Here is a 113,350-nt window from a genome sequence, read left to right as displayed (position 1 = left end):
CCGACGAACAGGAAGGCGAAGCCGAGCTGTTCGGCCGAGGCGCCCGTGAAGGCCGCGTGCATCTCGGCCCAGGTGACCGTTTCGACGAGCTTCCACAGGACGAACAGCGAGCCCGCCAGGATGGCGAGGCTGGCGATGGTGCCGAGCCAGGCGTAGCGACCGCGCAGGCCGCCCTTCGGCGCCTCGGTCTCCGCCGCGTCGATCGGCGACGCCCCGGGCGCGAGCGCCTCGGCCGTCTCGATCTGCTTCTGCTGTCTCGCAAAGTTCATCGTGTCGGCGTCCGCCTCCGCTGGGCTCCCCGCGCACGGCCGCATCGGCGGCATGGGGTCAACCCGAGCTTGTGCCGGACCACGGCCCGTCGCCCGCATTTAGGGGCATCGGCCGGCAATTGCCAGCGAGGGAGGCGCAATGCCCACCGGCGATGCAGGCTTGCGCCTCCGCCAGCCCCGCCCGGATGCGCGCGGCGACGCTCGGCGCCGTGCAGACAAAGGTCGGGCTCGGATGCGGAATCGGGATCAGCCTCAAATCCGGACGCGACGCTTCGAGGTCCGACTGCGCGAAGCCCGCGACCCGTCCGGAGAGCACGACGACGCGCAGGTGCGGCAGGCAGGCGAGGAGGGGCGTCAGCCAGGGCAGAGCCTGCCGCACCTCGGACCGGCGCGGGAGCCGGTTGCGGGCGCCGGGGGCGTGGATGACCCACGGAATCGTGTTCCAGATCAGGGTGTCGCGGCGGGCGATCCCGGCCTCGGCGAGGAAGCGGAAGAGGTTGGCGGCGGTGCCCGTCGGGTTGTCCCGCGAGACGAGGCCGGTGCCGCGGATGCGCGGACCCGGCGTCTCCAGGAGCAGCAGCAGGCGGGCCGCGACGCCGCCGTCGAGGGGGTCGGGCTCGGGGACTTCGGCGCCCTGCGCCGCGGCGATCGCCCGGCCGAGGGCGCGGATCGGGGCGAGGTGGGGGCTGTCGAGCCGGGACTTGCGCGCGGCCAGGGTGATGGGGTCACGCAGGCTCTTTGGTTCGGCGGGCGGCGCGTCAGCCGACATCGGCGACGAGGCGCCCCAGGCTTTCCGGCAGGGTGCCCTGCCGGCGGAAGCGCTCGCGCCCGTCCTCCTGCGCCAGGCGCTGGGCGAGGCCCTCGGGACCGCCGAACTGGAAGCCGAGCTGCGTCGCGTAGGCCGCGCAGGCCGCGCCCTTGGCCACCCGGCCCTCGGGGCCGAACCGGCATTCCGTCTCCGGCAGATCGGTGAAGCGCGGGCGCAGGGGCTCCTTCGGGGTCTGGTCGCGCACCGTGTAGGGAAAGTCGCGCCACCACAGGATCGGCGCGGTCGGCTCGGCCGCGTCCAGGGCGCGGACCACCTGGACGTGATCCACATGCCCGCCGATGCCCTGGGGGGCCAGGACGAGGTCGGGTGCCGTCTCGGCGAGGAGCGCTCGGATCGCGCGGGTCAGGTCGGGCACGATGGTGTCCTCGGCCCGCACCACGCCGAACAGCTCCGGCGCCGAGCCGTAGCCGCGATGCGGCGCCTCGCGGAAGGGCCAATGGCGCGGGGGTGCGAGCAAAAGCGCGGCCACGGCTGCCGCATCCTCGGCCCGGCGCAGGTCCATGTAGTCGATCTCGGGCCCGAGCCCCTTGTCGGTCTGGCAGGCGAGGGCGAAGCCGGTCGGGTTCGCCACCGAGGCGGTGAACACCGTCACGGTCTCGACCTGCCAACCCGCCCGGCCGAGGGCGTGGAGCAGCCCGCCGCAGGAGAAGGCGGCATCGTCGAGATGCGGCGACAGGGTGAGGGCGGTGGGCATCGGCTCAGAGCAGGTGCGGTTCGGCGCGGAAGCGGCAGGACGGGTCGTGCGGCAGGGTCGCGGCGAAATCGGTCGCCGGGCGCTCGTTCGCCACGCGCGCGTACACGTCCATGATCTGCCGGCCCACCGCCCGCCAGGAATAGACCTGCCGGCACTCGGCGAGCCCATCCTCGGCCAGGCGCCGGCGCAGGGGCTCGTCCTCGATGACGCGGGCCAGGGCCTCGGCCAGGGCCGGTACGTCGCCGGGCTGGACCAGGAGTCCGTTCTCGCCGTCGCGCAGGCAGTCCGAGACGCCGACCGCATGGGTCGAGACCACCGCGAGCCCGGCGGCCATCGCCTCCAGGATCGTGTTGGAGAATCCTTCCGCATAGGTCGGCGAGACGAAGACGTCCGCCGCCCGGTAGAGATCCGGCACGGTGTCGTAGTCGGCGTAGCCGGTGAAGCGGATCTCGGCTTCCGAGAATTTCAGGTCCGCTGCGCGAGCCTTCGACGAGTCCACGTCCGGCCCGATGCCGGAGATGATCGCTTCGAACGGGATGGCGCGGGCGCGCAGCTGCGCGAGGGCGTCGATGAAGTCGAGGACGCCTTTCCGGCGGTCGACTCGGCCGTGATAGAACAGCCGCACCGGGCCGGGATGGTTATCGGGGCCGGGCGTGAAGCGCGCGGTGTCGACCGCACCCGGCACGATGGTGAAGCGGGCGGGGTCCGAGCCGAGCCGGTCGCAGACCTCGCCGACGAAGGAGGCGCCGCCGATCAGCAGGGCGTTGGCATGGGCCAGGACTTCGCACATGGCGACCCGGTGGGTCTCGCAGCACGAGCCGACCCAGTGGCCGTCGCCGCCCTGGATCGAGACCACGTTCGGCACGCCGAGGGCGCGCGAGGCCAGGAGCGTGGCCCAACCGGTGGGGTAGCCGTACTGCGCGTGCAGGATGTCGAAGGGCTTCTTCGCGTGCTCGGTGCGAATCGCCGCCACCATCGTGTCGATGTCGCGCTCGAAGTCGCCGCTCTCCTGCTCGCCGAGCTGTTCCAGGCCGATCACGGTGACGCCGGGGACGTCGGGCGGCGGGCCGCCGCCATAGACGCGGGTGCCGAAGGCGTCGCCGCGATACTGGGAGATCATCGTGACGTCGTGGTCGGCCTCGACCAACTCGCGCAGCAGGTTCTGCGCGTAGACGCTCATGCCGGAGATCGCCGGGAAGTAGCGGCGCGAGACGAAGCAGATCCTCACGCGGAGGCTCCCGGGTTCGGATTGCGGCAATCGCGGAGGTAGTTCAGCGAGGCCGGCACCATCAGGTCGGCGCGGTGGCTCTCGCGGGAGAGCTCGACGCAGATCAGCCGGTCGAACCGGATCGCCTCGAGGGCGTCCAGCACGCCGGGCACGTCCATGTCGCCCTCGCCGAAGGGCAGGTGGACGTGGATGCCCCGCGCCATGTCCTCGAGGGCCACGGTGCCGATGCGGTCGGCGAACTCGCCGACGGCGACGGCCGGGTCGCGCTCGCCGGTGACGAGGCAGTGGCCGGTGTCGAGGGCGAGCTTCAGGCCCGGCAGGTCCAGGGCGGCGTAGTCGTCCAAGGTCTCGATCAGCATGCCGGGCTCGGGCTCCAGGCAGGCGACGACGTTCTGCTCGGCGGCGTAGGCGACGACCTCGGTCAGGCCCTCGCGCAGCCAGATCCTCGCCACGTCGGGATCGATGCCGGGCTTCGGCACGCCGGCCCAGAACGAGACCGCCTCGGACTGCAGGATCGCCGCGATGTCGACGGCGCGCTTGAGGAAGCCGATGCGCCGCGCCCGGCCGGACGCGTCGCCGCTGACCAGGGTCGGCTCGTGCTTGGCATTCGGGTCGAGGAGGAATCGGGCACCGGTCTCGATCACCGAGCCGAGGCCGAGGCGCTGCAGGCGGCTCGACACCCGCTGCGCCTCCTGCACCCAGGTCTCGGCGAAGGGGTCGAGGTGGTGGATGTCGAGGGTCAGCGCCACGCCCTGGTATCCGGACTCGGCGATGAGGTCGATCGCATCGTCCAGGCGGTGATGGGCGGTGCCGTTGGTGTTGTAGGCGAAGCGCAGACTCATGCGGCGCGGCCCTGCTGGCTCAGGCGGAACGGCGCGTGGTGCGATTCCGGCTCGCGATAGAGCGGGTAGTGGGCGCCCACGATCCGGTCGGCCAGCGCGGTGTCGAACAGCGGCTGCCCGCCGAAGTGCTCGATCGCCTCCGGGGTCAGGCGCACGGGCTTCAGGGTGTCGGTGGCCTCGCCGAAGCGGATCAGTGGGTGGTCGCGGTCGATGAGCTTCTGCGTGTTGCGCGCGCCGATGCGGTGATAGCTCATGGTCTCGACCTCGAGCCCCGGCACGATGGCCTTGACCACGCCGACCCGGCCGCCGGGCGGCGAGCAGTCGACGTAGAGCACGTCGAACCCGGCGTCCTCCAGCCGTTCGCGGGCGATGCGGCCCCGTGCGTGCCCGTCCGGGGCCTGCGTCGTGGGCAACTCCGAAAAGCGCTTGGTGGCGCGCTCGGAATAGACGGTGTCGCGCAAGGTCGCGGCGATGCCCTCGGGGGGCTGCACGATCCATTCGAGCATCGCCTTGAGGGCGCGGCTCTCCTCCAGATCGAGGCTCGGCAGGGCCTTGTCGATGAAGGCCTTGACGTAGCCCGGGGGCGTGACCCGCTCGGCGAAGGCGAGCGGCCCGTGGCCGAAGGCCTTGCGCACGCGGGCGGCCTGGAACTCGAGCAGCGCCTTGCGCAGGGCCCGCTCGCGGTCCGGGTCGCAGGCCTCGCCGCAGGCCGAGAGCGCGATCGGCACCGGCGTGTCGGCGAGGTTCCGGTCGTAGCCGACGACGTAGAGGTTGGTCAGGCCGAACTGATCGGTGGCGAATTTCGGCAGGGCCTTGATCCCGAGGGAATCCAGCCGATCGAGCATGCCGCGCGTCTCCGGGCCGAGGCCCTCCGACAGGTCGAGCACCACCCCCTGGTCGAGGGCGCGGAACAGGAGGCCGTTGCCGTCGCGCTGCAGGAGTTCGAGCAGGCCGTGGCCCAGCGCGAAGTCGACGTCCGGCCCGGCGCCGAGACCGTTGGTGATGAGGTTGGTGAAAGGCTTGTAGCCCTCCGACAGCTCGAAATAATCGGTGGCGGCGATGTCGAGCGGCATCAGCACCGTCTCGCCGCTGCGGGCGCGGAGGGCGGGCGTCCATTCGAGGGTGGTGGCGCGCCCCACCGGGCTGCCGGCGGGCAGGCACAGGGTGAGGGGATCGGCCACCGCGCCGGCGCCGTAGACCCGCACGAGGTCGTCGTAACTGGCGCGCTCCTTCTTGCGCGGCATCACGGCGAGTGAGGGCATCAGGTTCTCGGCGATCTCCGCGACCGCGCCGATGATCGCCTCATCGTCGGTGGCGCCGTAACCGATGCCGCTCGGCATGGCGCCGACGAAGAACGGATCATCGAGGAACAGCGACACGAACCAGACCGGGATGCCGGTGCGGTCCAGCGGCGCCAGGGGGAAGCCGACGATGCGGCCCTCCGGCAGGATGTCGAGATAGGCGCGCACCGGCTCGGGCAGGGCGGCCGGCAGGCCCTCGATCCGGCGGGGAGCGCCGTGTGTGTAGGCGCGCGGTGCCTTGATCCGGCTGTGGCGGGCGCGGTCGTCCTGGTCCTGCTCGTTCACGGTCGTGCGTTTCCGTTGTTCAGGCCGACGCTTCGTAGGCGCGGGCCAGCAAGCGCATGGTGTGAAGGTCGCGCGTTGCGCTGTAGGCCTCGCGCTCCTCCGGTCGGCGCAGGGCCGAGCCGAAGGCCTTCACCTGTTCGAGGAAGGGCGAGGCCTCCCCATCGAAGGGCAGAGTTTCAGAGACGCCGGTTGACCCGTCGGTGAACGACAGGGTTCCGCCTGCCACCTGTCCCATCGTGTCGACGGCGGTGAGCAGGCCCTGGGTGCCGGTGACTTCGAGGCGCCGGCGCGGCAGGGCGTCCGGGCAATTGTAGGCGACGTGCAGGTTGGCGAGGACGCCCGAGGGCGTGCGCCCGATCAGGAGTGCACCGTCGTCGACGGCGTAGTCCTGCGCCCGCGCCTGGGTCAGAGCGGCCAGATCGTGGATCGATTCGTCGAGGAGAAAGTCGACGAGGTCGAGGCCGTGGGGGGCGAGATCCATCAGGGCGCCGCCGCCGGCCTTGGCCGGGTCGATGCGCCAGTTGTCCTGGCCCGCGAAGGAGGTCCAGGCACGCGGCAGCCAGCAGGCATAGACGATGCGGATCGCCGTGACGGTGCCGAGGCGGCCCGCGCGGATGGCATCCCGCATGGCCCGGTGGGCCGGGTGGTGGCGCTGGTCGAAGGCGGTGCCGTAGAAGGTGTCGCCGCGCGCCAAGGCCGCGACCATCGCCTCGGCATCGTCGAGGGAGGCCGCCATCGGCTTCTCGCACAGGATCGCCTTGCCGGAGCCGGCCAGCGCCGCGATCGCCTCCCGGTGCAGGTGGTTCGGGGTGGCGACGTAGACCGCCTCGACCTCCGGGTCGTTCACGAGGTCTTCGAGCCGCGCGTAGGCCCGTGCGCCCTCGGCCTCGGCCGCCGCGCGCGAGGCCTCGCCCGGATCGGCGACGGCGACGAGCCGGTGCCCGGCCGCGCGGATACCCGGTGCCATGTAGTCGCGGGCGACCCAACCGTAGCCGACGATGCCCCAGGCGACGGGGCTCCACTTCGAACCCCCCATCACCAGCGCTCCGGCAGGTCGACATAGGTCCGGTCACGGACCCGGTCGGCCTCGGGCGCGTCGAGGTCGCCCTGCCAATCCAGGGTGTCCGGCCCGATGTAGGTCGACGGATAGGTGGCGCGGGCGGCGTACTCGGCCTCGTAGCGCTCGGACGGCCAGCGGATCGCGTGCCGCGCCCCGCCTTCGGAGAGGAAGAGCGGGTTGAGCCGAAGGCTCCGGCCGGGGCGCGGCACGGTGATGCCATCGATCACGCGGCGGGGGGCCGGGCGCATTCCGGGACCCGCCACCACCGAGAAGGCCTCGCAGGCGGTGAGGTCCTGGGGCTTGCGGGGGGAGGGGGCACGCCGCTCCACCATGGCCCGGGTCAGGTCGTCGTCGTCGTAGACGAGGCCGTCGGGGAAGAGCTCGTCGATCTCGGCGGCCGAGACGGCGCGCCCCGCCGAGAATCCCGGGCGGTCGCTGTTGTGGATGTGGCTGACGGCGAGCCAGCCGTCGTCACCGGCATTCTGGCGCAGGCATTCCAGCACCTCGGTCTTACGGTCGAGGAAGTAGAAGGCATCGTTGCAGACGACGAGGTCGACCGGCGCGCCCGGAATCGGCCAATGGGGCGAATTCGCATCGAAGCAGACGAGCTGGGCCGACTTGCCGACGACCCAGTGCCGGGCGACCCACAGCTTGGCGAAGACGACGTCGGCGCCCGCGACCTTGATGCCGCGGGTCTGGAATTCGCGCAGGTAGTGGCCGATGCCGCAGGCGAACTCGAACACGCAGATCGGGTCGTTCCAGTGGGCTTCGAGGAGCGTCAGCCCGGCCAGGAAGGTCGGGTCGGTCCAGCGATTCAGGAAGTAGTCGCCGACCCGGCCCCAGCCGAGCAGCCGCACCGCGTCGCGCAGGGAGCGTTTGTCCCGCTCGCGCACGAGTTCGTGGAGGTCCAGGGGATCGGCCGGCGGGCCCGTCCACCAGTCATCCTGGTCGGCGAGGAGACCTTCGAGGGCGAGGTTCGCCTCGCCGGAATCGAGCAGCGCCAGGGTTTGGGCCACGAGGTCGGCACGGTTGGTCCGCAGGTAGGGAATGCCGTCGATCACGGGCCAGCGCGCCCCGCTCACCCCGTCTCGGAGCGAGTGCGGGGTGTCGGCCTTGAGCGGCTCACCGGTCTCCGGCGAGCGAAGATCGAAGGGGATCATGACGGGGCACCCGCGCGGTCGCGAGGAAACATCACGGGATCTGCATGTCCTTGAGCACGCGGTCGTGGAAGCCCTTCACCGGACCCGCGTGAACGAGCTCCATCTCGTCGAGGACCGTGCCCATGGTCAGGGTCGCGGCCCGCAGATGCTGAGCGATCTGCAGGACGCGGTCGATGCAGTCGGCGGCGTGGAAGGCGCGGCCTTCCGCCGTGGCATCGTCGGGCAGGACGGCACGCGCCCGCTCAACGGTCTCCCGCAGTCCGGGATCGAGCTCGTCCAGGGCCCATCGCGTGGTGCGGGCCATGATCGGCAGGAGGTGGTCGCCGAGGAGCATCTCGCCGGTGAAGCCGGCATCCGGCATCGCGGCGTTGTGGAAGTGGTGGGCCATGGCGGCCAGGAAGACCTGGGTCGGGTCGGCCCGGTAGAACGGACTCAGCACGACGCCGTAGACCGCCACCATCAGGCAGTGCTCGGCGTGGTTCTCCGGCGGCTCCAGCAGGATGCGGGGCTTGCCGGGGCAGGTGACGCCGGCGCGGGGCTGATGCGCCAGGGCGGCGACGAAGCCCGGAAGGGGCCCCTGCCCGAAGCCCGACGGCGCGCGCAGGGCCGCCCGGAGGCGGTCCCGCAGGCCGGATTCGACGCTGTCGGTGACGGCATCGAAGCCCGCCACCAGGACGTCGGCCGTTTCGCCCGCGTCGAGCCCCGCGGAGGCCAGGAAGGCCGCGTCGAGGTCGCAGAGGCGGGCGGCGGCGAGCGCCTTGGCGGTGATGTCGAGGGCCACGGCCTCCGGCGCGGCGCCCCCCGTGAGGGCGCTCCAGCCCTGCGCGAAGAGGCGCTCGGCGATGGAGCCGGTGCGCCCGGCGGAGTGCACGCGCTTGAGGTCGTTGACCTCGACGAGGAGGGCGCGAAGCGCCAGCGGGGCCGCGGGACCGGCGCCCTCCGTCTGGGCGATCATCAGTGGGCGCCGAGCCACTCGAGCAGCATGGTCTGCTGCTTGCCGAAATCATGCTCGGGGCCGTGGCCGTTCTTCACCATGGGCGCCTTGAAGAAGCTCGAGAGCTGCTCCTGGGGGCCGCCGTCGCCGCGCTTCTTGGCGAGGTCGAGAACACGGGCGATCTCGATGACGAGGGGAGCGGCCAGGATCGAGTCCTTGCAGAGGAAGTTGACCTTGATCTGCATGCGCTGACCCAGGAACCCGGTGACGTCGATGTTGTCCCAGGCTTCCTTGTCGTCACCGCGGGGACGGTAATAGTGGATGTGCACGAGGTGGTCCTCGACCGGGTAGCCGAGGATCGAGTCGAGCACCGTGCCCTTGGTGTTGAGCTTCGACTGGAGCGAGTCCTTGTCGTTCAGCGCGAGGCCGTCACGGTTGCCGAGGATGTTGGTGGAGAACCAGCCATCGACGTGCAGGGCGCGCGCCTTCAGGGCGGGGGCCAGCACCGTCTTCATCATGGTCTGGCCGGTCTTGCCGTCCTTGCCCGCCACGGGGACGTTCAGGTCCTTGGCGAGTTCGAGCAGGGCCGGCACGTCGGCGGCGACGCTGGGGGTGAAGTTGGCGTAGGGGACGCCGCTCTTGATCGCCGCGTAGGCGTAGAGCATCGCCGGGCTGATCGACTCGTCGCTGCTGTCGAGGCCCTTCTCGAAGGCGGCCGTCGAGTTCAGGGTCGGGTCGGAGAGGTCGGGCCAGCGCTCGGTGGAGGCGAGGTTGATCACCACGACCTCGTCGAGATTGCTCTCGGCCTTGAAGCGGCGCAGGTCGTTGGCGATGACGGAGACCGCCTCGCGGTGGTCCTTGGCAACGATGCGGTTGGCACCCTCGATGTTCTTGCAGAACTTGGCGCTGCCGACGGCCGGCCAGGGCTTGATGCCCTTCAGGACCTGGGCGCCATTCTCGATATCCTGGGCGTTGAGGACGCCGTGGCCGGTAGCGGCGGAGGCGAGGTCATCGTCGTTCAGGTCCCATCCGCCGAACACGAGGTCCTTGTAGTCGGCCATCCCGGCGACGGGGACGCCCGCGAGGGGCAGGCCATCGAGGCGGTTAGATCCGGATTTAATCATCTCGATGCCTGCGATGGCGGTGGTGGCGACAGCGCCACCCATGCCAACGAACGCAACGCCGACGCGGCGACCGGTCTGCATGCTCATTGGGAAACGGCTTCCTTCTTCAGGCGAACGGGAGCCTGTCCCAACCTGGGGGCCGTTCCGCTCAGCCCTCACTAACTGGGCTTCCGGGGTTGCGTTCCAACCCTGGCCAGGACGCCTTTTTGACGCGGTGCGCCTGAACGGCCTCCGAACGAGGCGTTAAAAATTCGTAAATACAAGGGCTTAACCCAACGTTAAGCCTGCCATCGTTGAATCACGGAGCTGTCCCATTCTGGTCACAGCAGCCGGCGAGACGTCCCCTCGCTGAACGACAACGAAGCCGCGCCCGACGAAGGCAGCGGTACGAACAAGGACCAATGATGGGGGTTTTCCCGGAGCCGGCGCTCTGCGCCGACGACGTGAGCCGTCTCGCGCCCAACGAGACCTTCAACGCAGATCTGACCGTGGCGTGGCTGCCGCGGACCGAGCGCAGGACGCGCCGGACCTTCGCCACTCTCCGCCGCCGGACCCTTGCGACGCTCGTCACTGGCGCGCTGCTGGGCGGCGCCCTGCCGCAGAACGCCCTGGCCCCCGCCGCGGCGGCCCATGACCGGATCGACGAGCGCGCCCTGACGGCGCAGACCCTCGTCCGGGAGCAGTCCGCGCAAGCACCTGAAGCGACCAACGCGGCCGACTGGGCCGGGGTTCCGGTGGTCGAGCAGGAACCCGCGACGCTGTCGCTGATCGAGAGCGACCTCGCCGCCCTCGCCCAGAGCCGCGACGCCGCCGGCGCCGAGCGCCTGCGCTTCGGCGACATGGCCGTGCCGCGCGAGATCGTCGACACCATCCTGCGGGCCGCCACCGAAACCGGGGTCGATCCCGCCTACATGATGGCGCTGGCCGACAAGGAATCGAGCTTCTCGACCACGGTGAAGGCCTCGACCTCCTCCGCCGAAGGCCTGTTCCAGTTCCTGTCGGGTACCTGGCTCGAGCTCATCCGCACCTACGGCGCCCGCCACGGCCTCGCCGACGAGGCGGCGGCGGTGAAGGGGCGCGGCAGCGCCATCACGATCGCCGACGAGGCGGTGCGGACCCGCGTGCTGCGCCTGCGCCAGGACCCCTATGTCGCCGCCCTGATGGCGGGCGAGCTCATCAATCGCGACAAGGGCCGGATCGAGCAGCGCATCGGCCGCGACCTCTCCACCGCCGAGCTCTACTTCGCGCATTTCCTCGGCACCGCCAGCGCTGGCCGCTTCCTCGAGCTCACCGCCGAGAAGCCGGGCCAGGTCGCCAAGCAGGTCTTCAAGGCCGCGGCGAAGGCGAACCGGAGCCTGTTCACCGAGAAGGCCGGCAAGGGCCGCCGCAGCCTCACGGTCGCCGAGGTGCGCGAGAAGATCGGCGGCATGATCGACCGTCGCCTCGACCGCTACGAGGGCGTGGCCGCCCTGGCGGGACCCGAGCTGAAATCCGAGGTCACCCTCATGGAGATCGAGACCGACGCGGCCCCCACCCCGGCGCCGGCCGCACGCGTCCACGTCACCGAGGCGACCACGCCGGCCGACTGACTCAATGCCCGGCCGGCGCGCCCCCGCCGAGCTTGACCTTGCTGAGGATCATCGCGAGCGGCACCGCCGCCCCCGAAACGAGGCAGAGCGACCAGAACACGTCGATGTAGCCCCAGTACGCCACCTGGGTCTGGAGCTGCTGGCCGATCCAGGCGATGGCCTGGTTCTGCGCCTCGACGCCGGACGCCCCATGGGCCTGGAAGTACTGCGTCGCCGCCCGCAGGGTCTCTTGGTAGTTCGGGTTGGCGCCGGAGATGCTCTCCCCGAGCCGGCTCTGGTGGAATTGCTGCCGGTAGGCGAGCACGTTCTGGGCGAGGCTCACGCCCATCGAGCCGCCGACGTTGCGGGCGACGTTGATCAGCGCCGAAGCCTGGTCGGTCTGCCCCTTGTCGATCCCCTCGTAGGAGGCGGCGGTGATCGAGATGAAGATCATCGGCAGGCCGATGCCGATATAGATGCGCGACCAGGCGAAGAACCAGAAGCTGGTGTCGCCGTAGAGGCGCGTGAGGTCGTACATCGCCGCGGAGACGATCGCAGCGCCCAGGGCGATGAGGTATTTCGGCTGCACCTTGCCCGAGATCCGGCCGATCACCAGCATCATGAACACCGTGACGAGGCCGCCGGGCGCCAGGACGAGGCCCGCGAGGGTGGCGGTGTAGCCGTAATATTCCTGCACCAGCTGTGGCACGAACTGCGTCGTCGCGATCAGGATCGCGCCGGTGGCCATCATCACCAGGAAGCACGCGCCGAACTGGCGGCTGCCGAGGAGCCGGAGGTCCACGACCGGGTTCTTCCGGGTCAGCTCCCAGGGGATCATCGCCACGAAGGCGACGACGCAGATCGCCGCGAACACGATGATGAAGGTCGAGCCGAACCAGTCCTTGCGCTGGCCCTCGTCGAGGACGACCTCGAGCGACCCCAGGAAGGTGGCGACGAGGAGGAATCCCACTAGGTCGAAGCGCACGCCCGCGCGGCGCAGGCGACGCCGTTCCGCCGCCGCCCCCGGCGGGTCCTCCAGCAGCACATGCATCAGCCCGAGGGCGATCAGGCCGATGGGGCCGTTGATCAGGAAGCACCAGTGCCAGGAGACGTTGTCGGAGAGCCAGCCGCCCAGCGTCGGGCCGATCACGGGTGCCACCACCACGGCGAGGCCGTAGAGGGCGAAGGCCTGGCCGCGCTTCGCCGGCGGGAACGAATCGGCGAGGATCGACTGGGCCAGCGGCGCCATGCCGCCCCCGCCCAAGCCCTGGAGCACGCGGAAGACGAGGAGCGATTCGAGGTTCCAGGCAAAGCCGCACAGCACCGAGGCCACGGTGAAGAGCGCGATGCTCCACATAAAGAACGCCTTGCGGCCGAACCGCTTGGCGAGGAAGCTCGAGGCCGTGAGCACGATGGCGTTGGCCACGAGGTAGCTCGTCACAACCCAGGCCGCCTCGTCGGGGCCCACCGCCAGGCCCCCGGAGATGTAGCGCAGGGCCACGTTGGCGATGGTGGTGTCGAGCACCTCCATGAAGGTCGCCAGCGAGACGACGAGGGCGATGGCCCAGGGGTTGTGCCCGCCCGGCGCCTTGGCGGAGGCCCCCGACGCGTCGCTCGCCTTGCCCCCCGCCTTGCCCCCCGCCTGCGAAGCCGCACCGCTCACCGGACGTGGACCCGCGGCACGATCGACATGCCGGGGCCGATGGCGACGTCGGTGGGCCACTGGTCGACGACGATCTTCACCGGGATGCGCTGGACCACCTTCACGTAGTTGCCGGTGGCGTTCTGGGCCGGGAGCAGGCTGAAGGCGGTACCGGAGCCGGGCTGCACGGACTCCACGTGGCCGGTGATCTTGCGCTCGGGATAGGCATCGATCGCGATGTCGGCGTGCTGGCCCGGCCGCATGTCGGTGATCTGCGTCTCCTTGTAGTTCGCGATCACCCAGATGTCGTCGGGCACGAAGGTCGACAGCGTCTGCCCGGCCTGGGCGAACTGGCCCTTGGCGCCCGACAGCTGCACCAGCCGGCCCGGCTGGGCCGCCGTGACGGTGGTGTAGCCGAGGTTCAGTTCGGCCTGGGCCACCTGGGCCTTGCCGGTGGCGAGGCTGGCCTCGGCCCCCGCCTTCTGCGCATTGAGCGCGCCGACCTGGGTGCGCGCCGCGACGACGTTCGCCCGCGCGCGATCGTAGGCGGCCTGCTGCTGGTCGAGGGTCGAGGACGAAGATTGCGAGCGCTGGATCGTGCCTGCCCCCTTCTCGGCGAGGTCCCGGTAGCGGGCCGCATCCTCCCGGGCGAATTTCAGCGAGGCCTCGGCCTGCGTCACCTCCGCCTGGGAGGCGGCGACCTGCGCCTTCTGGCCCTCGATCTGCGCCTCGAAGTTGCGGATCGAGGCCTCGGCCGAGGCGACCTGCGCCTTCGCCTGCGCCAGGGCCACCGCGTAGTCGCGCCGGTCGATCTGGAAGAGAACGGCCCCGGTCTCGACATGCTGGTTGTCGGTGACCGGCACGTCCACGATGTAACCGGCGACCTTGGGCGCGATGGAGAATTGCCGCGCATCGACGAAGGCGTCGTCGGTGGATTCGAACGGGTGCAGGCGGGTCAGCCAGTAGACGTAGGCGCCGGCCGCCACGGCGACGACCGCCACGGTGATGCCAAGGGCCCAGAACGGATGCCGGCGCAGGATGTTCGGCTTGCTGTCCGCGTCGGACTCCTCGGCCGCAGCGGACTCCTCGCCCGAGCCGGACTTTTCGGACGAGCCGGACTTCTCGGGCGCGCCGGACTCCGCGCCCGGCTCGGTCTCGCCGGGGGGCGCCTCTCCGGGGGACCTCGTCGCGGACGCCGTCTCCTGCGGATCGGCCCCTTCCGGGTCGGAGGGCCGCACCGCGTCGCCCCGTGCGGGCTGGCGCCCCACGGCCTGCTGATCCTGAAGCATCGACGAACCGTCCGAACGCATCCAGGGGCCGCGCGATCGAAACCGCGCCGCCCGAAACTCCCGCCTCGGCGACAACAAGAAGTAGCGCCGGCGATTGTTCCCAGTGCGCATGACGTTTGCGGGCCCCGTCCGCGGCCCGACGGAACGTCCGAAATCCGGCGCGCGTTTTCGGGTTTGACGGGCCGGATCCCGGTTCGTCCGCAACCTGCAGGAGGCGCGTATGATCGCCGGTTCTTCCCTGTCGCCACCGGGTGCCGCCGGTCCGGGCGGCCTCGACCGTCTCGACGCAATGAGCACGGTGCTGGCCCGCAATTGGTGGTTGATGGCCTTGCGCGGGGTCGTCGCGATCCTGTTCGGGCTGATCGCCTTCGTGGCGCCCGGCGCCTTCGTCCTCTCCCTCGTGCTGTTCTTCGCCGCCTACATGCTGGTGGACGGCATCGTCGGCGTGATCGCCTCGGTGCGGGCCGCCCAGCGCCACGAGCGCTGGGGCTTCCTCCTCCTCGAAGGGCTCCTCGATCTCGTCGTCGGCGTCGCCGCCGTGCTCGTCCCGGCGGCAGCCGTCTGGGCCTTCGTTTACCTCGTGGCGTTCTGGGCCCTCGTCACCGGCGGCCTCATGGTGGCGGCGGGCTTCCGCCTGCATGCCCATTACGGGCGCTGGTGGCTGGTGCTCGGCGGCGGCGTCTCGATCCTCTTCGGCATCGCGCTCCTGGTCGATCCCGGCATGTCGGCCCTGGTCCTGACCTGGTGGATCGGCAGCTACACGATGGTGTTCGGAATCCTGCTGGTGCTCCTGGCCTTCCGCCTGCGCGGCCGCCACGCGGAGGCGGGCCGGCCCGGCCCCCTGGGGCACCCCGGAACGGCGTAGCTTTGGCCGCGCGAGATGGTCTAGAACCGGCGGGACACCGCGGGGCGCTTCGCCGCCCGAGCCCCGCCCCCCGTGACCATGGCCCGCGATGACCTCCCCCGACCCGGAACGCCCGCGCCCCGCGCGGGTCGACCCGCCCCGGCCCGCCCCTGAGCCCGAGCCCCGGAGCGCCGCCGGGCCGGACAATGCGGACACCCGCGCCGCGGCGCGGGAAGCCGCGGCGGCGGCGCGGACCCTCGGCCGCCAGCTCGGCGTGCTCGCCGTCGGTGCGGCACGGGGTGCCGGACGCCGGGCCGCCGGCGCGGCGCGGGCGGCGGGGCCAGCTTGGCGGGGATGGGCTGACCGCATGCGCCCCCGCGCGCCGGCCGGACCTCCGCCCCCGTCCACCGCCGCGCCTGCGGCGGGGCCGACGCCCGCGCCCGCACGCGCGCCGGCGCCCCGCGCCGCCGGCTGGCCGGCCCGGCTCCGCCGCCATCCCTGGCGCGCCGCGGCCCTGGCGGTCGTCCTGCTGCCGCTGCTGGCCCTGGCCGGGCTCGTCCTCTACAGCTTCGCCACCCTGCCGCCTCTGGGCGGCGTGGTGCCGGAAGCGGGCCAGCGGGCGCTCACCGTCGAGGCCGATGACGGCCGGGTCTTCGCCACCCGCGGGGCGTTCCAGGGCCAGAAGCTGACGGCGGCGGAGATGCCGGCCCATCTCGGCCAGGCGATCATCGCGATCGAGGACCGGCGCTTCCGCTCCCACTGGGGCCTCGACCCGCGCGGCTTCCTGCGCGCCCTGTACCGCAACGCCGTCGGCGGCGGCGTGCGTGAGGGCGGCTCGACGATCACCCAGCAATATGCCCGGCTCGTCTCCCTGAACCAGGAGAAGTCGCTGCGCCGCAAGATCCAGGAGGCGTTCCTGGCCCTGCGCGTCGAGGCGACGATGTCGAAGGACGAGATCCTGCTCGGCTACCTCAACACCGCCTATTTCGGGGCCGGCGCCTACGGCGTCGATGCCGCCGCCCGGCGCTACTTCGGCAAGGGGGCCAAGGCCCTGACCCTGCCGGAGGCCGCGATGCTGGCGGGCCTCGTGCGCGCGCCCTCGCAGCTGGCCCCGACCCGGAACTTCGGCGGCGCCAAGGAGCGCGCCGACGTGGTGCTGCAGACCATGGTGGAGACCGGCGCGATCACGGCCGCCGAGGCCGACAAGGCCCGCGCCCAGACCATCACCCTGCGCACGCCCCCCGAGACGCCGCCGGGCACCAACTACTTCCTGGACATGGTCTCGGCGGAGTCGAAGAAGCTCGCCGACGCGCCGGGCGACGTCACCGTGCGCACCACCCTCAACCTCGACCTGCAGAGCCTCGCGGAGGGCGTCGTCGCCCGCCGCCTCGACGCCGAGGGGCCCAAGAAGAAGGCCGGCCAGGGCGCCATGGTGGTGCTCAACAAGGAGGGCGCGATCCTCGCCCTGGTGGGCGGGCGCGACTACGAGGACAGCCAGTTCAACCGCGCCACCCAGGCCAAGCGCCAGCCCGGCTCGCTGTTCAAGCTGTTCGTCTACCTCACGGCCTACGAGAACGGCTTCAACCCCGACACGGTGCTGGTCGACCGGCCGATCCAGATCGGCGACTGGGAACCGCAGAATTCCACGGGCCGGTTCAAGGGCGCGATGCCCCTGCGCAGCGCCTTCGCGCAGTCGATCAACACGGTGGCGGCGCAGCTGGCCGACGAGGTCGGCATCCCGGCGGTCATCGCCACCGCCCATCGGATGGGCGTGACCGCGGAGCTGCCCAACGTGCCGAGCCTCGCCCTCGGCTCGGCCGAGGTGACGCTGCTGGAGATGACCCGCGCCTATGCGGGCGTGCTGGCCGGGGCGGCGCCGGTGGACACCCACAGCGTCCACGCCATCCGGGGCGCCCAGCCGCAGCCGCTCTACCTGCGCGCCGACGCCAAGGGCGGCACCGCGATCCCCACCGAGGCCCGGGCGATGATGCTCGACTCCCTCCAGGCCGTGGTCGACGGCGGCACCGGCAAGGCCGCCCGGGTCGCCGGCCTGCCGGTGGGCGGCAAGACCGGGACGACCCAGGACTATCGCGATGCCTGGTTCATCGGCATGACGCCGGACCTCGTCGTGGGCGTCTGGGTCGGCAACGACGACAATGCCTCCATGAACCGCGTCGGCGGCGGCGATCTCCCGGCGAGCATCTTCCACGACTTCGTCCAGCGGGCGACGGCGCAGCTGGTCAAGGGCCGCAAGCGCCCCTCGGCGGCGCGGGGCGAGCCGGCCCGGGCCGAGCCGGCGCCCGCCCGCGAGGTCGCCGCCAGCGCCGCCGCGCCCGGCATCCGCGGCGTGCCGGAGGTGGTCGACACCGGCACCCTGGCCTTCCGCGGCCGCACCGTCCGCCTCCTCGGGGTGGAAGGGGAGGGCGGGGCGCTCGCCCGGCAGCTCGCCCGCTACCTGCGCCGCCGCGAGGTGACCTGCGCCCCCGCCTCCGGGGCCGAGGCGGCTGGCGAGCAGCTCCGCTGCCAGATCGATGGCGACGACCTCGCCGCCCTGATCCTCACGGCCGGCGGCGCCCGCGCCGCCGAGGACGCGCCGGCCGACCTCCTCGCCGCCGAGGAGCAGGCCCGCTCCGAGCGCGCCGGCATCTGGGGCCGGCGGCGGTAGGGGCCGGGATCCTGGGCCGAGCGGAACATCGCGTTCCGCACCGTCCCGCGATGCGTTGGCCCCCCTCCCGCGGATGCGGCGCGCCGACCGGGCGGAAGCGGTCCGGTCAGTACCCCCGCCCGCCCCTTGACCTTCCCACCATGGGAACCCCCACATGGGGGAACATGGACAAGCGCCCGACCCTCGATGCCACGATTCCCACGCCCGGCCGGCGGCTCGGCTTCCCGGTGGAGAGGCTGACCTGCGCCTCCTGCGTCGGGCGGGTGGAGCGGGCGTTGCGCGCCCTGCCGGGAGCCTCGGAGGTCTCGGTCAACCTCGCCACCGGACGGGCCGAACTGCGTCTGCCGGGTCCCTGTGCCGCGGCGGTGGAGGCCGTCGCGCGGGCCGGCTACGCCGTGCCGGAGGCCGTCACCACCCTGGAGATCGCCGGACTGTCCTGCGCCGCCTGCGTCGGGCGGGTCGAGCGCGCGCTGGCCGCCGTCCCGGACGTCGCCGCGGTCACGGTCAACCTCGCCACCGGCCGCGCCACGGTGCGCCACCCCGAGGGGCTGGTGGCGCGCGCGGACCTGGAGGCGGCGGTCGCGAAAGCGGGCTACCAGCCGCAGGCTCCGGCCGAAGCGCCGGTCGCGGCCCGGGAAACCCGTCTGGCGCAGGAGGGCGCGGCCCTGCGCCGGGACCTCGTCGCGGCGGCGCTCCTGTCGGCGCCGATCGTGGTCCTCGACATGGGCGGCCACCTCGTCCCGGCCTTCGGCCACGCGGTTCTCGGCGCCCTCGGCGCCTGGGCCGGCGGGATCGAGGCCGGTCTCGCCACCCTGGTGCTCGCCGGACCCGGGGCCCGCTTCTTCCGCCAGGGCCTGCCCGCCCTGGTCCGCGGCCACCCGGACATGAACGCCCTCGTGGCCCTCGGGGCCGGCGCCGCCTACCTGTATTCCCTGGTCGCGGTCCTGGCGCCGGCGCTTCTCCCGGCGGGGACGGCCCACCTCTACTTCGAGGCCGCGACCCTGATCGTCACGCTGATCCTCCTCGGCCGGACCCTGGAGGCGCGGGCCAGGGGGCGGACGGGCGCGGCCATCGCCCGCCTCGTCGGCCTCAGCCCCGCCACCGCGCGGGTGATCCGCGACGGCGTCGAGACGGAGGTGGCCCAGGCGAGCCTCCGGCGCGGGGACGTGGTCCGGGTCCGCCCGGGCGAGCGGGTGGCCGCCGACGGCGTCCTGGTCTCCGGGGCGAGCTACGTCGACGAGAGCATGATCACCGGCGAGTCGGTGCCGGTGGCCAAGGCGCCCGGCGACGGCGCGGTGGGCGGCACCCTCAACACCCATGGCAGCTTCGACCTGCGGGTGGACTCCGTCGGGGCCGACTCCGTGCTCGCCCGGATCGTCCGCATGGTCGAGGCGGCGCAGGGCGCCAAGCTGCCGATCCAGGCCCTGGTCGACCGGGTGACGGGCTGGTTCGTGCCGGCGGTCATCGCCGCCGCGGCGGCGACCTTCGCGGGCTGGCTCGCCTTCGGGCCGAGCCCCGCCCTCGGCCTCGCCCTCGTCAACGCCATCGCGGTGCTCATCATCGCGTGCCCCTGCGCCATGGGCCTCGCGACCCCGACCTCGATCATGGTGGGCACCGGCCGCGCGGCCGAGCTCGGCGTGCTCTTCCGCGACGGCGGCGCGCTCCAGCGCCTGCGCGCGGTCCGGGTCGTCGCCCTGGACAAGACCGGAACGCTCACCCTGGGCCGCCCGACCCTGACGGACCTCGTCGCGGGGCCGGGCGTCGCGGCGGACGAGGCCCTGCGCCTCGCCGCGAGCCTCGAATCCCGCTCCGAGCACCCCATCGCCCGCAGCCTCGTGGCGGCGGCCGCGGACAGGGGCCTGGCCCTCGGAACGGTCACGGCCTTCGCGGCGGAGCCCGGCTACGGCATCGCCGGGACGGTGGACGGCCGCGCCGTCGTCGTCGGCGCGCGGCGCTTCCTCGCCCGCCTTGCGATCCCGGCCGGAGACCTCGACGACGCGGCCGACCGCCTCGCCCGGGAGGGCCGCAGCCCGCTCTTCATCGCCCTCGACGGGCGCCTCGCCGCCCTGGTCGCGGTGGCGGACCCGATCAAGCCCGGCGCGGCCGAGGCCGTGGCGGCCTTGCGGGCGCGCGGCCTCGCGGTGGCGATGGTGACCGGCGACGGCCGCGCGGTGGCCGAGGCCGTGGCCCGCACCCTCGGCATCACGTCGGTCTCGGCCGAGATCCTCCCCGGCGGCAAGGTCGCGGCGGTGCAGGCCCTGCGTGCCCGCCACGGCGCGGTGGCCTTCGTGGGCGACGGCATCAACGACGCGCCGGCCCTGGCCGAGGCCGATGTGGGCATCGCCCTCGGCACCGGCACCGACATCGCGGTGGAGGCCGCCGACGTGGTGCTGATGTCGGGCGCCCTCTCGGGCCTCGTCGGCGCTTTCCGGCTCTCGGCCGCGGTGATGCGCAACATCCGCCAGAACCTGTTTTGGGCCTTCGCCTACAACGTCGCGCTGATTCCGGTGGCGGCGGGGCTGCTCCACGCGGTCGGCGGACCGCTGCTCTCGCCGGTCCTGGCGGCGGGCGCCATGGCGCTGTCGAGCGTCTTCGTCCTCGCCAACGCCCTGCGGCTGCGCCGGGCCGGCGGTACGGCGTCGACGACGGGAGCGGTGGCGTGAGCGCGGTGACCATCGGGGAGGCCGCCCGCGCCTCCGGCGTCTCGGCCAAGATGATCCGCTACTACGAGGAGACCGGCCTGCTGGCGCCGGCCGGCCGGACGGCCGCGGGCTACCGCCTCTACACGGAGGCCGACCTCCATGCCCTGCGCTTCGTGCGCCGGGCCCGCGACCTCGACTTCACCATGGAGGATATCCGGGCGCTGCTCGCCCTCTGGCACGACCGGGCGCGGGCGAGCGCCCAGGTGCGCCGCCTCGCCCTCGACCATGTGGCGGACCTGCGGCGCCGGATCGACGCCCTGGACGGCATGGCCCGCACCCTGGAGGATCTCGCCGCCCATTGCGGCGGCGACGCCCGGCCCGACTGCCCGATCCTCGACGACCTCGCCAGCGGTCCCCACGGCCGGCCCGGCGCGACACCGCGGCAGGGGGAGCGCGACCCCGGAGCGTCGCCTTCGCGGCGCGGGACGCGTTGACCGCATCCCTGGCCTCTTGTTTGCTGGGACCGGCGTCGCAACCCCGGCGCGTCCCCCCCTGAGAGCCGTCGCCTCTCGAAAGTCGCTGTCCATGCCCGTCCTCGACCGGATCGCCGCCTTCGCGGACGAGATCGCCGCCTGGCGCCAGGATCTCCACGCGCATCCCGAGCTGCAATATGACGTCCACCGCACCGCCGGCTTCGTCGCCGACAAGCTGCGGGGCTTCGGCTGCGACACGGTCGCCACCGGCATCGGCCGAACGGGCGTCGTTGGGGTGATCCGCGGCCGGGCCCACGGCTCGAACCGCGCCATCGGCCTGCGCGCCGACATGGACGCCCTGCCGATCCAGGAGGCGCGCGACCTGCCCTACCGCTCCACGGTGCCGGGAAAGATGCATGCCTGCGGGCATGACGGGCACACGGCGATGCTGCTCGGGGCGGCGAAGTACCTCGCCGAGACCCGCGCCTTCGACGGCACGGCGGTGCTGATCTTCCAGCCGGCGGAGGAGGGCGGCGGCGGCGGCGAGGCCATGGTCCGCGACGGGCTGATGGAGCGCTTCGGCGTCGAGACCGTCTACGGCATGCACAACATCCCGGGCCAGGCGCTGGGCACCTTCGCCATCCGGCCGGGCCCGATCATGGCCTCCACGGACCGCTTCACCATCACCATCACGGGCCGGGGCGGCCACGCCGCCCAGCCGCACAACGCCATCGACAGCGTGCTGGTGGCGAGCCACGTGATCACGGCGCTCCAATCCGTGGTGTCGCGCACCGTCGATCCCCTGGAGAGCGCGGTGGTCTCGGTCTGCGCCCTGGAGGCGGGGGAGGCCTTCAACGTGCTGCCGCAATGCGTGGTCCTGCGGGGCACCATGCGGGCCCTCTCGAAGCCGATGCGGACCCTGATCCAGGACCGGATCACCGAGATCGTCACCCACGTGCCCCGGGGCTTCGGCGCCACCGGCGCCATCGACTTCAACAGCGGCTACCCCGTCACCGAGAACCATCCGGCGGAGACGGACTTCATCGCCGACGTGGCGGCCGAGCTCGTCGGCGAGGCCGGCATCGACCGGGCGGTGGCCCCCATGATGGCCGCCGAGGACTTTTCCTACATGCTCGCCCACCGCCCCGGCGCCTACATCTTCCTCGGCAACGGCGACAGCGCCGGCCTGCACCACCCGGACTACGACTTCAACGACGCCGCCGCACCCTACGGCGCCTCGCTCTGGGCGCGGGTGATCGAGACGGGGTTGCCGATCCGGGGCGCGTGACGCGGATCGTCACGCGAGGCAGGCTCCGGCCGAGCCGGGCGCCCTCCTGAAACGGCGGGTTCCGGGCGGCCGGGCCGCGCAGGCCGATCGACGGCCCTGACAGGGCCCGGCCCTGGGGGCAACAGCCGAACGTCCCGACCCTGCGAGGAGCGACTTGCGACCCCGTGTTGGACCTCTGGAGGTCCGCTTCTCGGAAGCTTGCCGGACGACGCTCTACGGCCGGATCGGTTGGGTTGGTGACGGATTGCCGACAGTCCGAAACGTCGTGACGTCGGACGTTCGCTGGAGCAGGCGCCGGCAGCGGATCTGTCGTATGCCCGAACGAACGATCCGAGCATTGCCGAAGCCGTCCACCTTCTTGGCGAGGCTATCCCGAACGTTGCATGAAGAAGGCGACCGCCTCGTTGAGTGCTTCGGGCAGGACGGTCATGTGAGTTCGTCCAGGGATAAGGCTGAAGGTGCTTGTCACGCCCGAGATCCGGCTCAACCGCTCCGTCATCGCACGGGTCAGTTCCACGGTGCGGGTCGATGCGAGGCGGGCGCGGCGCGCTTCATGGTCCGGGGCGACCCGTTGGAACGGGGCGAGGGCTTCCTCGTAGGCACCGGCCAGGAGAAGCACGCGCGCGCCGTTTGGAGAGGCCTTCTCCAACTCCGCGATGCTTTCGAGCACCACGGCGTCTTCCCAGTAGATGGACGGGCTGGCGGCGATCCAGTGCGAGAAGGCCGCGGGCGCCCGAGCGAGGGCGTGGAGGACGAACAGTCCCCCGAATGAGTGTCCGAACACCGCTTGCCGCGAAGGATCGACCCTGCAGCGTCGTGCGATCGCAGGCCGGAGATCGTCCAAGACGAAGCGCAGGAACGCGTCGGCGCCGCCCGTCCGGATCGGAGGACCGCCGAGCTGGGCCGGTGGGTAGGACCGTCCGGGCGGTGGCGTGTAGTCCCAGGACCGACGCAGGCTATCGTAAGGATCGTCCCCAGGATAGCCGATGCCGACGACGACGAAGCGCGTGGCGATACCCGTGGCGTCGGGGTAGGGCGCCTGTACGCGTTCGATATCGATCGCCGTGGCCGTCACCGCGTTGCCGTCCAGCAGGTACAGCACGGGCCAGCCGTCCGCAGGCACCTCGCCGGGCGGAACGTAGAGCGTGATCCGCCACGGCACCTGCTGGCCGTTGCCGCCCAGATCGAAGGCGACCGCGCCGGTGAGCCGGGCCGGCTCGTCGGCAGTCGCACGGGCCAGGCTCGGCTTCAGCAGCAGCCAGGCGGCGGCGGGAAGAGCCGCCAGGCGGCGCCGCGAGGGAAGTGACTTCATCGGTCTCGGCTCGCGAGGGTCCCAACGGATGCGGAGAGGGGCGCTCCGGTGTCAGCTCTGCCGTCTACCATCGGTAGATCAGGCTGCCGATGACGGTCGCCGGCGCGCCGCGGTAGCAGAAGCCCGCCTGACAGGTGAAGTAGTCGCGGTCGAAGACGTTGTTTGCGTTGATCTGGGCGCGAAAGCCTTTGTACGCCGGATCGATGGCCGAAAAGTCGTAGGCCACCAGCGCATCGAACAGCGTGACGGTCGGGTTGCGGACGGTGTTCTCGTCGTTGGCGAAGCTGTTGGCGTTGAAGCGGATGCCGCCACCGAGCGTCAGTCCGCGCAGGGCCGAACTCGACGGGAACAGGTAGCTCAGGAAGCCGGTGAACGTGTCCCCGGGAATGCCCGAGAGGGCGTTGCCGTCCAGGGACTGGCCCGCGAACGAGGTCTGGCTGAGATAGCGCAGATTGAGGTGGGTGTAGGCGAGGGTGAGGTTGGTGCCCGGCGCGAAGTTGGCGATGGCCTCCATCTCGAAGCCGCGGGACTCGACGGCGCCGGTGGCCACCTGGAAGGCGACGTTGTTCGGATCCGTGCGCAGGACGCTGCTCTGGACGATATCGAAGCCGGCGAACCCTGCCTGGATGTTCGTGCCGGGGATCAGGTATTTGACGCCGGCCTCGATCTGGTCCCCCGTCGCCGGTCTGAAGGCGCGTCCGGCGGCATCGACGCCCGGCTGCGGCGCGAAGGTGGTGGCGTAGCTGGCATAGGGAACCAGCCCGGGGGCCAGCAGATAGTTGAGACCGACGCGGCCCGTGAAGGCCTGGTCGTTCTGCTGGGTCGCGGCAGCGGGGGCCGCGGTCGTGGTCTGGGACACCCAGTCGTAGCGCCCGGTCAGGGTCAGCACGAAGCGGTCGAACTTGGCCTGCTCCTGCAGGTACAGCCCGACCTGATCCTGGCTCTGCGCGGTGCGCGGGCCCAGCAGCGGCGCGAGGATCGGCTGCTGGCCGTAATTGCGCGTGACGAGGTTGAGATCGGGGGCCGCGCCGAAACCGAAGCGATAGTTGAAGTCGGAATGCGCGTAGTCGAGCCCCGCCACCAGCGTATGCGCGACCGGCCCCGTGGTGACATGGGCCTCGATCTGGTTGTCGAGCGTGATCTGGCTCAGGAACTGGCGCGAATATCCTGTCGATCGGCTGGCGCTCAGGCCGTCGGGGCTGAGCGCGGCGATCGACGCGTAGCGATAGTCGTTGCTGATGTCGTAGAAACGGAAGTTCTGCCGGAAGACCAGATCCCCGTCGAAGCGGTGCTCGAACGCGTAGCCGACGCGCCCCTGCTGCTGCCTGAAGTCGTTGAAGGCCGGGTCGCCTGAGTAGATCCGGGTCGGGCGCAGGTTCTGGTTGAAGAATGTCGTGCTGCCCGGAAGCTTGGTCTCCTGATACTCGCTCAGGAAGGTGAAGGTGGTGTCGGCGGATGGCTTCCACGTGAAGGACGGCGCGATGTAGCTCCGGTCGTCCGAGCCCCCGGGGATGAAGGTATCCGACTGCCGCTTGATGCCGGTGACGCGGTACGCGAGGGTGCCGCCCGTGCCCTCCACCGGGCCGCCGATGTCGAAATTGCCCTGGTAGCGGTCGAAGTTGCCGACCTGTAGCTGCACCTCGCCGAAGGGCACGAAGACCGGTCGTTTCGTGGTGACGTCGAGAATGCCGCCGGGCGAGCCGAGCCCGTAGAGACCGGAAGCCGGCCCTCGCAGGATCGTAGCCGCCTCGATGCCGTAGGGTTCGATGCGCGGTACCGTCAGGCCCGATGCGACCTGGCGCAGGCCATCCCGGAAGATGCCGTCATAGGTCAGGCTGAAGCCGCGCACGAAGAACGAATCGAAGCGCGGATCGAAGCCGAAGACGTTCGAGGACACGCCGGCCACGTAGCCGATGGCCTCGTTGAGCGTCTGGACGTTGCGGTCGTTGAGCGCCTCACGGGTGAGCACCGTGACCGACTGTGGGGTCTCAAGCAGCGGTGTGTTGGTCTTTGTCGCCGTGGGGCTGATCCGAGCGGTGTAGCCGGTGATTCCGGAAGGGCCTCCGCCGCCGCCGCTGGTCGCCGCCGTGCCGCCATCCCCACCACTGAGATTGGCCCCACTACCAATCCGGGGGCCCGGTGCAACGCCTTCGACGGAGAGCTGGTCGAGCTGCACGCTCGTTTGCTGTGCGGCCACGGGCCAGGAGAGAGCTGTTGTGGCGAGAAGTAAAGCAAGGGAGGGGGCGCGATGGGGCATATGGCACGCTGATAAGCGCCTTAAGCGGCGCAGTATCGTACTCATTGCCAGATACGATCTGCATGGCAAGTTTGAAACGTGATATTTATCACACAATTAGAGCACTTCAAATCTGAAGTTGTTCCAATCTGTAACCCTATAGCGTTGGATAATGAGATTTTACATCGGTCTATCATCGATTTCCTTCATGGCCGATTCCATCAGCCTTAAGCCACTGGCTTGATCGAAGGAAATGACTGATCGCGGCGATGAAGTCGGGTCGATCACTGAACGCCCGCTCAGGGCTGGAGGGTCTCGTACTGAAGCGACTCCTCATTGACCCGATCAAATCGCTGACGAATGGCCGCCTTCGAGATGCGGCAATACCGGGCGGTCTGCCTGACGGGGGTCGGTTTTTGCCCCTCCGCTCGACCACCGGATCGAGTGGATCGCGGACATTTCACTTCGTAAGCTCCTCGAATGCGAAGGTCCGATGAAGCCAGGCAGAGAAGCTCCTCAGCGCTGCTTCTCGGCTGCGTCAGTGCACTGGTCATGCTCATCATCGTGGGCCGCATCGTCTGGGCCGTCGCGACCGTACCAACGACCGCAGACGCCTTCCGGCTGTCACATCAGGCGATCCGAGACAAAGCTCTTTCGGAGACGATCGCGGCACGCCCTGACGCTTGTACGATCAAGGGCGCACCCGGTTTTGGTTGGTCCGTGGAATGTCGCGACATCGAACGCACCTCGGGTTCCGAATGCCGCTCCGTTTGGTGGAATATCGACCCATGGGGAGTCCCATCCAACGGGATCGGAGGCCGCTTGGACTCCCTTCACGACAGATGCCGGAAGGACTTCTGAGGGACGAGCGCCGTCGGCCCGCCGACGACCGAGCTGGGTCATCGCGAGATCGTCCGCTCCAGGGCAAAAGGCCAAGCTCCGCTTCTCACTCTCAGCGGCCCTTCACACAGACGAGCGGACGGAGTTTCAGCCCGAGGACGGAGAGTTCATGCGATGCGCAGACAGATCGATCGTTTCCTGCTTCCGCTGCTTCTCTGCATCCCTTCGACGGCCTTCGCCGGCGATGCGGTCAGCCTGACGGTCGCATCGACATCGGTGCGGGGAAATGGTGAGGGGCCGAACCAACCCGACATCGTGGTCCGCTTCGATGATGGCGGTGCGGCGGCGTTCGCGACATCCACGGCCGCGCCTGTCGGCGGTCGCCTGACAGTCCGGCTCGACGGCCTCCCTGTCTCGCAATCGGGGCGCCTCCTCACGCCCATGACGGGAGGGCTCGCGGTCCTCGTTCCCCACCATCCGGATCAGGCGGTCGAGGTCGCCCGACAGATCGCATCGCGTTCTGAGAGCCTCACCGCCGCCTGCGCGTAGGCGACCGTTTCGCCGGAGCGGGAAGGGCCGTAGAGATGCCGACCGCTTCGGGGAAGCGCGTGACGCAGGCCCATCGAGGACGAGTTGGAAGACGCGACGCCGACTCCTGTCCAGGAAAGGGTGATCGCAAGGGCCGATGATCGAACCGAAAGTCGGAGTCCGGAACCCTCTCATCCCCGGGCCGCGCAGCGGAGCCCGGGACCCGGGCACGCCGAGCGTGCCGGACCTGACACGGTCGGCGGCTCCGGACGGCGCGCCTCTCCTTCGGGCCGGGCTCGACTGCGGCGTCCCCGGATCGACGGGCACGGGTGCCACCGCCCGACGGCGAGGGGGCCCGCGCGGAGTCCCGTGCGGCGTGCGCCTGCGGTCACCCTCCCCGTGGGGGGAGGGCCCCCGGAAGCCCCGCTCAGACCGGGCGGTTGGCGGTCCCGCCGAGGTGGAAGACCCGGTGCGGCACCAGTTCGCCGCGCTCGACGTCGCCCACCGCCACGAGGATGCCGCCGCAGGTGGCGAAGGCCTTGCCCTCCACCGGGGCGTCGCGCCCGCGCAGGATCACCGGCTGGCCGCGCATCAGGCGCAGGGCCATGTCCCGCGACACCGGCACCGAGGGCACCGCGTCGAGGGCGGTCTCGACGGCGTGGAGATGCCCGGCATTGCCGTCCGGCCCGGCTTCCTCGAGGGCGGCGACCTGGCAGGAATCCGCCTCGGTGAAGGGGCCGACGCGGGTGCGGCGCAGGGCCGAGACGTGGCCGTAGCAGCCCAGCAGGCGGCCGAGGTCGCGGGCGATGGCCCGGACATAGGTGCCCTTGCCGCAGGCGGCCTCGATCACCGTGCGCTCGGGGCTGTGCTCAACCACCGCGAGATGGTCGATCTGCACCGGGCGGGCCACCAGCACGACCTCCTCGCCGTCGCGGGCGAGGTCGTAGGCGCGCTCCCCGGCGATCTTGATGGCCGAGTAGCGCGGCGGCACCTGCTCGATGGCGCCGATGAAGATCGGCAGCGCCGCTTCCACGGCCTCGCGGGTCGGGCGCGCCTCGCTGGTGGCCACCGGCCGGCCCTCGGCGTCGTCGGTGTCGGTCTCGATGCCCCAGGTCACGGTGAAGACGTAGGCCTTGCGCCCGTCCATCACGAACGGGACCGTCTTGGTCGCCTCGCCGAGCGCGATCGGCAGGATGCCGGAGGCCAGGGGGTCGAGGGTGCCGGCATGGCCCGCCTTCTTGGCGTTGAAGGCGCGCTTCACCACCGCGACCGCGTGGGTCGAGGTCATGCCCACGCCCTTGTCGAGGATCACCCAGCCGTTGACGTCGCGGCGCTTCGGCCGGTCGGGGCGCGGCGCGCCCCGCGGCGGACGCCGGCCCTCGGCGGCCACGGGCCGGTCCGCCGGGTTCGGCGGCGCTGAGCCCTCGGTGCGCTCGACGGTCGGTTCGTTGATCATGGGGGTCCTCGGTCAATGCTCACAGGGGGCGGGCGGCACGTTCTGCGCCGTCATCCGTCCCGGTCGGGGTTCGCTGTTCGGTGTCCCCGCCGCCTCGGGCCGGAGACGGGGGACCGCTCAAGGCCGGTGCGCGTCAGGCGGCGTCGGGGTCCGAGGCGCCGTCGTCCTTCTCCGGGGCCGGCGATTCGAGGTCACGGCGCACCTTATCAGTCCGCAGCAGGGCGTCGATCCGGTCGGCCTCGTCGAAGGTCTCGTCGCGCAGGAAGCGCAGGTCGGGCGCGTATTTCAGGTTCACCCGGCGGGCGACCTCCTGGCGCAGCGCCTTCTTGTTGCGCGCCAGCGCCGCCAGGACCGGGGCCTCGTCCAGGCCGCCGAGCGGCATGATGTAGGCCGTGGCGAGCTTCAGGTCCGGCGACATCCGCACCTCCGGCACCGTGATGACGTGGGCGCTCAGCACCGGGTCCTGGATGTCCCCGCGCTGGAGAACCTCGGCGAGGGCGTGGCGGATCAGCTCGGCGACGCGCTGCTGGCGTTGCGAGGGTCCGGTGGGGGTCTGCTTCTGGGCCATGTCGGATTCTGATCGTCTTGTCGTCGAAACGGTTCGACACCGGCGCGCCGGGAGCCGCGGACGATGCGTCGCTGAAACGGAACATCGAGGTGCCGCCGCACGGAAACGCCGAGCCGGCTGAAACGAAGCGGACGTCGAAGGCGACCCTCTTAGCGCAGATCGGCGTCCGGGATATAGGCCCGTCGCGCCAGTTTCCGCGTCGTCTTTCCGCGAAGACGGCCGGCACCGGCTCCGAAACGCGCAACGGGGCCGCGACCTCGTCGCGACCCCGTCGGTATTCCGAAGCGAATCCGCCGCTCAGAGCGTGCGACGGATCTCCTCGACCCGGTAGCACTCGATGGTGTCGCCGGCCCGCATGTCCTGGAAGTTCTCGAAGGACATGCCGCATTCGTAGCCGGCGGTCACTTCCTTCGCATCGTCCTTCAGGCGCTTCAGCTGGGCGAGTTTGCCCTCGTGGATGACCACGCTGTCGCGAATCAGGCGGACATGGGCACCGCGCTGCACCACACCGTCGGTGATGCGGCAGCCGGCGATCTTGCCGACCTTCGAAACGTCGAAGATCTGCAGGATCTGGGCCTCGCCGAGACGCTCCTCGCGCAGCGTCGGCGGCAGCATGCCCGACAGGGTCGCTTTGATGTCATCCACGAGGTCGTAGATGATGTTGTAGTAGCGGATCTCGACGCCCTTGTTCTCGGCCGACTCGCGCGCTTCCTTGTGGGCCCGCACGTTGAAGCCGATGACGACGGCCTTCGAAGCCTCCGCCAGGGTGATGTCCGACTCGGTGATGCCGCCGACGCCCGCCAGCAGAATCCGCGCCGACACCTCGTCGTTGCCGAGCTTCTCCAACGCGCCGTTGATGGCCTCGACCGAGCCCTGCACGTCGCCCTTGACGACCAGCGCCAGTTCCTTGCGGCCGGCGCCTTCCTTCAGGTCGCGCATCATGTCGACCAGCGAGCGGTTCGCGCCACCGGTACGGGCGGCCAGGCGCTCGCGCTTCTGGCGGGCCCGGTATTCGGTGACCTCACGGGCGCGGGCCTCGTTCGGCACGACCACGACGCGGTCGCCCGCATCCGGGGTGCCGTTGAAGCCGAGCACCTCCACCGGGACCGAAGGACCGGCGTAGGGGACGTTCTCGCCCTTGTCGTCAATGAGGGCGCGCACGCGGCCCCATTCGGCGCCGGCCACGACGATGTCGCCGGTGAACAGGGTGCCGCGCTGGACCAGGACGGTCGCCACCGGGCCGCGACCGCGATCGAGCTTGGCCTCGATGACCGTACCCTCGCCGTCGCGCGTCTCGTTGGCGCGCAGGTTCATGATCTCGGCCTGGAGCTGCAGGCCCTCGAGAAGCTCCGGCAGACCGTCGCCGGTCTTGGCCGACACCTCGAACTCGAGGGTTTCGCCACCCATCGACTCGACCTGGATGTCGTGCTGCAGCAGCTCTGTTCGCACCCGCTGCGGATTCGCCTCGGGCTTGTCGATCTTGTTGATCGCCACGATCAAGGGAACGCCGGCGGCCTTGGCGTGGGAGATCGCCTCCACCGTCTGCGGCATGACACCGTCATCCGCCGCCACCACGAGCACGACGATGTCCGTCACCTTGGCACCGCGGGCACGCATCGAGGTGAACGCCGCGTGGCCGGGGGTGTCGATGAAGGTGACCATGTCGCCGCTCGGGGAGGCGACCTGGTAGGCACCGATATGCTGCGTGATGCCGCCGGCCTCGCCGGAGACAACGGTGGTCTTGCGGATCGCGTCGAGCAGCGAGGTCTTGCCGTGGTCGACGTGGCCCATGATGGTAACCACCGGGGGACGGGGATCGAGATCCTCCTCCAGCTCCGGCTCGTCGCTGAACAGGCCTTCCTCCACGTCCGACTCCGCAACGCGGCGGACGGTGTGGCCGAGTTCCTCGGCGATGAGCTGCGCCGAATCCGAGTCGATCACATCGGTGATCTTATGGATTTCGCCCTGCTTCATGAGCAGACGGATCACGTCCACCGCTCGCTCCGACATGCGGTTGGCGAGCTCCTGGATCGTGATCGTCTCCGGGATCGTCACCTCGCGGGAGAGCTTCTCCTTCTGCTCCACCTGCCGGTTGCCGCTCATGCGCTGCTGGCGGCGGCGGAACGAGGCGACGGAGCGCGTGCGCTCGTCCTCACCCGACGTGGCGGTGGCGATCGTAAGACGGCCGCGGTTGCGATCGCCGCCCGGCTGCTTGGGCGTCTTGGGCGGCGTGATGATCTTGAGCGGCATGCCGGGGCGGCGGATCACGCGCTTCTGCTCGCTCTCCTCCTCGGCAGCCTGCGGGCGGCCAGCCGTACGGGCCGGCGTGGCTCCACCGGCCGGACGGGCGGCCGTGGCCGCGGTCGGAGCGGTGGGCTCGGGCTCCGGCGCCGGAGCCGGGCGGGCCATGAAATTCAGGTCGCGCGGCTTGCGCACGTCGGCTGTGATGGTCTTGCGCGGCTCGGCCGTCGCTGGGCGAGCCGTGAGCGGCGGACGCGCAGCCGGACGGGCCGTCGCTGTCGGAGCCGCAGGCCGGGCGGGAGCGGCAGCCTGAGCGGGACGCTCCGCCGCCGGGGCAGCCGGGGCCGGAGGCGCCGAGCGCACGATGGTCGGGGCCGCCGGCATCGGGGCGGTCTTCGACACGGTCGGGGCGGCGGCTGGTGCGGCATCGGCTTTCGCAGCGTCTTGAGCCGCAATTGCAGCAGCGCGTTCTGCCTCCTCGGCGGCGCGGCGATCCTCTTCCTCCTTGCGGCGGCGGGCCTCCTCCTCGCGCTTCTTCGCCTCGGCGGCCTCCCGCTCGCGCTGTTCCGCAGCGATGCGCTCGCGCTCAGCCGCGGCCTCTGCTTCGGCACGCCTCTGCGCCTCGGCCTCGCGGCGCTTGGCGTCGGCGAGGGCAGCCGCACGGGCGTTGCTCTCCTGCTCGCTGAGAGTGCGCAGCACCACGCCATTTGCGGACCGCTGGGCCTGACGCGGTGCGGCCGGCGGCGGAGGCGGCGCCACCCGCGTCGCAGGGGCGACGGGCGTCGTCTCACGCGCGGGGGCGGCCGGCGCGGCACCGATGACACGGCGCTTCACCGTCTCGACCACGACCTGCTTGGAGCGGCCATGGGAGAAGCTCTGACGCACCGTTCCCTGCTCGATCGGACGCTTCAAGGACAGCGGCTTCGAAGGGGGTCTCGCCTGCGTCTTGTCGCCCGGATTGTTCGTATCGCTCATTCAGTCCAAACCCTGAGGGTTTCCATCGTCCCGTGAACCGGCAAACTGCTGTGCGCCGGGTAGATCCATCGCTTCAATCGTCGTGCAGATCGGAAACGGCCTGCCCAATACGGGCGGAGCCGGCCTCCTCGGCCGTCGTCGCCAAACCTTCAAAGGTGCGGAGCCGACGCCAACGCGCAAGGCAGCCGGAAGCTCCGACTCCTGCGACGAGAGCCGCATGTATCACATGATCCCGACCCAAGGCCATGTCCAATTCTTCGTTGGACAGGTCATCGATGACGGGAATGCACGATATGGCACTGCCATGCCGCCGGTGCAATGCCGCGACGATCTTCCGCCGTCCGTCGGCGCTACCGTCGGAGGCCTGGATCACCGCCGCCACACCGGCCTTGTCGCCGATGGCCGACTCGACCTTGGCGAAGCCCGCGACCACGCAGCCGGCCTTGTTGGCCAGGGACAACGACTGACGCAGGTCGGCGCGCAGACCCTCGGCGATGCGGTCGGCGAGGTCGGATGCCATGGCATCCTTGCTTTTGAAGGCGCGTTGAAAGGCGCGCCGCTTCACCGCTTCGTTGACCGCCGCGCGGGTGGGGGTAAGCCAGGCACCGCGGCCGGGTAGGCGAGCCCGCAGATCCGGCACCACGGCGCCGTCGGGCCCGAGCACGAAACGGATCAAGCCGGACGGCGCCTGCGTCACCCGCGTGACGAGGCATGTGCGCAGAGCATTGGCACGGCCCCGCCCCAGACCCGGATCGAGCAGCGTGCTCGGATCCGGCTCGACGGCATCGTCGGTCACATCTGCGGTTTCGCCCGTCATGTGGCGTGGGATTCTCTCGTCAACTGGAAAACATCCCCGCGATCCGTGGCCGCGGGGAGCCATGATTCGCCTTCTCAGACGGAGGCGGGCTCCTCATCGGTGGACTCGCTCGTCTCAGTCTCGGTCAGCGCCTCGATCCAGCCGGCATGGACGCGGGCCGCCATGACCATGGCCTCCGCTTCCGCCCGCGAAATCTCGAATCCCTCGAGGTAGCCCGTGTGCCGCTTGGCCTCGGGGCCGCGCCCTTCGGTGTAACCCACGAGATCATCGGTGGCGCAACCGGCGAGGTCCTCGATCGTCTTCACGTCGTTCTCGCCCAACGCCACCAGCATGGGCGTGGTGATGCCGTCGATCTCGCGCAGCTCGTCCTGCACGCCGAGTTCCTGACGCTTGGCATCGAACTCCGATTCGACGCGGGCGAGGTGATCCTGGGCGCGGGCCTGGATCTCGGTTCCGCTCTCTTCGTCGAGTCCCTGGATGTTGGCGAGCTCGCCCGGCTCGACGTAGGCGATCTCCTCGACGTTGCGGAAGCCCTCCGCCGCCAGGAGCTGGCCCACGGTCTCGTCGACGTCGAGGGCTTCCATGAAGATCGCGGTACGCTCGGCGAACTCCTTCTGACGACGCTCCGACTCCTCAGCCTCGGTCAGGATGTCGATGTCCCAGCCCGTGAGCTGCGAGGCGAGGCGCACGTTCTGGCCGCGGCGGCCGATGGCCAGGGAGAGCTGGTCGTCGGGTACCACCACCTCAATGCGGTCGGCCTCCTCGTCCAGCACCACCTTCACGACTTCAGCCGGCTGCAGCGCATTGACGATGAAGGTCGCCTGGTCCTCCGACCACGGGATGATGTCGATCTTTTCACCCTGGAGTTCGCCGACCACCGCTTGGACGCGGGAGCCGCGCATGCCGACGCAGGCGCCGACAGGGTCGATCGAGCCGTCCCGCGAGATCACGGCGATCTTCGCGCGCGAGCCGGGATCGCGGGCTACGGCCTTCACCTCGACGATGCCATCGTAGATTTCCGGCACTTCCTGGCCGAAGAGCTTCGCCATGAACTGCGGGTGCGAGCGCGAGAGGAAGATCTGCGGTCCGCGCACCTCGCGGCGCACGTCGAATAGGTAGGAGCGGATGCGGTCGCCCGGACGGAAGGTTTCGCGCGGGATCATCTCGTCGCGGCGGACGATGCCCTCGCCGCGGCCGAGGTCGACGATGACATTGCCGTACTCGACGCGCTTCACGAGGCCGTTCACGACCTCGCCGATGCGGTCCTTATACTCGTCGAACTGCCGGTCGCGCTCGGCGTCGCGCACCTTCTGCACGATGACCTGCTTGGCCGACTGGGCGGCGACGCGGCCGAAATCGAAGGGCGGCAGGGTGTCGGAGATGACGTCGCCCACGAGGGCGCCGGGGTTGTAGCGGCGGGCCTGCTCCAGGGTGACCTCGCGGGCGTCGTTCTCGACCTGGTCGACCACCACGAGGTGGCGCGACAGGCGCAGCGCGCCCGTCTTCGGGTCGATCTCGGCATGCACGTCGGTCTCGGCGCCGTAGCGGGAGCGTGCGGCCTTGGCGATGGCTTCCTCCATCGCGTCGATCACGATGGACCGGTCGATCACCTTCTCACGGGCGACCGCTTCGGCGATCTGCAGGAGTTCGAGCCTGTTGGCGCTGACGACGGCCATCGGTTTTCGTCCTTCTCTTCGTCGTGTTCTGTCGCGATCCCCCCGCCGCTCGGCGGGGCAGGGATCCGGGCGTGTTAGTGGAGCTTGCCGTCTTCCTTCACCCGCACCGCCTTGGTGCGGACGGGCTTCGCCTTGTTCCGGGCCTTGATGGCGAGACTCTCCTCGGTCTCGACCTTCACGGGCTTGGGCCGTTGCGAGGCCTTCGGTTTCAGGGGACGGGAAATCTTCTTCTTCAGCGGGGCAGGGGCAGGGGCAGGGGTCGGTTCGGCTTCGATCTCCGCCTCGTCCCCCTCCGCGTCGTCCCTCTCGTCGTCGAGGGCGGGTGGACCGCCGCGGCGCAGGGATTCGCGTACCAGCTCGTCGGTGAGCACGAGGTAGGCGTCGCCGAGGTCGCGTAGCGGCAGGTCGATCCGGCTCGGCAGGCCCTCCTTCACGTCGGGCAGGTCGATCGGTACCGTGAGCCCGTCCGCATTCGGGGCGCCGATGATGCCGCGGAAGCGCTTGCGGCCGTCCATCGGCACGGCGAGCTCGATCTTGGCCTCGTAGCCGGCCCAGCGCGCGAAATCGATGGCCCGCACCAGCGGCCGGTCGATGCCCGGCGAGGAGATCTCGAGGTAGTAGGGCTTGCCGATCGGGTCATCGAGATCGAGCAGTGGCGAGATCGCCCGGCTCACCGCCTCGCAATCATCCACCGTCATGGTGCCGTCCGGCCGCTCGGCCATGATCTGCACCGTGCAGCCGTTGGCGCTCGTCACCTTCACCCGGACGACGCGATAGCCCAGGCCCTGAATCGAGCCCTCGATGACCTGCACCACCCGCGCGGCCACGCCGGTCTCGGTGATGAGGCGCTTCTCGTTGAGATCGCTGTTGAGCGGGTCGCTGTTGAGGTTGTCCGCCATGCTGCGCTTGAAGTCCGGCCTTGTCCGAGGCGATCCGGCGCGAGAGTCATTGCGGCAATAAAAAAGAGCGGACCCGGTGGGGCCCACTCCCGAACCGCAGTCTCACAACTGCAACCAGAACTGATAGCAACAGAGTAGGCGCGTTCGCTCTCATTTTCAAGCGGTTTCCGCCCCGCGTCGAACCCGGACCCTGGGCCGGCCTGGGCGAAAACCACCGCCTACGTAGCTGCCTCGATGCCCCATGATCCGCGCGGCGGTTCCACAACGCGCCAGGTAGAAATCAGAAAAAATTCGAAGACATAAGTCTTGGGCCGCTCGGAGATCCCGCTCGCGCCCCACCCCGAACGGACGGGACTGCGACGACCCCGGCGTCGTGCTGGGCACGCGGATGGAACCCTGTTGCCGATCGGAACCATGCAGCCCGGCCCTTCGGACTCGCAGTGCGTACCGCGAACGGAGTCCACGGTGCCGGGATCGCGCGCCGCCGGCGCAGACCTCTCAATCCCCATGGTGCTGGGCCGCGCCGGTGGATGTTGCGATCCGAGGCTTTGCCCTCGCGTACGACTGTCCGGCGCAACAGCGAGCCCGGAGGACCTCCCGCGTTGCGTCGGGGCCAAGAAAAACGCCGCCCCGCAGGGCGGGACGGCGTCGATGATCGCTGTCGGTCGTCTGGGTCCCGAGGTCCGGACCCAAATCGAACCTCAGGCCGCCTGGGCCCGCTTCAGGAGCTTGCGGTTCACCAGCATCTCGGCGATCTGCACGGTGTTCAGGGCCGCGCCCTTGCGCAGGTTGTCGGCGACGCACCAGAACGAGAGGCCGTTCTCCACCGTAGCGTCCTCACGGATGCGGGAGACGTAGGTGGCGTCCTCGCCGGCCGCCTCGTGCGGGGTCATGTAGCCGCCGGGCTCGCGCTTATCGACGACCATGAGGCCAGGGGCCGAGCGCAGGATCGCGGTGGCCTGCTCGGCCGAGATCGGGCGCTCGAACTCGACGTTCACGGCTTCCGCGTGGCCGATGAACACCGGCACGCGCACGGCGGTGGCCGTGAGCTTGATCTTGGGATCGAGCATCTTCTTGGTCTCGGCGACCATCTTCCACTCTTCCTTCGTGTACCCGTCCTCCATGAACACATCGATGTGCGGGATGACGTTGAAGGCGATGCGCTTGGGGAACTTCTCGGCCTTGATCTCGCCGGCGGTGAAGACCGAGCGGGTCTGCTGGAAGAGCTCGTCCATGGCGTCCTTGCCGGCGCCGGAGACCGACTGGTAGGTCGCCACCACCACGCGCTTGATCGTGGCCGCGTCGTGGAGGGGCTTCAGCGCGACCACGAGCTGCGCCGTTGAGCAGTTCGGATTGGCGATGATGTTGAGCTTGGAGAAGCCGTGGATGGCGTCCGGGTTCACTTCCGGAACGATCAGCGGCACGTCCTGATGGTAGCGAAACGCCGACGAGTTATCGATCACGACGCAGCCGGACTGACCGATGCGGGGCGACCACTCCTTCGAGGTCTCGCCGCCCGCGGACATCAGGCAGATGTCGGTATCGGAGAAGTCGTAGGAATCGAGGGCCTTCACCTTCAGGATCTTGTCGCCGAAGGACACGTCCTGGCCGGCCGAGCGGCGCGAGGCAATCGCCACCACCTCGTCCGCCGGAAAGGCGCGCTCGGACAGGATGTCCAGCATCTCGCGGCCCACATTGCCCGTGGCACCCACGACGGCGACCTTGTAACCCATGCTCTTCACTCCGCTCTGCACGGGCGCCGAGGGCCCGTGCGGCGCCCGCCGGTCTGGCGAAGCGCATCGTCCGGTACCGGCGCCGTTCTCAAGCCTCCCTGCCGTGCGCCGAGCCGCCCGGCCCGCCGGCCGCGAAGGTGCGCGGCCCGATCCCGGTCCGCGCCGTCTGGCGCCCGCCGCATCGCAGCATGAGTCACCAAGGGCGGGAGCAAGACGCCTCGCTCCCGCCTCTGTCAAGGGTTGGACGCTCCGATCACGCCACCAGGGCGGCCGGGGCGGCCTCGAGGGCGTCCCGCGCCTCCGCCAGGATGGCGTAGGAGGTTCGTCGCGCGCCCTGGTCGTGGATCGCCGCCGCCACCATGATCTCGTCGGCGCCCGTCTCCCGGATCAGCTCGGCGAGCCCCGCCCGCACGGTCTGGGGCGAGCCGACCAGGCTGCGGGCCAGCATGCGCGAGGCCTGTGCCTTCTCGTGCGGGGCCCAATAGGTCTCGATATCGTCGATCGGCGGTCGCAGCAGGCCGCGCGTGCCGCGCACGAGGTTGGTGAACTGCTGCTGGGCCGAGGTGAAGAGCCGGCGCGCCGCGGCGTCGGTCTCGGCCGCCACCACGTTGATGCCGATCATCGCATGCGGGTGGCTGAGCTGCGCTGACGGTTTGAAACGCTCGCGATAGAGGGCGAGGGCCGGCAAGAGCTGCTCGGGCGCGAAATGCGAGGCGAAGGCGTAGGGAAGTCCCAGCATCGCGGCGAGCTGCGCGCCGTAGGTGCTCGAGCCGAGGATCCAAAGGGGCACCTTCAGCCCCGTCCCCGGAACTGCCTGGACCGTCTGTCCGGGCTGCGGGTCGCCGAAGAGGGCCTGCAGTTCCAGCACGTCCTGCGGAAAGGTGTCGGCGGCATCTGGGGAGCGCCGCAACGCGCGCGTGGTGCGCGGATCGGTGCCGGGCGCGCGCCCGAGGCCGAGATCGATCCGGCCGGGGAACAGGGTCTCCAGGGTACCGAATTGCTCGGCGATGACCAGGGGGGCGTGGTTCGGCAGCATGATGCCGCCCGCGCCGACGCGGATCGTCCGTGTGCCAGCCGCGACGTGCCCGATCACGACAGCCGTCGCCGCACTGGCGACGCCGATCATGTTGTGGTGCTCGGCGAGCCAAAAGCGACGATAGCCGTGCTCTTCCGCGTGGCGGGCGAGATCCACGCTGTTTCGCAGGGCATCGGCAGGCGTCGCGCCCTCGGGCACGAAGGCGAGGTCGAGGACGGAAAGGGGGATCATGAAGTCCTTCTGTGTGTCGCGCAGTGGGGCCCGTACCGAGAGATCGCGATGGGCAGGGCCCGCTGCAAGCACGGGCCGGCATGTGTCGCCCGCATGGGTCGATACCAACGATTCACCCTGTCGTCGGAAACGCGGAGGCCGCACCCGATCCGGAAACCCCGGTTTGCCGGAGTGGGGAGCAGGATGGGCTCGGGCGGCGCGCGGCCGCCGAAGAACCCCGGAACGCGATGCGAACGGTTTTCGAGCGAGACGGATTGGGAACGGACGCGACGGCTACTGAGCGGATGCGGCTTCCTTGTCCGTCGGTCCGCCACCTCATGCAGGTCTTGGCAGCCGGGGCCGTGGTCGCGGTCTTGAGTCTGGCGGCACGGGGAGCAGGGCCCGACCCTGCCGCTCCGGCCATGGAGGCGCCGCCCAGGCCCGGCTTCGTGCCGGTCTCGGCTCAGGCCGTGCGCCCTGCGATGCCCCTCGCCCTGTCGGCGCCCCGCTTCCGCCTGAACGACCCCGAGGCGATCGAGGCGCCGCGCGCGGAGGCGGCCCGGCTCAATCCGTCGAGCGGCCGTCGGGAGGACCTTTTGGTCCAGGGCGGCTTCGATACGATCGAGGCACCATACCTGCGCCTGACCCTAACCGAAGCATCCGAGACCGAGCCGGGCCCTAGCCTGTTCATCACCCTGGCCCGACGGGCCGCGGATGGTCAGGCCCTGGCCGTGATCCGCACCGGAGAGCGCGGTGCCATCGAGACCAAGTTCGGCCCCATGGAGACCCTTCAGTTCACTCTCGGTGGCGAGGGCAAGCGCGCCTGCACGGGCTTTGCCAGCCTGCACCCCGGCGCGCTCCGCCTGGACGGCTGGCTCTGTGCGCCCCTCGGACAGGCGCCGGAGCCGCGGGCCATCACCTGTCTTCTCGACAAGGTCGTGCTGAACGGTCAAGCTTCTCCGGAGCGAGAGGCCGCCTTCGCGAGCTACGAAGCCCGGCGCGATCCCGGATGTGGGCCGCCTGCCCTCGTCGCGACGGTGTCGCCGCGGGATATCGGAAGCGAGACCGGATCGATCCCAAGCCGGGCCACACGAAAGTCGGGCCACACGAAAAAATGAGGCCAAACTGCGGCGATCACGCGAAGCGCGGCCATAATCCGGGAACCTCGGCCGGGCTGGCACGTCTTCCCTCCATGCGAAGGCCTCAGTTTCTTAAGGAAGCCCGGCCTACAGTCCCACAGCTTCAACGAAGGTGCGTCATGCGCTCTGTCTCGATTGCCCTGATGGGTGCCCTCACGCTCGCAGCCGTCGGCGCGAACACCGCTGCCGAGGCCCAGGGGCGTTATGCGCCGGCCGGCTACCGCGTCAGCCAGCCCCTGCCGATCCGCATCCGTCCGCGGAGCTGGCTCGATGCCGGCAACGTGGTCGAGGCGAACAACGGCTCGGTCAGCAACCCGGCAACCAACCCGCAGTTCATCACTGCGAGCTACCTGAACTCGCCCCCCTATGGCCGCAACGATCGCTTCGGCGGTGGCATCCTGTCGGATCCGATCACCAACGGCCCGTTCGTCGGCGCCCGTTCGAGCGCGATCCGCAACGTCGACCTGTCGGCCATCGACGCGATCGACCCGACCTCCTACGTCTCGCGCTTCGGCAACCCTTACTAATTCCAGCCACGAAAGCCGGACATGCGACGGGCCCCTCACGGGGCCCGTTTTCGTTTGGACGTCGCTCGCTGCGACATCCGCACCTGAATCAGGCGGCGGCGTGCCTCAGTTCGCGGATGATCGCGTCGCCCATCTCGGCGGTGCTGATCGGAGCCGTTCCCTCGGCGGCGATGTCCCGTGTGCGGGCGCCGGACGCGAGGGTGCGGGTGACGGCCGAGTCCAGAAGGTCGGCGGCTTCACCCAGGCCGAAGGAGTAGCGCAGGCACATGGCCAGCGAGCCGATCATGGCGATCGGGTTCGCGTAACCCTTACCGGCGATGTCGGGTGCCGAGCCGTGGACCGGCTCGTAGAGGGCCTTGCGGCTGCCCTTGGCATCGACGGCGCCCAGGGAGGCGGAGGGCAGCATGCCGAGCGAGCCGGTGAGCATCGCCGCCACGTCCGAGAGCACGTCCCCGAACAGGTTGTCGGTGACGAGGACGTCGTACTGCTTCGGGCGGCGGACCAGCTGCATGGCACAGTTGTCGGCGAGCACGTGCTCCAGGCTCACGTCGCTGTACTCGGCATGGACCCGGGTCACGACCTCCTTCCAGAGGACGCCCGACTTCATCACGTTGTGCTTCTCGGCCGAGGCGACCCGGCCCGATCGCTTGCGGGCGAGGTCGAAGGCCACGTGGGCGATCCGCTCGATCTCGGCCGTGGTGTAGACCTGGGTGTCGACGGCGCGCTTCGAGCCGTCCGGCAGGGTGGTGATCTCCTTCGGCTCGCCGAAATAGACGCCGCCCGTGAGCTCGCGCACGATCATGATGTCGAGGCCTTCGACCAGCTCGCGCTTCAGGGCCGAGGCCTCGGCGAGGGCCGGGTAGCAGATCGCCGGACGCAGGTTGGCGAAGAGGCCCAGATCCTTGCGCAGGCGCAGGAGCCCTGCCTCGGGCCGGATCTCGTAAGCGACATCCGCCCATTTCGGGCCGCCCACCGCGCCGAGCAGGATGGCATCGGCGGCATCGGCCCGGGCCAGGGCCTCGTCCGTCAGCGGCTTGCCGTGGGCGTCGATGGCGCTCCCGCCGACGAGGTCGCGCTCGATCTCGAAGTGGGCGAGACCCAGCGCATCCAGAGCGCCGATCACCTTCTCGACCTCTGCCATCACCTCGGGGCCGATGCCGTCGCCGGGGAGGAGGAGGAGCTTGTAGGGGGTCATGGGATCAACTCGCGATGGATGTTCGAAGGACGGGGGGCAGGCGGTCCGCCGTCGGATCAGGCGTCAGACCTTGCGCGCCACCGTGAACCGCGCCGCCTGGCGCAGGGTCTCGGCCTTGTCGCCCCAGGATGCCACGGCCTCCTCGCAGACGCCGACGAGGCGGTCGCACTCGGCACGGGCGCCGTCGAGGCCGAGGCGGTCGACCAGGGTCGCCTTGCCGGCATCCTTGTCCTTGCCGGTGGCCTTGCCCATGGCTTCGGACGAAGCCTCGCGGTCGAGGATGTCGTCGGCGATCTGGAAAGCCTGGCCCAGGGCGTGGCCGTAGCGCAGCAGCGCCTTGCGCTGGTCCGGGGTCGCGCCGCCGACGATCGCACCGGCTTCCACCGAGAAGGCCAGGATCGCGCCGGTCTTCATGGCCTGAAGCTGCAGCGTATCGTCGACATCGAGGGAGACCGGACCGAAGCGACCCTCGGCGCCGAGGTCGAGGAGCTGGCCGCCGACCATGCCGCCGAGGCCCGAGGCCTTGGCGAGACCGAGCACGAGGTCCGCGCGCACGGCAGGATCGGGTTGCCAGGCGGCGTCGGCCAAGATCTCGAAGGCCAGGGTCTGGAGGGCGTCGCCCACCAGGATCGCGGTCGCCTCGTCATAGGCCTTGTGCACGGTGGGCTTGCCGCGGCGCAGGTCGTCGTCGTCCATGGCGGGCATGTCGTCGTGGACGAGGGAGTAGCAGTGCACCAGCTCGATGGCCGAGCCGGCTGCGAGGGCGCCGGTCTCTGTCCCGCCGAGCATCCGGGCGGTCTCGATGGCCAGGAACGGGCGCAGGCGCTTGCCGCCGCCGAGGACGGCGTGGCGCATCGCGTCCATCAGGCGCACCGGACGGGTGATCTCGCCGGCTTGCGTCTCCGGGGTCAGGCGCTCGGCGAGGTAGGCCTCCACCGTGTCCGCAACCGTGGCAAGCCTGTGGGAAAACGCGTCGACCGGGGCATCCGCCTTGACCGAAGCGTGGGATCCTTGCGTTGAGGTCATGTTCGGTCGGGCCTTCGGTCAGACGGTGTCGTGTCGTGGGCGGGGGAGGTTCGAATTCAGGATCGGGAGGAGAGCGCGGAGCAGCCGTTGCGGCAGGTTTCGGCGCGCCCGCTGCCGATGCGCGAGGCATCCGGCAGGACACGGGCGAGAGGCTTGCGACGGATCGTCAACCTCATCCTGCTCCTCCCCGTCATCGGCCTCGTCCTCTTATTGTCGCTCGCGCTCGTCTATAGTGCGCTGACCCCGCCCTCAACCCTGATGCTGGGGCGATGGTTGACGCTGCAGTCCGTCGACCGGCAGGCGGTGGGGCTCGAGGCCATCTCACCCTACCTCGTCCAGGCCGTCATCGCGTCGGAGGACCAGCGCTACTGCCTGCACAACGGCGTGGATTGGGGCGCCCTGCGGGACGTGGTCGACGACGAGGAGGGCCCGAGCCGCGGCGCCTCGACGATCCCGATGCAGACGGTGAAGAACGTCTTCCTGTGGCCGGGCCGATCGGTGATCCGGAAGGCGCTCGAGATCCCCCTGGCCCTCGTGGCCGATACCCTCTGGGGCAAGCCGCGCACCATGGAGATCTACCTCAACATCGCCGAGTGGGGGGAGGGGGTGTTCGGGGCCGAAGCCGCCGCCCGGCGCTGGTTCGGCAAGCCGGCCCGCGCCCTCACCCGCGGGGAGGCGGCGCTGCTGGCCGCCGTGCTGCCCAACCCGATCCTGCGCAATCCGGCCCTGCCCTCGCGTGGCGTCCGGGCCCAGGCCGCCCGGATCCAAGCGCGGATGAACGGCGTCTCGGGGCTGATGGGCTGCCTGAAGCGGTAGCCCGTGGCCACGGGATCGGCTACCTGCCGCCCATCCTCATCGCGGTGCTGAGCCCCCGCGACCACGACCTGCCCCCGCGCGACCCCACGGGCGAAAGACCGACGATGACCCAGCCGACCTTCGAACTCACCCTCGAGCGCATCGCGCTGATTCGCCGGATGGTGGTGGCCTGGAACCCCGAGGGCGTCGGTGCGCCCATCGTCCATCCCGACGCACCCTACGGCAGCACCGACCGCGACGGCGATATCTTCAACGTCACCGGCGACGACGACGGGGCCGACGAGGAGCACCGAGCCCTGGGCGATGCCCTCGCGGTGTTCACCGCCAATGCCGTCCTCAAGCCGGGGCGCTACGCCTATCACAACACCCTGGCGAAGCTTGCCTCCGACGATGTCGGCGACGTCTTTCGCGATGAGGCCACCGGTGAGACGCCCGAGCACGTCACCTTCGACGTCGCGGCCGAGCAGGTCGCCCGCGTCAAAGCCCTGGCGATCCGCTGGGACGCCGCCCGCGACGTGCCGGCCGTGGACACGGACGCGCCCTACGGCCCGGGGGTCGGCCTGCCAACCGGGCACCGCGAGATGCAGCCGGTGCTCCAGATCTTCCTGCGCTACGCCGATCTCGGCCCGGGCGACTTCTCCCGCGGCACCTCGGGCTGGCAGCCGGCTTGAGGGGTGCGAACGACGCAGCAAGCGAACGGATCGGCCTGCAGGAACGTTGGCGGTGGAGAACAAGCCGAGGAACGTGACGGATGCTGCAACGCTGGCCGAGCCGGATCTGGGTCGTCCGACACGGCGAGAGCGCGGGCAACGTCGCGCGCGATGCCGCCCATGACGCTGGGCTGGAACGCATCGACATCCCGGAGCGCGACGTCGACGTTCCCCTGAGCGATCGCGGCCGTCGGCAGTCCGAGGCGTTGGGGCGCTGGTTTTCCGAGATGCCGGACGCGGAGCGTCCGAACGTGGTGCTGAGCTCGCCCTACCTCCGGGCACAGCAGACCGTCGCGGGCATTCGCCGGGCCGGCGGCCTCGCATCGGACACGGCCGACGACACCGTCGACGAGCGACTGCGCGAGAAGGAACTGGGGCTGCTCGACCGGCTCACGCGCACGGGCGTCGAGGCGCTTCATCCGGAACAGGCCGAATTGCGGGCCCGCCTCGGAAAATTCTACTATCGCCCCACCTGCGGCGAGAGCTGGTGCGATGTCATCCTGCGTCTGCGCGGCGCCATGGACACGATTTCCCTGCACCACGGCGAGAAGCGCGTCCTGATCGTCGCCCACCAGGTGGTGGTGCTCTGTCTGCGCTACCTCATCGAGAACCTCAGCGAGGCCGAGATCCTCGGCATCGATGCCGAGGGAGACGTCCTGAACTGCTCCGTCACAGAATATGCCTTCCGGGCGCAAACGGGTTCCACCGGCCGCCTCCATCTCGCGCGCTACAACTTCGTCGCCCCGGTCCAGCGGGCAGGCGCTCCCGTCACCGCCGAACCCTCGCTGACGGAAGACGTGCGATGACCGGGAGCGAACTCGACGCCGCGTGCCTGCGGGCGCGTCCGCTTCCGACCCCGGAGGCCGGCAGCAAGGACGACCGCGGCAGCGTTCTCGTCCTCGGCGGCTGCGCCGAGGTGCCGGGCGCCGTTTTCCTCGCCGGCGTTGCGGCCCTGCGGGCCGGTGCGGGCAAGCTGAAGATCGCCTCCGTGCGAAGCGTCGCCGTGGCGATGGCCCTGGCCGTGCCCGAGGCGATGGTGATCGGTCTCCCGGAGACCGGCGGGGGCGAGATCGAGGCGGAGGCCGCGGCCCCTCGCATCGCCGAGGCGGCCCGGCGCTGCGACGCGGTGCTGCTCGGACCCGGCATGAACACCTGCGCGATCACCACAACGCTGGTCCGCACGCTGCTCGCGGACCAGGACGAGATCGCCTACGTCCTCGATGCCGGCGCCATCTGCGGCCTTGCTGCCCATGCCGAGACGGTGCGCGCCCTTCGCGCTCCGCCGGTGCTGACACCGCATGCGGGGGAGATGGCGCAGCTCCTGGACTGGGACCGCGGGGCCGTAGAGGCCGAACCCCTGAAGGCGGCCCGGCGCGCTGCCGAAATGCTGCGGGCCGTGGTCATCATGAAGGGCGCCGAGAGCTGGATCGTCGCCCCCGACGGCGCGCACTGGCACTACGATGGCGGCGGCGTCGGCCTCGCCACCTCCGGCTCGGGCGACGTCCTCGCGGGCGTCATCACCGGCATCCTCGCCCGGGGCGTCGATCCGCTGACCGCCGCTCTGTGGGGCGTCTACCTCCACGGTGACGCCGGCGCCCGGCTCGCGAAATCGGTCGGGCCCGTGGGATTCCTCGCCCGGCAGATTTCCGGCGAGGTGCCCCAGATCCTACAGGGCTTCTCTGCAAGTCGGTCCGTCTAGCCGGGTCCCCGTGGGAAGGGGACCCGGCGGGTTTCGCCTCAAGCGCCGAGCTTCTTCCTGCGCTGGGCGAGGGTGCGCAGGCGCAGGGCGTTGAGCTTGATGAAGCCGGCCGCGTCGCGGTGGTCGTAGGCGACGGCGCCCTCCTCGAAGGTGACGAGGTCCTGGTCGTAGAGCGAGTTCGGGCTGGTGCGGCCGATGACGTGGACGCCGCCCTTGTAGAGCTTCAGCCGGACCTCGCCGGTGACCATCTCCTGGCTCTTGTCGATCAGGGCCTGCAGCATCTCGCGCTCGGGCGAGAACCAGAAGCCGTTGTAGATCAGTTCCGCGTATTGCGGCATCAGCTGGTCCTTGAGGTGTGCGGCACCCCGGTCCAGCGTGATCGACTCGATGGCCCGATGGGCGGGAAGCAGGATGGTGCCGCCCGGCGTCTCGTACATGCCGCGGCTCTTCATGCCGACGAAGCGGTTCTCGACAAGGTCCAAGCGACCGATACCGTTGTCGTGGCCGAGCTGGTTGAGCTTGGCGAGCAGGCTCGCGGGCGACAGCCGCTCGCCATCGATGGAGACCGCGTCTCCCGTCTCGAAGCCGATGGTGATCACGGTCGGCGTATCCGGCGCCTCCTCGGGTGAGCGGGTGCGCGAGTAGACGTAATCCGGCACCTCGTCGGCGGGGTCCTCCAGCACCTTGCCCTCCGAGGAGGCGTGCAGGAGGTTGGCGTCCACGGAGAACGGGCTCTCGCCGCGCTTGTCCTTGGAGATCGGGATCTGGTGCTGCTCGGCGAAGGCGATCAGCTGCTCCCGGCTCTTCAGGTCCCACTCGCGCCAGGGGGCGATGACCGTGACGTCGGGCTTCAGGGCATAGTAGCCGAGCTCGAACCGGACCTGGTCGTTGCCCTTGCCGGTGGCGCCGTGGCAGACGGCGTCCGCCCCGAGCTTCTCGGCGATCTCGATCTGCTTCTTGGCGATCAGCGGCCGGGCGATGGAGGTGCCCAGGAGATAGACGCCCTCGTACTGGGCGTTGGCCCGGAACATCGGAAACACGTAGTCCCGCACGAATTCCTCGCGCAGATCCTCGATGAAGATGTTCTCGGGCTTGATGCCGAGCAGTTCCGCCTTCTTGCGGGCCGGCTCGAGCTCCTCGCCCTGGCCGAGATCGGCCGTGAAGGTGATGACCTCGCAGCCATAGGTCGTCTGCAGCCACTTCAGGATGATCGACGTGTCGAGTCCGCCGGAATAGGCGAGCACGACCTTGTTGACGGGCTTCGGGTTCGCGTCGGTCATGAGCTCGCTTCCGGTTCGGGCGTCGTGTGCGTCGGCGTCGCGCGCCTCCGCGTCGTGATTGCCGCGGCTTATCAGCGGAGCGCGGGGCCGTGCAACCGCTGTGCCGTCGGACGCGTTCGCTCAGCGTGGCCGTGAGCGTGAACCGCCTTGTCGCGAGCCCTCGGGCGGGCGACACTCACGACCGTTCTCGACCCCGGAGATTCGACGCATGCCGCGCAGGCCGACCCTCGAATTCTGGTACGAGTTCGCATCGACCTATTCCTACCTCTCGGCCATGCGGATCGAGGCCCTGGCGGCGGCGGCCGAGGTCGAGATCCGCTGGCGCCCGTTCCTGGTCGGGCCGATCTTCGCCGCGCAGGGTTGGAATTCTTCGCCGTTCAACCTCTACGCCGCCAAGGGGCGCCACATGTGGCGCGACGTCGAGCGCGAGGCGGCCCGGCTCGGCCTCCCACCCGTCAAGCGCCCCGATCCCTTCCCGCAGAACAGTCTGAGCGCCACCCGCGCGGCGACCTACGGCATGGACCACGATTGGCTCGTGCCCTTCTCCAAGGCCGTCTACGAGGCCGAGTTCGCCCGCGGGCAGTCGATCGCCGAGCCGCCCGCCGTGGTGTCGATCCTCAACGGCCTCGGCCTCGACGGCACGATCATCCTGAAGCAGGCGGCGGCGGAGGCGAACAAGGGGCGGCTGCGCGTCAACGGCGAGGAGGCGCGGTCCCGCGGGATCTTCGGCGCACCGACCTTCCTGGCCGGCGACGGCGAATTGTTCTGGGGCAACGACCGCCTGGAACAGGCCCTCGCCTGGGCGGCGGGGGACCGGCCCGGCGCGATGCGCTGAGGCGGGGCGGCGCGGCGGCGCTGGCGGTCGGGCACCGGCGGGTCTAGAAGCCGGGCGGCTTTCCGCACGCTTCCCCGATCCCCACGCTACCAGGGCCGCCCCATGAGCTTCGCGTTACCGGGCCTCCACCGCCGGCGCTTCCTCCTCGCCTCCACCGGCCTCGCCGCTGGCCTCGCGATCGCCGGGGAGAGTGCGGCACAGGGCTACGGCCAGGCGTTCAAGGTGGACAACGACGAGGGCCGCCCGGTCGCGAACATGCGTCTGCCCGGCGAGATCGTCGGCGAGATTCCAGCTCTGCGCGGGGTCACCTATGTCGGACCGGCCGAGGCAGAGACGACCCTGTACGAGTTCTTCGACTACAATTGCCCGTATTGCCGGAAGGCGGCGGCCGACATGGTCTCCCTCAGCGAGAGCGATCCATCGCTGCGAATCGGCCTGATCAACAATCCCATTCTCGCGGTGCAATCGGCCCAGGCCGCGAAGGTCGCCCTTGCGATCCAGCGCAAGCTCGGATCGGCAGCGGCCTGGAGCCTGTATCGAACGTTGCTGGCCAAGCCCGGCAAGATCGACGGGCCCGGCGCCCTCCAGGCCGCCGCCAAGCTCGGTGTTCCCGCCGCCGAGATCGAAAGCATCGCCGACAGCGAGGAGGTGCGGCTCGCCCTCAAGGCGCAGATGCGCATGGCCGCCGATCTCGGCCTCGCCGCGACCCCCTCCTACGTGCTCGGCAACACGGGGCTTCTCGGCCATCCCGGCCCGAAGGCCCTCGCGCGGATGGTCGCCGCGACCCGACGCTGCGACCGCATCGCCTGCTGAGGCGGCCTCACCTTCGCCACCGTTTGTCCGCATCGGAACAGGGTTCGGCATCTCGCGTTGCACAACGCACCGGCGCAAGTTCCCTCGTCTTGCGCCCCCCGGACACGCATGCTAGGCCCTCGCCGCGCCGGAAGGGCGGGCTTTTCATGGCCCGCGCAGACCGGCACGTTCCCAATCCTGACGGTTTCAGAGCCCGCGCCGAACACGGCGCGACGCGGCCGGAGCCCTCAGGCAGGATTGAAGAGAGAGCGGCGCGTGGCGCAGAACGGTTCCGAGGCGGGTTCCCCGGTTGCAGGCGTAGCGGCACGCTACGCGTCGGCCTTGTTCGAGCTGGCGCGCGATGAGCGCGACGTCGATGGCGTGGCGGCGAGCCTCGACCGGTTCGACGCGATGCTCAAGGAGAGCGCCGACCTGCGACGCTTCGTGCGCAGCCCGATCTTCACGGGCGCCGAGCAGGAGGCCGCCATCGTCTCGCTGCTGGAGAAGTCCGGCATCGGCGGCATCGGCGGCAACTTCATCCGCCTCGCGGCCGCCAACCGTCGACTGTTCGCCCTTCCCGACATGATCCGCGCCTTCCGCACCCTGGTGCGCGAGTCGAAGGGCATCGTCCGCGCCGAGGTGACCGTCGCCGAGCGTCCCTCCGACGCCGTCGTGGAGGAGATCAAGGCCTCCCTGCGCGACGTGGCGCGCGCCGAGATCGACCTCGACCTCAAGATCGACCCCAGCCTGATCGGCGGCCTCGTGGTCAAGATCGGCAGCCGCATGGTGGACGCGTCCCTGCGCACCAAGCTCAACGGAATTCGCCTCGCGATGCGGGAAGCCCGGTAAGGGCCTTCGAGGCCCGACCGCTTCCCGTTCCCAACCTCATTCATTCAATCCAAGACAAGAGGCCCGACGATGGACATCCGCGCCGCCGAGATCTCCGCGATCCTGAAGGATCAGATCAAGAATTTCGGCCAGGAAGCCGAAGTCACCGAGGTCGGTCAGGTTCTGTCCGTCGGTGACGGCATCGCCCGCGCCTACGGCCTCGACAGCGTCCAGGCCGGTGAGATGGTCGAGTTCGAGTCGGGCGTGCGCGGCATGGCCCTCAACCTCGAGCAGGACAACGTGGGCATCGTGATCTTCGGATCCGACCGCGACATCAAGGAAGGTCAGACCGTCAAGCGCACCGGCGCGATCGTGGACGTGCCGGTCGGCAAGGCGCTGCTCGGCCGCGTCGTCGACGCCCTCGGCAACCCGATCGACGGCAAGGGCCCCATCGCCACCACCGAGCGTCGCCGCGTCGACGTGAAGGCGCCGGGCATCATTCCGCGCAAGTCCGTGCACGAGCCGATGGCCACCGGCCTCAAGGCCATCGACGCCCTGATCCCCGTCGGCCGCGGCCAGCGCGAGCTCATCATCGGCGATCGCCAGACCGGCAAGACCGCCATCGCCCTCGACACGATCCTGAACCAGAAGCCGGCCCATGCCGGCACCGACGAGAACGCGAAGCTCTACTGCGTCTACGTCGCCATCGGGCAGAAGCGCTCCACCGTCGCCCAGTTCGTGAAGTCGCTGGAAGACAACGGCGCGCTCGAGTACTCGATCGTCATCGCCGCCACCGCGTCCGACGCCGCGCCGATGCAGTTCATCGCACCCTTCGCCGGTTGCGCCATGGGCGAGTACTTCCGCGACAACGGCATGCACGCCGTGATCGTCTATGACGATCTCTCCAAGCAGGCCGTCGCCTACCGCCAGATGTCGCTGCTGCTGCGCCGTCCGCCGGGCCGCGAGGCTTACCCGGGCGACGTGTTCTACCTGCATTCGCGCCTGCTCGAGCGTGCCGCCAAGATGGGCGATGCCGCCGGCAACGGCTCGCTGACCGCGCTGCCGGTCATCGAGACCCAGGCCAATGACGTCTCGGCCTACATCCCCACCAACGTGATCTCGATCACCGACGGCCAGATCTTCCTCGAGACCGACCTGTTCTACCAGGGTATCCGCCCGGCGGTGAACGTCGGCCTCTCGGTCTCCCGCGTGGGCTCCTCGGCCCAGACGAAGGCGATGAAGAAGGTCGCCGGCAAGATCAAGGGCGAGCTCGCGCAGTACCGCGAGATGGCCGCCTTCGCGCAGTTCGGCTCGGACCTCGACGCCTCGACCCAGAAGCTCCTGAACCGCGGTTCGCGCCTGACCGAGCTCCTGAAGCAGCCGCAGTTCTCGCCGCTGAAGATGGAAGAGCAGGTGGCGGTCATCTACGCCGGCGTGAACGGCTACCTCGACACCCTGCCGCTGAACAAGGTCCGTCCCTTCGAGGACGCCCTGCTTTCGGCCCTGCGCACCAAGCACGCCGACCTGCTCACCAAGATCCGCGACTCGAAGGACCTGTCGGACGACAGCGCCAAGACGCTGAAGGGCGTCGTCGAGAGCGTCGCCAAGTCGCTCGCGTAAGTCGCGGCATCGACAGCGAACCCGGTCGCCTGCGGGCGACCGGATCTTGAGCGAGCGCAGGCGCCCGGATCGTCCGGGCGCCTCGCCTTGAGCGGCAGCGGATGGATCTGGAAGTCACCCCATGGCGAGTTTGAAGGATCTGCGGAACCGCATCACCTCGGTGAAGGGCACGCAGAAGATCACCAAGGCGATGCAGATGGTCGCCGCCGCCAAGCTGCGGCGCGCCCAGATGGCCGCCGAGAGCGCGCGTCCCTATGCCGAGAAGATGTCCCAGGTTCTGGGAAACCTCGCGGCGAACCTCGTCGGCGGCGTGCAGGGGCCCCGACTCCTCTCCGGCACCGGCGCGGAGAAGACCCACCTGCTCATCGTCTGCACGGCCGATCGCGGCCTGTGCGGCGGCTTCAACTCCTCGATCGCCCGCCTCGCCCGTGACCATGCCCGCCGACTTATCGCCGAGGGCAAGACGGTGAAGATGATCACCGTCGGCAAGAAGGGCTACGACCTCCTTCGCCGCCAGTTCCGTGACGAAATCATCGAGAACCGCGACCTGCGCGGCAACAAGGCGGTCGACTACGAGTTCGCTGCCGAGATCGCCGACAGCATCATCGCCCGCTTCGATGCCGGCGAGTTCGATGTCGCGACGTTGTTCTACTCGCGATTCCGCTCCGTGATCTCGCAGATCCCGACGGCGCAGAAGCTCATCCCGGCCGAGCTGCCGGAGACCGGCGCCACGGCGCCGGACGCCGCCCTTCAGTTCGAGCCGAGCGAGGAGGCCATCCTCGACACGCTGCTCCCGCGCAACCTCACCGTCCAGGTGTTCCGTGCGCTCCTGGAGAACGCCGCTTCCGAGCAGGGTGCTCGCACCGGCGCGATGGACTCCGCCACGCGCAACGCGGGCGAAATGATCAAGAAGCAGACGCAGATCTACAACCGGACGCGTCAGGCCATGATCACCAAGGAACTCATCGAGATCATCTCGGGCGCCGAAGCGCTTTAAGCGCAGACGACGCCCTGACCGTAACATATCCAAAGGACCCGTAACATGGCGAACACCGCGATCCCCGGCGCCGGCTCGAACAAGGTCGGCAAGATCACCCAGGTCATCGGCCCCGTGGTCGACGTTCACTTCGACGGCCACCTGCCCGAGATCCTGAACGCCCTGGAGACCAAGAACAACGGCAGCCGCCTGGTGCTCGAAGTCGCCATGCAGCTCGGCGAGAGCACCGTGCGCTGCATCGCCATGGACACCTCGGAAGGCCTGGTCCGCGGCCAGGAGGTCACCGACACCGGCGAGGCCATCAAGGTTCCGGTCGGCTTCAACACCCTCGGCCGCATCATGAACGTCATCGGCGAGCCGATCGACGAGGCCGGCCCGATCCAGTCGGACACCCTGCGCGCCATCCACCAGCCGGCGCCCGCCTATTCCGAGCAGTCCACCGAGTCGCAGATCCTCGTCACCGGCATCAAGGTGGTCGACCTTCTCGCCCCCTACGCCAAGGGCGGCAAGATCGGCCTGTTCGGCGGCGCCGGCGTCGGCAAGACCGTGCTGATCATGGAGCTCATCAACAACATCGCCAAGGTGCACTCCGGCTACTCGGTGTTCGCCGGCGTCGGTGAGCGGACCCGCGAGGGCAACGATCTCTACCACGAGATGATCGAGTCCAAGGTGAACATGGACCCGAAGGAGCACAACGGCTCCGCCGAGGGCTCCAAGTGCGCCCTCGTCTACGGTCAGATGAACGAGTCCCCCGGCGCCCGCTCGCGTGTCGCCCTCACCGGCCTCACCATCGCCGAGGACTTCCGCGACCAGGGCCAGGACGTGTTGTTCTTCGTGGACAACATCTTCCGCTTCACCCAGGCCGGCTCGGAAGTGTCGGCGCTCCTCGGCCGCATCCCGTCGGCGGTGGGCTACCAGCCGACGCTCGCCACCGACATGGGCGCCCTCCAGGAGCGCATCACCACCACCACCAAGGGCTCGATCACCTCGGTGCAGGCCATCTACGTGCCCGCCGACGATCTGACCGACCCGGCTCCGGCCGCCTCGTTCGCCCACCTCGACGCCACGACCGTGCTGTCCCGCTCGATCGCCGAGAAGGGCATCTACCCGGCCGTGGATCCGCTGGACTCCACCTCGCGCATGCTCAACCCCGCCGTCCTCGGCGAGGAGCACTACGACGTCGCCCGCAAAGTCCAGCAGACCTTGCAGCGCTACAAGGCCCTGCAGGACATCATCGCGATCCTGGGCATGGACGAGCTCTCGGAAGAGGACAAGCTCACCGTCGCCCGTGCCCGTAAGATCGAGCGCTTCTTCTCGCAGCCCTTCTCGGTGGCCGAGATCTTCACCGGCTCGCCGGGCATCCAGGTTCCGCTGGCCGACACGATCAAGGGCTTCAAGGGTCTCGTGAACGGCGAGTACGACGACCTGCCGGAAGCGGCGTTCTACATGGTCGGCACGATCGAGGACGCCAAGGAGAAGGCGAAGAAGATCGCCGCGGCGGCCTGAGGTCTTGAGCCTCAAAGCCGTTCTCCTTCTCGTCGGTCTCGTGGTCGGCGGTCTCGCCGGGTATCTCACCCGGCCCGAGGCCGCCGAGATCAAGATCGGGTCGTTCAGCCTCGAGGTTCAGGGGGATTCGCCGGCGGGAACCCGCGGCGGCTCCCTGACCACGGGTCAGATGCAGCATATCAGCATCTTCGCCGTCATCGGCGCGGTGCTGGGCCTCGGGATCGGCTTCGTCGCCGATCGCCGCAGGGCCTGACGACGAACACGACGGCGCGCGCCCCTCTCGGGCACGGCGCGCCGTCCTTCCGCACAGACACCCCGAGCCGGGATCCTCGACCTCATGGCCACCTTCCAGTTCGATTTCGTCGGTCCCGAGCGGACGCTGTATTCCGGCCAGATCGAGGCCGTGCAGCTGCCCGGCATCGAGGGCGAAATGACCGTGCTCCCCGGCCACGCTCCCGTGCTCACCGCCCTCAAGGTCGGCGTCATCGTGATCAACGAGGCCGGCCATACCGGCAAGCGCGTCCTGGTCCGCGGCGGCTTCGCCGATATCGGCCCGACCTCCGTCACCGTCATCGCCGAGCGTGCGAACCCCTTTGAGGAGATCTCGCCGGAGTCCCTCGACCGCGACATCGAGGCGGTCGAACTCCTGCGCGACGCCACCGAGGATTTCGCCAAGAAGGACGAGCTCACCGGCCAGATCGTCCAACTCCGCGACGCCAAGGTCGCGCTCAAGCTTTAAAGGCCCATCGCCTACGAGGTCCTACCCGGCCGCGTGCGCGAGCAAGGCCTCGCGCGCGGACGCATCGTCCGGGCAGCCCAGATCCAGCCACAGGGCCCGGGCCCGGGCGAGTCGACGACCGATCTCGGGACCAGGCCGTACGCCCCGCGCCACCAGATCGGCCCCCCCGAGGGGAAATTTCGGCGCCCCGACGCGTCCGCTCGCCAGATCGTCGAGATAGCGTTCCGCCCCCGGCGAGAAGTTCGGCATCGGTTCGCTCCGGGTGGTCGTCCGCGCCAGGGAGAGGCCCCGGCGGTCGTGATCGGCGGCCAGGCGTCGGATTTCCATGCCGTCGATAATGGCCCGTCCATGCAGAACATCGAGGGCCCGCCCATAGGCCGCGAGGGCGTCAAGGTCGGTCTTCGAGAGCCGTAACCTGGCCTCCAGCCGTGCGGCATCCGTAGCGGACCACACCGCCAGCGCCGCCAGTCGGTCGATCGCGGACGTCTCCGAGCCATCCGCGAGGGCACGAGCGAAGCGTCCGAGATCCCCGAATCCGCCGATCAGCCGCAACAGCAGTCCGGTCTCACTCAAAATCGCGACGGCCGCGGCCGTCCCCGGCGCGAGGAGCAGCTTGAGAAATTCCGCTCGGATGCGCTCGCGCGAGAGTCCATCCAATGCATCGCGGGCGGAGATGCAGGCCGACAGGCCCTCCGGGTCGGGAGGTCCGGCGCCGTAGCGGGCATGGAACCGGAAGAACCGTAGGATGCGCAGGGCATCCTCCCGAATGCGGGTCCGGGCCTCGCCGATGAAGCGGACGCGTCCCGCCCGCAGATCGTCGACCCCGCCGGTCGTGTCGTGGAGGGTGCCGTCGGGCGTGAGGGAGAGCGCGTTGATGGTGAAGTCCCGGCGCTGCGCATCGAGGGCAAAGTCGCGCCCGAACCGCACCACGGCGCGGCGCCCGTCGGTTTCGACATCCTCCCGCAGGGTCGTGGCCTCGAAGGAGGCTTCGCCCGCGAGCAGCGTGATGGTCCCGTGCTCGATCCCGGTGGGAATGGCGCGCAGGCCGGCCGCCTCGGCCCGGGCGATCACCGCCGGGGGCAGCAGCGTGGTGGCGAGGTCGATGTCGTCGCCGGCGCGCCCGAGCAGAGCGTCGCGGATGCAACCGCCGACGAGCCGGGTCGCCTCGCCCTCGGCGGACAGGGCGCCGAGCACGCGACGGACCCCCGGTCGGTCGAGAAGGTGGCCGAGGCCCGCTCCATCGAGGACGTGTCCGCTCACTGGAACCGCCCGGGCACGACCTGGCCGTTCTCCAGGTGGGGCGGTACGTAGCCGCCACGATGCCGTTCGCTGAAGAGCCCCGTCGCCACCAGGGAGAGGACGACGAGGACGATGCCCGCCAGGGTCAGGCGGAAGGCCTGCCCGTCCCAATGCACGCCGTGGTCGGGCCGGCGTCCGCGGACCGCCAGGTAGAGGGCGTAGAGCAGGAACGGCGAGAGGAAGATCAGGAGTTCTTCGAGGACGCGGCGGATCATGAACGTCTCGAATCGCGATGGGATGGGCGCTGCGTCACGGGAAGAGGCGCTCCTGCAAGTTGTTGACGATCCCGGCGGTGACGCCCCAGATCCGGAACGCGCCGTAGGTGATGGCGTAGTAGCGCCGCCGACGACCGCGCCAGATCGCGCTTTCGATGCGGCGCTGGGCCGGATCGAGGAGGTGGCTCAGCGGAACCTCGAACGTCGCGGCGACCTCGTCGGGGTTCAGCGACAGGTCTGCCTCCGGGTCGACGAGACCGAGCACGGGCAGGACCAAGAATCCCGTGGCCGAGAGATAGGGATCTAGGTAGCCGAGCACACGGATCGCCTCGGCGGGAAGTCCGACTTCCTCGCGAGCCTCGCGCAGGGCAGCGTCGGCCGGGCTCGGATCGCCGGCGTCGATCTTACCCCCCGGGAAGGCGATCTGCCCCGAATGATCGCGCAGATGCGCGGCGCGGACGGTGAACAGCACATGGGGGCCCTCGGCCCGGGGCATCACGGGCACGAGAACCGCCGCGCGCCGGTGGGGGCGCTCCGGCACCACCGCCCCATCGGTTCCGTCGAGGTCGTGGTCGCCCCGCGGGTTCGCCGTCGGAGCGCCATCGCCCGGCGGTTCCGCCGACAGGTACGCGGAGGCCCGGGCGACGAGGTCCGCCAGCGCAGCGTCCTGCCTCATGCGCTCTCGGCGGGCGCGATGCGGTGGAAGATGCCGCCGGCCATGACGCCGAGCCAGCCGTCCTGCTCCTCCGCCAAGGCGAGGAGGTCGTAGGTCAGCGCCCGGGTCAGCAGCGCCCAGAGGTCGCGGCGGACATGGACGTAGGGGCGCAGGCCGCCACCCGCATCCTGCTCGAAGCGCAGGGCATGGCCGGCTTCCACGGGCACGAGGTCGTCGACATTGGTGCGAAAGGCGATGCGCCGCCCCGGACCGTCGCCCTCGACCGCCATCTCCACGGCTACGAAGGGCGCATCTTCCACCGTGATGCCGACGCTCTCCACCGGGGTGACCAGCACGTAGCCGCCACCGGGCTCGCGCCGCAGGATCGAGGCGAAGAGCTTGACCAGGGCCGGACGGCGGATCGGCCTGCCGTCGTGGTGCCAAATCCCGTCGGCGGCGATCCGCATGTCGATCGCCCCGCAGAAGGGCGGATTCCAGCGCTCCACCGGCGGCGGGCCGCGGCGCGCCACATCGCCCAGGGCGGCGCTGAGGCGGTCGATCGTCGGATCGGCGACGGGAGGGGTCGGTTCGGTCATGCGGTCACAAGATAGCGCATCCGGACGTCGGGGGAACGGCGGCGCGACGTCCTCTCCGCGCCGCCGAAGGCCAGCGCGCGCAGGTCCGAACCCTGCGTCGTCGCGCCGACCTTGCCAGCGTGCCGCAAAGGGCGCCACACTCCCGGACAGACGGCCGACGCCAGGCCCGCCCCTCGATGGCGCATTCCCGCCGCGCGCGGCCCTCGCCGGCCGATGCGGAGAAGTCAGGACCGAGACGCATGATTCAGGGCTCCCAGTCGGCCACCACCCTCGATGACGGCATCGTCGCCACGGCGGAAGCCTGCCTCGGCTCGGTGGGGCAGGCCCGCGAGGCGATCCACAAGGTCATCTTCGGCCAGGAGCAGGTCGTAGACCTCGCCCTGGTGACGATCCTGGCCGGCGGCCACGGCCTGCTGGTCGGCCTGCCGGGGCTCGCCAAGACCAAGCTGGTCGAGACCCTCGGCACCGTCCTCGGCCTCGATGCCCGCCGGGTGCAGTTCACGCCCGACCTGATGCCGTCCGACATCCTCGGCACCGAGATCCTAGACGAGGACGCCGATCGCCACCGGTCGTTCCGCTTCGTCAGGGGGCCGGTCTTCACCCAGCTGCTCATGGCGGACGAGATCAACCGCGCCAGCCCGCGGACCCAGTCCGCGCTGCTGCAGGCCATGCAGGAGAACTTCGTCTCGGTGGCTGGCGAGCGCCACGACCTGCCGCGCCCGTTCCACGTGCTGGCGACCCAGAACCCGATTGAGCAGGAGGGCACCTATCCGCTGCCCGAGGCCCAGCTCGACCGCTTCCTCCTGGAGATCGACGTCGGCTATCCCGACCGCGCCGCCGAGCGCCGCATCCTGATCGAGACCACCGGCGTCGACGAGCACAAGCCGGTGGCGGTGATGTCCACCGAGTCCCTGCTGACGGCCCAGCGCCTCGTGCGCCGGCTGCCCGTCGGGGATGCGGTGGTCGATGCCATCCTCGACCTCGTGCGCGCCGCCCGTCCCGAGGGCGGCGATCCGTCTCTCAAGGGCAAGCTCCTCTGGGGGCCGGGCCCCCGCGCCAGCCAGGCCCTGACCCTGGCGGCGCGCGCCCGCGCCCTGATCGAGGGCCGCGTCGCCCCGTCCATCGCCGACGTGAAGGCCCTGGCCGAGCCCGTGCTCAAGCACCGCATGGCACTAAGCTTCGCGGCCCGCGCCGATGGCGAGACGATCTCGGGCCTCATCGCCCAGCTCGCCGGCAAGCTCTAGGGCATGGCGATTCCCCGGCCCGGCGGCGGCGCCCCCCAGGTCCTCGACCGGAGCGCCCGCAATCCCGGACGCCGCGAGACCGAGCATGCGCTCGCCCTGGCCGAGCGCATGCCGCGGCTGATCCTCGAATCCCGCCGGGTGTCCTCGACCCTGGCTCATGGCATCCACGGCCGCCGCCGGGCCGGGCCGGGCGAGAGCTTCTGGCAGTTCCGGCCCTTCGTCGCCGGCGAGGCCGCCGCGCGCATCGACTGGCGCCGCTCGGCTCGCGACGATCGGCTCTACGTACGCGAGCGCGAGTGGGAGGCCACCCACAACATCTGGTTCTGGATCGACCGCTCGGCCTCGATGGGCTTTGCTTCGCACCTGGCACAGGCACCCAAAGTGGAGCGCGCGCTGGTGCTCGGCTTCGCCCTGGCCGACGCCCTGGTGGAGGGTGGCGAGCGCACCGGCCTGCTCGGCCTTACCCGCGCCACCGCCTCCCGTCGCATCGTCGAGACCATGGCGCAGGCCCTCGCCGCCGATGCCAAGGGTCAGGACGACGATACTCCGCCGCTCGCCACGCCGGGCCGGTTCGACGAGGCCGTGCTGATCAGCGATTTCCTGTCGCCGCCCGATGCCGTGAAGGCGTCGGTGGACCGGCTCGCCGGCCGAGGCACCCGGGGCCACCTCGTGATGATCGTCGATCCCGTCGAGGAAACCTTTCCGTTCACGGGTCAGGCGGTTTTGCACGACCTCGAGTCGAAGCTCAGCCTCAATGTCGGCGATGCCGGCGCCTGGGGCGAGGCTTATCGGGTGCGGATCGCCGCCCATCGCGATCGCCTCGCGGAGATCGCCCGGACTCAGGGCTGGACCCTGACGATCCATCGCACCGACCGTCCGGCGAGCGAGGCGGCCCTGCGCCTCCTCACCCTCGTCGCCGCCGCGCGCGGGACCGGCTGAGGATCGCCGCATGCTTGGACTGCCCATTACCTTCGCCGCGCCCCTGGCGCTTGCCGCCCTCGTCGCCCTGCCGGCCCTCTGGTTCCTGTTGCGGGTGACCCCGCCGCGCCCGCGCCGCATCGATTTCCCGCCCCTGCGGATCATGGCCGACCTGCTGGGCAAGCGCGAGACGCCGGCCCGGACGCCGCCCTGGCTGCTGATCCTGCGCATCCTCGCCGCCGCCTGCCTGATCCTGGCGGTGTCCGGCCCTGTCTGGAACCCCTCCGGCACGGGCGCCGCCGCGGGGCGCACGCCGCTCCTCGTCGTCCTCGACAACGGCTTCACCGCCGCCCACGATTGGCGCGACCGCCTGCGGGTGGCCACGGACGCGATCGAGAGCGCGGCCCGCGACGGCCGCCCGGTGGCGGTGACGGCCCTGGCCGAGCCGGTGGCGGCCCTGGAAGCCAAGGTCCCGTCCGCGGCCCTGGAGCGCCTGCGTGCCATTGCACCGCGTCCGCATCTGGCCGATCGCGGCGCGCACCTGGCATCGCTCACTGCTTTCCTCGAGCGCAGCCCGAGCACGGCGATCCTCTGGATCAGCGACGGCGTCGCGGGACCGGGCGAGGACACTTTCGCCAAGAGCGTCGCGGACCTCGTCGGCCGGACCGGGGCATCCCTCACCATCCTGAAGGCCGATCAGCCGCCGGCGCTCGCGCTCTCGGCCGCAGAAGTCAGCGGGCAGCTCACCGCGCATGTCCTGCGGGCGGCCCCGAACGGCCGCGACACCGGCCTCGTGCGCGCCGTCGACCAGAAGGGCCTGCCCCTGGCCGAGCACGCCTTCACCTTCGGGGCGAACGCCACCGAGGCCGAGGTCGGGTTCGACCTGCCGGTGGAGCTGCGCAACAGCATCAGCCGGATCGAGGTCGCGGCCGAGCGCTCGGCCGGCGCCGTCACCCTGGTGGACGAGCGCGGCAAGCGCCGCCGCGTCGGCCTCGTCTTCGGCGGAACCAGCGACCAGGCCCAGCCGCTGCTGGCGCCGACCTACTACCTGTCGCGCGCGCTCGGTCCCTACGCCGACGTGCAGGAGCCCCGGGGTGCCAAGGGCATCGCGGAATCCATCGGGCAGCTCCTCGACAACCAGGTCTCGGTCCTCGTCCTCGCCGATGTCGGCGCCCTCGACGGTCCGACCCTGGCCCGTGTCGAGCAGTTCGTCGACGCGGGCGGCCTCCTCCTGCGCTTCGCCGGACCGCGCCTCGCCGCCGGCAACGACCCCCTGGTGCCGGTGCGCCTGCGCCGCGGCGGCCGCACCCTCGGCGGCACCCTCTCGTGGGACAGCCCCAAGACCCTGGCGCCCTTCGCGCCCGAGAGTCCATTCGCCGGTCTGAGCCCACCCGCCGATATCGGCGTGCGCCGGCAGATCCTGGCCGAGCCCGATGGCGACCTGCCGGGTCGGACCTGGGCCTCGCTCCAGGACGGCACGCCCATCGTCACGGCGCAGAAACGTGGCCAGGGCCTCGTCGTGCTCTTCCACGTCACCGCCGATACCACCTGGTCGAACCTGCCCCTGTCGGGCCTGTTCATCGACATGCTGCGCCGGGTGGTGAATCTCGCGGGGGCCAAGGCCCTGCCGGAGGGCGATGCCGCCGCGCGGGCGACCGCCGTGCTGGCGCCGCGCCTCACCCTCGACGGGTTCGGCGCACTCGGGGCGCCGCCGGCCGGCGCCACCGCGGTCTCCGCCGATCATACCGACCGCGCGACGCTGGAACACCCGCCGGGCTTCTACGGCCCGGCCGACGGCGGCATCGCGGTCAACGCCCTCGCGGCGGCGGATCGGTTGAAGCCCCTTGATTTCGCGGCCCTCTCCGGCGCCCGCCTCGGCTCGCTCGCCGGTGCCGAGACCCTCGACCTGCGCGCCACTCTCTTCACCCTGGCCCTGATGCTCCTCATCCTCGACACCCTCGCGGGCCTCTGGCTCGGCGGCTTCCTGCGGCGCGGACGGGGCTTCGTCTCGCGCCCGGCCGCGCTCCTCGTCGCCGGCCTGGCGCTCGGCGCGCTGATCGGCACGCCCGTGCCGGTTCAGGCCCAGCCGACCCCGCCGGTGCGCGCGGGCACCTTCGACTCGGCCCTGGCCACCCGGCTCGCCTACGTGATCACCGGAGATGAGGCGGCGGACACCGCGAGCCGGGCCGGACTTACGGGCCTGACGCAGATGCTGGCGAGCCGCACCGCCCTGGAGCCCGGCGACCCGATCGGGATCGATCCCGCCAAGGACGAGCTCGCCTTCTACCCGCTGATCTACTGGCCCATCGTCGCCGGGCGGCCGCAGCCGAGCGAGACCGCGATCCGGCGCATCGATGCCTTCATGCGCAATGGCGGCACGGTGATCTTCGACACCCGCGACGCGCTCACCGCGCGGCCGGGCGGCCCGCCGACGCTGGAAGGAGCGTATCTCCGCACAATGCTGGCGACCCTGGAGGTCCCCGAACTCGAGCCCGTGCCGCCCGACCACGTCCTGACCAAGGCCTTCTACCTCGTCGACACCTTTCCGGGCCGCTACGCCACCGGCCAGACCTGGGTCGAGACCCTGCCGCCGGCGGGCGAAGGCTCCGAGCGCCGGCCCGCGCGGGCCGGCGACGGCGTCTCGCCGATCGTGATCACGAGCAACGATCTCGCGGCCGCCTGGGCGGTGGGCAAGCGCGGCGAGCCGCTCTATCCCATCGTCGGCGGCGACCAGCGCCAGCGCGAGATGGCCTTCCGCGGCGGCATCAATTTCGTGATCTACACCCTCACCGGCAACTACAAGGCCGACCAGGTCCACGTCCCGGCGCTGCTGGAGCGCCTGGGCCAGTGATGACCCTTTCACCGGAGGCCATCCGCCCATGCTGAGCCTCAGCTTCAGCCCCCTGGTGCCCTGGCCGGTGCTGATCGCCTTCGGCGTGCTCGTCGTGGTCTTCGCCGTGCTGGTCTTCCTGGCCCGGGGCCGCACCGCGATCCTGCGGGCGCTCGCCCTGGCCCTGGTGCTTCTCGCGATCGCCAACCCGTCCCTGGTGCGCGAGGATCGCGAACCGGTGAAGGACATCGCCGCCATCGTGGTCGACCGCTCGGGCTCGCAGGCCCTCGGCGACCGGCCGGCGATGACCGATGCGGTCCGCGCCGAGTTGCAGCGTCGCTTCGGGGCCCTGACCAACATCGAGCCGCGCTTCATCGACGTGCCCGACGCCAAGGAGGGCGACGAGGGCACCCGGCTGTTCACCGCCCTGTCGCAGGCGCTGGCCGACGTGCCGGCCGAGCGCCTGGCGGGCGTCGTCATGCTCACCGACGGCGTGGTCCACGACATCCCGGCCTCGGCGGCGGCCTTGGGCCTCAAGGGGCCGCTCCACGTCCTCGTCACCGGCCATCCGGACGAGCGCGACCGGCAGATCAAGCTGATCGAGGCGCCGCGTTTCGGCATCGTCGGGCGCGACCTCACCATCCGGGCCGAGGTGATGGAGCGGGGCGGAACCGGCAGCGCCACCGTGACCGTCCGCCGCGACGGCGAGGAGGTCGGTCGCCGGACCTTCCCCACCGGCCAGCCTTTTTCCCTGACCATGCGGATCGAGCATGGCGGCCCGAACGTCGTGGAGATCGAGGTCGAGCCGCTTCCCGGCGAGCTCACCACGATCAACAACCGCGCGGTCCTGCCGATCGAGGGCATCCGCGAAAAGCTGCGGGTGCTCCTCGTGTCCGGCGAGCCGCATCAGGGCGAGCGCACCTGGCGCAACCTTCTGAAGTCCGACGCCAACGTCGACCTCGTCCACTTCACCATCCTGCGCCCGCCGGAGAAGCAGGACGGGACGCCGATCTCCGAGCTCTCGTTGATCGCCTTCCCGACGCGCGAATTGTTCGTTCAGAAGATCAAGGATTTCGACCTCATCATCTTCGACCGCTACGCGAACCAGAGCGTGCTGCCCTCGGCGTATTTCGACAACATCGTCCGCTACGTTCGCGAGGGCGGCGCCCTGCTGATCGCGGCCGGACCCGAATTCGCCTCGCCCTCCAGCCTGTCGCGTACGCGGCTGGCCGCGATCCTGCCCGGCGAGCCGAACGGGCGGGTGCTCGAGCAGCCGTATAAGGCGGCCCTCACGAACATCGGCAACCGCCATCCGGTGACCCGCGCCCTGCCGGGCTCGGAGGCCTCGCCGCCGGCCTGGGGGGACTGGCTCCGCATCGTCTCGACGCAGGTGAGGCCCGGCATCCAGCCCATCCTGCAGGGTCCGAACGCCCTGCCGCTGCTGGCCCTGTCGCGCGAGGAGAAGGGCCGGGTCGCCCTGCTCACCTCGGACCATGCCTGGCTGTGGGCGCGCGGATACCAGGAGGGCGGGCCCTATCTGGATCTGCTGCGGCGGCTCGGTCACTGGCTGATGAAGGAGCCGGCCCTGGAGGAGGAGGCCCTGCGGGCCCAGACCACGGGGCACGGGCGCGAGGTCCGCGTGGAGCGCCAGACCATGGCCGACACGGCCGAGCCCGTCTCCGTAACGGGTCCGACCGGTCGCCAGCGCACCCTGACGCTGACCCAGGGTGAGCCGGGCCTGTTCTCGACGACCTTCGAGGCGACCGAGCTCGGCCTCCACACCCTGCGGTCCGGCAGCCTCGTCGCCTTCGTCAGCGTCGGTCCGCCGAACCCGCGTGAACTCGCCGACGTCTTCAGCGACACCGAGCGCCTGAAGGCGCTCGCCGAAGGCACCGGCGGCTCGATCCGCCGAATCGCGGACGCCGCCGGAGGCACGGTGGTGCCACGCCTGCAGTCCGTCCGCAGCGGCCGTCTCGGCGGGGCCGACTGGATCGGTTTCCGCCCCAGCGACAGTGCCAACATCCGCGGCGTCGAGGTCTATCCCCTCGCCCTCGGCCTCTGGGCGCTCGTTGCCCTGGCCGGTGCCGTGTTGGCGATGTGGCTGGTGGAGGGCCGGCGCGGACGGGCCGTGTGATGCGTCACGCCGGCAGCCGCTCGAAGAATCGCGCGATCTCGGCCGCAGCCCGGTCGGGGTCCTCCCGGTGAGGGAAGTGGCCCACGCCGGGCATCGGCGCGAGGTCGAGGTCCGAGAATGTCTCGCCGAGGCGATCCGTCCAGGCGTAGGGGAAGAGCGGGTCGGAAACGCCCCAGCGGACGCAGGTCGGCACGGCGATCGGGGGCAGCACGGGCGCCTCGCCACGAATCATCGCCAAGCGGCCGGCCTGTGAACTGACGTACCAGTTGAATCCGCCCTGAAGGTTGCCGGGGGCGAGGAAGTTGTCGGTGAAGGCGTCGAGCACATCGTCGAACGCGGCCGGGTTCCCGCCGGCCCAGTGGTGCAGGAAGTGACCGATATAGAGCCGGCAGCCCTCGCGCGAGGCCCCGACCTGCGCCGCCGCGAACGGCTTCACGTGGTAGGATTGATACCAGATTTCGGCGAGCATTTCAGGTGCGGCGAGGCGCGGGCCGATGCCCGGATAGGGGCAATTGAAGGTGAAGAGCCCCGTGAGGCGTTGCGGGGCCGCCCGGCCGAGGGCCTGCCCCACGTAGGCCCCGACATCGTGGCCGACGACGCCGACGCGGTCGAGGCCGAGGGCATCGAGCAGCGCCACGACATCGTCGGCGTGCACCTCCGCGCCGGCCTTGGCGGACGGCAGCGCATCCGGCTTCTCGCTGGCGCCGAAGCCGCGCAGATCCGGTGCGATGAGCTCGAAGCGGCCAGCGAGGCGCCGCATCACCGGCTCCCAGGTCAGCCAGAATTCCGGCCAGCCGTGCAGCAGCACCAGCGGGCGGCCGTGCCCGAGCCGCGCCACGTGGAGGGCGACGCCGTTCGCCGTGATCGTGTCGTGCCGGATTGCCGTCGCGTCCATCGTTTCCGTCCCTGCCGGCGCCGGGTCGGCGCCCTCGGCGGAGTCAACGCCGGCGGAGGGCGGTGACGTTCCCCGAGACCGTTACGGCCGCGCCCGCGCGCAGTTCGCGCCAGAGGAAGCGGGCCGGGTCGACGGGGGAGGGCGGAATGAGACGCCCGGACGGGATCGGCGCGAAGCCGAAGCGCCGGTAGTAGGGCGCGTCGCCGATCAGGATGACGAGGCCGTGGCCGGCGGAGGTCGCCGCGTCGAGGCAGGCCGTCATCAGGGCGGCGCCGATACCGCGCCCCTCGAAGCTGGGATCGACGGTGAGCGGCCCGAGCACGAGGAGCGGATCGCCCGCCTCGGCCGGACCCACCCGCACCGAGCCGACGAGGTAGGTCGCCACCAGGGCGGTGAAGCAGAGCTCGGCGACCGGTGCGGTCCCCTCGCGCAGGCGGTAGGCCGTGCGGGCGAAGCGGCCCGGACCGAACGCGCGGGCATGGAGCCGTTCGATCGACTCGGCGTCGCCCGCGTGCTCGTGCCGGATGACGAGGGGGAGGGTGGTCACGTCGCCCGAGCCGAGAAATCGATGCGCGGATCGATCCAGGTGTAGATCAGGTCGGAGAGCAGGTTCACCGCCAGCCCGAGCAGGGAGAAGATGTACAGGGTCGCGAACACTACCGGATAGTCGCGCCCGACGATCGAGGTGAAGGACAGGAGCCCGAGCCCGTCGAGGGAAAAGATCGTCTCGATCAGCAGCGAGCCCGTGAAGAAGGCCGAGATGAAGGCCGCCGGAAAGCCCGCGATGACGATCAGCATGGCGTTGCGGAAGACGTGCCCGTACAGCACCCGCCGCTCGGACAGGCCCTTCATCCGGGCCGTGAGCACGTACTGCTTGCGGATTTCGTCGAGGAACGAGTTCTTGGTCAGCAGGGTCGAGGTCGCGAAGGCGCCGAGCACCAGGGCCGCCAGGGGCAGCGTCATGTGCCAGGCGTAGTCGACCACCTTGCCCCAAAGGCTCAGGGATTCGAAGTTCTCGCTGGTCAGGCCCCGGATCGGGAAGATCTGCACGAAGGACCCGCCCGCGAACAGAATGATCAGCGCGATGCCGAACAGGAAGCTCGGGATCGCGTAGCCGATGATGACCACGGTCGAGGTCCAGAGGTCGAAGCGCGAACCGTCGTGCACCGCCTTGCGGATGCCCAGCGGAATCGAGATCGCGTAGGAGATCAGGGTCATCCAGAGGCCCAGCGAGATCGACACCGGCAGGCGCTCGCGGATCAGCTGCAGCACCGATACGTCGCGGAAATAGCTGTTGCCGAAATCGAACCGGACGTAATCCCAGATCATCTTGGCGAAGCGTTCGGGCGCCGGCTTGTCGAAGCCGAATTGCTGCTCGAGCTTTTTGATGAAGGCCGGATCGAGCCCCTGCGCGCCGCGGTAGCGGGCATTCGCCTCGCCTCCGCCGCCGCTGCGGGCGGCGCCGCCGAGGTCGCCGGCCCCGCCGGTCACCCGCGACAGGCTTCCCTCGTTCTGGCCCTGGAGCTGGGCCAGCACCCGCTCCACCGGGCCGCCGGGGGCGAACTGCACGATGACGAAGGTGATGAGCATGATCCCGAAGATGGTCGGGACCATGAGCGCGATGCGGCGCAGAATGTAGCCGAGCACGGGTGTCCCTCAGGTTCGGCCGATGCGCCGGGCCTTGGCGGCATCGTACCACCAGACGCTCGGCGCGCCGAGATCGTAGGTCGGCCCCTTGGCCGGGCGGCCGTAGACGTCCCAGAGGGCCAGCCGGTGATCGGCCTTGTACCACATGGGTACCCAGTAGCGGCCGGCCCGCAGCACCCGGTCGAGGGCGCGCGCGGCGTGGATCATGTCGGTGCGAGAGGTCGCCTCCGTCACCCGCTCGATCAGGGCGTCGATGGCAGGGTTCGCGATGCCCGCCAGGTTGCTCGAGCCGGGCGTGCCGGCGGCGCGCGACCCGTAGGCCTCTCGGAGTTCGGGCCCCGGCGTGAGCCCGCTGGCGAAGCGGCGGGCGGTGAGGTCGAAGTCGAAATCCTTGACCCGAGCCTGGTACTGCGACGGATCGACCAGCCGGATGCTGGCGCGGATGCCGATCAGGCCGAGGTTGCGGATGAAGGGCTGCGTCACCGGCTGGAACACCGGGTCGTTGTCGAGGAACTCGATTTCCAGCGGCTTGCCTGAAGCCAAGCGGATCACGCCGCCGTCGCGGGTGCAGCCGGCTTCCCGCAGCAGGGCCACGGCGCGGCTGAGCAGGGCGCGGTCCTGGCCCGAACCGTCTGAATTCGGCGGGCTCCAGGCCTCGCCGAAGACCTCCGCCGGCAGGTCGCCCCGCATCGGGTCGAGGAGGGACAGTTCCTCCGGCGCCGGGCGGCCGGTGGCCTTCAAGTCCGAGTTCTCGAAATAGGAGGCCGTGCGGAGATAGGCGCCGTACATCAGGTTGGCGTTCGACCACTTGAAGTCGAAGCACAGGCCGATCGCCTCGCGTACCCGGGGATCGCGAAAGGACTCGCGGCGGGTGTTCATCCACCAGCCCTGCGTGCCCGAGGGACGGGCATCGGGCACCGTCTCCTTGCGGACGCGGCCCTCCTGCACGGCGGGGAAGTCGTAGCCCGTGGCCCAGACCCGGGCGGTGAACTCCTCGCGGAAGGTGAAGGCGCCGCCCTTGAAGGCCTCGAACGCGACCTGGCGATCGCGGAAATACTCGTACCGGATGGCGTCGAAATTATTCTGGCCCACATTCACCGGCAGCTCGGCGCCCCAGTAATCCTTCACCCGCTCCAGCTCGATGAAGCGGCCCGCCTCCACGCGGCCCACCTGGTAGGGCCCCGAGCCCAGGGGTGGCTCCAGGGAGGAGGCCTCGAAATCGCGCTTGGCGTAGTAGGTGGCGGAGAACACCGGCAGGGTGGCGACGAAGAGGGGCAGATCGCGGCTGCGGCCGGGCGCGAAGCGCAGGGTCACCGTGGCGTCGTCCTCGGCGACGGCCTCGGCGAGGTCGCGGATCACCTGCGAGATCTCGGGGTGGCCCTTCTCCTTCAGGAGGCGCATCGACGCCGCCACGTCATGGGCGGTGAGGCGCGCGCCATCGTGGAAGCGGGCCTGCGGCCGCAAGCTGAAGCGGTAGGTCAGCCCATCCTCGGAAATCTCCACCGAGCGGGCGAGGAGCCCGTAGAGGGCGTCCGGCTCGTCGAGGGCGCGGACCATCAGCGAGTCGAAGGTCAGGTTCATGCCGGCGGCGCCGTCGCCGCGCAGGACGTAGATGTTCAGGGTGTTGAAGGTGTCGGAGGCCTGGTTGCCCAGGGTGGCGGCGAGCTGCGCCGAGAAGCGCCCCCCCCGCGGCGCGTCCGGGTTGACGTAGTCGAAGTTCGGGAAGTCGGCCGGGTATTTCAGGTCGCCGAAGCTCGACAGGCCGTGGCTGGTGCGGGCCGCCGCCCGGACGGGGGGCGGCAGCACCAGGGTCGCCCCGAGGGCACCGGCGCCTGCGACGACCGCACGCCGGGTCGGGCCGGCGCTCAACGCGGGGCCCCGGTCTTGGCCGCCAGGGCTTCGTCGTACCACCAGGTCGCGGGGAAGCCCGAGCTGCCGTATTTCGGAAGCACCGCCGGGTGCCCGAAGCGGTTCCAGCGCAGGGTGCGCGAGACGTTCGAGCCCCATTGCGGCACGACGAAGTTGTGGGCCAGCAGCACCCGGTCGAGGGCGTGAGTCGCCGCCAGCACGGCCGGGCGATCCTTCGCGAAAATTACCTTCTCCACCAGGGCGTCGACGCCTGCGTCCTTGATGCCGATGAGGTTGCGCGAGCCGGCCTTGTCGGCGGAGGCCGAACCCCAGTACTCGCGCTGCTCGTTGCCCGGGGAGAGGGATTCCGGCCACGAACTCGTGGTGATGTCGAAATCGAAGGCGCGCAGGCGGTTCTGGTACTGGGCCTGGTCGATGACCCGCAGGGTGCTGTTGATGCCGATGAGCTTCAACTGCGCCGCGTAGGGCAGCACGACCCGCTCGAACACGCTCTGGAATTCCAGGAACTCGACGGTGAGCGGCTCGCCGCTCTTGACGTCGGTCATCTGGCCGTTTCGCAGCTCGTAGCCGGCCTGCTTCAGGAGGCCGACGGCCTCGCGCAGATTGGCGCGCACCGCGTCCGGCGTGCCGTTGACGGGGTTCGTGTAGGGCGTGGTGAAGACGGAAGGAGGGACCTTGTCCTTCACGCCGTCAAGGATCGCCAGCTCGTCTCCCTGGGGCAGGCCGGACGAGGCCAGCTCCGAGCCGAAATAATAGGAGTCGATCCGCTTGTAGAGGCCGAAGAACAGCGACCGGTTCATCTCCTCGAAGTTCATTGCGAGATTGAAGGCTCGGCGCACCCGCGGATCGGCGAACTTCGCCCGGCGGGTGTTCAACACGAAGGCCTGCATGTTGCCGTTGCCGCGATCCGGGAACTCCTCCTTGATCAGGCGGCCCTCCTTCACGGCGGGGAAAGTGTCGTAGGCGGTGGCCCAGTTGCGCGCCACGTTCTCGGCCCGGAAGTCGAACAGGTCGCCCTTCAGCGCCTCGATCAGCACCGTCGCGTCGCGAAAATACTCGTTGCGCATCGTGCCGAAATTGTTGCGGCCGACATTCACCGGCAGGTCCTTGCCCCAGTAATCGGCTACCCGCTCGTAGGTGGCGCTGCGCCCGGCCTCGAACTTCGCCAAGCGGTAGGGTCCCGAGCCCAGGGGGATCTCGAGGGTGGTCTGGGTGACATCGCGCGGCCGCCCCTGCGCGTCGGTACCGGTCCACCAGTGCTTGGGCAGCACCCGCAGCTGGCCGAGTACCTGCGGCAGCTCGCGGTTGCCGGCTTCCGAGAAGGTGAAGGTCACCTCGCGCGGGCCGGTGACGACGGCCTTGGTCACGGTCTGGTAATAGGCCGAATAGAAGGGGCTGTTCGCCTTCAGGACGTCGAAGGACCAGACCACGTCCTCCGGTGTGATCGGCTGGCCGTCATGCCAGCGGCCCCCTTCGCGCAGGCGGTAGGAAACGGCGGACAGGTCGTCGGCGAGGCGCACGCCGTCGGCCAGGAGGCCGTAGGACGTGAACGGCTCGTCGGCCGATTCCGTCATCAGGGTATCGTAGATCTGGACGATCCCGCCCTCGAGATCGCCCTTCAGACCCGAGACCACGTAGTTGAAGTTGTCGAAGCCCCCCTGAGCCCCCAGCCGCACGAGGCCGCCCTTCGGCGCGCTCGGGTCGGCATAATCGAAATGCTTGAAGTCGGGGCCGTATTTCGGTTCGCCCATCAGCGTGATCGCGGGCATCCAGGCGCCCTTCGGCGCGGCGGGATCCGGATCGGGGGCGGCCCGGGCGGGCAGGCCACAGGCCAGGAAGGCGAGGGTGGCGACGAGGCGTCCGATCAGGGCAATTCGCATCACGGGCAGGCGGTCTCCGGATTCCGGGTGCGCGGGTCCGCCGCCGCACCGGCGACGGCAGGCGAGTGTTCTAGGACGGACCGGCCGCGAACGCCAAGCCGGCGCGTGCGCGCACGGCCCCGTCCCGATTTGCGAGCGAGCGACCGCGGCGCGGCGCCTCAAGCCATAAGCCCGGTGGTATGCTTCCCATGTACGACAGAAGCGTCATGAAGGAGCCATCATGGCCCAGGACAGCGCGGTTTTGCAGGTACGGCTTGATGAGCGCTTGAAGCAGGCCTTCGCGGATGCGGCGTGGCGGGACAGCACCACCCCGTCCGGGGCGCTGCGCGCCCTCGTTCAAGCCTACGTGCACGAGAGCCGCCGGAAGGAGGCGCAGCGGCAGAGCCGGCTGGTCGCCGCCGCGCCCGACGCGGATGAGACGGAGGCTCTGATCGCCGACCTACAAGATCTCGGGGATGCGGAAGCTCGGCCGTGACCGGACGGCAGGCGATCGTGATCCTCGCCACCAAGGGAAGCTATACGAGCAAACCGCGACCGTGCGTGGTCATCCAGGCGGACAGCTTTCTCCACACGGACAGCCTCACGCTGTGCCTGATGACGAGCGCGCGTGTGCTGGGGGCGCCGATGCTCCGGATCGACGTTGAGCCGAGGCCAGCCAACGGACTTCGCGAACCCTGCCAGATCCAGGTCGACAAGATCGTCACGGTCCCGGCGTGAAGGTCGGGAGCATCTTCGGGCGTCTGGAGGACGCCTACATGCGCCGCCTCGAAGAAGCCGTGCAAGAATTCCTCGACCTCGACCGCTGACGCAGGGTTACCTCGAACGAAGAGGCCGGGCTCTGGCCCGGCCTTGGTCACTCTCCAGATATCTCGCTCAGAGCATCTCGGTCCGCGGCGAAGACAGTCGTCTTACTGCCCGGCCGGCTTCTCGGCCGGCACGGTTGCGGCCGGAGCGGGCGGCGCGGCGGGGGCTGCCCCGACCGGGGTATCGTCGGCGGGCTTCACGGATGCCGGCTTGTTCGCCTCTTCGCCCGCAACGGTGGGCTTGGCGGCCGTCGCCGGGTTGGCGACCTCCGGCTTCTGGTCCTCGGTCGACTTGGAGGCGTCCGCAGGTTTCGGCGCCTGCTCGCGCCGCACTTCCGCCGCGGGCTTCGACTCGGGATGGGGCTTGGCCTCGGCCGGCTTGGCATCCCCGGTCTTTGCGGCGGCCGGTTGGGCTTCGGCCGGCTTGTCGCCCTCGGCCTTCTTCTCCACGGCCGGCAGCGGCGCCGGGGTATCGGCGAGGCTGTGCAGGTAAAGGATCACGTCGGCGCGCTCGGTCGGCGAGGTGATGCCCGCGAAGGCCATCTTGGTCCCGGGGACGTAGCCCTTCGGGTTGGTCAGGAAATGGTCGAGTTCGTCGTAGGTCCAGGTGCCGCCCTTCTCCTTGAGCGCGGCCGAGTACTCGAAGCCGGGCTCGTGGGCGCGCTGGCGGTCGACGACGCCCCAGAGATGGGGGCCGACCTTGTTCGGGCCGCCCTTCTCGAAGCTGTGGCAGGAGGCGCACTTCTTGGCCGCGGCCTGGCCCTTCTCGACGGTGGCGCTGGCCAAACGGATCGGCAGGGGCTCGGCCTTCGCCTCGGGCGCGGCGCCACCGGCAGCCTTCGGCTGCGGCTCGGGCAGGGCATAGCCTGCATTGCCCGCGGGCTTGGGATGATAGATCAGCTCGGCGACGAAGCCCGACCCCACGGCGAACAGCAGCGCGCCGAGCGCGGCACCCGCGACCTTGTTCAGCTCGAAAGAGTCCATTCTCGACAACTCCGGTGCGGCCGGCCTGAGGGGGAGAATTCAGGGCGAAGTCCAGCGCGTACCTGTGCCGGACTTTGGAAACGGTCGAGGGTGCTTAGCCGCTGAAGCCCGACCTTGACAATGGCCGAGTCACGCTTCGCGTAGTCGCAGACGAGCAGGTGTCGCCGCCATCCCTCACTTCTTCAGACGCGGGCGGGCACATCCGGTTCCCGCCTCGCCCGACGCGGCTTTCCCGGCCCGGCGCCACATCGCCAGCATGACAACCCGAGGCGCCGCTGGTAAGCACCGGCCCCAGCCGGAGCAGGGCCCAGACCGATGTCCGATCCCATCGTCCTCATTCCCGCGCGCATGGCCGCGACCCGCCTGCCCAACAAGCCGATGGCCGATCTCGCCGGAGAGCCGATGATCGTGCATGTCTGGCGCCGCGCCGTGGAGGCCGGCATCGGCCCCGTGGTGGTGGCCACCGACACGCCCGACATCGTCGAGACCATCGAGGCCGTGGGCGGCCTCGCGGTCCTGACCCGGGCCGACCATCCCTCCGGATCGGATCGTCTGGCCGAGGCCCTGGAGATCATCGATCCGCAGGGCAACCACGACGTGGTGGTCAATGTCCAGGGCGACTTACCGACCATCGACCCGGGCATCATCGGCGCGGCGATCCTGCCGCTGGCCGACCGCTCCGTCGACATCGCCACCCTCTGCGCCATCATCACCGAGGATTCCGAGCGGCGTGATCCCAACGTGGTCAAGCTCGTCGGCCACACGGTGGGCACCCGCCGCCTGCGCGCGCTCTACTTCACCCGCGCCGAGGCGCCCTGGGGGGAGGGGCCGCTCTACCATCACATCGGCCTCTACGCCTATCGCCGGAAGGCGCTCGCCCGCTTCATGGCCCTGCCGCCCGGCGAGCTCGAGACCCGCGAGAGGCTGGAGCAGCTCCGCGCCCTCGAGGCCGGGATGCGCATCGACGCCATCGTCGTCGACGACCTGCCTCTGGGTGTCGACACCCCCGCCGACCTTGCGCGCGCCCGCGCCATCCTGTCGGCCCGCCGCCTGAACTGAAGCGCCCCGGAAAGACCAGCCCGCATGCCCCAGCACATCGTCTCCTACCAGGGCGAGCCCGGCGCGAACTCCCACATCATCTGCGCCCAGGCCTATCCGGACTGGACCCCGCTGCCGTGCCCCACCTTCGAGGACGCCTTCGCGGCCGTGAAGGAGGGCCGCGCGACGCGGGCGATGATACCCATCGAGAACTCGATCGCCGGCCGGGTGGCGGACATCCACCACCTGATCCCGACCTCGGGCCTGCATATCGTCGCCGAGCACTTCCTGCCGATCCATTTCCAGCTGATGGTCCTGCCCGGCACGTCCGTGGCGCAGATTCGGACGGTGCACAGCCACGTCCACGCCCTCGGGCAGTGCCGCAAGATCATCCGGCGTCTCGGCGTCCGCCCCATCGTGGCCGGCGACACGGCAGGCGCCGCCCGCGAGGTGGCGGAGGCGGGCGATCCCACGCGCGGCGCTCTCGCCCCCGCGCTGGCGGCCGAGGTCTACGGCCTCGACATCCTGGAGCACGACGTCGAGGACGAGAGCCACAACACCACCCGCTTCGTCGTGTTCTCGCCCGAGCCCGAGCCGGTCTCGCCCGAGGCCGGCCCGATGGTCACGAGCTTCGTGTTCCGGGTCCGCAACATTCCGGCGGCCCTCTACAAGGCGCTGGGCGGCTTCGCGACGAACGGCGTGAACATGTCGAAACTCGAGAGCTACATGGTCGACGGCCAGTTCGTCGCGACCCAGTTCTACGCCGAGGTGGATGGCCATCCGGAGGAGCCGGGCCTGTCGCGGGCGCTGGCCGAACTCGGATACTTCTCGCGCGAATTGCGGATCATCGGGACCTACCCGGCGCATCCCTACCGTGAGGCGAGCCGCATCGCCGCGGAATAGGGGCTCCGCCCCGTCGCTCCCTCGGCAAGGGCAGGATCGCACCGGGGCCGGCCGCCGCCATGCCGCGGCGGATGGCCCTCGTGGCCGTTCCGCGGGCCTGGGCCGCGCGTTCGGTGTGCGGCAGCCGACCCATGGGCATCCTTCCACAACCGGCACGATGATACACGGCGCCAGCCTCCGCGCGGGGTCCAGTCACCGTCACACGTCCGAACCGACATTTTATTCCCTGGTATATTGCATACAAAGAAATTTGATGCATGCTGCCAGGATCGGGGCGAACAATCCGATCGAGAAGGAATTCGGGATGGAACGTCAGGACTCACCGTCTGCCAAATGGTGGCAACTCGCCTTCGGCGTGCTCTGCATGGCGATGATCGCCAACCTCCAGTACGGGTGGACTCTGTTCGTCGACCCCATCGACACCAAGTTTCACTGGGGCCGGGCGGCGATCCAGTTCGCGTTCACCATCTTCGTGGCCACCGAGACCTGGCTGGTGCCGGTCGAAGCCTGGTTCGTCGACCGCTACGGCCCCCGCATCGTGGTCTGCTTCGGCGGCATCATGATCGCTCTGGCGTGGTTCCTGAATGCCCACGCCGATTCCCTCTTTCTGCTCTATGCGGCGGCCGTCATCGGTGGCATCGGCGCCGGGTCCGTCTACGGCACGTGCGTCGGCAACGCCCTGAAGTGGTTCCCGCATCGCCGCGGCCTCGCCGCCGGCGCCACCGCGGCCGGCTTCGGTGCGGGCGCGGCCGTCACGGTGGTCCCGATCGCCAAGATGATCGCCACCGGCGGCTACCAGGATGCGTTCCTGTTCTTCGGACTGGGTCAGGGGGCCATCGTGGTCCTCCTCTCGTTCTTCCTGCGCAAGCCGTCCCAGGCCGTGCCGGTCCAGCGCAAGACCCTGCGCCTGCCGCAGGCCAAGGTCGATCGCACGCCGCGCGAGGTGGTGCGCACCCCCGTCTTCTGGCTGATGTACGTGATCTTCGTGATGGTCGCCTCCGGCGGGCTGATGGCGGCCGCGCAGATCGCGCCGATCGCCCACGACTTCAAGGTCGCGGACGTCCCCGTCAGCCTGTTTGGACTGCAGATGGCAGCGCTCACCTTCGCGATCTCCCTCGACCGCATCTTTGACGGCTTCGGACGCCCGTTCTTCGGCTTCGTCTCCGACAATCTCGGGCGCGAGAACACCATGTTCATCGCCTTCTCGATCGCCGCCCTGGCGATCATCACCCTCCTGACCTACGGCACGTATCCGCTGGTCTTCGTGTTCGCCACGGCGGTGTATTTCGGCGTCTTCGGCGAGATCTACTCGCTGTTCCCGGCGACCTGCGGCGACACCTTCGGTTCGAAGTTCGCCACGACGAATGCCGGCCTGCTCTACACCGCGAAGGGCTCCGCCGCGTTCCTGGTGCCGATCGCCAGCGTGATCTCGGCCAAGTACGGCTGGTCGGCGGTGTTTTCGATCATCATCGGCCTCAACGTCGTGGCGGCGATCCTGGCGATGTTCGTGCTCAAGCCCCTGCGCCTGCGCTACCTGAACGACGAGACCGTCCCGATTCCCGTCGCGGCCCGGCCTGCCCAGGCCGCCTGACGCGCGGGCCGTCCCGCGTGCGGCGGGCGTCGACGTCCGATCGGCCGAATGCGTGCCGATCGGGCGATGGATCGAACCGACGGTCGGATCGAGGTCGAGGCCGTCCCGGAACCGAGGTTGTCCATGAACATTGCGGCGGCACTCACCCTCCAGACGCTCCCGTTCGCCGGCATCGTCCTGGCCGGTCGCGACGACCAGGATCTCTTTGCAGTCGTGTATCTGGGGGCGGTAGGTTTGATCCTGACGCTGATCATCCTCACCGGCGAAAGTCCGAGCTACCTCTCATCCTTCGCAACGGATCTCGAAAGTCTGTCGCTCAACTGAATGCTGCGTCGCGAAATCCATCGCGACCGAGACAAGCGTCTTCGCACGGGAATCCGGTCAGCCCTGCAGGATGGACGATCGAGCGATGCGGACGTCGCGGGGCGACGGTCCTTGAGACGGAGGGGCGGTCCCAGCCCTGCGTCGACGGCATGAGTGGTGTGTAGAATTCAGTATACCAAGGGAAATGGTGCGGTGCCATATCAGGTGCAACGCAATCGCCCTGGAACACCACCGATGATCGCTCTTCTCGTCCTCGCCGCCGTCGCTCTCAACGTCTCGCTGGTCTTCGTGGCCGCGAACCTCCTGACGCCGAACAACGGCCCGCTTTCCAATTCCGGCCGCTTCATCGCCAGCAACGAGAACGCCCCGTCGACGATCCGCCTCGCCGCCTGAGGCGATCCCGCCGGGCGTCCACGCCCTGGGGAACAGTCCATGAAAAGCCCGCCCGGCCCGGCCGCGGCGGGTTTTTCGTGCCCGGCTATTCGCGCTTGATGATCCGGTCCACCACGAGGTCGGACCAGAAGCCGGGGCGGAACGAGCGCTTCAGCGCCTTGGGATCGTATTCGGTCTCGACCCAGGTCAGGAAATCCAGGCCCTTGGGCTCGCCCTCCCGGCGGTAGAGCGCGAAGAACGCGTCGAGGATCCCGGTCTTGGCGAACCGGAAATGGCCGTAGCGGGCCGAGAGCTGGCCCATGGCCTCCGACACCGGCAGGCCCTCGTGCAGGATGAGGTAGAGCGCCGCCGCGAGGCCGGCGCGGTCCGCGCCCGACTTGCAGTGCATCATCGCCGGGTACGCGACCCCGTCGAAGAATGCCTTGGCGGCCAGGATGGTCTCCCGCGAGGGCGCCTCCCGCGAGCGCAGCACGAACTCCACCAGGGTCAGGCCCTGCCGCTCGCAGGCCTCGCGCTGGAGCGGCCAGGAGCCGTGCTCGCGCCCGCCGCGCAGGGAGATCACGGTGCGGACCCCCTGGCGCTTGAACCAGGCCAGCTGGTGCGGCGTCGGTTGGGCGGAGCGCCACAGCTTGCCCGCGCCGATCCGGTGGCGATTCAGGTAGGCGAGGCGGAACACCCCGTGATCCACCAGCAGCATGTTCGCCCAGGCCTTGGCCCGCGAGACCGGGCCGGCGATCGGGCGCTCGAAGCGCGCGATCCGCGCCATGCGCCGGGCGTAGCGGGTCTCGTACGAGAGGAAACGGTTGAACACGGGGACGGTGGGACCGCTCTGTCGGGGACGGGGACGGGGAGGGGCTGATCTACCAGTGCGCGGCGGCCGCGGCAAACGCGCTGTGGAGAGCGGGGAGCAACCGGCATCGACCTTGCGTTGGTCCCCGTCGCCTTGTCTTCGCCCGGATCGTCGCCTCCGATGCGGTGGTCGACACCGATTGCGAACCGTCCATCGTCTTCATCGAGCGCGGGGATCCGTCATGCGAACGAGCACCACCGGCATCCGCCGCGCCCGTCCGGCCGACGCCGACCCCCTGGCGGACCTGTTCGACGAGACCTGGCGCGAGGCCTACCGGGGGATCATCCCCGGGGTCGCCCTGGAGCGGATGATCGCGCAGCGCAGTTCGCAGTGGTGGCTCGGGGCCACCCAGCGCAGTCGACCCCTCGTGGTGGTCGAGCAGGCGAGCACTATCGTCGGCTACGCGGTCTACGGACCGGCGCGGGGCCGCATCCTGCAGGCACCCGGCGAGATCGATGAGCTCTACATCCGCCCGGCCTACCAGGGTCTCGGGCTCGGCCGCCGCCTGTTCCGGGCGGTTTCCAACGACCTGGCCGACCACGGCCTGACCCGGGTCGGGGTCTGGGCGCTCGAAGGGAACGAGCGGGCCTGCGCCTTCTATGCCGGGCTCGGCGGCATCGCGATCGGCCAGGCCGTCGACCGGATGGCCGGAACGGTTCTGCCCAAGGTCGGTTTCCGATTCAGCTGACTTCGCCGAAGCCTGCGCCGCTCCTGCGGTCCGGCTCGGCAAGTCGGATCCTCGGGCGAGCGAGCGGGACGACGGATGAGCGTGACGGCGGCGGATTGGGACAGGCGGGTCACGGACCTCAGCGCGAAGCTGCCGGACCGCATGCGCCGCGCCGTGGACTGGCTGCGCGAGCCGTCGCGGATCTGGGTCCGTCTCCTGGCGGCGATCCTCTTCATCCTCGGCGGCATCTTCTCGATCCTGCCGATCCTCGGCCTGTGGATGCTGCCCCTGGGTCTCGCCCTCTTGAGCCAGGACGTGCCCGCCCTGAAGGTTCCCCTGGAGCACACGGCCCGCTGGATCGAGCGCATGGTCCAGCGCCTCGCCGCGGCCTGGCGCCGGCGCTTCGGTCCCTCGGACCGGCCCTGAAACGCGCCCGACAATTTCGTGCAAACGTCGCCGCCCGCCGCACGGTACGATTTCCTTCGCGGCGGAAGGGCCTTAAGACACCCGGCAACGGGGCCGGAATGCCCCTGCTTGCGGGAGCACACATATGATCATCGACGCGGTCTCGATCGGCAAGAATCCGCCTGACGACGTGAACGTCATCATCGAGGTACCGATCGGTGGCGACCCGATCAAGTACGAGATGGACAAGGAGGCCGGCGCCCTGGTGGTCGACCGCTTCCTCTATACGGCGATGCACTACCCGGGCAATTACGGCTTCATCCCGCACACCCTGTCAGGCGACGGCGATCCCTGCGACGTGCTGGTGGCCAACACCCGCGCCATCGCCCCCGGCGCCATCATCAGCGCCCGTCCGATCGGCGTCCTCGTGATGGAGGACAATTCCGGGGAGGACGAGAAGATCATCGCCGTGCCGTCGCGCCACCTGACCATGCGCTACGATCGGATCGAGAACTACACCGACCTTCCCGACATCACGATCCACCAGATCCAGCACTTCTTCGAGCACTACAAGGATCTCGAGCCCGGCAAGTGGGTCAAGATCAAGCGCTGGGGCGGCAAGGACGAGGCGCACCGCCTGATCCTCGAGGGCATCGAGCGCGAGAAGGCCAGCAAGGCCGCCAAGGGCAAGTAACGGCCCCCGGCACGTCGTCCTCGGAGACCGGCAATTCGCAGCACGGCGGTCCCTTCCTGACGGAAGGGGCCGCCGTTTCGCGTCTCAGAGCGCCTCGCCGCGCATCAGCCGGGGCTGCGGTCCGCGCGCGGCGGCCGCCTCGCCGATGAAGAGCCGCTTCAAGCCGGGAAGCCGATCGACGAGGCCGAGGCCGACATCGCGGGCGAGGCGCAGCGGCATCACGTCGTTGGAGAAGAGGCGGTTGAGCCCGTCCGTCACGGCCCCCATCGCGACGGTGTCGAAGCGGCGCGCCCGCTCGTAGCGCTTGAGCACGTCCGGGCTTCCCGGATCGAGACCGAGGCGGAGCGCATCGGTGACCGCTTCCGCCAGGACCGCCGCGCCGGCGAGGCCCAGGTTCAGGCCCTGGCCGGCGATCGGGTGGATGACGTGCGCGGCATCGCCCAGGAGCGCCAGGCGCTCGCCCCGGAAGCTGCGGGCCATGCCGAAGGCGAGGGGATGCGCGCTCGGGCCCCGCTCCAGCGCCAGGCGCCCGAGGTTGAGGCCGAATCGGCGCTCGATCTCCGCCAGGGTCTCGTCGGGGCCGCCGCCCGTCAGGGCCGGCACGTCGGCCGATCGCTCCGTCCACACGATGGACGAGCGGTGCCCGAGGGCGCCCCCGTCCACCAGGGGCAGGATGGCGAAGGGGCCGCTGGGCAGGAAGTGCTCGTAGGCCCGGCCCGCATGGTCGCGCTCGTGCCCGATCGTGGCGACGAGCCCCATCTGCGGATAGGACCAGCCGACCCAGCCGATCTTCGCGGCCTCGCGCAGGCGCGAGCGCGCCCCGTCCGCGGCGACCAGGAGCGCAGCCTCCAGCACGCGTCCGTCGGCAAGCGCGATGCGGGTGGTGCCGCCGGCGGGCGTGGCCTCGAGAAGGCCGGTGGGTTCGAAGAGCACCCCGGCCGCCTCGGCCGCCGCGAGCAACGCGGCCACGAGGGGCTCGGCCTCGACCATATGGGCGAAGGGCGCGCCGGCCTCCGCCTCCTGCGCGAAGGTGAGGAAGACCGGGCGCACCGGGTCCGACAGGCGGCTGTCGCTCACCACCATGTCGTGGATCGGCTGCGCCGCCCCCTGCACCGCATCCCAGATGCCGAGGCGCGCGAACATGCGCCGGCCGCCGGCCGCCACCGCGTAGGCTCGCCCGGCATGGCGCGCCGCCCCGGCGCTCAGAGCGGGATCGCAGACCGTGACCGTCAAGGCCGGGCCGTTGGCCTGGGCCAGCGCAAGGGCGAGCGTCAGGCCGGGAATGCCGGCGCCGGCGATGACCACGCTGCGCCGGTTTCCGCGCTTCTCCGATCCGTCCATGCCGATCCCCGCCGCCCTCGCTGCCAGGGAGGGAGTGCCATTCCCCGGCGCCGGGGGCAACGCGCGGCGTCAGGGATCGGGCCCGCGCCATCGTCGCTGGGGCCGGTCGCCGAAATTGGCCCGAAGCCGTGCCATCCGATCCTCGCGATCCGATCCTTGCCATCGGAATGGTTCACATGTGAAGGATCGCCCGTGGCGCCGCGGCGCCCACCCAGCCCGGAGATCGCCGGGCGACCAGGGAAGCGGCATGACCGGCATCGTCACCGAACTCCTCGACATCCTCGACCTGAAGAGCCTGGAGCCGGATCTCTACCGGGGCGAGAGCCTGCAGACGGGCTGGTTCCGGGTCTTCGGCGGGCAGGTCGTGGCGCAGGCGCTGGTGGCGGCGACCCGTACGGTGCCGGAGACCCGGCCGCCGCACTCGCTCCACGCCTACTTCCTCCTCGGCGGCGATCCGAAGGCCCCCATCGACTACGCGGTGGAGCGCATCCGCGACGGCCGCAGCTTCACCACCCGCCGCGTCGTCGCGCACCAGCACGGCCGGGCGATCTTCGCGATGTCGGTCTCCTTCCATGACGCGGAGGCGGGCGCGACCCATCAGGCGACCATGCCGGACGTGGCTCCCCCGGAGAAGGTGCCGGAGGCGCCTGCCGCCACCGCCGACGCCGCCCGGCGCGGGCTCGCGATCCCGGCGCCGATCCTCTCCTATTTCGGCCGGCGCCGGCCCATCGAGCTGCGGCCCGTCGAGATCGAGCGCTACCTGCGCCGGGCTCCGCGGGAGCCGCGCTTCCACGTCTGGATGCGCGCCGTCGACCGCCTGCCCGACGATCCGGCGATCCACCGCGCCGTCCTCGCCTACGCCTCTGACATGACGCTCCTCGACGCCACCCTGATCCCGCACGGCCAGACCGTGTTCGACCCGGAGATCCAGTCGGCGAGCCTCGACCACGCCCTCTGGTTCCACCGGCCGTTCCGGGCCGACGACTGGCTGCTCTACGCCCAGGACAGCCCGAGCGCCGACGGGGCCCGGGGCTTCGCACGCGGTCAGATCTTCACGCGCGACGGCACCCTCGTGGCGTCCGTGGCCCAGGAAGGCATGATCCGGCCGCGCCGCGCCGAGGCCTGACAGGCTCGGCGCAACCGGCGAAAAACGCCTGCGCCGTGCACGAATTGCCTGCCTGGTCGGCTCTGTGCCTAATCTGCGGGCAAACTTGGCCGTCGAAACGCCGCGTCATGAGTCAGTGACCGGATACTTCTTGGGCAGATGTGGGTTCGGCAAAAAAGTTCCGTTGGCATAGTCCTTGAATATGGGTGCGGGTGAACGGGTCGGAAGCGGCCCGGGCGCACCGGCCGGTCCGATCGTGTCGCGACGCTTGCGTGCGCCGGCCGGTGGCCTCCACGCGCGCATGTGTCTGTCCACTCGGTTCACCTCGTCGAACTCAACTCGTAGCTTAAGGGGGCGTCGCCCATGAAAATCGTGATGGCCATCATCAAGCCGTTCAAGCTGGAGGAGGTCCGCGACGCTCTGACCGGCATCGGCGTCCACGGCCTGACCGTGACCGAGGTGAAAGGCTACGGACGCCAGAAGGGCCACACCGAGATCTACCGGGGCGCCGAGTACGCCGTGAGCTTCCTGCCCAAGCTCAAGATCGAGGTGGCCGTGGCCTCCGATCTGGTCGCGAGCGTGATCGACGCGATCGCGGCCGCCGCCCGCACGGGCCAGATCGGCGACGGCAAGATCTTCGTCGTGCCCCTCGAGAAGGCCGTCCGCATCCGCACCGGCGAGACCGACGTCGACGCCCTCTGAGGCGACCGCCTGTCCGGACGATCGCGTCCGGGCGCCCCTGACACGTCCCCTTCACATCAACATCGCACCGCGATCGGGAGTCTCGTTTCCATGAAGCTTCGCAATGCCCTGGCGCTCGGGCTGGGGGGTGCCGCGCTGGCACTCCTGTTCATCGAGCCATCCCTTGCGCAGACGCCCACGGCGGAGGCCGTGACGGCCGCCGCGAGCGCCGCGCCCGTCCCGAACAAGGGCGACACCGCCTGGATGCTCATCTCCAGCGCCCTGGTGCTGCTGATGGTTGTGCCCGGCCTCGCCCTGTTCTACGGCGGCCTCGTTCGCACCAAGAACATGCTCTCCGTCCTGACGCAGGTCTTCGCCATCGCCTGCATCTCCTGCCTGCTGTTCGTGATCTTCGGCTACAGCCTTGCCTTCACCAACGGCGGCGGCCTCAACGACTTCGTCGGCGGCCTGTCCAAGGCCTTCCTGAAGGGCATCGACGCGAACTCCACCGTCGCCACCTTCTCGAACGGCGTCGTGATCCCCGAATACGTCTACATCTGCTTCCAGATGACGTTCGCGATGATCACCCCGGCCCTCATCGTCGGCGCCTTCGCCGAGCGGATGAAGTTCTCGGCCCTGGTCGTGTTCATGATCCTCTGGACCACGCTGATCTACTTCCCGATGGCGCACATGGTCTGGTACTGGGGTGGCCCGGACGCGGTCGGCAACGCCGCCAAGGCGCTGGCCGCCGCCACCGACGACGCCTCGAAGGCGACCGCCCAGGCGGCCCTCGACGCGGTGAACGCCGATGCCGGCCTGCTCTTCAAGTGGGGCGCCCTCGACTTCGCCGGCGGCACCGTGGTGCACATCAACGCCGGGATCGCGGGATTCGTCGGCTGCCTCATGCTCGGCAAGCGCATCGGCTACGGCCGTGACCTGCTCGCCCCGCACTCCCTGACCATGACGGCGATCGGCGCCTCGCTCCTCTGGGTGGGTTGGTTCGGCTTCAACGCCGGCTCGAACCTCGAGTCCAACGGCACCGCCGCCATGGCCATGCTCAACACCTTCGTGGCCACCGCCGCCGCAGCCCTCTCCTGGCTGTTCGTGGAGTGGATGCTGAAGGGCAAGCCGTCCCTCCTCGGCATGCTGTCGGGCGCCATCGCCGGCCTCGTGGCCGTCACCCCGGCCGCCGGCTTCGCCGGCCCGATGGGCTCGATCATCCTCGGCCTCGTCGCCGGCGCGGTCTGCTTCATCATGTGCTCCACGGTGAAGAACGCCCTCGGCTACGACGACTCCCTCGACGTATTCGGCGTCCACTGCATCGGCGGCATCCTGGGCGCCATCGCCACGGGCCTGCTCGTGAACCCAGACTTCGGCGGCGTCGGCCTGCCCGACTACACCTCCAAGCCTGGTGAACTCGCGGTCGGCGCCTACGAGACCAGCGCCGCCCTGATGAGCCAGATCAAGGCCGTCGGCTTCACCATCGTCTGGTCGGGTGTCGGCTCCGCCATCCTGTACAAGCTCGTCGATCTCACCATCGGCCTGCGCGTCACCCAGGACGAGGAGCGCGAGGGCCTCGACATCGCCGATCACGGCGAGCGCGCCTACAACTACTGAGCCATACGACGCCCCCGGGCGTCGGACGGAAAGGCCCCGGTCCCTGCGACCGGGGCCTTTCTCGTTCCGGCCCCCCGGTCGAGCGGGCTCTGCGCAGGCGTCCCGCGGCCTCACGGGGCCGTGAGACGGGACCTGCCCGGTCGCGCGCCACCTGCCCGCGAAGCGCCCACCGCACCGGAATGACTCGATGCCGGAGCGACCCAGGGAAGGACGGCATTGCAACGGCGCGCGCAGGGAAGTCTCAACCTTAGCCAGCCGTTAACTCCGGCGACGCTACCGTCGCCGGACAGTTCCCCATCGTGTCTGGTACCGCATGCGCTCGCTTCGCCGTTCCGCATCGCCCTACGATACTTTCGTCGACAGCTTTCGCCCGTTCCTGGCCAAGCGAATGACGGAGTTGGGCGGTCTCGTGCTGTTTGCCGGTGCCACCGCGCTGACGGTCGCCCTGGCGACGTGGTCGATCGACGATCCGAGCCTCAACCACGCCACCGACCACCCGGCCCACAACGTCCTGGGCACCGGCGGCGCCGTGGTCTCGGACCTCGCGATGCAGCTCCTGGGGCTCGGCTCCCTGGCCTTCGTGCTGCCCCCGGCGCTCTGGGGCATCCAGTTGATGCGCACGCGGGCGCTGCCCCGGGGCGGCCTGCGCCTGACCCTGTGGATCATCGGATTCTTCGCCGCGAGCGCGGTGGCGAGCGCGCTGCCCTCGACGGCGCGCTGGCCCCTACCCACCGGCCTCGGCGGCGTCGCCGGCGACGCGCTGATGCATGCCGCCCGCACGATGCTCGGGATCGTGGCGACCCCGTTCCGCGCCTTCGCGGGCTTCCTCTTCGCCGGCGTCGCGATCCTGTGCCTCACGGGGGCCTGCCGGGTCGGCGAGCTCGATGCGGAGGACCTCGACGCTTACGACGCGCCGCCGGCCCCCGTGCGCCAGCCCGCGCGCGGCCGGCCCGACGCCAGCCAGGACGGACGCTACGAGGACGACGAGCCGAGCCTGGGCATCGTCTCCCTCGGGGCGATGGCGCAGGCCCTGATGGGCGGGCGCACGGCCCTGGCGGCGCGCATCGCCGATTGGCGCGCCGAGCGCGCGGCCGCGGCCACAGCGCTCGCCTATGCGGGCGCCTCGCCGGCGCTCGCCGCGCAGCGCGCCTTCGCGGCCCCTGAGGACGCCCCCTGGGCGACCCACGCCCCCGATGCCCGGGTGGCCTCGTCGGACGGCCGGCGCGAGCCGGTCTTCGACGCGCCGCCGCAGACGCCGTCCGCGTCGCGGCGCCCTCCGGTGCCCGTGCATCACGGCGACGAGGAGGCCGACGACACGGACGAGGTCGAGGCCGCGCCCATCGAGGCCGCCGCGCCGGCGCGCTCCCGGGTGGCGCCCGCGGCCCCGCCGCCCGTCCCGGCCGCCGCCCGTCGCGCGGCTCCGCCCCAACCCCTGAATGCCGAGAACTACCGGCATCCCGCCCTGGAGCTCCTCGCCGACGCGCCGCGCCTGCCCGCCTCGAGCCAGATCTCGTCGGAGGTCCTGGAGCAGAACGCCACCCTGCTGGAGGCGACCCTCAGCGACTTCGGCGTGCGCGGCGACATCCTGGCCGTGCGTCCCGGACCCGTCGTCACCCTCTACGAGCTGGAGCCGGCGCCCGGCACCAAGTCGAGCCGCGTGATCTCGCTCGCCGACGACATCGCCCGCTCGATGTCGGCGGTCTCCGCCCGCGTCGCCGTGGTCCCCGGCCGCAACGCCATCGGCATCGAGCTGCCGAACGCCCGGCGCGAGACGGTGTACTTGCGCGAATTGCTGGCCTCCGCCGATTTCGCCGAGACCAAGCAGAGCCTTGCCCTGTGCCTGGGCAAGAACATCGGCGGCGAGCCGATCATCGCGGATCTGGCCAAGATGCCCCACCTGCTGGTGGCCGGCACCACGGGCTCCGGCAAGTCCGTGGCCATCAACACCATGATCCTGTCGCTCCTCTACCGGATGAAGCCGGAGGAGTGTCGCCTGATCATGGTCGACCCGAAGATGCTGGAGCTCTCCGTCTACGACGGCATCCCGCACCTGCTCTCGCCCGTGGTCACGGACCCGAAGAAGGCGGTCATCGCCCTCAAATGGGCCGTGCGCGAGATGGAGGAGCGCTACAAGAAGATGTCGAAGGTCGGTGTGCGCAACATCGACGGCTTCAACGCACGCCTCGCCGAGGCGCGCGGGCGCGGCGAGATCCTGACCCGGACCGTGCAGACGGGCTTCGACCGGCAGACCGGAGAGGCCGTCTACGAGACGGAGGAGATGGACCTTTCGGCGCTGCCCTACATCGTGATCGTGGTCGACGAGATGGCCGACCTGATGATGGTGGCGGGCAAGGNGAACGATCGGTCTATCTTGATCTTATCGAACGGAAACCGGACCGTGCAGACGGGCTTCGACCGGCAGACCGGAGAGGCCGTCTACGAGACGGAGGAGATGGACCTTTCGGCGCTGCCCTACATCGTGATCGTGGTCGACGAGATGGCCGACCTGATGATGGTGGCGGGCAAGGACATCGAGGGGGCGATCCAGCGCCTGGCGCAGATGGCGCGGGCGGCGGGCATCCACCTGATCATGGCGACCCAGCGTCCCTCGGTCGACGTGATCACGGGCACGATCAAGGCCAACTTCCCGACCCGGATCTCCTTCCAGGTGACGAGCAAGATCGACAGCCGCACGATCCTGGGCGAGATGGGCGCCGAGCAGCTGCTGGGCCAGGGCGACATGCTGTTCATGGCCGGCGGTGGGCGCACGACGCGCGTGCACGGGCCGTTCTGCTCGGATGCGGAGGTCGAGNCCCGACCCGGATCTCCTTCCAGGTGACGAGCAAGATCGACAGCCGCACGATCCTGGGCGAGATGGGCGCCGAGCAGCTGCTGGGCCAGGGCGACATGCTCTTCATGGCCGGCGGCGGGCGCACGACGCGCGTGCACGGGCCGTTCTGCTCCGATGCGGAGGTCGAGAGCGTGGTCGCCCACCTCAAGCGCCAGGGCCGACCCTCCTACCTCGAGGCCGTCACGGCGGAGGAGGACGGAGCGTCGGGCGGAAAGGGCGGCGCGGACGAGATCGAGGTGGACGGCGCGGTCTTCGACCAGGGCAGCTTCGGCGAGGCCGGCGGCGACCTCTACGACCAGGCCGTGCAGGTGGTGCTGCGGGACAAGAAGGCCTCGACCTCCTACATCCAGCGTCGGCTGCAGATCGGCTACAACCGCGCCGCCTCCCTGATGGAGAAGATGGAGATCGAGGGCATCGTCGGTCCGGCCAACCATGCCGGCAAGCGCGAGATCCTGTTCGAGGCGGATTCCCACCACGGCTGAGGCGCTCGGCGGCGCCCGACCTACGGCACGCTCCCGAACCGGTAGGTCGTGGTCGCCCGAAAGGGCGCGTCCGGCCGCAGGACGGTGCTGGGAAAGGCCGGGTGGTTCGGCGCGTCGGGAAACCCTTGCGCCTCGAAGCAGACGGCGTCGCCCGCGCGGTAGAGGCCGCCGCCCGAACCCGTCACCGTCCCGTCGAGCATGTTGGCGGTGTAGAGCTGCAGCCCCGGCCGCGTCGTCGCCACGGTGAGGCAGCGCCCGCTCCCCGGATCGACCGCCTGCGCCACCACGCGAAGAGTCCCGTCGCCGCCGAGCACGTAGGTGTGGTCGTAGCCGTGGGCCAGGGCGAGTTGCGGGTGCGCCGTCCGGATGCGGGCCCCGAGGGCCGTCGGTGTCCGGAAGTCGAAGGGCGTCCCGGCCACGGGCAGGATCGCGCCCGTGGGAATCTGCTCGGCATCGGTCTCCAGCACCGCGTCCGCCGCGAGGGTGACGACGTGCCCGAGGGCGCTGCCCGCGCCCTCGCCGGCAAGGTTGACGTAGCTGTGGTTGGTCAGGTTGAGGATCGTCGGCCGGTCGGTGACGGCGACGTAGTCGATCGCCAGCGTGCCGTCGTCGTCCAGGCGGTAGGTCACGGCAACGTCGAGATTGCCCGGGAAGCCTTGCTCGCCATCGGGGGATCGGTAGGCCAGGGTCAGGCTGGCCGCGTCGGCGGCTTCGACCCGCCAGATCCGCCGGTCGAAGCCCTCCGGCCCGCCATGCATGGTGTTGCTGCCCGCGTTCCGGGGCAGCTGGTACGCCGCTCCGTCGAGGCGGAAGCGGCCGCCGGCGATGCGGTTGGCGTAGCGTCCGATGATCGCGCCGAAATGCGCGTCGCTTGCCACGTAGCCCGCGAGGTCGGCGGCCCCGAGGACGACGTTCGCCACGCGGCCCCTCCGGTCCGGCACGTCGATCCGGCTGACGATGCCGCCGTAATCGAGCACCTGCACCCGCAGGTCGCCCCGCGCGAGGGTGTGGCGCATCACGGCCGCGCCGTCCGCCGTGGTTCCGAATGGCTCTGTCCGCATCGACGTCCGAGTCCCGCTCCGGCCGGCTCAACGCGCGGCGGGCGGATCGGTCCCGTCAGGCCGGCACGGCCGCGTCCTCGACGTCGCCGGAGAGCTGCATCCGATGGAGCCGGGCATAGGCGTCCCCCGCCGCCACCAGCGCCTCGTGGCGCCCGGTCTCGACGATCCGCCCGGCCTCCATGACGACGATGCAGTCGGCATCGCGCACGGTGGAGAGCCGGTGTGCGATGACCAGGGTGGTGCGGCCCCGCATCAGGCGCAGGAGCGCGTCCTGGACGAGGCGCTCGGACTCGGAATCGAGGGCGCTCGTCGCCTCGTCGAGGAGCAGGATCGGGGCGTCCTTGAGGAAGGCGCGGGCGAGCGAGATGCGCTGGCGCTCGCCCCCCGAGAGCCGTCCGCCCGCGGGACCGACGGGGAAATCGTAGCCCTCCGGCAGGCGGCTGATGAAGCCGTGCGCCGCCGCCGCCTCGGCCGCCGCCTCGATCTCGGCGCGGGTCGCCCCCGGCCGGCCGAAGCCGATATTGGCCGCGATGGTGTCGTCGAACAGGACCACGTCCTGCGAGACCACGGCCACCGCCGCGCGCAGGGAGGCGAGGGAGACGGTGCGGATGTCCTGCCCGTCGATGCGCACCGCGCCCTCGGTCACGTCGTAGAGGCGCGGCACGAGGTTGAGCAGGGAGGACTTGCCCGAGCCCGAACGCCCGACCAGGGCCACCGTCGCCCCGGCCGGAACGGTGAGGTCGATCCCCTCCAGGGCCGGCGCGTCGGCGCGGTAACGGAACTGCACGTCGCTGAAGCGAATCTCGCCCCCCGCCACCTGGAGCGGGCGCGCCCCCGGCACGTCGCGGATCTGCGGCGCCTCGTCCATGAGGGCGAAGTAGCGCTGGAGCGCGGCCCCGGCTTCCTGAAGGATCGCGTTGAGGGTGCCCAGCGTGCGGATCGGCTGCGAGGCCAGGAGCAGCGCAGTGACGTAGCCGGTGAAGTCGCCGACCGTGCGGTCGCCCGAGGTCACGCGCTGGCCGACTAGGGCCAGCACCGCCGCCACCGCGAAGCCGCCGCCGATCTCGAGGAGCGGGTCGAGGCGCCCGCGGGCATTGGCGGCCTTCATCTTGAGGCGGCGCACCTCGTCGAAGGCCCCCTTCGCCCGGCCCTTCAGGTAGCCTTCGAGCGCGTAGGTCTTGGCGATGCGGGCGCCCTGCAGGCTCTCGGTGATGAGGCTCGCCGTGAGGCCCATCCGCTCCTGCGTCGCGGTGGAGACGCGGCGCAGCTTCCTGCCGACCCGGCCGATCGGGCCGGCGACGAAGGGCACCACCACGCCCGCCACCAGGGTGAGGACCGGATCCATCCAGACAAGGGCCGCCACCAGGGCGATCAGCATGGCGATGTCGCGCAGGAGCACCGTGGAGATGCGGGTCAGAGCCTCCTTGATGAAGGCGAAATCCGTGGTGAAGCGCTGCGTGAAGGCCGCCGGGCTCTCGCGGCCGAGCTGGGCGAGGTCGGATTCGATGAGGTGCCCGTAGAGGGCGGCCTGCATGTCGGCCTCGACCCGGGTGACGACCCGGTTGGTCAGGACGTTCTGGCCGAACAGCGCGAAGCCGCGGATCGATGTGATGGCGATGACGATCACCGGGCCGTAGGCGAGTGCGGCCATGTCCTTGCGGTCGAAGGCGTCGAAGGCGAGCTTGATCAGGGTCGGGTACAGGCCGGTCGCCGCGCCCACGATGGCGATGAGCACCAGAACCACCGCGAGGGTCGCCCGGTGCGGACGCAGCCATTCCCGCCAGACCCGGCCGAGGAGGGGCAGGATGTCGCCCTTGGGAAGCGCCCGTCGCGCCATCTGATCCGCTCTTTCCGTGTCGTGCCCGTCCGCCGGCACGCGGGCCGCGACTGCGGGGGTGTTTGCGTCCGCCCGCCGGCGAGATCAAGCGAAAGCCATTGGGCGCGCGCTCCGCGGTCCGGCTAGGAAATGTGATAATGTTACAGTAGAGCGGGGGAGCTTACCGAAAGGATCGTCCCCGATGCCGTTCCGGCTCCTGTCCCCGCGCCTGCGCTTCCGTCTACCTGCCGCCCTCGTGCTCCTGCTCGGCCTGCTCGGTCCGGTCTCGGCGGCGGAGACGAAGCTGCGGGCCGTCGCGACCTTCTCGATCCTGGCCGACCTGGTGGCCCAGGTCGGCGGGGACCATGTCGCCGTGACCTCCCTGGTGCAGCCGAACGCCGACGCCCACGGCTACGCGCCGGCGCCGAGCGACGCCCGGACCCTGGCGGATGCCAACCTCGTCGTGGTCAACGGCCTCGGGCTGGAGGGATGGATCGACCGGCTGATCAAGGCCTCCGGCACCAAGGCGCCCGTCGTCGTCGCCTCCGCCGGGGTCAAGCCGATCGAGGCCGAGGATGACGGACATGGGCATGATGGACCCGGGCATGATGGACCTGGGCATGGCGGCCCCGGCCACGCGCACGGCCACCACGACGATCCCCATGCCTGGCAGAGCATCGCCAACGCGCGAATCTACGTCGGCAACATCCGGGATGCCCTGGTGCGGATCGACCCGGACCATGCCGCGGCCTATGCCGACAACGCCAAGGCGTATCTCGCCAGCCTCGACGCCCTGGAGGCCGAGGTCCGGACGGGGATCGCCGCGATCCCGATGGCCCAACGCCGGATCATCACGACCCACGACGCTTTCGGCTACTTCACCGCCGCCTACGGCCTGACCTTCATCGCCCCGCAGGGCGTGTCCACCGACAGCGAGGCGAGCCCCCGGGACGTCGCCCGGATCATTCGCCAGATCCGCCAGGAGAAGATCCCGGCCGTCTTCCTGGAGAACATCAGCGATCCGCGCCTGATGCAGCAGATCGCCCGCGAGAGCGGCGCCGTGATCGGGGGCAAGGTCTTCTCCGACGCCTTGTCGGGGCCGGACGGGCCGGCGCCGACCTACGTGGCGATGATGCGCCACAACCTCACGGCCTTCACGGCGGCCCTGGGCAGGCGCTGAGCAGGGCGCCCCAGCCGCCGGTCATCGGCCGCCAGGGCTGCGGCCCGAGCCTCAGCCCCCTGTCATGGGGGGAAAGAACGCGATCTCGGAGGCGCCGGCGATCGGTGCGTCCGGCTTGGCGTGGACTCGGTCGATCGCCGCGCGGACGATGCCGGTGGTCTCGAAGGCGTAGGCGTATTCCTCGCCCCGGCCACGCAGCCAGTCGACGAGGTCCGCGACCGTGACGATTCCTTCGGGGAGGTCGACATTCTCCTCGGCCTTGCCGACGCGCTCGCGCACCCAGGCGAAATACACGAGCTTCATCGCGTGGTGTCCCTCAGCGTGGGTCGTCGATGACGTGCTTGATGCCGGCGCGCAGGTAGTCCCAGCCGGTATAAAGCGTCAGCGCGGCGGCGATCCAGAGGAGGACGGTTCCCGCCCGGATCGTGCCGGGCAGGATCGTTTCCCCGGCCGGGCCGGCGACGAGGAAGCCGATGGCGATCAGCTGTACGGTCGTCTTCCACTTGGCGACCTTGCTCACCGGAACGCCGACCTTCAGCTCGGCCAGGTACTCGCGCAGGCCCGAGACCAGAATCTCCCGACACAGGATCACGATGGCGGCCCAGAGGGTCCAGCCCACGATGGTGTTGTCCGCGGCCAGCATGAGGAGGCAGGCGGCCACCAGGAGCTTGTCGGCGATGGGATCGAGCATCCGCCCGAGGGCCGAGCTCTGGTCGTAGGTCCGCGCCACGTAGCCGTCGAGATAATCGGTGATCGCCGCCAGGATGTAGACCGCCAGGGCGCCGAAGCGCGCGCCCGGCTCGGTGGGCCAGTACAGCAGCGCGACGACGACCGGCACCGCCACGAGCCGCCCGTAGGTCAGGCAGTTCGCGAGCGTCCAGGCTGGCGACCGGCGGCGGGTGAGGACGGGATTCATCGCAGGCGTGAAACCATGTGCGGCGGTGGGGGTCAACCGCCCGGACGCGCCGATCTCGTCACGCATGGGTGTGAAAGAAGTCGTAGACGGCGCGGGCCGTAGCGGCGTTGACCCCCGGGGTCTTCGCCAGGTCCTCGAACGCCGCGCGCTGGATCGCCTTCACGGTGCCGAAGTGGTGCAGCAGCGCGCGCTTGCGGCTGGGGCCGATTCCCGCGATCTCGTCGAGGGGGTTCTTCACCATCTCGCGCTTGCGCTTGGCCCGGTGGCTGCCGATGGCGAAGCGGTGCGCCTCGTCGCGCAGGCGCTGGACGAAGTAGAGGGTCGGGTCGCGCGGCGGCAGCTTGAAGGGGGGGCGGCCGGGCACGAAGAACGTCTCGCGCCCCGCGTCGCGGTCCCGGCCCTTGGCGATGCCCACCAGGGCGACCTCGGTGACGCCGATCTCCTCCAGGGCGGTGCGGGCGGCGTCCAGCTGCCCCTTGCCGCCGTCGATGAGCACGAGGTCGGGCCAGGCCGGCAGGGTGTCGCTCTCCGGGGGCGCCTCCGGGACGGGGACCTCGGCGCCGCCTTCGCTGGCGGCGATCGCGGCCTCCCGGGCGGTGCGCGGGTTCTCCTTGACGAGGCGCTTGAAGCGCCGCTGCAGCACCTCGCGCATCATCCCGTAATCGTCGCCCGGGGTCAGTTCCTCCGACTTGATGTTGAAGGTGCGGTAATGCTGCTTGGCGAAGCCCGTCGGCCCGGCCACGATCATGCCGCCGACGGCATTCGTGCCCATGATGTGCGAGTTGTCGTAGACCTCGATCCGCCGGGGCGTGCCGGAAAGCCCGAACGACTGCCCGAGGGCGGCGAGCAGCTTGCCCTGGGAGGCGGTGTCGGCGAGGCGCCGGCCGAGGGCCTCCTTGGCATTGCGCTGCGCGTACTCGACGAGGTTCTTGCGCTCGCCCCGCTGGGGCTGATGGATCTCGACCCGGTACTCCGTGCGGCTCGACAGGGCGGCGGCCAGGAGCTCCGCATCCTCGATGGCGTGCGAGACCAGGACGCTGCGCGGCGCCGGCTTGTCGTCGTAGAACTGCCCGATGAACGAGGCCAGGACCTCGTCCGGCGTCATGGTGCGGTCGGCCTTGGGGAAGTAGGCGCGGTTGCCCCAGTTCTGGAAGTTGCGGAAGAAGAACACCTCGATGCAGAACTGGCCCGCCTGCTCGTCGAGGGCGAAGACGTCTGCCTCCTCGACGCCCTGGGTGTTCACCCCTTGCGTCCCCTGGATCGCCGACAGGGCCGCGATGCGGTCGCGGAACCGCGCCGCCCGCTCGAATTCCATCTTCTCCGAGGCGTCCTGCATCTCCTCGCGCATGCGGTCCTTCACGGCGTTCGACTTGCCCGCCAGGAAGCTCTTCGCGCTGTCGGCGAGCGCGCGATAATCGTCGAGGTCGATCTCGCCGGTGCAGGGGCCGGAGCAGCGCTTGATCTGGTAGAGCAGGCAGGGCCGGGTGCGGTTCTCGTAGTAGCTGTCCGTGCAGGTGCGCAGGAGGAAGGCGCGCTGCAGGGCGTTCACCGTACGGTTCACCGCCCAGACGCTGGCGAAGGGGCCGTAATAGCTGCCCTTCCGGCGCCGGGCGCCGCGATGCTTGATGATCTGCGGCGCTTCCGAATCCGCCGTGACGAGGATGTAGGGAAACGACTTGTCGTCCCGCATCAGCACGTTGAAGCGGGGCTTTAGCTGCTTGATGAGGTTGGCCTCGAGGAGCAGCGCCTCGGTCTCGGTGGCGGTGGTGACGAACTCCATCGCCGCCGTCTGCGAGATCATGCGGGCGATGCGGTTGGAATGCGCCTGGCCCCGGGCATAGGAGCCGACCCGCGCCTTCAGGTTCTTGGCCTTGCCGACGTAGAGGACGTCGCCCTTCTCGTCGAACATCCGGTAGACGCCGGGCGAGGTCGGCAGGGTCGTCCAGAACCGCCGGATCACCTCGGTGCCGGCCTTGACCGCGCCCTCCTCGAAATCGAAGTCGATCTCGGGGGCGTCGTCGGCCTGGGCGAGGTCCTGCGCCTCCTCGGAGGCGTCCTCCCGGAAGCCGTCCTGCGGGAAGCCGTCCTGATCGTCGAAGCCGTCAGGCGGCAGATCGTTCGAGGCTGGGTCTTTCGCGGGCGCGCGGCTCATGCCGCTGACTTAAGCCTCGGGGGAAGGCGAGGGAAGGGGCGACGGAGGAGGCGCGCCGGGCGACCCGGCCCCGTCGCCTCAATCGAACAGCGCGTCGATGTCGCCCTGGTCGACGTGGCCGATATCGTCGGCGAGCTTCGGCCCGTTGAGGAGCGAGCTCTCGTCGTCGATGTCCACCTTGGCGGGATGGGCGCCCAGCAGCTCGCTGAAGGTGTCGAGGCCGCCCCAGGCCTCGATCATCCGGTCGAGGTGTTCCTCGATGAACTTCAGCACGCCCACGATCTTGTTGATGCGCTGGCCGGTGAGGTCCTGAAAGTTGCAGGCTTCGAAGGCGACCACGACGCGGTCGAGGATCGCGTCGATGTTCTCGCGTCCCGCCATGGTGGTGGTCATGGCGCGCAGCATGCTGGCGTTGGTCTCAATCTCCTCGATCGCGCCCAGGATCGTGCTGGTGGCGCGCTCAGTGGAGTCGACGACGGCATCGAGCTCGCCCGCCACGCGGCGCATGCCCTTGCCGGTGTTCTCGGAACGGTAGAGCGTCGCGATCTCCTGCTTGGTGCGGGTGATCGCATCCTTCATGATGTCGAGCTCGGAGCGCATGGCGAAGGCTTCGTTCAGCTCCTTCCGGCACGCCTCGATGGTCTCCACCGTGCTGGTCTGCGTGACCTTGCGCAGGTCCTGGATCGCGGACAGGATCTCGTCCAGGCGCTTGTTGTTCAAGGTGACCGCCTCCGACGAGACGGCGGATTCCATCGCCACGGGGGCGCTCGCGAGGCCGAGACTGTCTTCGATGCGGTAACGTTTGAGAGTCATCGGTCGCGATCAGCCAACAAGAGTGAAGCCGGGTCATCCTGCGCCCAACTGATTGCGATTTCTTGAACGTCACAACTCATCGGCAACCTTTACGGCGCGTTCACGCTGAATCCATTCCCCTGTTCGCCGCCGCGTCGGCCTGAACGATTCACCATGTTCCTTCACCGGGTGTCCGCCCCGGACCGCGATCCTGGCCCCATGTCGCACCCCTGAGCGGGGTCGATCGGGCTTGGAGCGTTGACGAGCATGCGGTTCGATTGGTGCGTGGCCATCGCCTGCCTGACGGCGGGATTGGCGGGGCAGGGGAGTGGGGCGCAGGCGCAGGACGCGCCGCGGCCGGGCGCCTATGGCGGCGGCTTCCTCGAACTCCTGATGAGCGATCGGCCGGGCGCGCAGGCGCCTCGGGCCATGGCGGAGCGCCCGATCCCCGGCCGGCGCCTGCCGGAGGAGCGCGCGGAGGCGCGCGCGCCGGCGGCCTATGCCGCAGCCGTGCCGCGCCAGCTGCATTCGGGCGATCGGGTTCCCCCGGAGCCGGAATGGGAGCCGCAGGCGCAGATCGCGCCGCAGCGCGTCCCGGTCCGCCTCGCCGCCCTGCCGACGGCGCCGGCGCGGGAACCGGCGGTCGAGAGCATCGCCCGTGCCCCGGATGCCCGCTACGCGCGGCAGGTGGTCGCCTTCGACGGGCCGCAGCGTCCCGGCACCATCGTGGTCGATACGCCGGGGAAGGTTCTCTATCTGGTGCAGCCCGGGCACCAGGCGATCCGCTACGGCATCGGCGTCGGCCGACCGGGCTTCGCCTGGTCGGGCCTGAAGACGATCAGCCAGAAGCGGGAATGGCCGGACTGGACGCCGCCCCAGGAGATGATCCGCCGCCGTCCGGACCTGCCGCGCCACATGGCCGGCGGCCCCGGTAATCCGCTCGGCGCCCGGGCTCTCTATCTCGGCTCGTCGCTCTATCGGATCCACGGCACCAACGAGCCGCACACGATCGGGCAGAACGTCTCGTCCGGCTGCATCCGCATGATGAACGAGGATGTCATCGATCTCTACGAGCGCACGCCGGTCGGCACGCGCGTCGAGGTCCTCTGAAGTCCGAGCCCCGAAGATCCGAGCCCCGAAGATCTGACCCCTGGAGAAGACCTGATCCCTGAAACGGAAGAGCCGGCGCCTGTTCGAGGCGCCGGCTCTTCGTCATCCTGGATCAGACCCAGTCGTCGTCCCCGCCGCCGCCGAGGTCGCCCCCGAAATCGCCGCCGGAATCCTCCGTGAAGGACGCATCCTGAAGGTCGTTGCCGCCGCCGAGGGCCGAGCCGAGATCCTCGTTGCCGCTGCCGCCGAAGAAGTTGTTCTCGGTGATGTTCGGGGTGCCGCCGAGACCGGCCGCCGCCGCGCTGCCGAGCTGGGAATGGCCGCCCGCGAAGGCGTTGGAGAGGGCGCTGCCGAGGAGCATGCCACCGGCGGCACCCGCCGCCATGGGCAGCGCCGTCGCCATGAAGCCGCCGCCGCGCGCCGGCGCCGCCTGCTGGCCGGCCCAAGGGCCCCCCTGCTGCGGACCGCCATAGCCCGGCTGCTGTCCGTAGCCGGGCTGCGGCTGACCATAGCCCGGCTGCTGCGGCTGTCCGTAGCCTGGTTGGCCGCCCTGGTTGCCCCAGGCGCCGCCCTGGCGTGGCGGCTCGGGCTGGCGGGCGGAGGAGCCGCCGCCGAAGATGCTGGACAGGAAGCCGCCGCCGCCCTGGGGCTGCTGCTGGCCCGCACGGCGCAGCTGCTCCAGCTGCTCGTTCAGGCTCTTGATCGCCTCTTCCTGCACGTAGATGAGCTGCGCCATAGCGTAGGGCGCGTAGGGCTGTGCCCGGATCTTGTCGGCAATGAAGCGCTCGGCTTCCGCGTCACGGGGCTGGCTCGAAGCCTGCTCCAGGCGCTGGAAAATGCCGCCGATGACGTCGCGTTCTTCGCTGTTCATGGAGTCGTCCTCCTGGGGCAAGCCGGCGGGTGACCACCCGCACGGGCGGGTCAGAGATGGGGGTGCAGCCGGCCTTTGTCAGGGGTTCAACGCAAACTTTGCCGTCCCGGATGCATGCGCCGAACCCGAATCTGCGCAGAACGCGGAAAAGCCCGGCCTTGCGGACCGGGCTTTCCTGTCGAGGCGCGCCCCGTAGGGGACGCGACCGGAGCGGATCCTAGTAGGAGCCGAACTTGTAGTTCAGGCCGGCGCGGACGACGGCGAACTCGGTGTCGCGCACCTGGCGGCCGCCGCTGGCGAGCACGACGCCCGGGCTGGTGACGCTGACTTCCTGGCCGGCATTGTTGACGGCGAAGACACCGTTGTTGCGGTTGCCGCGGTCGAGGTTCACGTACAGACCTTCGATCTTCAGCGTSACGGCCGAGGACTTGAAGAAGTTCAGGAACGAGTCGGTGGGGAGCGCGTACTCGATACCGCCGCCGGCAGCCCAGCCGGTCTGGAAGTCGTCACGGCTGCCCGCCGGTGCCGTACACGAGGGTGCGGTCGAAGGCGTAGCCGAGGCGACCGCGGACGGTGCCGAAGTAGTCGAGGCCCGAGACGCCGGCCGGGTTGAACACCTGCTGGGCGGCCAGCGGGCCGGTGGCCGAGAAGCGGTTCCGCTCACGACCGAAGTCGACGTACTGGGCGTCGGCCTCGACACCGATCACGACACCGGAGCCCGGGGTGAACTGGTAGTTGTAGCCGACCTGACCACCGCCGACGAAGCCGTCGTTGCTCTGGCCGTTGCTGAAGGCGATGGCGGCGGTGGTGCCCGGCAGGACCAGGGTGCTGGCGCCGTTCACGCCGATGACGGTCGGCTGGTTGTTGCTGGAAGCGTCGAAGCCGTAACCGGCGTTGAAACCGGCGTAGAAGCCGGTCCAGGTGAACACCGGCACCGGCACGAACACCGGCGGGGGAGCCTGACGACGCGGGAGGTCGGCGGCGAAGGCGGAGCCGGCGATCGCGATGCCGGCGAGCGCGGTGGCGCTGCGAAGGAAGGATTTCATGATCTGGTCCTCTAACCGTTACGCACCGGCGCCACTCTTACGGGTGGCGTCCGCTGCAGTTCCCCGTCTTTAAGCCAGCAGCGTGCGAGAAGCTGTTGCGTTACGATCACGCCAGCCGCAGCGAACGCGGCCCCTTTGTGGCGGTACTCGTCTCATTCTCACCCACTCCGTGAACACCGAACGCGCATCAATGGCCAAGGTTCGCGTACGGCCACGCTTTTTTCCTCACCCCTCTTTGACAAATTGTCGCAGGGGCTGGGCAGCCTATGGGGACAGCGCGATCGCGGAGATCAGGCGGCCATAATCCCCTTCGCCGCGATGGGTGGTCCGGCGATAGCTGTAGAATCGGTCGGGATCCGCGTAGGTGCAGCACCCGAGATCGCTCGCCCGGGTGACCCCAGCCTGCGCGAGGCGCGCCAGGATGAAGCCCGGCAGGTCGAACTGAGCATGAGCCTCCCGTGCTCCGGGACCGAGGAAGCGCTCGAAGCCGGGGGCGTCCGCCCGGAATCGCGCGATGAAGTCGGGCCCGACCTCGTAGGAGGCCTGCGCGATCGTCGGGCCGAGGACCGCGACGATGCGGTCGCGCGCGGCGCCGAGGCCCTCCATCGCCGCGAGGGTCCGGTCGATCACGCCGCCCAGGGCGCCCTTCCAGCCCGCATGCGCCGCCCCCACGACGCGGTTCTCCGGATCGGCGAACAGGATCGGCCCGCAATCGGCCGTGGCGATCCCGAGGGCGAGGCCGGGGACCCGTGTCACCATCCCGTCGGCCTTGGGGCGATCGGCCAGGGCGATCGGACCCTCCACCACCACCACGTCGGGCGAGTGGACCTGGTACAGGCTGACGAGGGCGTCCGCCGGGACGTCCAGGTGACGGCTCATGCGGCGGCGGTTCTCGCCCACGTGGTCGGGCGCATCGTTCGAGCCGATGCCGCCGTTGAGCGCGGCGTAGATGCCCTCCGAGACGCCGCCGCGCCGGGTGAAGAAGGCGTGCCGAATGCCCGGGAGGCCGGCGAGATGCGGGGACTCGAGAGCTTCGGGATGTTCGCGCGTCATAGGCACTGCGATCCTTGAGGAGGACGTCGTTTCTGGACAGGGACTGCGTGGGCACGGCCTTCGCGACGGCGAGGTCTGCGTGCGGGGCCTCGAGAGACCCCGGCGACACCCTGACGTCGCGGCTCTTTACGGTTCGTTAAGCATGTTTTGATCGGATGCGTCTCAAGAGTCGAGGATCAGCCGATGTCCGAAGCAGCCCGTCACCCCGCCCCGTACGAAACGGCAACCCGTCCGCAGCCCGGTCCGCTGCGCGATTGGCTGGCGGCGATGAAAGCCGCGACCCATCCGGCGGGCGCCGAGCCGCAGCCGACCGTCGCTCCAGCCCCGCTGGCGGACGAGGCCCGGGCCGCCGAGCCGACCAAGACCTGGACGCCGCGGGTCGTGACGCCGGCCCCCGCCCCGGCGGAGGCCGCCGAGGGCGACCTCTCGGACCTCATGGCCGAGAACATCATGCTGAAGGCCAAGCTCAAGGTCGAGAACGACCGCTACGACGCGCTCCAGGGCGTCATCGCCCGCGAGCTGCGCAACCTGCGCGCCCATGTCGAAGCCGAGATGCAGGAGTTCGAAGAGGCGCGCCGCGAGCGCGACCGGCTCAGCGCGTCCCAGGGCGAACTCGAGAAGGAGGTCCGCGACCTCCGGGCCAGGAGCGCGGACGAGGCCGCGCAGCTCTCAGAGATGCGCAGCGAGCGCGACCTCTGGGCCGCCCGGGCCGAGGCGCTGGCGCAGCCCATCTTCCAGAAGCGCAACGGCCTCTGAGGCCTGCGCCCCCGACGCCCTCACCCTGAAACAGCGAAGGGCCGCCCCGTGAGGGGCGGCCCTTCCATTGCCGAACCGCTCTTGTCCGGCCGGAACTCTCACGTTCGCGTCGAGCGCTAGAAGGCTGCGCCGGAGGCGACGGTCCAGGTCCGGGTGGCCGGGGTGAGCGGCTGATGACAATGAGACACTGGATCACCTCCTTTCGTTCGTTGCGGGTGAGCCGAAGTTAGTCAGCCCCTTTCGGTTTGAAAAGGCCTGCGCCCGCGCCCATCCGCCGCTCCCTTGGTGAGCGTCCCCGAAGCCGCAGGGGGCGGCTGGCCTCGGCCCCGACGGCGGTCTAAAGGTTCCGGCCTTCCCCTCGCGCGGCGCGGCACCGACCTCGTGTCCGCGCCCACCGGCCACGGACCCGCTCCCCTCCATGTCCACAGCCCTGCGGATGCCGGCGCCCGACGAGGCGGCGCTCGACCCGGACGCCATGCGCCAGCCCTTGCCCGACGCCTGGTACTGCGTCGGCCGGTCCGAGTCCCTGAAGGCGGGATCCCTGCGCGCCGTGGAGCTCAACGGCGAGCAGATCGTCCTGGGCCGCGAGGCCTCCGGCGCCCCCTTCGCCCTGCGCGACCGCTGTCCCCATCGCGGCATGGCCCTGTCGAAGGGCCGCTTCGACGGCGGCGAACTGACCTGTCCGTTCCACGGCTGGCGCTTCGGCACCGACGGGCGCTGTCGCGACGTGCCGACCCTCTCGGCCTCGGACACGGCCGATTTCACGCGCATCGCGGTGCAGCGCTTTCCCATCAGCGAGAGCGCGGGCTTCGCCTGGGTCAATCCGTATCTCGGGCCGGAGACCGGCTCGCCCCCGGCGGCGCTGCCGGACCTCGGCTTCACGGCGGCCGGCTCCCTGGTGGTCGAACTCGTGGTCGAGGCCTCCTTCGACCTGACGACGCTCAGTCTCGTCGATCCCGGCCACGTCGCCTTCGTGCACGATTCCTGGTGGTTCCGGCCCTCGAAGGAGCTGAGGGAGAAGGTGAAGACCTTCACGCCGACCCCGCACGGCTTCACCATGACGAGCCACGCCACCTCGACGAGCTCGCCGGTCTACCGGCTCCTGGGCGGCGTGCCCGCGGTGGAGATCGAGTTCCGCCTGCCGGGGGTGCGGCTGGAGCGGATCGAGGCCGGGACGAAGCGGGTGGCGAACTACACCTTCGCCACGCCCCTGACCCAGAACCGGACGATGCTCACCAACGCCCTCTACTGGAACATGCCGGCGCTGAATCTCCTCAAGCCCGTGGCGCGGCCGCTGATGCGCCAGTTCCTCACCCAGGACCAGCAGGTGCTCCAGCACGCCCAGGCCGGCCTCGACCGCAAGCCGACCATGGTGCTGTTCGGCCAGGGCGACCTGCCGTCGCAATGGTACTTCCGCCTCAAGCGCGAGGCCCTGCAGGCGGCCCGGGAGGGGCGGCCCTTCGCCAATCCCCTGGCCACGCAGGAGCTGCGCTGGCGCTCGTGATCGGCCGGCACCCGCGCATCGACCTGCGATGCGTGGCCGCGGCGCTTGATCGGCGCGCCGCAGCCGCCATCTCGGATCCATGAAACGGCACAGTCTGATCAAGGCGTTGAGCGCCGCCACGGTGATGACGCTCGGCGGGGTCGGCTATGCCGCCCACAAGCGCGGGCGCAATCCCTACTATCGCGGGCCGCGCAGCGACCATTTCGACGGGGTCCGCTTCCACAGCCCGGACCAGCCGCCGGACAAGACGCTGGCCGACATCGCCCGCTGGCGCTCCCGGCGCGGGGTCGACAGCCCCCTGCGCCAGGCCTGGCCGGCCTTCCACCCAAGCCCCTACGCCGCCGAGGTGCCGCCGGAGCGGGTCTCGGGCCTGCGCGTCACCCTGATCGGGCATGCGAGCTACCTGTTCCAGGTCGCCGGCCGCAACATCCTGGTGGATCCCGTCTATGCCCGCCGGGCGAGCCCGGTGGCATTCGCCGGCCCCAAGCGGGTGAACCCGCCGGGGATCGCCTTCGCCGACCTGCCCCCGATCGACGCGGTGCTGATCACCCACAACCACTACGACCATCTCGACGGGGCGACGGTCGCGCGGATCTGGCAGGCGCATCAGCCACTGGTCCTGGCGCCGCTCGGCAACGAGGCGATCCTGCGCGCCTACGACGACACCATGCACGTGGAGACCCGCGACTGGGGCGAGTCGGTGGATCTCGGCGGCGGCCTGACCCTCCACGTCACCCCCGCCCATCACTGGTCGGCCCGCGGCCTCAACGACCGGCGCATGGCCCTGTGGTGCTCCTTCGTCCTCACGACCCCGGCGGGCGTGCACTACCACTCGGGCGACACGGGCCTCCGCGACGGGGCGACCTTCCGGGAAGCCCGCGCCCGCTTCGGGCCGCCGCGCCTCGCCACCCTGCCGATCGGGGCCTACGAGCCGCGCTGGTTCATGAAGGACCAGCACATGGACCCGGGCGAGGCCGTCGAGGCGGGGCTGCTCCTCGGGGCCGACCAGATGCTCGGCCACCACTGGGGGACCTTCCAGCTCACCGACGAGGGCATCGAGCAGCCGGTGGACGCCTTGGCGGAAGCCTGCGCCGCGCAGGGCCTCGCCCCGGAGCGCTTCCTCGCCATGCGGCCGGGCCAGGTCTGGGAAGCCTGACGCGGTCCGGGGCCACCGACGCGGCTGGGCACCCCGTCACGGCGATTCATCCGGGGCCCGCCTTCGGCGCCTCGCGGAGACGAAGGCCGCCGGCCATCCCGTGACGGGCGCCCCACCAGCCGGCCCGGTCCACAGGCGCAACGCACCCCGGGGCAGGTCCGGGACCCTCCGGCGCCGCCGGGCCGCGTCTGCGGTCCGGGCGGCGACCCGACCTACAGAATGAACCGGCTCAGATCCGCGTTCGCCGCCAGGCTCTCCACCCGCGACCGGACGTAGGCGGCGTCGATCGGCACGGTCTCGCCCGACCGGTCGGTGGCCGTGAAGGAGATCTCGTCGATGACGCGCTCCAGCACGGTCTGGAGCCGGCGGGCCCCGATGTTCTCCACCGAGTTGTTCACGTCCACGGCGACGCGGGCCAGGGCGTCCACCGCGTCCTCGCTGAATTCGAGGGTGACGCCCTCGGTCTGCATCAGCGCCACGGTCTGCTTCAGCAGGCTCGCCTCCGTCGAGGTCAGGATCTGGCGGAAATCCTCGACGGTGAGCGGCTGCAGCTCGACGCGGATCGGCAGGCGGCCCTGCAGCTCCGGCAGCAGGTCGGAGGGCTTCGAGACGTGGAAGGCGCCGCTGGCGATGAACAGGATGTGGTCGGTCTTCACCGGCCCGTGCTTCGTCGCCACGGTGGTGCCTTCGATCAGGGGCAGCAGATCGCGCTGCACGCCCTCGCGCGAGACGTCGGCCGAGGACCGGCCCTCGCGGGCGCAGATCTTGTCGATCTCGTCGAGGAAGACGATGCCGTTGTCCTCGACCTCGCGGATCGCCTCCTGCGTCAGGGATTCGGCGTCGACCAGCTTGTCGGATTCCTCCGCCAGCAGGGGGGCGTAGGCGTCCGTCACCGTCATCCGGCGCGGCTTGCCCTTCTGGCCGCCGAGGGCCTTGCCGAGCATGTCGCCGAGATTGACCGCGCCCATGGACGCGCCCGGCATGCCGGGGATGTCGAACATCGGCAGGCCGCCCGGCGCCCCGCCGGAGAGCTCGAGTTCGACCTCCTTGTCGTCGAGCTCGCCCGCCCGCAGCTTCTTGCGGAAGCTGTCGCGGGTGGCCTGGCCCGCGGTCGGGCCCACCAGGGCGTCGAGGATGCGGGCTTCCGCCGCCGCCTCGGCCTTGGCCTTCACCGAGCGGCGCTTCTCCTCGCGCTTGAGGCCGATGCCGACCTCCACGAGGTCGCGCACGATCTGCTCCACGTCGCGGCCGACATAACCGACCTCGGTGAACTTGGTGGCCTCGATCTTGAGGAACGGCGCTCCGGCGAGGCGTGCGAGGCGGCGGGCGATCTCCGTCTTCCCGCAGCCCGTCGGCCCGATCATGAGGATGTTCTTCGGCGCGACCTCCTCGCGCAAGGGGCCGGTGAGCTGCTGCCGGCGCCAGCGGTTGCGCAGCGCGATGGCGACCGCGCGCTTGGCGTCGGCCTGCCCGACGATGAAGCGGTCGAGTTCCGAGACGATCTCGCGGGGAGAGAAGGTGGTCATCACGCTCCGATCGGATGCGGCAGCCGGGCTGCCAGGGGGCGGGGGAGGGCGCGCAGCAGGGCGGCGCGCAACGGGTGCCACCCGGCGCTGAGCGCCAGGATGAAGGCCCCGAGGGTGAGGAGGCTCAGCGGGATCGTGCTGCCGGCGAACCCGGCCTCCCGGACCAGGGAGCCGAGGGCGATCCCGGCATAGACGAGGCCCGAGACCAGCAGCGCGCGCCGGTCCACCGCGAGCGCGATGCCCGCGAGGCCGAGCACGATCGCCAGCACGCCGAGGGTCGCGGCCTGTCCGCCGCCGGCCGTCAGGGTGCCGAGGATCGGATGCACGATCAGGGGGGCGGCCAGGAGATGCAGCCAGAAGGCGATGTCGGTGCGCCGGGTGACGCGGGCCGGGTCGGACAGGTCGAAGCGCATCGCCAGGGCGAAGACGCCGAGGCCGGCGACGATGAACAGGGCGTTGCGCGCCGCCAGGGTCAGGTCCGGCGCCACGACGAGCAGGAGGCCGAGCAGCACGGCGCAGAGGGCGGCCGCGCCCGCCGCCACGGTGATCGGCACGGCGAAGCGCCGGTAATGCAGGGTCACCAGCCCGAGGGTCGCCAGCCCGCTGCCGATCAGCGGGCCTGGGCCCAGGCGGTCGGTCGCCATCAGGTCGAACAGGGTTGGCCAGCTCGCCCCTGTCGTCCCCGCGCCGGCGAGTCCGAAGGCCGCCGACGACTGCACCGCGAGGGCGAAGAGGACCAGCAGAACGATGCTGGGCAGAGCCATGCGGCGCCGGCGGGTGAAGAATTCGGCGAGCCCCCAGGCGAGGGCGGCGATCAGGGCGTAGCCGGGCGCCGGGCCGAGGGCCGACAGGCCGAAATGCGCGCAGGCGCCGAGGAACAGGAACAGCCCAAGTGTGACGAAGATGTCGGCGAAGCCCGAGACGAAGCGCAGGCGCTCGTCGTCGCGCGGCGCGTCGAGGCCGGTGTCCGGCCCCGGGTTCGCCCGCGCCAGGCGATCGAGGGAGGCGGCCTGGATCTCGGTGATGATGCCCTCGGCCACGGCGCGGCGGAGGTGGTCGGCGGTGATCACGACGGAACCTCGCGGTGGGTCGCCCCGCGCAGGGCGAGGGCGATGCCGCGTCGGGCGGGACAGGGGGCTGGGCGGCGCACGTCCCCGACTTAAGCGCGCCGCCCCGCCCTTTCCAGACGGTCCCGTGTCTCAGGCGGCGCGGATCGACCCCACGAAGTGCGTGACCTCGCCGTCGAGAGCGCTGGAGCGGCGGGCGAGCTCCGCCGCCGAGGCGAGAACCTGCGCCGCCCCGGCGCCCACCTCCACCGCCGCGCCCTGGACCTCGGCCATCGTCTCGGTGACGTCATGGGTGCCGCGGGCGGCGTCGCTGACGCTGCGGGCGATTTCCTGCGTGGCGACCTGCTGCTCCTCCACCGCCGCCGCGACGCCGAGGGCGATGCTGTGCACGCTGCCGATGGTCGTGCCGATCTCGCGGATCGCCTCGACGGTCTCGCGGGTGGCGGCCTGGATCATGCCGATCTGCGCCGTGATCTCGTCGGTGGCCTTGGCGGTCTGGGCCGCGAGGGTCTTCACCTCGGTGGCGACCACGGCGAAGCCCCGGCCCGCCTCGCCGGCCCGCGCCGCCTCGATCGTGGCGTTGAGCGCCAGCAGGTTGGTCTGGCCGGCGATGTTCGAGATCAGGGCGACGACGTCGCCGATGCGGGCGGCGCCCTCGGCAAGGGCCTCGACGCGGGCGTTGGTCTGGCGGCTGCTCTCGACGGCGTTGGCGGCCGCCGCCGAGGTCTGGCCGACCTGCTGCCCGATCTCGTTGGCGGTGGCGGCGAGTTCCTCCGTGGCGGCGGCCACGGCCTGGACGTTCTGCGCCGTCTCCTGGGCGGCGCGCATCACCGCGGCCGATTGCCGGTTGGTGCGCTCGGCCTGGGCCGACATCGAGCGGGCGGTCTCCTCCATGGCGGCGGCGGCATCGGAGAGGTCGCCCACGAGGGCGCCCACGCTGCCCTGGAAGCGGTCGGCCAGCTCGGTCCGATCGGTGCGGCGGCGGGTCGAGGCGAGCCCGGCAGCCTCGTCCTGCGTCGCCCGCAGGGTCTCGGCCTCCCGCATGGAGCGGGCGAAGACCTGCATGCTGGCCCAGATGGCGCCGATCTCGTCGCGCCCCGGCTTGACGGCCGGCAGGTCGAGCTGGCCCTCCGACAGGCGCCGGATCGCCGCGGCGACCCGGGCGAGGGGCGCGGCGATCTGCCGGTGCCCGATCAGGATGCCGAGCACGAGGCTCGCCAGGGTGCCGCCGGCCGCAAGGGCGATCAGCAGGGTCAGGCGGCTGTCGTAGAGGGCGTCGGTCGCGGCATCGATGGCGGTGACCTGGGCCTGGCCGCCGGCCACCAGGGCGTCGATGGAATCCTGGAAGGCCTGGCGGTTGGCGCGGTTGGCCTCGTTGAAGCCGAGATCCGCCGCCGCCTTCGGGGCGACCGCGGTTCCCGCCCGGGCGATCTCCTGGCGCAGGCTGGTGAAGGTGGCGGCCCCCTGCACGACCCGCTCGAACTGCGCGCGCTCCGCCTCGGGCACCCGCCGGCCCAGGGCGGCGAGGAGGTCGTTCATCGCCGTCAGGTTCTGCCGCATCCGGTCGGCGTATTTCTGCGCGTCGGCCGTGTCCTTGGCGGCGTAGACGCCGCGGGATTCGAGGACGACGTTGCTCACGAGCCGGTTGACGTTGGCCGCGTCGAGGGCCCGGCGGGCCGCCTGCCGGGACTCGACCATCGCGGCGTTGAAGGCCGAAAGGGTGCCGATCCCGACGCCCGCGACCACCAGGGCGATCGCCCCGCAGGCCAGGACGAACATCAGTATCTTCGCCTTGATCGTCATGTCCGAGATCCCGTCACGAGCTTTCATTCAAGCTCTTAAGCAGTGTCTCGAAAACTTCGGTTAACGGATCTGAGCTCGGTCAGCTTTCAGACGTTTCCAAGGTCTCGATCACGAGGCTGTCATTCGTGTAGACGCAGATCTCGGCGGCGATCCGCATGGCCCGGCGAACGATCTCTTCTGCGTCATGACTGCTGTCTTCGAGGGCGCGGGCAGCCGACAGGGCGTAGTTCCCGCCCGAGCCGATCGCCATCACGCCGCTTTCCGGCTCCAGCACGTCGCCCGCGCCCGAGAGCAGCAGGCTGACCTCCTTGTCGGCCACCAGCATCATCGCCTCCAGGCGGCGCAGGTAGCGGTCGGTGCGCCAGTCCTTGGTCAGCTCGACGCAGGCCCGGGTCAGCTGCCCCGGATACTGTTCGAGCTTGGCCTCCAGCCGCTCAAACAGCGTGAAGGCGTCGGCGGTGGCTCCCGCGAAGCCGCCGATCACCGTGCCCTTGGCCAGGCGCCGGACCTTGCGGGCATTGCCTTTGACGATGGTCTGGCCGAGGCTGACCTGCCCGTCGCCGCCGATCACCACCCGGCCGCCCTTGCGGACCATGAGGATCGTGGTGGCGTGCATCTGCGGCGGACCGCTCGCTTCGGAATGGGACAAGACAGGCTCCGGTTCGGGTGGGAGAACCGCTCACGTAGGTGCTCGCGGGGTTCGCTCCAAGCGCCGCCGGGGTCTCGGCCTATCCGGGATAGCGCGGAAAGGCCGGCAGCGCGTCGAACCGGCCGAACCATTCGGGCGCGTCCGCGACCTGGATGCGGATCGACGGGGGCAGGGCGTCGGGATCGTCCAGGGTCGCGGTGTGGAGGTCGACCTGGCCCGGGAAGACCGCCGCGTTGCGGTAGAACAGGTTGGTGCCGCAGGTCCCGCAGAATTCGCGGAGCACGCCGGGCGAGGATTCGTAGGCGGTCGGGGTGCCGGTGATCGTGATCCGCTCGTCCGGGAACAGCGCGAACCCCACCGCGGGTGCGCCCGAGGACCGCCGGCAATCGGTGTAGTGGCACAGGGCGCTGTGGCTCGGCTCGCCCGCGGCCACGTATTGGATGGCGCCGCAGCGGCATCGTCCGGTCAAGGCCATGCGAATCTCTCCCCCCCCCCCGCGCACGCCTTCGTTGTCCCCGAGGGGCCGGCAACGCGCAAGCCGCCGGGGGCCACGCAAGCCCCTCTAGACCACGACGGTGATCCGCTTCGCCGCCCGGGTCAGGCCGGTATAGAGCCAGCGCGCCCGGTGCTCGCGGAAGGCGAAGGACTCGTCGAACAGCACGACGTCGTCCCATTGCGAGCCCTGCGCCTTGTGGACCGTGAGGGCGTAGCCGTAGGTGAACTCGTCGGTCTCGCGCTTCAGGAAGGCCGGGATCTCCTCCTCGGAGCCCGACATCACGGCCTTGAGGACCTTGATGTCCACCGGGCGGCGGCGCAGGGCCGGGTCGTCCTCGGGCACGACGTCGAGGCGCACCGTGTCGGAGCGCGGTGACGAACGCTGCGCATGCACCGTCCAGGTGGAGCCGTTGAGGAGGCCCTTGGTCCGGTCGTTGCGCAGGCAGACGAGCTTCTCGCCCACCGCTGGCATCGGGTCGGTGTGGCCGGCGAGCTCCCGCAGGCGGTTGTTGTAGAGCCGCCGGGTCTTGTTCATGCCCACCAGCACCTGGTCGGCCTGCAGCACCACGGCCGGGTCGATGGACCGGCGCGAGACGATGCGGCTCTCGCCGTAGTCGCCGAGGGTGAGGCGCCCGCCCTCGCGTACCGTCATCGCCATGCGGACGATGGGGTCGTCGGCCGCCTGCCGGTGGACGTCGGTGAGCATCACGTCGGGCTCGGCTTCGGTGAAGAAGCCGCCCCCGCGTACCGGCGGCAGCTGCGCCGGGTCGCCGAGCACCAGCACCGGCCGGTCGAAGGAGAGGAGGTCGTTGCCAAGATCCGAATCGACCATCGAGCACTCGTCGATGACGATGAGCTCGGCCTTCGAGACCGGCCCGGTGCGGTTCAGGGTGAAGGCCGGGCCGCCTTCCTCGGTCTCCTTGGTGCGGTAGATCAGGCTGTGGATCGTCGCGGCGTCGTGGCAGCCCTTCTGGCGCATCACCGAGGCGGCCTTGCCCGTGAAGGCGCCGAACACCACCGTGCCCTCGACGTCGTCGGCGATGCGCCGGGCGAGGGTGGTCTTGCCGGTGCCGGCGTAGCCGAAGAGGCGGAAGACCTGCTGGCCGCCGGACTTGCGCCAGTCGGAAATCGCCTTCAGGGCCGCGTCCTGCTGCGGGGCGAAGCGGGTCGGCAGGGGGGCATCGGCCATCAGAGCACCGAGGGCCGCTGCAGGTCGAAGAGGTCGGTACCGCGCGCGGCGAACAGGTCCTCCAGGGCATCGCCCCCGGATTCCTGCGCGAAGGCGTACTCGGCCTCCGAGATCGGCACCGCCTGGAGGAAGGCCAGCGCCGCGTCTGCGGTGGCCGGTGCCTCCAGCCGGGCCTCGAACAGGGCCGGCGGCACGAACAGGACGTGCGCGAGGCTCGCCGAGAGGCCCGTGAGCAGGCCGGGAAAGACGATGCCGGGGGCCAGGAACCAGCGCCCGTCGATGACCTGGAAGGCGCAGGCCGCCACCATCCGCGCCACGTCCGGGTCGGTGCTCACACCCAGGATCTCGCAGCGCCCGGGGAATTCGACGCCGTCTTGGTAGAGCGGGTGGTTGGCCAGGGTCACCGTGGCGCAGGCGGTGAGGCCGGGGCGCGGGGCGTCGCGGCAGGTCAGGATGTCGACGTGGCTGCGACCCGTCTCGTCGGCGTGCCGGGCGACGGAGGGCACGCCGCCCAGGGCCGCCGCCAGCATGCGCGCCACCGCCCGGTTGGTCTCGGTGACGTCCGCCGGAGGGGCGGCCGGAGCGCTCACGGCCAGCGCACCGTGGGGGGCAGCGACGACAGGATCGAGGCGACGTTGCCGCCGGTCTTCAGGCCGAAGATCGTGCCGCGGTCGTAGAGCAGGTTGAATTCCACGTAGCGTCCGCGCCGGACCTGCTGCTCCAGCCGGTCCTCCTCGGTCCAGGGCGTGGCCAGGTTGGCGCGCACGATGGCCGGGTAGGCCTTGAGGAAGGCCCCGCCCACGTCGCGGGTGAAGGCGAGATCGGCCTTGGGGTCGCCGGTCCAGTGATAGTCGTAGAAGATTCCGCCGATGCCGCGCGGCTCGTTGCGGTGCTTGAGGTGGAAGTACTCCTCGCACCAGGCCTTGTAGCGGGCGTAGTCGGCGGCGGGCGCGTGGGCGTCGCAGGCCTCCCGCATGGCCGCGTGGAAGGTCAGGGAATCCGGGTCGTCCTGGGTGCGGCGCCGGTCGAGCACGGGGGTCAGGTCGGCGCCGCCGCCGAACCACGTCTTCGTGGTCACCACGAAGCGGGTGTTCATGTGCACGGTCGGCACGTTCGGGTTCCAGGGATGCGCGATCAGCGAGATCCCGGTGGCGAAGAAGCGCGGGTCCTCGGCCGCCCCCGGCATCTGGGCGCGGAACTCCGGGGCGAACTCGCCGTGCACGGCCGAGACGTGGACGCCCGCCTTCTCGAAGACCCGGCCCTTGATCATCGCCATGGTGCCGCCGCCGCCGGGCGCGCCGGTGTGGTCGGTGCGCTGCCAGGGCGTCTTCACGAAGGTGCCGGGCTCGGCCGGGGCGTCAGGATGGAACGGCCCAGTCGCCTCCGCCTCGAGGGTTTCGAAAGCGGCGACGATCCGGTCGCGCAGGGTGGTGAACCAGGCCGTCGCCTCGGCCTTCACGGCGTCGCGCTCGGCCTCGGGCAGCGGGGGGACGGAGGATTCGGGCATGGTCATGCCGGGGGATGTCCCATCCCGCCGCCCGGCCGTCAATTCGCCGGGCGGCGGTCGGGGCGCGGCGCTCAATCCTTGACGGACATCAGCAGCCGCTCGGTCTTGGCGTCCTCGATCCGGTTGACCATGCGCCGGCCCTCGTGGACGTCGCGGATGGTCTTGGTAGCGGTGATGCAGGACTGCACGAGCATGATCGTGCCCATGGCGAGGTAGCCCTTGATCCAGATGTCGATGGGCATGAACAGGATACCGAGGCCCACCATGGCGGCGGAGCCGAGGAACGAGGCGTAGGTGAAGGCGACCCAGGCGCCGGAATGCTGCGTGGTCTCGTTGGTCATGGGGATTTTCCTCGGGTTGGGGTGATTTCGGAAGGTGGGCCTGGCGATGAAGCTCGCCGCGCATTCCCTCTCCCCCTTGCGGGAGAGGGTGGCCCGCGAAGCGGGTCGGGCCGGGACGAAGTCCCGCGAGAGGGGAGCGCGCTGTTCGGAGAGGTCGTCCCCTCTCCCGCCTGCTCCGCAGAGGGGGGAGGGGCCCGCTTGCGCAGCCGCAGCGCGGCAATCAGGCGGCCGGCTGGCGGGGCGCCTCGGCCCGGGCGCGCAGGCGGTCGAGGATCGCGGACGGGGCCGGGCGGGAGCTCGGGCCGAAGCCGGCGCGCGCCATCCGCTCGGCGAGGTCGGCGCCGGGCTCGGCCTCGCGCAGGGCCGCCTCGGTGTCGTCGGCCTCGGCCTGGAGACTGCGCAGGCGCGCCAGCGTCGCCTCGGCTTCCTTGAGGGTGGCCCGGTCCTGCGGCGCCGGGCTCACCCGCAGGCGGCGGGCCGTCTCGGCCGCGGCGGCGAGGCGCCGGCCCCGTTCGAGGTCCGCCTGGCGCCGGGTGGCGTCGGCGACCGCCGCGCGGATGCGGACGAGTTCGGCGGCGAAGCGGCCGCGGGCGGCGCGGATGGCGTCGCGCTCGGCCTCCAGTTCGGCGATCGCCTCGGCGGCCTCCGACGCCAGGTCATCGCGCCCGGACTGGAGTGCCGCCACGGCGCGGGTCTCGAGGTCGGTGGCGCGGGCCTCGACCTCGGCGAGGCGGCGCTCCTCGGCCCGGTCGCCGGCCACCGAAGCCGCCAGCGCCTGGCGGCTTCGCTCCAGGGCGGCGCGGGTCTCGCGGATCTGCTGGTCGAGGATGAGGAGGGCGTTGCGGTCGAACAGGTCTTCTTCGGCGCGGGCGGCGGCGCCGCGGGCGAGGGTGCGAAACAGTCTGAGCATCGTCGGGCTCCGGGTGGGTGGTTGCGGTTCACCCCCCGGTTGTCGCATGGTTTGAACACTGTTCAAGTGCGCGATTGCACAGCGTTCAATCCGACCGTGGGAAGCCGCCGGTCTGGCGCAGGGCCTCGCCCGGGATCATCGCGGCGCAGACCGCGACGTTCAGCGAGCGCAGGTCGGCCCGGATCGGCACCACCACCCGGGCATCCGCCGTGGCGTGGACGGCCTCGGGTACGCCGGCCGATTCCCGGCCCATCAGCAGGCAGTCGCCGTCCCGGTAGGCGAAGTCGGTGTAGGGCAGGGCGCCCTGCGTGGTGGCGAGGACGAGGCGGATGGTCTCCGCCCGGCGCCACTCCGAGAACGCGTCCCAGGAGCGGTGGCGGGTGACGGCGACGCGGTCGAGGTAGTCGAGGCCCGCGCGGCGAAGGTGCCGGTCGGAGACGTCGAAGCCGGCGGGCTCGATGATCTCGACGGCGGCTCCGAGGCAGGCGGCGAGACGCAGGAGGGTGCCGGTGTTCTGCGGGATGTCGGGCTGGTAGAGGGCGAGGCGGAGCATCGGCGGCGTCTCAGGATGGGGGCGGGCGGGTCCGTGCGGCATCGCCCCCCGGTTGGCAGGCGGTCAAGGCGGCATAGTTAAGCGTGCGCTGCAGCAACCGGATGGTCTCATGTTTCTCGATTGGCTCGAGCGCCGGATCGACACCTTCGCGCCGTTCGACGACGGCCGCATGCCGCCGAAATCCGTCCTCGGCTTCGCGGGCTTCTACCTCCGGCCGATCCGCGGCGCCCTGGCGATCCTGTTCGTGGTGGCGGTGCTGGCCGGGTCGGTGGAGGCCTCCCTCTACCTGCTCATGGGCTGGTTCATCGACCTCCTGAACAAGGCCGACCGCGCCACCCTGTGGCAGGAGCACGGCACCGGCCTGATGCTGGCGGCCGGCCTCCTGCTGGTGGTGCGCCCCATCACGATCTGGCTGCACGAGATCCTCTCGAACCAGCTCATCGTGCCGCAGGCGACGAACCAGATCCGCTGGCGCACGCACCTCTACACCCTCGGTCACTCGCTCTCGTACTTCCAGGCGGATTTCGCCGGGCGCCTCGCCAACCGGGTGGTGCAGGTGGGCCCGGCGGTACGCGAACTCGCCGTCGTCTTCATCGACACGCTGCTCTACGTC

101 protein-coding genes and 3 pseudogenes (2 of these 104 cut by a window edge) are annotated in these 113,350 nt (G+C 70.4%); 47 read left to right on the top strand and 57 right to left on the bottom strand.

The window, feature by feature from the left end:
- The 10 genes in view from ASG63_RS04885 to ASG63_RS04840 are tightly spaced (at most 58 nt apart) and all read right to left on the bottom strand, a layout consistent with a single transcriptional unit that may run on beyond the window.
- On the bottom strand, positions 1-269 hold the 5' portion of the coding sequence (locus ASG63_RS04885; RefSeq protein ID WP_056212642.1) for a lysylphosphatidylglycerol synthase domain-containing protein. Its footprint begins 769 nt before the window's first position; the window shows 269 of its 1,038 coding nt (coding positions 1-269); the start codon lies at positions 267-269; the stop codon falls past the left edge of the window.
- A gap of 58 nt (positions 270-327) precedes the next feature.
- Positions 328-1,038: a uracil-DNA glycosylase gene (locus tag ASG63_RS04880; protein WP_082559179.1), complete on the bottom strand. Its 711-nt coding sequence runs from the start codon at positions 1,036-1,038 to the stop codon at positions 328-330.
- The gene (locus ASG63_RS04875) at positions 1,028-1,792 is read right to left on the bottom strand and encodes a PIG-L deacetylase family protein (protein WP_056212640.1); all 765 of its coding nucleotides are present in this window, start codon (positions 1,790-1,792) and stop codon (positions 1,028-1,030) included. The genes ASG63_RS04880 and ASG63_RS04875 overlap by 11 nt, the downstream gene beginning before the upstream one ends.
- Positions 1,793-1,796: 4 nt before the next feature.
- A complete protein-coding gene (locus ASG63_RS04870; protein WP_056212638.1) occupies positions 1,797-3,020 on the bottom strand; it encodes a glycosyltransferase family 4 protein in 1,224 nt (407 codons plus the stop codon).
- Positions 3,017-3,862 (bottom strand): sugar phosphate isomerase/epimerase family protein, encoded by an 846-nt coding sequence (locus tag ASG63_RS04865; RefSeq protein WP_056212637.1) that lies wholly within the window; start codon positions 3,860-3,862, stop codon positions 3,017-3,019. Before ASG63_RS04865 ends, ASG63_RS04870 begins: the two co-directional genes overlap by 4 nt.
- Complete coding sequence (locus ASG63_RS04860) at positions 3,859-5,448, bottom strand: YcaO-like family protein (protein ID WP_056212634.1); 1,590 nt, start codon at positions 5,446-5,448, stop codon at positions 3,859-3,861. The genes ASG63_RS04865 and ASG63_RS04860 overlap by 4 nt, the downstream gene beginning before the upstream one ends.
- Positions 5,449-5,467: 19 nt before the next feature.
- On the bottom strand, positions 5,468-6,484 hold the full coding sequence (locus ASG63_RS04855; RefSeq protein ID WP_056212631.1) for a Gfo/Idh/MocA family protein: 1,017 nt from the start codon (positions 6,482-6,484) through the stop codon (positions 5,468-5,470).
- Entirely contained in the window at positions 6,484-7,668 is a 1,185-nt protein-coding gene (locus tag ASG63_RS04850; protein WP_056212629.1) for a class I SAM-dependent methyltransferase, read from the bottom strand. Before ASG63_RS04850 ends, ASG63_RS04855 begins: the two co-directional genes overlap by 1 nt.
- A 31-nt stretch (positions 7,669-7,699) precedes the next feature.
- Positions 7,700-8,623, bottom strand: coding sequence for a hypothetical protein (locus tag ASG63_RS04845; RefSeq protein WP_056212627.1), 924 nt, complete (start codon positions 8,621-8,623; stop codon positions 7,700-7,702).
- Positions 8,623-9,813 carry an inositol-3-phosphate synthase gene (locus ASG63_RS04840; protein ID WP_056212625.1) on the bottom strand — a complete coding sequence of 397 codons (1,191 nt, stop codon included), beginning with the start codon at positions 9,811-9,813 and terminating at the stop codon, positions 8,623-8,625. Before ASG63_RS04840 ends, ASG63_RS04845 begins: the two co-directional genes overlap by 1 nt.
- Positions 9,814-10,130: 317 nt before the next feature.
- Between ASG63_RS04840 and ASG63_RS04835 the strand changes: the two genes are divergently transcribed.
- Complete coding sequence (locus tag ASG63_RS04835; protein ID WP_056212710.1) at positions 10,131-11,315, top strand: transglycosylase SLT domain-containing protein; 1,185 nt, start codon at positions 10,131-10,133, stop codon at positions 11,313-11,315.
- 1 nt (position 11,316) lies between these two features.
- On the opposite strand, the gene ASG63_RS04830 is transcribed toward ASG63_RS04835, so the two are convergent.
- Positions 11,317-12,957, bottom strand: a complete 1,641-nt coding sequence (locus ASG63_RS04830) for a DHA2 family efflux MFS transporter permease subunit (protein WP_056212622.1) — start codon at positions 12,955-12,957, stop codon at positions 11,317-11,319.
- Entirely contained in the window at positions 12,954-14,225 is a 1,272-nt protein-coding gene (locus ASG63_RS04825) for an HlyD family secretion protein (protein WP_082559182.1), read from the bottom strand. The genes ASG63_RS04830 and ASG63_RS04825 overlap by 4 nt, the downstream gene beginning before the upstream one ends.
- A gap of 220 nt (positions 14,226-14,445) precedes the next feature.
- Between ASG63_RS04825 and ASG63_RS04820 the strand changes: the two genes are divergently transcribed.
- The 5 genes from ASG63_RS04820 (at position 14,446) to ASG63_RS04800 (ending at position 22,137) form a co-directional block, all read left to right on the top strand.
- Positions 14,446-15,090 carry an HdeD family acid-resistance protein gene (locus ASG63_RS04820; RefSeq protein ID WP_156394068.1) on the top strand — a complete coding sequence of 215 codons (645 nt, stop codon included), beginning with the start codon at positions 14,446-14,448 and terminating at the stop codon, positions 15,088-15,090.
- An 88-nt stretch (positions 15,091-15,178) separates the two neighbouring features.
- Positions 15,179-17,734 carry a PBP1A family penicillin-binding protein gene (locus ASG63_RS04815; RefSeq protein WP_056212620.1) on the top strand — a complete coding sequence of 852 codons (2,556 nt, stop codon included), beginning with the start codon at positions 15,179-15,181 and terminating at the stop codon, positions 17,732-17,734.
- Positions 17,735-17,874: 140 nt separating this feature from the next.
- Entirely contained in the window at positions 17,875-20,397 is a 2,523-nt protein-coding gene (locus ASG63_RS04810) for a heavy metal translocating P-type ATPase (RefSeq protein ID WP_443189775.1), read from the top strand.
- A gap of 5 nt (positions 20,398-20,402) precedes the next feature.
- Positions 20,403-20,870: a Cu(I)-responsive transcriptional regulator gene (gene cueR, locus ASG63_RS04805; protein ID WP_156394072.1), complete on the top strand. Its 468-nt coding sequence runs from the start codon at positions 20,403-20,405 to the stop codon at positions 20,868-20,870.
- 91 nt (positions 20,871-20,961) lie between these two features.
- Positions 20,962-22,137, top strand: a complete 1,176-nt coding sequence (locus tag ASG63_RS04800; protein WP_056212616.1) for a M20 aminoacylase family protein — start codon at positions 20,962-20,964, stop codon at positions 22,135-22,137.
- A gap of 367 nt (positions 22,138-22,504) precedes the next feature.
- Here the strand turns inward: ASG63_RS04800 and ASG63_RS04795 are convergent, their stop codons facing one another.
- The gene (locus ASG63_RS04795; RefSeq protein ID WP_082559176.1) at positions 22,505-23,449 is read right to left on the bottom strand and encodes an alpha/beta hydrolase; all 945 of its coding nucleotides are present in this window, start codon (positions 23,447-23,449) and stop codon (positions 22,505-22,507) included.
- A gap of 64 nt (positions 23,450-23,513) precedes the next feature.
- A complete protein-coding gene (locus tag ASG63_RS04790) occupies positions 23,514-25,706 on the bottom strand; it encodes a TonB-dependent siderophore receptor (protein WP_056212614.1) in 2,193 nt (730 codons plus the stop codon).
- Between the two features lie 993 nt (positions 25,707-26,699).
- Between ASG63_RS04790 and ASG63_RS04785 the strand changes: the two genes are divergently transcribed.
- Positions 26,700-27,074: a hypothetical protein gene (locus ASG63_RS04785; RefSeq protein WP_056212612.1), complete on the top strand. Its 375-nt coding sequence runs from the start codon at positions 26,700-26,702 to the stop codon at positions 27,072-27,074.
- Between the two features lie 406 nt (positions 27,075-27,480).
- Here ASG63_RS04785 and truB read toward each other — a convergent pair whose 3' ends face one another.
- From truB to ASG63_RS04745, 8 genes are all read right to left on the bottom strand, one after another.
- A complete protein-coding gene (truB, locus tag ASG63_RS04780; RefSeq protein ID WP_056212611.1) occupies positions 27,481-28,509 on the bottom strand; it encodes a tRNA pseudouridine(55) synthase TruB in 1,029 nt (342 codons plus the stop codon).
- Positions 28,510-28,642: 133 nt separating this feature from the next.
- Positions 28,643-29,077 (bottom strand): 30S ribosome-binding factor RbfA, encoded by a 435-nt coding sequence (gene rbfA, locus ASG63_RS04775; protein ID WP_056212608.1) that lies wholly within the window; start codon positions 29,075-29,077, stop codon positions 28,643-28,645.
- Positions 29,078-29,374: 297 nt separating this feature from the next.
- Positions 29,375-32,293: a translation initiation factor IF-2 gene (infB, locus tag ASG63_RS04770; protein ID WP_056212606.1), complete on the bottom strand. Its 2,919-nt coding sequence runs from the start codon at positions 32,291-32,293 to the stop codon at positions 29,375-29,377.
- Positions 32,294-32,366: 73 nt separating this feature from the next.
- A complete protein-coding gene (locus ASG63_RS04765) occupies positions 32,367-33,110 on the bottom strand; it encodes an RNA-binding protein (protein ID WP_056212604.1) in 744 nt (247 codons plus the stop codon).
- A 74-nt stretch (positions 33,111-33,184) separates the two neighbouring features.
- On the bottom strand, positions 33,185-34,786 hold the full coding sequence (gene nusA, locus ASG63_RS04760) for a transcription termination factor NusA (protein WP_056212602.1): 1,602 nt from the start codon (positions 34,784-34,786) through the stop codon (positions 33,185-33,187).
- A 74-nt stretch (positions 34,787-34,860) separates the two neighbouring features.
- A complete protein-coding gene (rimP, locus tag ASG63_RS04755; RefSeq protein WP_056212596.1) occupies positions 34,861-35,685 on the bottom strand; it encodes a ribosome maturation factor RimP in 825 nt (274 codons plus the stop codon).
- 701 nt (positions 35,686-36,386) lie between these two features.
- Positions 36,387-37,418: an aspartate-semialdehyde dehydrogenase gene (locus tag ASG63_RS04750; protein ID WP_056212594.1), complete on the bottom strand. Its 1,032-nt coding sequence runs from the start codon at positions 37,416-37,418 to the stop codon at positions 36,387-36,389.
- Between the two features lie 253 nt (positions 37,419-37,671).
- Positions 37,672-38,685, bottom strand: a complete 1,014-nt coding sequence (locus ASG63_RS04745; RefSeq protein WP_056212592.1) for an LLM class flavin-dependent oxidoreductase — start codon at positions 38,683-38,685, stop codon at positions 37,672-37,674.
- A gap of 317 nt (positions 38,686-39,002) precedes the next feature.
- On the opposite strand from ASG63_RS04745, the gene ASG63_RS04740 reads away from it, so the two are divergent.
- Both ASG63_RS04740 and ASG63_RS04735 read left to right on the top strand, forming a co-directional pair.
- Positions 39,003-39,782 (top strand): hypothetical protein, encoded by a 780-nt coding sequence (locus ASG63_RS04740; protein ID WP_156394067.1) that lies wholly within the window; start codon positions 39,003-39,005, stop codon positions 39,780-39,782.
- 140 nt (positions 39,783-39,922) lie between these two features.
- Complete coding sequence (locus ASG63_RS04735; RefSeq protein ID WP_056212588.1) at positions 39,923-40,330, top strand: hypothetical protein; 408 nt, start codon at positions 39,923-39,925, stop codon at positions 40,328-40,330.
- Positions 40,331-40,418: 88 nt separating this feature from the next.
- Here ASG63_RS04735 and leuB read toward each other — a convergent pair whose 3' ends face one another.
- Together leuB and ASG63_RS04725 are read right to left on the bottom strand one after the other, a co-directional pair.
- Positions 40,419-41,525: a 3-isopropylmalate dehydrogenase gene (gene leuB / locus ASG63_RS04730; protein WP_056212586.1), complete on the bottom strand. Its 1,107-nt coding sequence runs from the start codon at positions 41,523-41,525 to the stop codon at positions 40,419-40,421.
- A gap of 63 nt (positions 41,526-41,588) precedes the next feature.
- Positions 41,589-42,551 (bottom strand): polyprenyl synthetase family protein, encoded by a 963-nt coding sequence (locus tag ASG63_RS04725; protein WP_056212584.1) that lies wholly within the window; start codon positions 42,549-42,551, stop codon positions 41,589-41,591.
- Positions 42,552-42,668: 117 nt separating this feature from the next.
- On the opposite strand from ASG63_RS04725, the gene mtgA reads away from it, so the two are divergent.
- From mtgA to ASG63_RS04705, 4 genes are all read left to right on the top strand, one after another.
- The gene (gene mtgA / locus ASG63_RS04720) at positions 42,669-43,367 is read left to right on the top strand and encodes a monofunctional biosynthetic peptidoglycan transglycosylase (RefSeq protein WP_082559181.1); all 699 of its coding nucleotides are present in this window, start codon (positions 42,669-42,671) and stop codon (positions 43,365-43,367) included.
- A gap of 104 nt (positions 43,368-43,471) precedes the next feature.
- Complete coding sequence (locus tag ASG63_RS04715; RefSeq protein ID WP_056212582.1) at positions 43,472-44,038, top strand: hypothetical protein; 567 nt, start codon at positions 43,472-43,474, stop codon at positions 44,036-44,038.
- An 80-nt stretch (positions 44,039-44,118) separates the two neighbouring features.
- Positions 44,119-44,883: a histidine phosphatase family protein gene (locus ASG63_RS04710; protein WP_056212580.1), complete on the top strand. Its 765-nt coding sequence runs from the start codon at positions 44,119-44,121 to the stop codon at positions 44,881-44,883.
- Positions 44,880-45,776 (top strand): NAD(P)H-hydrate dehydratase, encoded by an 897-nt coding sequence (locus ASG63_RS04705; RefSeq protein WP_056212578.1) that lies wholly within the window; start codon positions 44,880-44,882, stop codon positions 45,774-45,776. The genes ASG63_RS04710 and ASG63_RS04705 overlap by 4 nt, the downstream gene beginning before the upstream one ends.
- Positions 45,777-45,814: 38 nt before the next feature.
- Here the strand turns inward: ASG63_RS04705 and ASG63_RS04700 are convergent, their stop codons facing one another.
- Complete coding sequence (locus ASG63_RS04700) at positions 45,815-47,056, bottom strand: argininosuccinate synthase (RefSeq protein ID WP_056212576.1); 1,242 nt, start codon at positions 47,054-47,056, stop codon at positions 45,815-45,817.
- Positions 47,057-47,264: 208 nt separating this feature from the next.
- On the opposite strand from ASG63_RS04700, the gene ASG63_RS04695 reads away from it, so the two are divergent.
- From ASG63_RS04695 to atpC, 8 genes are all read left to right on the top strand, one after another.
- The gene (locus ASG63_RS04695; protein ID WP_056212574.1) at positions 47,265-47,891 is read left to right on the top strand and encodes a 2-hydroxychromene-2-carboxylate isomerase; all 627 of its coding nucleotides are present in this window, start codon (positions 47,265-47,267) and stop codon (positions 47,889-47,891) included.
- A gap of 102 nt (positions 47,892-47,993) precedes the next feature.
- Positions 47,994-48,704 (top strand): DsbA family protein, encoded by a 711-nt coding sequence (locus ASG63_RS04690; protein ID WP_056212572.1) that lies wholly within the window; start codon positions 47,994-47,996, stop codon positions 48,702-48,704.
- Between the two features lie 255 nt (positions 48,705-48,959).
- Entirely contained in the window at positions 48,960-49,532 is a 573-nt protein-coding gene (locus ASG63_RS04685; protein ID WP_056212570.1) for a F0F1 ATP synthase subunit delta, read from the top strand.
- Positions 49,533-49,601: 69 nt separating this feature from the next.
- Complete coding sequence (atpA, locus tag ASG63_RS04680) at positions 49,602-51,131, top strand: F0F1 ATP synthase subunit alpha (protein ID WP_056179751.1); 1,530 nt, start codon at positions 49,602-49,604, stop codon at positions 51,129-51,131.
- Between the two features lie 121 nt (positions 51,132-51,252).
- On the top strand, positions 51,253-52,128 hold the full coding sequence (locus ASG63_RS04675; RefSeq protein ID WP_056212568.1) for a F0F1 ATP synthase subunit gamma: 876 nt from the start codon (positions 51,253-51,255) through the stop codon (positions 52,126-52,128).
- 45 nt (positions 52,129-52,173) lie between these two features.
- The gene (gene atpD, locus ASG63_RS04670; protein WP_056212566.1) at positions 52,174-53,634 is read left to right on the top strand and encodes a F0F1 ATP synthase subunit beta; all 1,461 of its coding nucleotides are present in this window, start codon (positions 52,174-52,176) and stop codon (positions 53,632-53,634) included.
- A gap of 4 nt (positions 53,635-53,638) precedes the next feature.
- Positions 53,639-53,887: a hypothetical protein gene (locus ASG63_RS04665; protein WP_056212565.1), complete on the top strand. Its 249-nt coding sequence runs from the start codon at positions 53,639-53,641 to the stop codon at positions 53,885-53,887.
- Between the two features lie 84 nt (positions 53,888-53,971).
- Positions 53,972-54,373, top strand: coding sequence for an ATP synthase F1 subunit epsilon (gene atpC / locus ASG63_RS04660; protein ID WP_056212562.1), 402 nt, complete (start codon positions 53,972-53,974; stop codon positions 54,371-54,373).
- A gap of 21 nt (positions 54,374-54,394) precedes the next feature.
- Here atpC and ASG63_RS04655 read toward each other — a convergent pair whose 3' ends face one another.
- Genes ASG63_RS04655 through ASG63_RS04640 form a run of 4 tightly spaced genes read right to left on the bottom strand, consistent with a single transcriptional unit; the run spans position 54,395 to position 57,138 of the window.
- Positions 54,395-55,633 (bottom strand): CCA tRNA nucleotidyltransferase, encoded by a 1,239-nt coding sequence (locus tag ASG63_RS04655; protein WP_056212560.1) that lies wholly within the window; start codon positions 55,631-55,633, stop codon positions 54,395-54,397.
- Entirely contained in the window at positions 55,630-55,887 is a 258-nt protein-coding gene (locus ASG63_RS04650; protein WP_056212558.1) for a DUF6111 family protein, read from the bottom strand. Before ASG63_RS04650 ends, ASG63_RS04655 begins: the two co-directional genes overlap by 4 nt.
- Before the next feature lie 34 nt (positions 55,888-55,921).
- Positions 55,922-56,563, bottom strand: a complete 642-nt coding sequence (locus tag ASG63_RS04645) for a CoA pyrophosphatase (protein ID WP_056212556.1) — start codon at positions 56,561-56,563, stop codon at positions 55,922-55,924.
- Entirely contained in the window at positions 56,560-57,138 is a 579-nt protein-coding gene (locus ASG63_RS04640; RefSeq protein ID WP_056212554.1) for a DUF1285 domain-containing protein, read from the bottom strand. The genes ASG63_RS04645 and ASG63_RS04640 overlap by 4 nt, the downstream gene beginning before the upstream one ends.
- Positions 57,139-57,377: 239 nt before the next feature.
- On the opposite strand from ASG63_RS04640, the gene ASG63_RS04635 reads away from it, so the two are divergent.
- From ASG63_RS04635 to ASG63_RS04620, 4 genes are read left to right on the top strand one after another with little or no spacing between them, the layout of a single operon-like run.
- Complete coding sequence (locus tag ASG63_RS04635; RefSeq protein ID WP_056212553.1) at positions 57,378-58,382, top strand: AAA family ATPase; 1,005 nt, start codon at positions 57,378-57,380, stop codon at positions 58,380-58,382.
- A 3-nt stretch (positions 58,383-58,385) separates the two neighbouring features.
- Positions 58,386-59,321, top strand: a complete 936-nt coding sequence (locus ASG63_RS04630; protein ID WP_056212548.1) for a DUF58 domain-containing protein — start codon at positions 58,386-58,388, stop codon at positions 59,319-59,321.
- A gap of 10 nt (positions 59,322-59,331) precedes the next feature.
- On the top strand, positions 59,332-62,151 hold the full coding sequence (locus tag ASG63_RS04625) for a DUF4159 domain-containing protein (protein ID WP_056212546.1): 2,820 nt from the start codon (positions 59,332-59,334) through the stop codon (positions 62,149-62,151).
- A gap of 28 nt (positions 62,152-62,179) precedes the next feature.
- On the top strand, positions 62,180-64,264 hold the full coding sequence (locus ASG63_RS04620) for a hypothetical protein (RefSeq protein ID WP_056212544.1): 2,085 nt from the start codon (positions 62,180-62,182) through the stop codon (positions 64,262-64,264).
- A gap of 4 nt (positions 64,265-64,268) precedes the next feature.
- On the opposite strand, the gene ASG63_RS04615 is transcribed toward ASG63_RS04620, so the two are convergent.
- The 5 genes from ASG63_RS04615 to ASG63_RS04595 are packed head-to-tail and all read right to left on the bottom strand — an operon-like array spanning position 64,269 to position 70,555.
- Positions 64,269-65,159, bottom strand: a complete 891-nt coding sequence (locus ASG63_RS04615; protein ID WP_056212542.1) for an alpha/beta fold hydrolase — start codon at positions 65,157-65,159, stop codon at positions 64,269-64,271.
- Positions 65,160-65,202: 43 nt separating this feature from the next.
- A complete protein-coding gene (locus tag ASG63_RS04610) occupies positions 65,203-65,706 on the bottom strand; it encodes a GNAT family N-acetyltransferase (protein ID WP_056212540.1) in 504 nt (167 codons plus the stop codon).
- A complete protein-coding gene (locus ASG63_RS04605) occupies positions 65,703-66,806 on the bottom strand; it encodes a microcin C ABC transporter permease YejB (protein WP_056212538.1) in 1,104 nt (367 codons plus the stop codon). The genes ASG63_RS04610 and ASG63_RS04605 overlap by 4 nt, the downstream gene beginning before the upstream one ends.
- Before the next feature lie 9 nt (positions 66,807-66,815).
- Entirely contained in the window at positions 66,816-68,675 is a 1,860-nt protein-coding gene (locus ASG63_RS04600; protein WP_056212537.1) for an extracellular solute-binding protein, read from the bottom strand.
- On the bottom strand, positions 68,672-70,555 hold the full coding sequence (locus ASG63_RS04595) for an extracellular solute-binding protein (protein WP_056212535.1): 1,884 nt from the start codon (positions 70,553-70,555) through the stop codon (positions 68,672-68,674). The genes ASG63_RS04600 and ASG63_RS04595 overlap by 4 nt, the downstream gene beginning before the upstream one ends.
- A 220-nt stretch (positions 70,556-70,775) precedes the next feature.
- Between ASG63_RS04595 and ASG63_RS04590 the strand changes: the two genes are divergently transcribed.
- Complete coding sequence (locus tag ASG63_RS04590) at positions 70,776-71,030, top strand: hypothetical protein (protein ID WP_056212533.1); 255 nt, start codon at positions 70,776-70,778, stop codon at positions 71,028-71,030.
- Complete coding sequence (locus ASG63_RS04585; RefSeq protein WP_056212531.1) at positions 71,027-71,272, top strand: type II toxin-antitoxin system PemK/MazF family toxin; 246 nt, start codon at positions 71,027-71,029, stop codon at positions 71,270-71,272. Before ASG63_RS04590 ends, ASG63_RS04585 begins: the two co-directional genes overlap by 4 nt.
- Before the next feature lie 191 nt (positions 71,273-71,463).
- Here ASG63_RS04585 and ASG63_RS23965 read toward each other — a convergent pair whose 3' ends face one another.
- Positions 71,464-72,342, bottom strand: coding sequence for a c-type cytochrome (locus ASG63_RS23965; RefSeq protein ID WP_082559175.1), 879 nt, complete (start codon positions 72,340-72,342; stop codon positions 71,464-71,466).
- A 315-nt stretch (positions 72,343-72,657) separates the two neighbouring features.
- Here ASG63_RS23965 and ASG63_RS04575 point away from each other — a divergent pair, with 315 nt between their 5' ends.
- The 5 genes from ASG63_RS04575 (at position 72,658) to ASG63_RS24985 (ending at position 76,591) form a co-directional block, all read left to right on the top strand.
- Positions 72,658-73,401 carry a 3-deoxy-manno-octulosonate cytidylyltransferase gene (locus ASG63_RS04575; protein ID WP_056212529.1) on the top strand — a complete coding sequence of 248 codons (744 nt, stop codon included), beginning with the start codon at positions 72,658-72,660 and terminating at the stop codon, positions 73,399-73,401.
- 24 nt (positions 73,402-73,425) lie between these two features.
- Entirely contained in the window at positions 73,426-74,283 is an 858-nt protein-coding gene (locus ASG63_RS04570) for a prephenate dehydratase (RefSeq protein WP_056212528.1), read from the top strand.
- 304 nt (positions 74,284-74,587) lie between these two features.
- Complete coding sequence (oxlT, locus tag ASG63_RS04565; RefSeq protein WP_056212697.1) at positions 74,588-75,874, top strand: oxalate/formate MFS antiporter; 1,287 nt, start codon at positions 74,588-74,590, stop codon at positions 75,872-75,874.
- 48 nt (positions 75,875-75,922) lie between these two features.
- Complete coding sequence (locus ASG63_RS04560; RefSeq protein WP_244479814.1) at positions 75,923-76,198, top strand: hypothetical protein; 276 nt, start codon at positions 75,923-75,925, stop codon at positions 76,196-76,198.
- Positions 76,199-76,432: 234 nt separating this feature from the next.
- Complete coding sequence (locus ASG63_RS24985) at positions 76,433-76,591, top strand: hypothetical protein (protein ID WP_156389716.1); 159 nt, start codon at positions 76,433-76,435, stop codon at positions 76,589-76,591.
- A gap of 85 nt (positions 76,592-76,676) precedes the next feature.
- Here ASG63_RS24985 and ASG63_RS04555 read toward each other — a convergent pair whose 3' ends face one another.
- On the bottom strand, positions 76,677-77,402 hold the full coding sequence (locus tag ASG63_RS04555) for a fused DSP-PTPase phosphatase/NAD kinase-like protein (protein ID WP_056212525.1): 726 nt from the start codon (positions 77,400-77,402) through the stop codon (positions 76,677-76,679).
- A gap of 220 nt (positions 77,403-77,622) precedes the next feature.
- Between ASG63_RS04555 and ASG63_RS04550 the strand changes: the two genes are divergently transcribed.
- The 3 genes from ASG63_RS04550 to ppa all read left to right on the top strand — a co-directional run bounded on the left by ASG63_RS04550 (position 77,623) and on the right by ppa (position 79,207).
- Entirely contained in the window at positions 77,623-78,129 is a 507-nt protein-coding gene (locus tag ASG63_RS04550) for a GNAT family N-acetyltransferase (RefSeq protein WP_056212524.1), read from the top strand.
- 75 nt (positions 78,130-78,204) lie between these two features.
- Positions 78,205-78,534 (top strand): hypothetical protein, encoded by a 330-nt coding sequence (locus tag ASG63_RS04545; protein ID WP_056212522.1) that lies wholly within the window; start codon positions 78,205-78,207, stop codon positions 78,532-78,534.
- Between the two features lie 124 nt (positions 78,535-78,658).
- A complete protein-coding gene (gene ppa, locus ASG63_RS04540; protein WP_056212520.1) occupies positions 78,659-79,207 on the top strand; it encodes an inorganic diphosphatase in 549 nt (182 codons plus the stop codon).
- Between the two features lie 84 nt (positions 79,208-79,291).
- Here ppa and ASG63_RS04535 read toward each other — a convergent pair whose 3' ends face one another.
- Complete coding sequence (locus ASG63_RS04535; RefSeq protein WP_056212518.1) at positions 79,292-80,548, bottom strand: FAD-dependent monooxygenase; 1,257 nt, start codon at positions 80,546-80,548, stop codon at positions 79,292-79,294.
- 247 nt (positions 80,549-80,795) lie between these two features.
- Between ASG63_RS04535 and tesB the strand changes: the two genes are divergently transcribed.
- The 6 genes and pseudogenes from tesB to ASG63_RS04510 form a co-directional block, all read left to right on the top strand.
- The gene (gene tesB / locus ASG63_RS04530; RefSeq protein WP_056212516.1) at positions 80,796-81,674 is read left to right on the top strand and encodes an acyl-CoA thioesterase II; all 879 of its coding nucleotides are present in this window, start codon (positions 80,796-80,798) and stop codon (positions 81,672-81,674) included.
- A 342-nt stretch (positions 81,675-82,016) separates the two neighbouring features.
- Positions 82,017-82,355, top strand: a complete 339-nt coding sequence (locus ASG63_RS04525) for a P-II family nitrogen regulator (RefSeq protein WP_055948310.1) — start codon at positions 82,017-82,019, stop codon at positions 82,353-82,355.
- A gap of 90 nt (positions 82,356-82,445) precedes the next feature.
- Positions 82,446-83,951 carry an ammonium transporter gene (locus ASG63_RS04520; protein ID WP_056212514.1) on the top strand — a complete coding sequence of 502 codons (1,506 nt, stop codon included), beginning with the start codon at positions 82,446-82,448 and terminating at the stop codon, positions 83,949-83,951.
- A gap of 313 nt (positions 83,952-84,264) precedes the next feature.
- Positions 84,265-86,305, top strand: a pseudogene (locus tag ASG63_RS04515) (DNA translocase FtsK 4TM domain-containing protein); the annotation flags it as partial.
- Between the two features lies 1 nt (position 86,306).
- Positions 86,307-86,763 (top strand): annotated as a pseudogene (locus ASG63_RS24980) (FtsK/SpoIIIE domain-containing protein); the annotation flags it as partial.
- Between the two features lies 1 nt (position 86,764).
- Positions 86,765-87,284: DNA translocase FtsK (locus ASG63_RS04510; RefSeq protein ID WP_162248635.1), on the top strand; the 520-nt coding region annotated here is incomplete at its 5' end.
- Positions 87,285-87,304: 20 nt separating this feature from the next.
- Here ASG63_RS04510 and ASG63_RS04505 read toward each other — a convergent pair.
- Both ASG63_RS04505 and ASG63_RS04500 read right to left on the bottom strand, forming a co-directional pair.
- Positions 87,305-88,345, bottom strand: coding sequence for an aldose epimerase family protein (locus tag ASG63_RS04505; RefSeq protein ID WP_056212510.1), 1,041 nt, complete (start codon positions 88,343-88,345; stop codon positions 87,305-87,307).
- Positions 88,346-88,400: 55 nt separating this feature from the next.
- On the bottom strand, positions 88,401-90,182 hold the full coding sequence (locus ASG63_RS04500; RefSeq protein WP_056212508.1) for an ABC transporter ATP-binding protein: 1,782 nt from the start codon (positions 90,180-90,182) through the stop codon (positions 88,401-88,403).
- Positions 90,183-90,363: 181 nt separating this feature from the next.
- Between ASG63_RS04500 and ASG63_RS04495 the strand changes: the two genes are divergently transcribed.
- Positions 90,364-91,341 carry a metal ABC transporter substrate-binding protein gene (locus ASG63_RS04495; RefSeq protein WP_056212505.1) on the top strand — a complete coding sequence of 326 codons (978 nt, stop codon included), beginning with the start codon at positions 90,364-90,366 and terminating at the stop codon, positions 91,339-91,341.
- A gap of 51 nt (positions 91,342-91,392) precedes the next feature.
- Here the strand turns inward: ASG63_RS04495 and moaD are convergent, their stop codons facing one another.
- The 4 genes from moaD to ASG63_RS04475 form a co-directional block, all read right to left on the bottom strand.
- Positions 91,393-91,644, bottom strand: coding sequence for a molybdopterin converting factor subunit 1 (moaD, locus tag ASG63_RS04490; protein WP_056212503.1), 252 nt, complete (start codon positions 91,642-91,644; stop codon positions 91,393-91,395).
- Between the two features lie 13 nt (positions 91,645-91,657).
- Positions 91,658-92,257, bottom strand: a complete 600-nt coding sequence (gene pgsA / locus ASG63_RS04485) for a CDP-diacylglycerol--glycerol-3-phosphate 3-phosphatidyltransferase (RefSeq protein WP_056212502.1) — start codon at positions 92,255-92,257, stop codon at positions 91,658-91,660.
- A gap of 58 nt (positions 92,258-92,315) precedes the next feature.
- Positions 92,316-94,409 (bottom strand): excinuclease ABC subunit UvrC, encoded by a 2,094-nt coding sequence (gene uvrC, locus ASG63_RS04480; protein ID WP_056212500.1) that lies wholly within the window; start codon positions 94,407-94,409, stop codon positions 92,316-92,318.
- 78 nt (positions 94,410-94,487) lie between these two features.
- Positions 94,488-95,222 (bottom strand): chemotaxis protein, encoded by a 735-nt coding sequence (locus ASG63_RS04475; RefSeq protein ID WP_056212498.1) that lies wholly within the window; start codon positions 95,220-95,222, stop codon positions 94,488-94,490.
- A 246-nt stretch (positions 95,223-95,468) separates the two neighbouring features.
- Between ASG63_RS04475 and ASG63_RS04470 the strand changes: the two genes are divergently transcribed.
- Complete coding sequence (locus ASG63_RS04470) at positions 95,469-96,311, top strand: L,D-transpeptidase (RefSeq protein ID WP_056212496.1); 843 nt, start codon at positions 95,469-95,471, stop codon at positions 96,309-96,311.
- A 112-nt stretch (positions 96,312-96,423) separates the two neighbouring features.
- On the opposite strand, the gene ASG63_RS04465 is transcribed toward ASG63_RS04470, so the two are convergent.
- The 3 genes and pseudogenes from ASG63_RS04465 to pgeF all read right to left on the bottom strand — a co-directional run bounded on the left by ASG63_RS04465 (position 96,424) and on the right by pgeF (position 99,281).
- Complete coding sequence (locus tag ASG63_RS04465) at positions 96,424-97,182, bottom strand: DUF2076 domain-containing protein (RefSeq protein ID WP_056212494.1); 759 nt, start codon at positions 97,180-97,182, stop codon at positions 96,424-96,426.
- A gap of 217 nt (positions 97,183-97,399) precedes the next feature.
- Positions 97,400-98,228, bottom strand: a pseudogene (locus tag ASG63_RS04460) (outer membrane protein).
- Positions 98,229-98,492: 264 nt separating this feature from the next.
- Positions 98,493-99,281, bottom strand: coding sequence for a peptidoglycan editing factor PgeF (gene pgeF, locus ASG63_RS04455; protein WP_056212492.1), 789 nt, complete (start codon positions 99,279-99,281; stop codon positions 98,493-98,495).
- A gap of 183 nt (positions 99,282-99,464) precedes the next feature.
- On the opposite strand from pgeF, the gene ASG63_RS04450 reads away from it, so the two are divergent.
- The 3 genes from ASG63_RS04450 to ASG63_RS04440 all read left to right on the top strand — a co-directional run bounded on the left by ASG63_RS04450 (position 99,465) and on the right by ASG63_RS04440 (position 102,697).
- Positions 99,465-100,037 carry a hypothetical protein gene (locus tag ASG63_RS04450; protein WP_082487640.1) on the top strand — a complete coding sequence of 191 codons (573 nt, stop codon included), beginning with the start codon at positions 99,465-99,467 and terminating at the stop codon, positions 100,035-100,037.
- A gap of 418 nt (positions 100,038-100,455) precedes the next feature.
- The gene (locus tag ASG63_RS04445; protein WP_056212490.1) at positions 100,456-101,541 is read left to right on the top strand and encodes an aromatic ring-hydroxylating oxygenase subunit alpha; all 1,086 of its coding nucleotides are present in this window, start codon (positions 100,456-100,458) and stop codon (positions 101,539-101,541) included.
- 79 nt (positions 101,542-101,620) lie between these two features.
- Entirely contained in the window at positions 101,621-102,697 is a 1,077-nt protein-coding gene (locus tag ASG63_RS04440) for an MBL fold metallo-hydrolase (protein WP_056212488.1), read from the top strand.
- A gap of 212 nt (positions 102,698-102,909) precedes the next feature.
- Here the strand turns inward: ASG63_RS04440 and hslU are convergent, their stop codons facing one another.
- The 11 genes from hslU to ASG63_RS04385 all read right to left on the bottom strand — a co-directional run bounded on the left by hslU (position 102,910) and on the right by ASG63_RS04385 (position 112,737).
- Positions 102,910-104,223 carry an ATP-dependent protease ATPase subunit HslU gene (hslU, locus tag ASG63_RS04435; protein ID WP_056212486.1) on the bottom strand — a complete coding sequence of 438 codons (1,314 nt, stop codon included), beginning with the start codon at positions 104,221-104,223 and terminating at the stop codon, positions 102,910-102,912.
- Entirely contained in the window at positions 104,223-105,293 is a 1,071-nt protein-coding gene (locus ASG63_RS04430; protein ID WP_056212485.1) for a hypothetical protein, read from the bottom strand. The genes hslU and ASG63_RS04430 overlap by 1 nt, the downstream gene beginning before the upstream one ends.
- A 129-nt stretch (positions 105,294-105,422) precedes the next feature.
- Positions 105,423-107,093, bottom strand: coding sequence for a methyl-accepting chemotaxis protein (locus tag ASG63_RS04425; RefSeq protein ID WP_056212483.1), 1,671 nt, complete (start codon positions 107,091-107,093; stop codon positions 105,423-105,425).
- A 79-nt stretch (positions 107,094-107,172) separates the two neighbouring features.
- On the bottom strand, positions 107,173-107,709 hold the full coding sequence (gene hslV, locus ASG63_RS04420) for an ATP-dependent protease subunit HslV (protein ID WP_156389583.1): 537 nt from the start codon (positions 107,707-107,709) through the stop codon (positions 107,173-107,175).
- A 112-nt stretch (positions 107,710-107,821) separates the two neighbouring features.
- Complete coding sequence (locus tag ASG63_RS04415) at positions 107,822-108,217, bottom strand: GFA family protein (protein WP_056212479.1); 396 nt, start codon at positions 108,215-108,217, stop codon at positions 107,822-107,824.
- 87 nt (positions 108,218-108,304) lie between these two features.
- Positions 108,305-109,426, bottom strand: coding sequence for an ATP-dependent DNA helicase (locus ASG63_RS04410; RefSeq protein ID WP_056212477.1), 1,122 nt, complete (start codon positions 109,424-109,426; stop codon positions 108,305-108,307).
- On the bottom strand, positions 109,426-110,016 hold the full coding sequence (locus ASG63_RS04405; protein ID WP_056212474.1) for a suppressor of fused domain protein: 591 nt from the start codon (positions 110,014-110,016) through the stop codon (positions 109,426-109,428). The genes ASG63_RS04410 and ASG63_RS04405 overlap by 1 nt, the downstream gene beginning before the upstream one ends.
- Positions 110,013-110,939 (bottom strand): oxygen-dependent coproporphyrinogen oxidase, encoded by a 927-nt coding sequence (gene hemF / locus ASG63_RS04400; protein ID WP_056212471.1) that lies wholly within the window; start codon positions 110,937-110,939, stop codon positions 110,013-110,015. Before hemF ends, ASG63_RS04405 begins: the two co-directional genes overlap by 4 nt.
- 65 nt (positions 110,940-111,004) lie before the next feature.
- On the bottom strand, positions 111,005-111,274 hold the full coding sequence (locus ASG63_RS04395) for a YiaA/YiaB family inner membrane protein (protein WP_055948388.1): 270 nt from the start codon (positions 111,272-111,274) through the stop codon (positions 111,005-111,007).
- A 220-nt stretch (positions 111,275-111,494) separates the two neighbouring features.
- Positions 111,495-112,184, bottom strand: coding sequence for a PspA/IM30 family protein (locus ASG63_RS04390; RefSeq protein ID WP_056212469.1), 690 nt, complete (start codon positions 112,182-112,184; stop codon positions 111,495-111,497).
- 85 nt (positions 112,185-112,269) lie between these two features.
- A complete protein-coding gene (locus ASG63_RS04385; RefSeq protein WP_056212468.1) occupies positions 112,270-112,737 on the bottom strand; it encodes a tRNA (cytidine(34)-2'-O)-methyltransferase in 468 nt (155 codons plus the stop codon).
- A 109-nt stretch (positions 112,738-112,846) separates the two neighbouring features.
- Between ASG63_RS04385 and ASG63_RS04380 the strand changes: the two genes are divergently transcribed.
- On the top strand, positions 112,847-113,350 hold the start of the coding sequence (locus ASG63_RS04380; protein WP_056212466.1) for an ABC transporter ATP-binding protein. Its footprint extends 1,368 nt past the window's final position; only the first 504 of its 1,872 coding nucleotides appear in the window; its start codon is at positions 112,847-112,849; its stop codon lies off the right edge, out of view.

It is taken from the genome of Methylobacterium sp. Leaf94 (assembly GCF_001426045.1).
In the GTDB taxonomy this organism is placed as follows: Bacteria; Pseudomonadota; Alphaproteobacteria; order Rhizobiales; family Beijerinckiaceae; genus Methylobacterium.
Note: the sequence above shows the minus strand (reverse complement) of the source record. Positions and strands in the feature narration are given on the sequence as shown.

Bases quoted from the DNA above. Each gene is read 5' to 3' on its own strand.
- ASG63_RS04615 (WP_056212542.1), bottom strand. From the start codon at position 65,159: ATGGACGCGACGGCAATCCGGCACGACACGATCACGGCGAACGGCGTC.
- ASG63_RS04625 (WP_056212546.1), top strand. From the start codon at position 59,332: ATGCTTGGACTGCCCATTACCTTCGCCGCGCCCCTGGCGCTTGCCGCC.
- ASG63_RS04545 (WP_056212522.1), top strand. From the start codon at position 78,205: ATGAGCGTGACGGCGGCGGATTGGGACAGGCGGGTCACGGACCTCAGC.
- hemF (WP_056212471.1), bottom strand. From the start codon at position 110,939: ATGACCATGCCCGAATCCTCCGTCCCCCCGCTGCCCGAGGCCGAGCGC.
- ASG63_RS23965 (WP_082559175.1), bottom strand. From the start codon at position 72,342: ATGGACTCTTTCGAGCTGAACAAGGTCGCGGGTGCCGCGCTCGGCGCG.
- ASG63_RS04500 (WP_056212508.1), bottom strand. From the start codon at position 90,182: ATGGCGCGACGGGCGCTTCCCAAGGGCGACATCCTGCCCCTCCTCGGC.
- ASG63_RS04740 (WP_156394067.1), top strand. From the start codon at position 39,003: ATGCAGGTCTTGGCAGCCGGGGCCGTGGTCGCGGTCTTGAGTCTGGCG.
- ASG63_RS04880 (WP_082559179.1), bottom strand. From the start codon at position 1,038: ATGTCGGCTGACGCGCCGCCCGCCGAACCAAAGAGCCTGCGTGACCCC.
- pgsA (WP_056212502.1), bottom strand. From the start codon at position 92,257: ATGAATCCCGTCCTCACCCGCCGCCGGTCGCCAGCCTGGACGCTCGCG.
- infB (WP_056212606.1), bottom strand. From the start codon at position 32,293: ATGAGCGATACGAACAATCCGGGCGACAAGACGCAGGCGAGACCCCCT.
- ASG63_RS04560 (WP_244479814.1), top strand. From the start codon at position 75,923: ATGCGTGCCGATCGGGCGATGGATCGAACCGACGGTCGGATCGAGGTC.
- ASG63_RS04650 (WP_056212558.1), bottom strand. From the start codon at position 55,887: ATGATCCGCCGCGTCCTCGAAGAACTCCTGATCTTCCTCTCGCCGTTC.
- rbfA (WP_056212608.1), bottom strand. From the start codon at position 29,077: ATGGCCCAGAAGCAGACCCCCACCGGACCCTCGCAACGCCAGCAGCGC.
- truB (WP_056212611.1), bottom strand. From the start codon at position 28,509: ATGATCAACGAACCGACCGTCGAGCGCACCGAGGGCTCAGCGCCGCCG.
- atpD (WP_056212566.1), top strand. From the start codon at position 52,174: ATGGCGAACACCGCGATCCCCGGCGCCGGCTCGAACAAGGTCGGCAAG.
- ASG63_RS04705 (WP_056212578.1), top strand. From the start codon at position 44,880: ATGACCGGGAGCGAACTCGACGCCGCGTGCCTGCGGGCGCGTCCGCTT.
- ppa (WP_056212520.1), top strand. From the start codon at position 78,659: ATGATCATCGACGCGGTCTCGATCGGCAAGAATCCGCCTGACGACGTG.
- ASG63_RS04820 (WP_156394068.1), top strand. From the start codon at position 14,446: ATGATCGCCGGTTCTTCCCTGTCGCCACCGGGTGCCGCCGGTCCGGGC.
- ASG63_RS04765 (WP_056212604.1), bottom strand. From the start codon at position 33,110: ATGACGGGCGAAACCGCAGATGTGACCGACGATGCCGTCGAGCCGGAT.
- ASG63_RS04790 (WP_056212614.1), bottom strand. From the start codon at position 25,706: ATGCCCCATCGCGCCCCCTCCCTTGCTTTACTTCTCGCCACAACAGCT.
- ASG63_RS04550 (WP_056212524.1), top strand. From the start codon at position 77,623: ATGCGAACGAGCACCACCGGCATCCGCCGCGCCCGTCCGGCCGACGCC.
- ASG63_RS04505 (WP_056212510.1), bottom strand. From the start codon at position 88,345: ATGCGGACAGAGCCATTCGGAACCACGGCGGACGGCGCGGCCGTGATG.
- ASG63_RS04810 (WP_443189775.1), top strand. From the start codon at position 17,875: ATGGGAACCCCCACATGGGGGAACATGGACAAGCGCCCGACCCTCGAT.
- ASG63_RS04410 (WP_056212477.1), bottom strand. From the start codon at position 109,426: ATGGCCGATGCCCCCCTGCCGACCCGCTTCGCCCCGCAGCAGGACGCG.
- ASG63_RS04845 (WP_056212627.1), bottom strand. From the start codon at position 8,623: ATGATCGCCCAGACGGAGGGCGCCGGTCCCGCGGCCCCGCTGGCGCTT.
- hslU (WP_056212486.1), bottom strand. From the start codon at position 104,223: ATGACCACCTTCTCTCCCCGCGAGATCGTCTCGGAACTCGACCGCTTC.
- atpC (WP_056212562.1), top strand. From the start codon at position 53,972: ATGGCCACCTTCCAGTTCGATTTCGTCGGTCCCGAGCGGACGCTGTAT.
- ASG63_RS04470 (WP_056212496.1), top strand. From the start codon at position 95,469: ATGCGGTTCGATTGGTGCGTGGCCATCGCCTGCCTGACGGCGGGATTG.
- ASG63_RS04745 (WP_056212592.1), bottom strand. From the start codon at position 38,685: ATGATCCCCCTTTCCGTCCTCGACCTCGCCTTCGTGCCCGAGGGCGCG.
- ASG63_RS04695 (WP_056212574.1), top strand. From the start codon at position 47,265: ATGCCGCGCAGGCCGACCCTCGAATTCTGGTACGAGTTCGCATCGACC.
- atpA (WP_056179751.1), top strand. From the start codon at position 49,602: ATGGACATCCGCGCCGCCGAGATCTCCGCGATCCTGAAGGATCAGATC.
- ASG63_RS04875 (WP_056212640.1), bottom strand. From the start codon at position 1,792: ATGCCCACCGCCCTCACCCTGTCGCCGCATCTCGACGATGCCGCCTTC.
- hslV (WP_156389583.1), bottom strand. From the start codon at position 107,709: ATGCACGCCACCACGATCCTCATGGTCCGCAAGGGCGGCCGGGTGGTG.
- ASG63_RS04735 (WP_056212588.1), top strand. From the start codon at position 39,923: ATGCGCTCTGTCTCGATTGCCCTGATGGGTGCCCTCACGCTCGCAGCC.
- mtgA (WP_082559181.1), top strand. From the start codon at position 42,669: ATGCGCGAGGCATCCGGCAGGACACGGGCGAGAGGCTTGCGACGGATC.
- ASG63_RS04835 (WP_056212710.1), top strand. From the start codon at position 10,131: ATGGGGGTTTTCCCGGAGCCGGCGCTCTGCGCCGACGACGTGAGCCGT.
- ASG63_RS04825 (WP_082559182.1), bottom strand. From the start codon at position 14,225: ATGCTTCAGGATCAGCAGGCCGTGGGGCGCCAGCCCGCACGGGGCGAC.
- ASG63_RS04385 (WP_056212468.1), bottom strand. From the start codon at position 112,737: ATGCTCCGCCTCGCCCTCTACCAGCCCGACATCCCGCAGAACACCGGC.
- ASG63_RS04390 (WP_056212469.1), bottom strand. From the start codon at position 112,184: ATGCTCAGACTGTTTCGCACCCTCGCCCGCGGCGCCGCCGCCCGCGCC.
- ASG63_RS04535 (WP_056212518.1), bottom strand. From the start codon at position 80,548: ATGGACGGATCGGAGAAGCGCGGAAACCGGCGCAGCGTGGTCATCGCC.
- ASG63_RS04520 (WP_056212514.1), top strand. From the start codon at position 82,446: ATGAAGCTTCGCAATGCCCTGGCGCTCGGGCTGGGGGGTGCCGCGCTG.
- ASG63_RS04590 (WP_056212533.1), top strand. From the start codon at position 70,776: ATGGCCCAGGACAGCGCGGTTTTGCAGGTACGGCTTGATGAGCGCTTG.
- ASG63_RS04525 (WP_055948310.1), top strand. From the start codon at position 82,017: ATGAAAATCGTGATGGCCATCATCAAGCCGTTCAAGCTGGAGGAGGTC.
- ASG63_RS04675 (WP_056212568.1), top strand. From the start codon at position 51,253: ATGGCGAGTTTGAAGGATCTGCGGAACCGCATCACCTCGGTGAAGGGC.
- ASG63_RS04465 (WP_056212494.1), bottom strand. From the start codon at position 97,182: ATGAACAGCGAAGAACGCGACGTCATCGGCGGCATTTTCCAGCGCCTG.
- ASG63_RS04395 (WP_055948388.1), bottom strand. From the start codon at position 111,274: ATGACCAACGAGACCACGCAGCATTCCGGCGCCTGGGTCGCCTTCACC.
- ASG63_RS04575 (WP_056212529.1), top strand. From the start codon at position 72,658: ATGTCCGATCCCATCGTCCTCATTCCCGCGCGCATGGCCGCGACCCGC.
- nusA (WP_056212602.1), bottom strand. From the start codon at position 34,786: ATGGCCGTCGTCAGCGCCAACAGGCTCGAACTCCTGCAGATCGCCGAA.
- ASG63_RS04445 (WP_056212490.1), top strand. From the start codon at position 100,456: ATGTCCACAGCCCTGCGGATGCCGGCGCCCGACGAGGCGGCGCTCGAC.
- ASG63_RS04640 (WP_056212554.1), bottom strand. From the start codon at position 57,138: ATGACCGAACCGACCCCTCCCGTCGCCGATCCGACGATCGACCGCCTC.
- ASG63_RS04450 (WP_082487640.1), top strand. From the start codon at position 99,465: ATGTCCGAAGCAGCCCGTCACCCCGCCCCGTACGAAACGGCAACCCGT.
- ASG63_RS04715 (WP_056212582.1), top strand. From the start codon at position 43,472: ATGACCCAGCCGACCTTCGAACTCACCCTCGAGCGCATCGCGCTGATT.
- ASG63_RS24985 (WP_156389716.1), top strand. From the start codon at position 76,433: ATGATCGCTCTTCTCGTCCTCGCCGCCGTCGCTCTCAACGTCTCGCTG.
- uvrC (WP_056212500.1), bottom strand. From the start codon at position 94,409: ATGAGCCGCGCGCCCGCGAAAGACCCAGCCTCGAACGATCTGCCGCCT.
- leuB (WP_056212586.1), bottom strand. From the start codon at position 41,525: ATGACCCCCTACAAGCTCCTCCTCCTCCCCGGCGACGGCATCGGCCCC.
- ASG63_RS04850 (WP_056212629.1), bottom strand. From the start codon at position 7,668: ATGATCCCCTTCGATCTTCGCTCGCCGGAGACCGGTGAGCCGCTCAAG.
- ASG63_RS04855 (WP_056212631.1), bottom strand. From the start codon at position 6,484: ATGGGGGGTTCGAAGTGGAGCCCCGTCGCCTGGGGCATCGTCGGCTAC.
- pgeF (WP_056212492.1), bottom strand. From the start codon at position 99,281: ATGACGCGCGAACATCCCGAAGCTCTCGAGTCCCCGCATCTCGCCGGC.
- ASG63_RS04570 (WP_056212528.1), top strand. From the start codon at position 73,426: ATGCCCCAGCACATCGTCTCCTACCAGGGCGAGCCCGGCGCGAACTCC.
- ASG63_RS04495 (WP_056212505.1), top strand. From the start codon at position 90,364: ATGCCGTTCCGGCTCCTGTCCCCGCGCCTGCGCTTCCGTCTACCTGCC.
- ASG63_RS04475 (WP_056212498.1), bottom strand. From the start codon at position 95,222: ATGACTCTCAAACGTTACCGCATCGAAGACAGTCTCGGCCTCGCGAGC.
- ASG63_RS04725 (WP_056212584.1), bottom strand. From the start codon at position 42,551: ATGACCTCAACGCAAGGATCCCACGCTTCGGTCAAGGCGGATGCCCCG.
- ASG63_RS04750 (WP_056212594.1), bottom strand. From the start codon at position 37,418: ATGGGTTACAAGGTCGCCGTCGTGGGTGCCACGGGCAATGTGGGCCGC.
- ASG63_RS04620 (WP_056212544.1), top strand. From the start codon at position 62,180: ATGCTGAGCCTCAGCTTCAGCCCCCTGGTGCCCTGGCCGGTGCTGATC.
- ASG63_RS04630 (WP_056212548.1), top strand. From the start codon at position 58,386: ATGGCGATTCCCCGGCCCGGCGGCGGCGCCCCCCAGGTCCTCGACCGG.
- moaD (WP_056212503.1), bottom strand. From the start codon at position 91,644: ATGAAGCTCGTGTATTTCGCCTGGGTGCGCGAGCGCGTCGGCAAGGCC.
- ASG63_RS04700 (WP_056212576.1), bottom strand. From the start codon at position 47,056: ATGACCGACGCGAACCCGAAGCCCGTCAACAAGGTCGTGCTCGCCTAT.
- ASG63_RS04415 (WP_056212479.1), bottom strand. From the start codon at position 108,217: ATGGCCTTGACCGGACGATGCCGCTGCGGCGCCATCCAATACGTGGCC.
- ASG63_RS04815 (WP_056212620.1), top strand. From the start codon at position 15,179: ATGACCTCCCCCGACCCGGAACGCCCGCGCCCCGCGCGGGTCGACCCG.
- ASG63_RS04865 (WP_056212637.1), bottom strand. From the start codon at position 3,862: ATGAGTCTGCGCTTCGCCTACAACACCAACGGCACCGCCCATCACCGC.
- ASG63_RS04690 (WP_056212572.1), top strand. From the start codon at position 47,994: ATGAGCTTCGCGTTACCGGGCCTCCACCGCCGGCGCTTCCTCCTCGCC.
- rimP (WP_056212596.1), bottom strand. From the start codon at position 35,685: ATGGCGGACAACCTCAACAGCGACCCGCTCAACAGCGATCTCAACGAG.
- ASG63_RS04635 (WP_056212553.1), top strand. From the start codon at position 57,378: ATGATTCAGGGCTCCCAGTCGGCCACCACCCTCGATGACGGCATCGTC.
- tesB (WP_056212516.1), top strand. From the start codon at position 80,796: ATGACCGGCATCGTCACCGAACTCCTCGACATCCTCGACCTGAAGAGC.
- ASG63_RS04800 (WP_056212616.1), top strand. From the start codon at position 20,962: ATGCCCGTCCTCGACCGGATCGCCGCCTTCGCGGACGAGATCGCCGCC.
- ASG63_RS04840 (WP_056212625.1), bottom strand. From the start codon at position 9,813: ATGAGCATGCAGACCGGTCGCCGCGTCGGCGTTGCGTTCGTTGGCATG.
- ASG63_RS04595 (WP_056212535.1), bottom strand. From the start codon at position 70,555: ATGCGAATTGCCCTGATCGGACGCCTCGTCGCCACCCTCGCCTTCCTG.
- ASG63_RS04785 (WP_056212612.1), top strand. From the start codon at position 26,700: ATGCGCAGACAGATCGATCGTTTCCTGCTTCCGCTGCTTCTCTGCATC.
- ASG63_RS04795 (WP_082559176.1), bottom strand. From the start codon at position 23,449: ATGAAGTCACTTCCCTCGCGGCGCCGCCTGGCGGCTCTTCCCGCCGCC.
- ASG63_RS04440 (WP_056212488.1), top strand. From the start codon at position 101,621: ATGAAACGGCACAGTCTGATCAAGGCGTTGAGCGCCGCCACGGTGATG.
- ASG63_RS04425 (WP_056212483.1), bottom strand. From the start codon at position 107,093: ATGACGATCAAGGCGAAGATACTGATGTTCGTCCTGGCCTGCGGGGCG.
- ASG63_RS04645 (WP_056212556.1), bottom strand. From the start codon at position 56,563: ATGAGGCAGGACGCTGCGCTGGCGGACCTCGTCGCCCGGGCCTCCGCG.
- ASG63_RS04710 (WP_056212580.1), top strand. From the start codon at position 44,119: ATGCTGCAACGCTGGCCGAGCCGGATCTGGGTCGTCCGACACGGCGAG.
- oxlT (WP_056212697.1), top strand. From the start codon at position 74,588: ATGGAACGTCAGGACTCACCGTCTGCCAAATGGTGGCAACTCGCCTTC.